Genomic DNA, 114,529 nt, shown 5'->3' on the forward strand with positions numbered 1-114,529 from the left:
GCCTTCACCACCCGTCCCGCACCCGCCGCATCCGTGCGCAACACCCGCTGCAACAACTCGTTCACCGTGCGGCACCCGTATCGCCCGCAGAACGCCGGCTCACCCGACCCCGCCGGACGCTCATCGACCGACGCGACCGTCTCCACGACCACCGCCTCCACCCGCCGCTGCACCTCACCCGCGACCCGCAAAACCTGCATCTTCTCGTCGACCGCGAGCCCCGCGATCACGTCGGAACGCAGCACCCCATCCAGGTCGGCGACGACCTGGACGAGCAGTTCCACGGGGTTGTTCATACCCCTAAGTCAACCCGGGGCCACCGACATTCGAACCGCGATAACCCCAGTTCAAAGCAATATTCCGAAACACGCGAGACGTCGACAATCCCTCCACAGAAACGACGTCAGGGCACTTCTCCACGCGCGCCGCGAAACCCCCGCGCCGCGAAACACCCGCGCCGCGAAACCTTACCGAGCACCCTCACTCCCGCGTGTAGTCCTCGAAGATCAGCGTGGTCCGGGTCGAGCGGATCGAGGGGATCGCCTGGATGTCCTCGAGCACGATTCGACGGAGGTCGCGGGCGTCGTTGGCGCGCACCAGCAGGATCACGTCGAAGTCACCGCCGACGAGCGCCATGTGCTCGATCTCGGGGATCGCGCGCAGCCGGTCGCTCACCGCCTGCCACGTCGCCTGCTCGATGGCAAGGGTCACGTAGGCGCTCGCATGGTGCCCGAGCAGGACGGGATCCGTGCGGACCGTGTATCCCGTGATGACACCGGCGTCCGTGAGGCGCTTGATCCTCGCGTGCGCACCGGCACGCGAGATGTGCACAGCATCCGCGATCGCCGTCATCGACGAGCGCGCGTCGCGACGCAGCTCCTCGAGGATCGCTCGGTCCGTGTCGTCCAGCGCGATCATGACACCCCTTCCTCGGGCCAGAAACTCTGACACTTCGATCAAGAATGCCGCATCTGTCGCTCTTCCATCCAGTATTTCGCGGATGATCTTGGATGACTGTCACCCACAGAGGCAAGCTGTCCCCACCGAGTTCGCCAAGGAGGACGAGCGCATGCTGCACACCGACATGCTTCCGCGAGACACCGCGGTGCAACTGATCGATGCGGGCGGACAGCCTGTCGCGGACGAGCACTACGCGCTCCCCGACGGCGACACCCTGCTGGCCGCCTATCGCGGCCTCGTCCAGGGCCGGCGCATCAACGACCAGGCCGGCGCGCTCGTGCGTCAGGGACGCCTCGCCGTCTACCCGTCCTCGCACGGGCAGGAAGCGTGCCAGATCGCCGCCGCGATGGTGCTCGGAGGCACGGACTGGCTGTTCCCCACCTATCGCGACTCGGTCGCGGTGATCGCCCGCGGAGTCGAACCGGCCGACGCGATGGTGCTCCTCAAGGGCGACTGGCACTCGGGCTACGACGTGCGCGCCCACCGGGTCGCGCCGCAGGCCACTCCCCTCGCCACCCAGCTGCTGCATGCGGTCGGCTTCGCGCAGGCGGCCAAGCATCGCGGCGAGGACACGGTCGTGCTCGCGCTGTGCGGCGACGGCGCCACCAGCGAGGGTGACTTCCACGAGGCGATGAACTTCGCCGCCGTCTTCCAGGTGCCGGTCGTCTTCTTCGTGCAGAACAACGGGTTCGCGATCTCCGTCCCGCTCTCGCGGCAGACCGCGGCTCCGTCCCTCGCCCACAAGGCGGTCGGCTACGGGATGCCGGGACAGCGTGTCGACGGGAACGACGTCGCCGCCGTGCTTGCCGTGCTCGGCGAGGCAGTGGATCGCGCGCGTACCGGCGGCGGCCCTTCGCTCATCGAGGCGCACACCTACCGGATGCAGGCGCACACCAACGCCGACGACGACACCCGCTACCGGGAACGCGATGAGGTGCAGGCCTGGATCGCCCGCGACCCGCTGCTCCGCCTGCGCACCCACCTGACGGACACCGGAGCCCTCGACGCCGACGCCGAGGAGCGGTTCGCCGCCGGAGCCGAGGAGATCGCCGCGGCCATGCGGACCGCGCTGAACACCGACGCGGACCTCGACCCCGAAGACCTGTTCCGCTTCGTCACTGCGACACGCTCGCCACAACTCGACGAGCAATGGCACCTGCTGCGGGACGAGATCGAACGCTCGCGCCTCGCCGATGCGGGCGCAGGTACGACCTCGGACGGAGGCCACCGATGACGATCACACACGACGACACCCGCGCCGAGGCGGAGGCGGGCACCGTGACCACCATGACCATGGCCGCCGCGCTGAACAGGGCTCTCGCCGACGCCATCGAGTCCGATCCGGACGTGGTCGTCTTCGGCGAGGACGTGGGCGCGCTGGGCGGCGTCTTCCGCATCACCGACGGCCTCACTGCGCGGTTCGGCGAGGAGCGCTGCTTCGACACCCCCCTGGCCGAGTCCGGCATCGTCGGCACCGCGGTCGGCATGGCCATGAACGGGATGCGCCCCGTGGTGGAGCTGCAGTTCGACGCATTCGCACTGCCCGCATTCGAGCAGGTCGTCAGCCATGTCGCCAAGCTCGGCAACCGCACACGCGGTGGGATGCGGATGCCGCTGGTGATCCGCATCCCGTTCGGTGGCGGCATCGGCGGCGTGGAGCACCACTGCGACTCGTCCGAGGCCTACTACGCGCACACCCCCGGCCTCACGGTCGTCAGTCCGTCGACGCCGCAGGATGCCTACTCGCTGCTGCGCGCGGCGATCGCCTCACCGGATCCGGTGATCTTCCTCGAACCGAAGAAGCTGTACTGGTCGAAGGGCGAAGTCGACACCTCGATCACCACGGAACTCGGCAGCGCCCGCATCGCCCGTGAGGGCACCGACGTCACGCTCCTGGCCTACGGCGCCTCCGTGCCGCTCGCCCTCGAGGTCGCCGACGTCGCCGCCGCGGAGGGGCGCAGCGTGCAGGTGGTGGACGTGCGCTCGCTCTCCCCATTCGACGATGCGACCGTGACCGCCGCGGTGAAGTCCACCGGCCGCGCCGTGGTCATCGCCGAGGCCCCCGGATATGTGAGCGTCGCCTCCGAGATCCAGGCCCGCGTGTTCGAGCGCTGCTTCGAATACCTCGCGGCCCCGGTGCGACGGGTCACGGGGTTCGACACCCCCTACGCACCCCCGAAGCTCGAACACTGGTACCTGCCCGACGTCGACCGCGTGCTCGACGCGATCGACACCCTGCACTGGGAGGACGACGTATGAGCGCCCCACTGAAGCCGGCCGCGCAGGTGTTCCGCCTGCCCGACCTCGGCGAGGGACTGACCGAGGCGGGCCTCGTGCAATGGCTCGTCGCGGTCGGCGACACCATCACGACCGACCAGCCGATCGCCGAGGTCGAGACGGCGAAGAGCGTGGTGGAGCTGCCGTCGCCGTTCGCCGGTGTCGTCACCGCCCTCCATGGCACCGCCGGCGACACGATCGACGTCGGCGCGCCGGTGCTCGAGGTCGCCGACGCCGGATCGGCTTCGGATATGGAGCCGGCGACTCCGGATGCTGCCGGGACCGCGGCATCGAGCTCCCCCGAGCACGAGGCGTACCGCGAGGAGGAACGCGCCGGATCCGGGAACGTGCTGATCGGCTACGGCACCACGGCGCACACGACGAAGGGGCGTCGCCGGCCACCCGTTGCGCCGGTTCGAACCGACCGCCCGACCTCGGCGACAGCGGTATCCGCACCCGCATCCGCACCCGTACCCGCCCCCGCACCCGCACCCGCATCGGCATCCGCACCGAAGGCAGCCGCCGTCACCGTCCCCGACGCGACCCTCGCCGCCGCGTCCGCCCGCCGCCCCGTGGCCGTGCGCTCCCCTCTCGTCCGTCGCCTCGCCCGCGACCTCGGTCTCGATGTGCACACGATCGCCGCGACCGGCCCGGACGGGGCGATCACCCGCGCCGACGTGCTGCAGGCCGCGGTCGAGAACGCCGTCGACGGCGCCGCCGCGCATCACCGCGCCGCGAACGGGTCCGGAGAGTCGGTCGACGGGCTCGACGTCGTCTCCCGAGAGCGGATGTCGCCGCTGCGGCGCGCGGTCAGTGCGAAGCTCACGCGCAGTCGAACCGAGATCCCCGAGGCCACCGTCTGGGTCGACGTCGATGCCACCGCGCTGTGGGACCTCCGCGCGCAGATGGCCCCGGAGGGCGGCAAGGCCCCCTCGGTCACGGCACTGCTCGCGCGCTTCGTCCTGCTCGCCCTCGAGGACTACCCGGTGCTGGCCTCGCGACTCGACGAGAGCGGCGAGGAGCTGATCTCGTTCGACGGTGTGAACCTCGGGATCGCCGCCGACACCGAACGCGGACTCCTGGTCCCCGTCGTCCCCCGTGCGCACGCGCTCACCGTGGAGCAGCTCGATGCGTCACTGCGCGAGCTCGCCGCCACGGCCAGGGCGGGCACGATGCCGCCGGAACGGCTGCGCGGCTCGACCTTCACCCTCAACAACTACGGCGGGTTGGGCGTCGACGGCTCGGCGGCGATCATCAACCACCCGGATGTCGCCATCCTCGGCATCGGACGGATCATCGAGCGACCGTGGGTCGTCGACGGGGCGATCGTCGCGCGTCGCATCGTGCAGCTGTCGCTCGCGTTCGACCATCGCGTCTGCGACGGCGGGTACGCGGCGGGATTCCTGCGGCGTGTCACCGACCTCATCGAGCATCCGCTGCGGGCGTTCGTGCGGGTCTGAGACCGCCGGCGCACCTCGGGCCGACGCGGCGCCTGTGCCATAATTACCATACGATCGGTCAGTAATTCCTGGCCATGCGAGAGGGCGACGAGCCCCCGCTGAGACGACGAAGTCAGGAGATCCGCATGACCGAGGCATTCCTCGTCGGAGGGGCGCGCACCCCGGTCGGGCGCTACGGCGGCGCGCTCGCCACCGTCCGCCCCGACGACCTGGCCTCGATCGTGGTGGCCGAGGCCGTGCGCCGGGCCGGGATCGATGCGACGCAGATCGACATCGACGAGGTGATCCTGGGCGCGGCGAACCAGGCCGGTGAAGACAACCGCAACGTCGCGAGGATGGCGGTGCTGCTCGCTGGACTCCCCGACAGCGTCCCGGCCATCACGGTGAACCGGCTGTGTGCTTCGGGCATGTCCGCCGTGACGATGGCCGCGCAGGCGATCCGCGCCGGAGATGCCGACCTCATCATCGCCGGCGGTGTCGAGTCGATGACCCGCGCGCCCTGGGTGCAGGCCAAGCCCGAGAAGGCCTGGTCCAAACCGGGCGCGGCCTTCGACACCTCGATCGGCTGGCGTTTCCCGAACCCCCGTCTCCTGGCCCGCGACAAGGCGACCTTCACGATGCCGGAGACCGCGGAGGAGGTCGCCCGTCTCGACGGGATCACCCGCGACGAGGCCGACGCCTTCGCCCTCCGATCGCAGCAGCGCGCCGCCGCCGCGATCGCAGCCGGACGCTTCGCCCCCGAGATCGTCGGCGTGCTGACGGCGACCGGAGAGGTGCGGGTCGACGAGGGTCCACGGCCCGAGACCACGCTCGAGGCACTCGCCCGACTGCGCCCCGTGGTCGCCGGCGGCCAGGTCGTGACGGCTGGGAACTCCAGCGCCCTCAACGACGGCGCCTCGGCGATCGTCGTGGCGAGCGCCGAGGCGGTCGAGCGCCATGGTCTCGTGCCCCGCGCCCGGATCGTCGTCGGCACCAGCGCCGGTCTCGCACCGGAGGTCATGGGCCTCGGCCCGGTGCCCGCGACGCAGAAAGCGCTCCGCCGCGCCGGACTCACCATCGACGACATCGGCTCCGTCGAGCTCAACGAGGCCTTCGCCACGCAGTCGATCGCCTGCATCCGGCGTCTCGGCCTCGACGACGAGCGCGTCAACGCCGACGGCGGTGCCATCGCCCTCGGCCATCCGCTCGGCTCGTCCGGTTCCCGCCTGCTGATCACACTGCTCGGGCGCATGGAGCGCGAGGACTCGCGATACGGACTCGCGACGATGTGCGTGGGCGTTGGCCAGGGGGCGGCCGTGATCCTGGAGAAGATGTGATGCCCACCTCGACGAATCCCGAAGAGCCGCTGCTCGTCGAGCGGCACCCCGACCGTGTGGTCGCGACCCTCAACCGTCCGCACAAGCGCAACGCGATCGACCAGGCCACGATCGATGCCCTGCACCTGCTCTGCGACGAGCTCGAGGAGGCGCCGCGGACCCTGATCCTCGTCGGCGCCGACGGCGTCTTCGCGGCGGGCGCCGACATCGCCGAGCTGCGCGAACGCCGGGCCTCCGACGCGCTGCGCGGCATCAACGCGCACGCCTTCGTCCGGGTCGCCGAGCTGCCGATGCCGGTCATCGCAGCGATCGACGGCTATGCCCTGGGAGGCGGCGCCGAACTCGCCTACGCCGCAGACATCCGCATCGCCACGCCCTCGCTCGCGATCGGCAACCCGGAGACGGGCCTCGGCATCCTCGCCGCGGCCGGCGCGAGCTGGCGGCTGAAGGAGATCGTCGGCGACGCCAGGGCGATCGAGCTGCTGCTCACCGGACGCACGGTGAAGGCCGAGGAGGCGCTGCGCATCGGCCTCGTCTCGGCGATCCACGACCCCGAGGAACTGCTGGCTGCGGCCGAGGCGATCGCCGACCGGATCGCCCGCAACGACCCGGCCGCCACCATCGCGACGAAACGGGTGTTCCGCGAGCCCCGCGACCGCCACCCCGCCGCCGATCTGGAAGCCCAGGCCGAGCTCTTCGAGAGCCCGGAGAAGTTCCGACGCATGACCGACTTCCTGGAACGGAGAGACCGATGACCGAGGCCACGCCCCACGCTCCCGCGCACGTCGGAGTGCTCGGCGGCGGGCGCATGGGCGCCGGCATCGCCCACGCGTTCCTTCTCGCGGGTTCGCGCGTGACGGTCGTCGAACGCGATGCGGATGCTGCCGCGGCAGCCGCCCACCGCGTGCTCGAATCCGTCGACACCTCGATCGCCCGCGGCACCGCGGCCGAACCGGGAGACGCCTACCGTTCACGCTTCGAGACGGGCACGGAGGTCGCGCTGTTCGCGCCGTGCGACCTCGTCGTGGAAGCCGTGCCCGAGGATCTGGCCCTCAAGGTCGACGCCCTCACCCGCGTCGAAGCCCAGCTCGGACCCGACGCCGTCCTCGCCTCGAACACGTCCTCGATCTCGATCGACGAGCTCGCCGCAGTGCTCGACCGGCCGGCGCGCTTCCTCGGCATGCACTTCTTCAACCCGGTGCCCGCGTCCACCCTGGTCGAGATCGTGCGGGGCGCGACCACCGCTCCCCCGCTCGTCGACGATGCGAGGGTCTGGGTACAAGCCCTCGGCAAGACGCCGATCGTCGTGGCCGATGCCCCCGGGTTCGCGTCGTCGAGACTCGGCGTCGCGATCGGCCTGGAGGCGATCCGCATGCTCGAAGAGGGCGTCGCCTCGGCCGCAGACATCGACGCCGCCATGACGTTGGGCTACAAGCATCCGGTCGGGCCGCTCCGCCTCACCGACATCGTCGGGCTCGACGTGCGGCTCGGCATCTCCGAATACCTCGCCGCGAACCTCGGCGAACGCTTCGAACCGCCGGCTCTGCTGCGCCGCCTCGTCGCCGAAGGACACCTCGGACGCAAGAGCGGACGCGGCTTCTACGAATGGGACGCCTCATGAAGGGAACTGACATGACCGAGATCCTCCCCAGCTATCTGCAGGGATCCTGGTGGTCGCCGGATGCCGACGCCGAGGCGATCGAGGTGCGCGACGCCTCGACGGGCGAGATCGTCGCCCGCGTCTCGACCGACGGCATCGACCTCGCGGCAGCTCTCGCCTACGCCCGCACCGCGGGGCAGGCGTCGCTCGGCGAACTCACGTTCCACCAGCGCGCGGTGCGCCTCAAGCAGCTGGCGCTCGCGCTCACGGAGCGCAAGGCCGAGCTGTATGAGATCTCGAGCCGCACGGGCGCGACCGCGCAGGACTCGTGGGTCGACATCGACGGCGGCATCGGGGTGCTGTTCGCGTACTCCAGCAAGGGCAGGCGAGAGCTGCCGAATGCGAAGGTCTACGTCGACGGCGCGGTGGAGAACCTGTCCAGGGACGGCTCCTTCCTCGGGCGCCACATCTACACCCGGCTCCCCGGCGTCGCGGTGCAGATCAACGCCTTCAACTTCCCGGTCTGGGGCTCGCTGGAGAAGTTCGCGCCCGCTTTCCTGGCGGGTGTGCCGACCGTCGTGAAGCCCGCGACCCCGACCGGGTACCTCGCCGAGGCGATGGTGCGGATCATGGTCGAGTCCGGCCTGCTGCCCGAGGGCTCGCTGCAGCTCGTCTCGGGCAGTGTTCCCGGTCTCTTCGACGAACTGCGGCTGGGCGATCTGGTGGCGTTCACCGGATCGGCGTCGACCGCCGAAGGGCTGCGCGCCCACGATGCGGTGCAGACCGGTGGTGTGCGCTTTACGAGCGAGACCGACTCCATCAATGCGTCGATCCTGGGGACGGACGCCGTCTCGGGCACGCCCGAGTTCGACGCGTACATCAAGCAGCTCGTCGCCGAGATGACCAGCAAGGCCGGACAGAAGTGCACGGCGATCCGACGCGCGATCGTGCCGGTCGGTGCCGTCGACGACGTGATCGGCGCGGTGCGGGCACGACTGTCCGAACGCATCGTGCTCGGCGACCCTCGGGCGGAGGGCGTCACGATGGGCCCGCTGGCCTCGACCGCCCAGCGCGACGAGGTGCTGCGCCAGGTGGCACGGCTGCAGGACGGCGGTGGCGAGCTGGTCATCGGCTCGGCCGATGCTCCAGACGTGCGGCACGGCGACGGAACGGAGGGGCCCGCTCCGGATGGCGCCTTCCTCGCGCCGATGCTGCTGCGTTTTTCCGACCCGCAGAGCGCGGCGGTCAACGAGATCGAGGCGTTCGGCCCGGTCTCGAGCATCGTCGGCTATCGCACCCTCGACGAAGCGAGCGCCCTGGTCGCCCGGGGCGGTGGCTCCCTGGTGACCAGCGTCGCCACGCACGACCCCGAAGTCGCCGTCGCGCTCGCCACGGACATGGCCGCCTACAACGGACGCGTGCTGTTCCTCGATCGCGACGACGCCCGCAGCTCCACGGGTCACGGCTCGCCGCTGCCGAACCTCGTGCACGGCGGCCCCGGCCGCGCCGGCGGTGGCGAGGAGCTCGGCGGCATCCGCGCGGTGCTGCACCACATGCAACGCACCGCGGTGCAGGGCTCCCCTGCGATGCTGACCGCCCTCACCGGGGTCTGGCATCAGGGCACGGTGGCGCGTCCGTACCAGGAGAGCGGGGGTGTGCATCCCTTCCGCAAGTCGCTGGCCGAGCTGCGCATCGGCGACCAGGTCGCCAGCGGCTCCCGCACGGTGACGCTCGACGACATCGAGACGTTCGCGGCCTTCACCGGCGACACCTTCTACGCGCACATGGACGAGGCGTCCGCCGCCGCGAACCCGTTCTTCCCCGGTCGCGTCGCCCACGGGTACCTGCTCGTGTCGTGGGCCGCCGGCCTCTTCGTCGACCCCGCGCCCGGCCCCGTCCTCGCCAACTCGGGCCTGGAGAACCTGCGGTTCCTGACCCCGGTCTCGCCCGGCGACGAGATCCGCGTCGAGCTCACCGCCAAGCAGATCACCCCGCGTGAGACGGACGAGTACGGCGAGGTGCGATGGGACTCGGTGCTGAAGAATCAGCGCGACGAGATCGTCGCCACGTACGACGTGCTCACCCTCGTCGCGAAGGAGCAGGACGCGGCGGCCTGAGTCGTCCCCGCTTGCGCGCCGGTCAGGAGACCGGGGCGCTCGCGGGATCGTCGACGCGCCGGCGCAGGCCGTCGAGGGCGATGGCGACGACGTCGTCGGCGAGACGGTCCGCGCCCTCGCGTCCGCCCGGTCGGTACCACTCCACGATCGAGTTGATCATGCCGAACGCCAGGCGGGCCACGACGCTGGCGTCCATATCGGCGCGCAGCGCGCCCTCGGACTGTGCTTCCGAGACGAGTGCGGTGATCCGGCGGTCGAATGCGCGACGGCGGGTGAGCGCTCGACGCTCGACATCGGTGTTCCCGCGCACCCGCAGCAGCAGCGTCACGGCGGGGAGCTGGTCGACGAGCACGTGCACGGCCCCGCGGAGGACGTGCTCGAGGCGGGTCACCGCATCGGTGTCCTCCCGGTCATCCGCAGCCGGCAGCGGGCTCTGCACCACGGCCTCGAGACCGCCGAGCGCGGCGTCGAGAGCGAGGTCGAGCATCTCGTCCTTCGATCCGAAGTGGTGGTAGATCGCCGACTTCGACAAGCCGAGCCGCTCGGCCAGCATGCCGATCGAAGTCGCGTCGTACCCGTACTCGTTGAACGCGGCGACGGCGACCGCGAGGATGCCCTGCTGGTCGTAACCGGGGCGGCCTCGTCGCGTGCTCTGCATCTCGGACATCCCCACAGTCTCGCATCGGATCACGCTGTCGGCCGGGAGCGGCAGCGCGAGATCAGAAGGTCTGGTCGGTGGTGCGCGAGCGCCCACGGAACTCCGCGACAGGATCGCCGAGTTCGTCGACGACGGTCACGTCGTAGATGCCGGAGCGGCCGGTGCGGGTGCGTCGCACGGCCGTCGCGGTCAGCGTCTGTCCGGAGACGGTCGACTTCAGGAACGAGATGTCGGCGCCGGCGGCCACCGTGACCCGGTCGTCCTCGTTGCAGGCGATCGCGAAGGCCGTGTCGGCCAGGGCGAAGACGAAGCCGCCGTGCGTGATGTGGAACCCGTTGGTCATGTCGTCGCGCACGCGCATCGAGACCACGGCGTGTCCGGGATCGTCGCGTTCCACGACGAGGCCCAGCGAGGCGGAGGCGCGGTCGCGCTCCATCATGGCGCGGTTGGGGCGCGCGGAGTCCGTGGCCTGCGGCGTCGCATCCGTCATCGTCGACCTCCTCGTCGCGCGGATGCCACCGCAGCAGCGCCCGACAGGCCCATACTAACTGACCGCTCGGTCGGTAAAGAAGGCCTGTACGGGGGCGGCGACCTGCGCGAAGCTCAGCCGAAGATCAGCGGCTTTGCGAGCGTGGCGTCGTCGACCGTGATGCCGGTGATCACCGCGGCGGGGTCTGCCGTCGAGTCGCGATCCAGGCGGAACCGCATGACGACCCCCTCGCGGCTGGACCACTCGTAGAAGTACTCGCCCGACGAGATGATGCGCAGTGCCGTCCCCTCGGGGAAGGCAGCTGCCGCGGCGCTGACCGGATCTCCGATTCGCACACCACCGGCGGACGGAAGCGACGCGCCCTCATGAGTCGGCTCGCCCGCGACGTTCCCGACGCCGACGGACACGGCGGAGACGACGCTCGTGCCCTCCTGCGTCCAGAGCAGCAGCGAGGCCGAGTCATCGGGCGAGGTCAGACGCGTCGTCCCACCCACCCACTCGGGCTTGTCGACCCGAGCTCCGGGGACCGCGGCGATCGCCTCATCGAGCTCGACGCCCAGGCGCACGGGGCCGACCCCCGCCGTCGTGATCTCCCACTCGCTCCAGGGCGCCGCAGGGTCAGCTGCGGGGACGTCCACCGGAACCGGCGGGTTCTCCGTCAGCTCGTCGATCAGCTTCGCCCTCGCCTCGCTCGCGCGATCGCGCAGCTGGTCTGCAGCGGCCTCGGTGTCGAACGCGGGTTCCCCCGTGAAGGGCTGCCACATCTCGACGACCACGTTTCCAACCGAGGAGTAGGTCTTGTAGAGGGAGTGACCGTCGCCGCCCGGGTAGGTGAGGATCAGGGATCCGGCGATGGCGCGGACGCCCCCGTCGCCCTCTGCCGTCGACGAGGCGAAGGAAGAAGGCGCCCCGCCGAAGGTGAACTCACCGCACTGCTCCGCGGCTTGGGCGTACTGGTCCATGCGCGCCGTGGCGGCCGCTTCATCGGCGAACTGCATCACGTGGAGCCAGCCGTCTCGCCCTGCGGAAACGGTCGTCGTCCACGTGACGGACCGTGCACCGATGGAGCCCAGCGAGGCTTCGGCGTAGACCGCGTTGCAGATGGTGGGATCCGGCTCGTAGCCGCCCCCGTCGGACACCTGGATCAAGGAGGGCACCGCCGGGCTGACATCACCCACATCGGGAAGCAGGCCGGAGATCTCCTCGGCGCTCAGCAGGAACCAGTCCAGCTCGTCGCCGACGAAGGCGATCGGTCCGGCGTACGGATCGGGAGCCGGGGATTCCGGCGCGGCCGTGGGCTGGGGGGTGGGCGTGGACTGCGGAGTCGGAGCGCACCCGGAAAGAGCCACCAACGCCCCGACCGCGACCACACCGATCAGGCCCCGCACGAACGTCCTCGCCTGCGACATGTCCCACTCCGATCCACACTCGGCGCCGACGTCGGCGCCCCCCGTACAGCCGAGCCTAGAGCTTCGGCCCGGAGACACGAGGCGCATGCTCCATGTCGAGATCAGAATGAAATTCTGAGCATGCCGAAGCACGCATATGCGACGCGATCAGCGGGCAGCGGCACGCTGCAGAGCGGCGGCTCCCACGACCCTGGCCTCCTCCGCGGTGGCCGCCTGCAGCACAGCCTCGGCAGCATGGCGGCACTCGTCCTCGGTCACATCGCGGAGCGCCTCCGCGACTCGTCCGAGCGACCGCGGGGTCATCGAGAGCGAGGTCGCTCCCAGTCCCACGAGCACCGGAGCGAGGGCCGGGTCCCCACCTGCCTCGCCGCAGACTCCGACCGGTTTCCCGGCCGCACGCCCCGCCGCTCCGACCATGCCGATCAGGCGCAGCACCGCGGGCTGCCACGGATCGTTCAGATCGCCCAGGTCGCTGAGCAGCCGATCGGCGGCGAGCGTGTACTGCGCGAGGTCGTTGGTTCCGAGGCTCACGAAGTCGACCACCTCGAACAGCTCGGCGGCGAGAAGTGCCGCCGACGGCGTCTCGATCATGATGCCGACGCTGCTGATCCCCGCCGCACGCGCGAGATCGGCGAACTCCCTGGCCTCGTCGACGGTGGCCACCATCGGGGCCATCACCTCGACCTCGGCCGACTCCGCGGTGGCGGCGAGCGCGAGTGCACGCAACTGGTCCGCGAGCAGCTCCGGCCGGCGGCGGGCGATCCGGAGCCCCCGCACGCCGAGCGCCGGATTGTCCTCGTCGTCGGAGTTCGCGAACGGGAGAGGCTTGTCGCTCCCCGCGTCCAGTGTGCGCACGACGACCTTGCGATCGGGGAATGCGGCCAGGACACCGCGGTAGGCGGTGGTCTGCTCCTCGACCGTCGGTGCTTCGGTCCGGTCGAGGAAGCAGAACTCGGTGCGGAACAGACCGATGCCCTCTGCTCGCGCTGCGGCAGCGTTCACCGCGTCCGGAGCACCGCCCACATTCGCCAGCAGCGCCACGCGGTGGCCGTCGGCGAGCCGCCCGGATCCGTCGAACTCGACGACGGTGGCGGCGGCCTGGGCGTCGGCGACGCGGGATGCCGGCGGATCGACCTCGACCGTGCCGCGCCCGCCGTCGACGAGGAGCGTCGAGCCGACCGGGATGCCGACCGCGCCGGTAACGCCGACGACCGCGGGAAGACCGAGCGATCGCGCGATGATCGCGGTGTGCGAAGTCGGCCCGCCCTGCTCGGTGACGAGGGCGACGCAGTGCCCTCCAGCGAGGGCTGCGGTGTCGGCGGGCGCGAGGTCCGTCGCGACGAGCACGAACGGCTCCTCACGCTCGGGCACCCCGGGCATGTCGACCTGGAGTATCTCGGCGATGATCCGGTCGCGCACGTCACGGATGTCGGCGACGCGCTCCGCCATCCGGCCACCCAGCGCGGCCACGGCTTTCTCGTGGGCGGCCGCGGTCTCCCAGATCGCGCGCGCCGCACTGCGGCCCTTCGACCGGACGAGTGCCGTCGCCTCCGACACCAGCTCGGGGTCGGAGGCCAGCAGGCGAGACGCATCGAGGATCGCCCTGGTCTCCCCCGTCGCCTGCGACGTCCGCGCACGCAGCTGATCGGCCACGGCGACGGCGGCCCACTCGATCGCTGAGACCTCGGCGTCGCGGTCGGCCGAAGCGACGACCGCGCCCGCTTCCGGCTCGCCGACCGCCGGTGCGAGATGCACAAGCGGTGCGGCCACCCGACCGGGACTGACGCCGCGGCCCTTCAGCACCGCGCCGGACGCGATGACGGTCGGCGGGACGTCCGGGCGCGGGCCCGTCGATTCCGAACCCGCCGCAGCCGCCGTCGGCGCCGCGTCATCCGTCCCCTCCCCGAATCCGTCGTCGAACAGGGCGGACAGCTTGTCCAGCACCGCATCGGCTTCCGGGCCGCGCGCGACCAATTCCAGTTCGTCGCCCTGCCGAGCGCCGAGGATCAGGAGTCGCGAGAGGCTCGCGGCCGGCGCGTCAGGTCCGTCCGGAAGACGCCGCAGTCGCACATCCGCCCCCGCCGAAGCCTCGGCGATCAGGGCGGCGGGGCGCGCATGGATGCCGAGCGGATTCCGCACCCGCACCCGCCGGACGATCTCCTCGCCGACCGACCCGCCACCCCCTGCGGCGCTGCCGTCGGTGGACTCGGCGTCGGACGACGGCGCAGCGTCGTCAGGAACACCGAGCTGCCCGGTCTTCGCGCCGAGCGCAGCGGTCGCCTCCGCAGCGACCGCATCCAGTCCGCCCCCGGCCGCCGCCGACACGACCGCGGCGAGCAATCCCTCCACGAACGGAGCAGGCACGAGGCGCACGGGCACGTCGCTCACACGCAGCTCGAGTGCGAGCTCGGCGCTCAGCACGGCCGATCCGAGATCCATGAGGACGAGGACGCCGTCGCAGTCCGCCGCGAGTTCATCGATCGCTGCGGCCACCGCCACCGCATCCGTCCCGAGGATCGGTCTGCCGTCGCCGTCCACGCCCGCACCCGCCGCGACCTGCACGCGCACCCCTGCACCCTGCACCATCTGCAGGGCAAGCTCCAGTGCCGCCTCCCCGAGCCGTGCGCTGTGGGAGACGGCGACGATGCCGATCATCCGGCGCCGCCCTCCACGGCCGCAGCGAGCGTGTCGAACAGGATCGCCGTCGATGCGGCCCCCGGATCGAGGTGCCCGGCGCTGCGTTCGCCGAGATAGCTGGCCCTGCCCTTTCGAGCGACGAGCGGGAGTGTCGCGTCACGGCCGGCCGCCGCCGCATCCGCTGCGGTCCGGGCGGCAACGGCGACGGACGCGCCACCGGCGAGCGCGGTGTCGAGCGCATCGACGGCCGGAGCCATCGCGTCGAACATCGTCTTGTCGCCCGACTCGGCCTTGCCTCGCGCCACGATGCCGTCGAGGCCCGCGCGCAGGGCGACCGCGAGCGCCGGCCCGTCGAGTTCGGGCACCGCACCGGCTGCCATCCCCATCCGCAGGAAGAACGTGCCGTAGAGCGGCCCGCTGGCTCCACCCACGGAACTCACCAGGGTCATCCCGACGGTCTTCAGCAGCTCATCGACCGTGGCCGGGGTTCCTGCCGCGAGCTTCTCGCTCACCGCACCCATCCCGCGGGCCATGTTCGCGCCGTGGTCGGCGTCGCCGATCGCCGAGTCGAGTTCGGTGAGCCAGTCGCGCTTCTCCGTGACAGCCGCGCCGAAACGGGAGACCCAGTCGGCGAGCACAGCGGTGTCGACAGCCGCCATCACGCACCCCACCGCAGGCCGGGGGTGTTCACCGGGGCATCCCATAGGCGCAGCAGCTCGTCGTCGGCCTTGAGCACCGTGACCGAGCAGCCCGCCATGTCGAGCGAGGTGATGTAGTTGCCGACCAGGTTCCGCGCGATCTGCACCCCGGACTTCTCGAGGATCGCCGCGACCTCGGCGTACATGAGGTACAGCTCGATCAGCGGTGTCGCCCCCATGCCGTTGAGCATCACGATCGCCGGACCTGCCGCATCGATGTCGGCGAGGATCGGCTCCACCAGCTGCCGGGCGATGTCGGATGCCGGAGCGAGCGGTTCGCGATGACGACCCGGCTCACCGTGAATGCCGATGCCGATCTCCATCTGGTCGTCGGGGAGGTCGAACGTGGGCTTGCCCGCGGCGGGAACCGTGCAGCTGGTGAGCGCCATGCCCATCGAGCGGCCCTGGCCGTTGACATTCTTTGCCAGCTCCACGACGGCGGCGAGGTCACGCCCCTCCTCGGCGGCGGCTCCGAGGATCTTCTCGAGCAACACCGTGAGTCCCACCCCTCGGCGACCGGCCGTGTACAGCGAATCCTGCACGGCGACGTCATCGTCCACGGTGATGCTGCCCACCTCGATCCCCTCCATGGAGGCGAGCTCGGCGGCCATCTCGAAGTTCAGCACGTCGCCGGTGTAGTTCTTCACGATGTGGAGCACACCGGCTCCACGGTCGACGGCCTTCGTGGCGACCTGGACGCGGTCGGGCGTCGGAGAGGTGAACACCTCGCCGGCGACGGCGGCATCCAACATCCCGGTGCCGACGAAGCCGCCGTGCAGGGGCTCGTGCCCCGAACCGCCGCCGGACACGATCGCGACCTTGCCCTGCGCCTTGGGCGTCGCCCGCGTGATGACGTGGTTCTCCAGGTCGACCGAAAGCTCCGGATGAGCGAGCGCGACCCCCTTCAGTGATTCGACGAGAACGTCCTCGGGGGCGTTGATGAGCTTCTTCATCGTTCGATCTCCTTTGATCCTCGGGACTTCTTTCGCGAAATCCGAAAGCAATTCGTTAATGTCGAATATGTTCGGACCCTGCCGGGTTGTCAAGATCATCCTTAAGACCGGCACGGCATACGCACCGGCTCGACGACGCACCGGAAGGAGGCTCCCCCGTGATCCAGGCGATCGACCGCGCGGCGAAGATCCTCGAACTGCTCCAGGGAGCACGCCACCTCGGCATCACCGACCTCGCCGCAGCACTCAGCCTGCCGCCGTCGACCGTGCACGGGATCGTGAAGTCGCTGCGCTCGCACGGCCTCGTCGCGAAAGAGCGCGGTGGACAGCGCTACATGCTCGGGCCGACGCTGCTGCGCCTGAGCAACGTGTACCTCGACACGCTCGACGTGCGTGCACGGGCCATGCGCTGGACGCAGGAGCTCGCTCGCCGCACCGACCTCTCGGTACGTCTCGGCGCCCCGCACTTCACCGACGTGCTCGTCATCCATCACAACCTGCGCCCCGACGACAGCCAGCAGATGCTGGAGACGGGCGTCGCCATCCCTGCGCACGCGTCCGCGATGGGCAAGGTGCTGCTCGCCTACGACCAGGGCTTCCAGCAGAGCGTCTTCGAGCAGCCGCTGCGCAGCCTCACGGGTGACACGATCACCGACGTCGCCCGCCTCACCCTGGAGCTCCCTGCGATCGCGGAGCGCGGCACCGCCGGCGAGTTCGACGAGGCCGTGCTGGGCGAGTCCTCGCTCGCCGCACCCGTCGCCGACGCCTCGAACGACATCGTCGCGGCAGTCGCGGTCGTGTTGCCGACCTCGCAGACGCCGGCCTCTGACGCCATCATGAACGCGTTGCGCGAGACCGCCAGGAACATCTCGCGGGAACTCGGAGCGACCTCGTGGCCGCCCCGCATCGCGCCCGCCGACGACTGAAGCCGCTCCGGCCCTGACTCAGCCGCGCAATGCCAGCGCGAACGGCAGCACCTGCGTCGCGCCGGACTGCCGCAGCACCCGGGCGGCGACCGTCATCGTCCATCGACTGTCGACCAGGTCGTCCACGAGAAGCACCGGTCCCGCCGGAACGTCGAGGTGCTCGGCACTGAACCGGTCCCAGAGGCCACCGAGCCGGAAGACGCTGTTGCCGCCCGGCTGCCCGGTAGGACCGCCGCCGACCGGTTCGAGCGCCCCGAGATAGGGCAGTCGTCCGACGTCGGCGAGGCCGCGCGCGAGCGAGTCGACGAGCAGCGGGTGCGACCGCGACGGCAGGGCGACCACGGCCACCGGCCGCTCGTCCCAGCCCCATCCGGCGAGCACACGGATGCAGGCCTGCAGCAGCTGCGGCGTCACCGGGGTATCCGTCGCCCCCGCGGCGAAGAGCTCGCGCAGCGCACCGCCCCACCCGAGGTCTGTGAGTCGAGCCAGCGCCCGTCCCTCTCCCGCCTGCTCGTCGACGGGGATGCGGCCCTTGACCGGCACCTCCAGGCGATCGGCACCGGTGGGCCAGGCACGACGGGGTTCAATCGGGACACCGACCCGGTCGAGCGACTCCGCGGCCTGCGTGGTCGCGGACTCCCCGATCTCGCGCGGGAACCATCCGCCCGCGCAGTTATCGCATCGCCCGCACGGCGCGGCCGTGTCGTCATCGAGCGCGCGCTGGAGGAACTCCATGCGGCATCCGTCGGTCTGCTCGTAGTCGATCATGTGCTGCTGCTCGGCGAGGCGCTCGGCGGCGATGCGCTCGTAGCGCTCGGCATCGTACGCCCAGGGCTCGCCCGTCGCGACCCAGCCGCCCTGCACGCGTCGCACCGCACCGTCGACGTCGAGCACCTTGAGCAGCAGCTCGAGCGGCGTCCGCCGGATGTCGACCATCGCCTCGAGTGCCGGCGTCGAGATCGGCGCGTCGCCGAGCGCGCCGATCACCCGCTCCGCGCGTTCGCGGTCGGGCATCGACGCGGTGGCGAAGTAGTGCCAGATGTCGCGGTCTTCGACGCCGGGGAGCAGCAGCACGTCGGCGCTCTCACTCGCGCGACCGGCACGGCCGACCTGCTGGTAGTAGGCCACGGGCGACGACGGTGCACCGAGGTGCAGGACGAAGCCCAGATCGGGCTTGTCGAACCCCATGCCCAGCGCACTGGTCGCGACGAGCGCCTTGACCTCGTTGCGCTTGAGCATCCCCTCGGACTCCGCGCGCTCGTCGGTGTCGGTCTGCCCGGTGTAGGCGCGGACGTCATGTCCGTGATCGCGCAGCAGCCGGGCCGTGTCGACCGCCGCGGCGACGGTCAGCGTGTAGATGATGCCCGACCCCGGCAGGTCGTCGAGGTGGCTCAGCAGCCACGCGAGCCGGCTCGCCGAGTCGCGCAGCCGCAGCACCCCCAACCGCAGCGACGTGCGGGCGAGCGGGCCGCGGATCGTGAGCACGGGTGCCGCGTCGCCCTCGGTCGTCTCTGCGGCCTGGAGGCTGCCGAGCTGCTCGGCGACATCGGCCACGACGCGGCTGTTCGCGGTCGCGGTGGTCGCCAGTACGGGCACATCCGCGGGCATCTGCGCGATCAGGTCACGCAGCCGCCGGTAGTCGGGGCGGAAGTCGTGCCCCCAGTCGCTGATGCAGTGCGCCTCATCGACCACGAGCATCCCGATGCGACGCACGAGTGCCGGCAGCTGCTGTTCGCGGAAGGCAGGATTGTTGAGCCGCTCGGGCGAGACCAGCAGCACGTCGACCTCGTCGCGATCGAGCTGAGCGAGCACGTCGGACCACTCGTGCGCGTTGGTGGAGTTGATCGCGACCGCGCGTACTCCCGCCCGCTCGGCGGCGGCGATCTGGTCGCGCATGAGCGCCAGCAGCGGCGAGACGAGCACGGTCGGTCCCGCGCCCTGACGTCGCAGCAGCAGCGTCGCCACGAAGTACACCGCGGACTTGCCCCATCCCGTGCGCTGCACCACGAGCGCACGCCGGCGCCCCTCGACCAGAGCCTCGATCGCCTCGTACTGGCCGTCGTGGAAGTCGGCATCCGGTCGGCCGACGAGCTCCCGAAGGGCTGACAGTGCGGCATCGCGGGTGTCGGCAGGAGCGAGGGAGGTCATGCCTCCACTCTGCCTCACCCCGCCGACACGGCCGGCCCCTCATCCCCAGCCCGCTCGCATCCCGGGCGCGCATCCGTCGTCTAGCGTGAAGGAATGATCACTCGCGAGCTCGCCGTCACCCTTCGAGAGGCCGGACTCGTCTGGCACCCGGCGGAGGGCGACCGCTTCCAGCTCGATCTGCCCGACGAGGTCGAACTCGAGGCGGAGGCCGAGATCTTCACGGTCAGCGAGATGACGATCGAGGCCAGGCAGACCCCGAGCGGAACCGACCTCGCCTTCAACGGCACGACCGAGTGGGCGCTCGACGCGGTGACGCTCGCCGACGCGGTGTGGCTACCGCGCGAAGACCAACTGCGCGAGCTCCTGCGCGGCACCTTCCGCTCACTGACGCGTGTCGAGGATGCCTTCCGCGTCGAGATCGAGATCGCGGACACCTCCGAGATCTTCGAGCATCCGGACCCGTCCGAAGCATATGGTCGCGCTCTGCTGGAGTTGATCTCCCGCTCGCACTGACCCGCGCTCGGGGGACGTGTTGAAACCGGCCATCCTCTGTGTCAGAATTACCTAACGATCGGTCAGTAAAGATGGCCTGATGCCGAGGAGTCGATGATGACCAGTCCCGCAGACCTGTCCCTCGTGGGCGAGATCTCCGATGAGGAGCGTCTCTTCGACGAACTCATCGCGAACGAGCAGCGCATCGAGCCGCGCGACTGGATGCCCGACGCCTACCGCAAGACCCTGGTGCGCCAGATCTCCCAGCACGCGCACTCCGAGATCATCGGCATGCAGCCCGAGGGCAACTGGATCACGCGCGCCCCGAGCCTCAAGCGCAAAGCAATCCTGATGGCCAAGGTGCAGGACGAAGCGGGCCATGGCCTCTACCTCTACTCCGCCGCGCAGACCCTGGGCACCACTCGCGACGAGATGATGGACCAGCTCATCAGCGGCAAGGCCAAGTACTCGTCGATCTTCAACTACCCGACCCCCACCTGGGCCGACATGGGCGCCATCGGCTGGCTCGTCGACGGGGCGGCGATCTGCAACCAGGTCCCGCTGTGCCGCGCGTCATACGGCCCCTACGGACGCGCGATGGTGCGGGTCTGCAAAGAGGAATCGTTCCACCAGCGCCAGGGCTTCGAGATCCTGCTCTCCCTCATGCGCGGTACCGACGAGCAGCGCGAGATGGCACAGGATGCCGTGAACCGCTGGTACTGGCCGAGCCTGGCGATGTTCGGGCCGCCCGACGACCAGTCCCCGAACTCGGCGCAGTCCATGAAATGGAAGATCAAGCGCTTCACGAACGACGAGCTGCGTCAGCGCTTCGTCGGGATGCTCGTGCCACAGGCCGAGATCCTCGGCGTGACCCTGCCCGATCCCGACCTGCGTTTCGACGAGGCGACAGGGCAGTACGTGATCGGCGAGATCGACTGGGACGAGTTCTTCGAAGTGCTGCGCGGCAACGGTCCGTGCAACGCCGAGAGGCTGGAGCGCCGTCGCACCGCGCATGAAGAGGGCGCCTGGGTGCGGGAGGCCGCGGCCGAGTATGCGCGCAAGCAGTCCCTGAAGACGAAGGCGGTGGCGTGATGGCGACTCCGGGAGCCGACGAACGCGAACCCTGGCCGCTGTGGGAGGTGTTCGTCCGCGCGAACCGCGGGCTGAGCCATGTGCACGTCGGTTCGCTGCACGCCCCGGATGCCGAGATGGCGATCCGCAACGCCCGCGACCTCTACACGCGTCGCGGCGAGGGCGTGTCTATCTGGGTCGCACCGGCTGAGGCGATCACGACGAGCGACCCCGACGCCAAGGGCGCCTACTTCGAGAGCCCCGTCGGCAAGAACTATCGTCACGCCGTGTACTACACGGCCTCCGAGGGGGTGCCGCACCTGTGAGCACCGCGCACCCGAACACCGCGCACGAGAACATCGACGTCCACGGCGACGTCCACGGTGATGTCTCGGTCGATGAGCTCCGCCTCTCGCAGGAGCTCTCCGGCACCGGCGCGGTCGCCGCATCGGCCGACATCGCGGAGTACGCGCTGCGCCTCGGTGACGACGCGCTCATCCTCTCCCAGCAATTGGGCGCCTGGATCTCCCGCGCCCCCGAACTCGAAGAAGACGTCGCCCTCGGGAACATCGCCCTCGACCTGCTCGGGCACGCGAGGTCCTTCCTGCACTACGCGGGGTCGTACGACGGGCGCAGCGAAGACGACCTGGCCTTCTTCCGCGACGAGCCCGAGTTCCGGTGCGCCTGGATCGTGCAGCAGCCCAACGGCGACTTCGCCCAGACGATCGCCCGGCAGTTCGTGGTGGCGACATACATGTTCGAGCTCTATTCGGCCCTCCGGGCGAGCAGCGACGAGACGTTCGGGGCGATCGCGGAGAAGTCCCTCAAAGAGGTCGACTACCACCGGGACCACGCGGTGCAGTGGATGCTGCGCCTCGCCGGGGGCACCGAGGAGTCCCGTACCCGGATCATCCGTGCGATCGGCGACGTCTGGCCGTATGTCGATGAGCTGTTCCGCGACGACGACCTGATCGAGCGTCTCGGTGATGCCGCGGTGCGCCCGTCGAGCCTCCGAGCCGGATTCGACGGCGTGGTCGACACGGTCTTCACCGAGGCGGAGTTGCCGGTCCCGGCGGTCGCGGCATCCTCCGCCGGCGGACGGCACGGTGCCCACGCGACGCCGCTCGGCCACGTCCTCGCCGAGATGCAGGTGCTCGCACGGCGGCATCCGGGGGCGTCATGGTGACCCTCACTCCGACCCAGGATGCCTGGCGCATCGCCGCTGCGGTCCCCGACCCCGAGGTGCCCGTCCTCACGATCGAGGACCTCGGTGTGCTCCGCGCTGTCGAGGCGGACGGCGATCGCGTGCGGGTCGACATCACCCCGACCTACAGCGGCTGCCCAGCGATGGACACGATCCGCGACGACGTCATCCTCGCGCTCACGGCGGCGGGATACGACCGGGTCGAGGTGCGCCTCGTCCTCTCCCCCGCCTGGACGACCGACTGGATGTCGGATGCCGGCAAGGCCAAGCTCGCCGCCTACGGCATCGCCCCGCCGTCCGGCCGCGCCGCGGTGTCGACCGGACCGATCCGGCTCTCGCTGAGCGTGCGCTGCCCGCGTTGCGGCTCCCTCGACACCCGTGAGGTGTCCCACTTCGGCTCCACCTCGTGCAAGGCGCTGTTCGAATGCCGGGCCTGCCTCGAGCCCTTCGACCACTTCAAGGTGCACTGACATGTCGCTCTTCACGTCCGCGCCGGCTTCCGTCCCCCGCGCGACGACCTCCCGCGAGACCGCTCCTCGAAAGCGCGCCCGCTTCCACACGCTCACGGTCGAGGACGTACGTCCGCTCACCGACGACGCGGTCGAGGTTTCGTTCACGGTGCCCGCCGCCCTGGCCGCCGAGTACGACCATCTGCCCGGCCAGTACGTCGCCCTGCGCACGACCCTCGACGGGGTCGAGGTGCGGCGTTCCTATTCGCTGTGCCGCGCGCCGGAGCACCGCTATGACGGGCACGACACGCGCCTCAGCGTCGCGGTGAAGCGCGACGAGGGCGGGCTGTTCTCGACGTGGGCGCAGACCGGACTCCAGCCCGGATTCGAGATCGACGTGATGAGCCCGCAGGGCACGTTCACCTCGGCGCTTCCCGACCTCGACGACCGGCACGTGGTCGGGATCGCCGCCGGCTCCGGCATCACGCCGCTGATGGCGCTCGCGCACACGGTGCTGACCCGGTCGGACACGTCGAGATTCACGCTGCTCTATACGAACCGGGCGACGCTGGACGTGATGTTCCTCGAGGACCTCGCCGACCTCAAGGATCGATACCCGACACGGCTCGTGCTGCACCATGTGCTCTCCCGAGAGCAGCGGGCGGCACCGGTGCTCTCGGGGCGGATCGACGACGAGAAGCTGCGCACGATCCTCGGCACGCTCATCCCTCCGGCCACCGTCGACGAATGGTTCCTCTGTGGACCGCTCGCCCTGGTCGACCTCTGTCGCGAGGTGCTGGCCGACGTCGGCGTCGACCGGTCGCACATCCGCTTCGAGCTCTTCACGACCGGAGACGAGCCGGCTCGCGCGGCCCGACCGGTGCAGGTGCGCGCCGGCGAGAAGACCGTGCGGATCGAGGTCACCCTCGACGGTGTCTCGTCGACGGTCGAGAGCCCGGTCGACGCGCACGAGTCGGTGCTGAACGCCGCCCTGCGCGTGCGCCCCGATGCGCCCTTCGCCTGTGCAGGCGGGGTCTGCGGCACCTGCCGAGCACGCGTGCTCGAGGGCAGCGTCACCATGACCGAGAACTACGCCCTGGAGCCGGACGAGCTCGAACGCGGGTTCGTCCTCACCTGCCAGTCCCACCCGACCAGCGACCGTGTGGTCGTCGACTACGACGTCTGACCAGGAGCCTTCATGATCGACCTCACCGTCGCCGACGACGTCGCGACGATCGTGTTGAATGCGCCGGCGAAACTCAATGCTCTCGACGAGCGGGCGCTGGCCGAGTTGGATGCCGCCTACGAGGCCGCGGAGGTCGCGGGCGTGCGTGCACTGGTGCTCCGCGGTGAGGGGCGTGCGTTCTGCGCCGGCCGGAACATCTCGGGCGTCGACCCGCGGAACGACGATGTACTCGGCTACCTCGGCGGGCTCGTCACCCCGCTGCTGCAGCGGATGGCGCGGTTCCCTGCGCCGACCTTCGCGGTGGCGCACGGCGCCTGTCTCGGCGTCGGCCTCGGCCTGTTGATCGCGACCGATGTCGTCTACGTCGCCGAGTCCGCGAAGATCGGCTCCCCGTTCGCCGCGCTCGGCGCGACCCTCGACTCCGGCGGCCATGCGCTCTTCCTCGACCGGCTCGGGGCGCACAAGACGCTCGACCTCATCTACACGGGACGCCTGATGAGCGGGGCGGAGGCCGTGGCATCGGGCCTGTTCTCGCGGGTCTTCCCCGACGATGAGGTCGTCCAGGCGACGACGGATGCCGCGGCCGCCGCCGCCCGCGGCGCCACAGCGGCGTTCCTGGCGAGCAAGGAACTGATCGCCCGCATCCGCGACGAGCGTCTCGCGCTGTGGGACGCGGTCGGCATCGAGAACGCGGCGCAGGCCGCCCTGTGCGACACCGATGACTACCGCGAAGGGTTCGCCGCCTTCCAGGAGAAGCGGAAGCCCGAGTTCCGCGGCCGCTGAGACGCGGCACCGACCCGATGTCGGAGGCCGGTGCGAGAATGCTCGGATGAAGCTCGCAGAGCTCGTCACCACGACCGACCGCGTCGGCGCCACATCGTCCCGGCTCGCCAAGATCGATGCCCTCGCCGAGCTCCTCGCGCGCGCCGATACCTCCGAGCTCCCGATCGTCGTGGGTCTCCTCCTCGCGGCACCGCGCCAGGGCAGGCTGGGCGTCGGATGGCGCGGGCTCTCGGCCATCGAGATCGCCCACTCCGACGAATCCACCCTGACGGTCGGCGATGTCGACGACTCGCTCGATGCCCTCGCCTCGACGTCCGGTTCGGGCTCGGCGGCGGGCCGCACCGGCATCCTCATCGATCTCGGCTCACGAGCGACCGCGGCTGAGTGGGACTTCCTCGTGCGTGCGATGCTCGGCGAGCTGCGCACCGGCGCACTGTCGGGCGTCCTCCTCGACGCGATCGCCCGGGCGGCCGACCGTCCTGCGGCTCTCGTCCGGCGGGCGGCGATGCTGTCGGGCGACCTCGGCGAGACCGCGCGCATCGCCCTCGCGGGGGCTGAAGGCGACCTCGAGGCGGTCGGGCTCCAGGTCGGGCGACCGGTGCTGCCGATGCTGGCGTCGACGGCGGCGACCGCGTCGGAGGCGCTGCAGGTCACCGGTGAAGCGTCCGTCGAGTACAAGCTCGACGGGGCCCGCATCCAGGTGCATCGTCATGGCGACGAGGTCGGCGTCTATACGCGGAGCCTCGCCGACATCACCCACCGCGTGCCCGAGATCGTCGAGATCGTGCGGTCGCTGCCGGTGCACGACATCATCCTCGACGGCGAGACGCTGTCGCTCGACGAAGACGGCGGGCCGCGACCGTTCCAGGAGACCATGTCGCGCTTCGGGGCCGAGGTCTCGCGGGAGCTCGTGCTGCGACCCTGGTTCTTCGACGTGCTGCACGTCGACGGACGCGACCTGCTCGACGAGCCGCTCTCGACGCGGCTGTCCGAGCTGGAACGCGTGGCCGGCGAATGGCGGATGCCCGGCATCGTCACGGCCGATGCCGACGCCGCCGAGCAGCTGTCGCGCGACGCCCTCGCCGCCGGACACGAGGGTGTCGTGGTCAAGGCGATCGACGCCCCCTACGCCGCCGGGCGCCGCGGCAAGTCGTGGGTCAAGGTCAAGCCGGTGCTGACCTTCGACCTGGTGGTCCTGGGCGCGGAGTGGGGCTCCGGGCGTCGTCGGGGCTGGCTCTCGAACCTGCACCTCGGCGCGCGCGACCCCGACGGCGAGTTCGGCGACCCCGGCGGATTCGTCATGGTGGGCAAGACCTTCAAGGGGCTCACCGACGAGCTGCTGCGGTGGCAGACCACCGAGTTTCCCGAGCACGAGTCGCACCGCACGGCATCCACCGTGTTCCTGCGCCCCGACATCGTCGTCGAGATCGCGATCGACGGTGTGCAGCGCTCCCCGCGATATCCGGGTGGCATCGCGCTGCGCTTCGCCCGGGTGAAGGGGTACCGACCCGACAAGACCGCGGCAGAGGCCGACACGATCCAGACGCTGCGGTCGCTGCTGCGGGGATGAACCGACGGGTGACCGTGGCTCAGGCCGAGGGTGCGAGACCCAGATCCTCTTCGCGCACCGTGCCCTGGAACGACCACGGGAAGTTGATCCACAGGTCGGTGTCCTTCCAGGCGAAGTCGGGCTGGATGATCGTCGAGGGCTTAGTGTAGATCGTGACCGACCGCACGTCGGCGCCCTTCTCCTGCAACAGCTGCACGGCCAGCGCGAGCGTGCGCCCCGAGTCGGCCACGTCGTCGACGAGCAGCACCCGGCGCCCGTCGAGGTATGCCATGTCGAGCTCGGGCGGAAGCACCTCGGGCGCATCGAGCACCGTGCCGATCCCGGTGTAGAACTCGACGTTGATCGCTCCGCAGTTCTTGGCACCGAGCCCGTATGCGATGGCTCCGGCCGGGAGCAGCCCGCCCCGAGCGATCGCCACGACCACCTCCGGCTCGAAGCCGGTGGCGAGGATGCTCCGCGCCAGCTCTCGTGTCGCCGCTCCGAAGCCGTCCCAGGTCAGTGTCTCGCGCTCGAGCGCCGCATCCGTCATCTCTGCATTCTCTCGCATCCTGGTATGCACTCTCGCCGCTAGACTGAGCGGGTCCGGCCCGGCCGGTGCCTGAAAAAGAGGCACGAAGCACTTCGCGAAGACGCGGAGGCGAGACACATACGGATCCGCATTTCCTCCGTCCCTGTCTCGAAAGGCTTTCGCATGCCCACCGTCTCCGCGCACGTCGCCCTCACTCTCGCTCAGCACATCGACTCCGTGTTCGGCGTGATGGGCAACGGCAACGCCTACTTCCTCGACGCCATCGAGACGCAGACGGATGCCTCCTTCACCGCCGTCCGCCATGAGCAGGGCGCCGTGGTCGCCGCCGACGCCCACTTCCGCGCGTCCGGGCGCATCGCCGCGGGCACCTCGACGTACGGCGCCGGGTTCACCAACACGCTGACTGCCCTGGCCGAGGCCGTGCAGGCGCATGTCCCCCTCGTGCTCGTGGTCGGCGACGAGCCCACCTCCGGCCCGCGCCCGTGGGACGTCGACCAGATCGCGCTCGCCTCCGCCGTCGGCGCCCGCACCTATACGGTCGGCCGAGCGGATGCCGCAGCCACCACGATCATCGCCATCGAGCACGCCCTGACCTACCGCGTCCCGGTCGTCCTCGCCATCCCCTACGACGTCGCGGCGCTCGAAGCCGGCGAGGTTCCGGCGGCCCCGTCGCCGCGGGTGCCCGCTCCGCTCGCGCCGCGTGGGGAGTTCGCCGAGGGGATGCTCGACGAGATCGCTGATGCTCTGCGCACCGCCCAGCGCCCGTTCCTCCTCGCCGGCCGCGGCGCATGGCTCTCCGACGCCAGCACGTCGCTGGGCGAGCTCGCCGCGGCGACCGGCGCGTTGACCGCGTCCTCGGCTCTCGGACGGGGTGTCTTCCCCGACACGCAGTACGACCTCGGCGTCACCGGCGGCTTCGGCGCGGACGGCGCGATGGAACTCGTGCGCACAGCCGATGTCGCCGTGGTGTTCGGCGCCTCCCTGAACCAGTTCACGATGCGGTTCGGCGAACTCTTCGCGCCGGGGACGCGGGTCTTCCAGGTCGACATCGCCCCCGCCGCCACCCATGCCCACGTCGGCGGATTCGTACGCGCCGACGCCCGCCTGGCCGCCGAGGCTCTCGTGTCACGGCTCGGTGGTTCCCTGTCGTCGAGCCCGTGGCGGGAGCGCGTCGACGTCGCGGCGGCCCGCATCTACGACGCCGGCGACGAACTCGCCACCGATGGACGCCTCGACCCGCGGTCGGCCGCGCGTCGCATCGCCGAGCTGCTTCCCGAGGACCGCATCGTGGTGTCCGACGGCGGCCACTTCATCGGCTGGGCGAACATGTACTGGCCGGTCGCCGCCCCCGACCGCATGATGATGATCGGCACGGCATTCCAGTCCATCGGGCAGGGCTGGCCGAGCGTCGTCGGGGCCGCTCTGGCCAGGCGCGAATCGACCGTCGTACTCACCTCCGGCGACGGCGGCGGGCTGATGGCGATCGCCGACCTCGAATCTGCGGTCCGCGCGGCCGGTGGCCGGGGCATGGCCGTCGTCTGGAACGACGCGGCGTACGGCGCCGAGGTGAACCTGTATGGCCTCAAGGGCCTGGCCGAGGGACCCATGCGCATCCCCGAGGTGGACTTCGCCGCGTTCGGCGCCGCCGTCGGTGCCGAGGGCGTGGTGGTGCGCACGCTCGCCGACCTCGACCGCCTCGAGAGCTGGGCCGCCGAGGATGCCTCCACCCGCCGCTTCCTGCTCCTCGACCTGCGTATCTCCGGGGATGTCATCGCTCCCTACCAGCAGGAGATCATCCGCGTGAACTCCTGACGCGACTGGCAGACTCGGATGATGCCGGGTCTCCATCACGTCGAACTGTGGGTCGCCGACCTCGATGCCGTGCGCACCGAATGGCGCTGGATCCTCGATCGTCTGGGCTTCACGCTCGACAGCGAATGGTCCGACGGGGAATCCTGGGCTGCGGGCGGGACCTACCTCACCTTCACGACCTCGCCGAACCTGTCGGATGCCGCGCACGACCGCCGCCGCGCCGGGCTCAACCATCTGGCGTTCCACGGTGGCGACCCCGCTGCTGTGGATGCGCTCATGGCCGAGGCCCCGACGCACGGTTGGCTCCCTCTCTACGCCGAGCGCTACCCGCACGCCGGCGGCGAACAGCACTACGCGGGTTGGCTCGAGAACGCCGCGGGCTTCAAGGTCGAGGTGGTCGCCGATGTCGCGTCGACACGGACGCAGACGCCGGCGACCACCGCCGTCTAGCCCTGAGCTCCGTAGTCGGGCAGTTCCTGCAGCGTCCAGGTATTGCCGTCGGGGTCGTCGAAGGACACGAACCGCCCCCAGTCCAGGTCTTCCACACCTTGCGCCTCTACGCCGAGACCTCGCAGGTGCGCCAGCGCCTCATCGGCATCGGGCACCACGACCTGGATCGAGTTCTGCTGCCCCGGCTCCAGATCGTTCCCGAGGCCCGTGCCGAAGGCGATCGAGCAGGCCGAACCCGGTGGAGTCATCTGCACGAACCGCAGCCCCTCGACGGGGGTCTGGTCGTGGTCGGCGTGGAAGCCGATCTTCTCGTAGAAGGCCTTCGACCGGTCGACATCCGAGACCGGGACGAAGATGAGTTCGATCTTCCAATCCATCACGCACTCCTCCTGTCGGGCGCCGTCGCCCATCGGCGTCCACGGTACGCGCGGCCACCGACATCGCACCAGAGCGGTCGGTGACCGATACTGGTCGGGTGACGCGACGTCGAGAGCATGACCGGATGCCCCTGATTCTCGACGCCCTCTGCCTGGCACGTGACGACGCCCCCGTGCGTCGCCTGATCGATGCATTCGGCGGCGACCCCGTGGCGACCACGGAGCGCAGCATCGGCGAACCCGCCGTGCTCTCGCAGCATCTGCTGTTCGAGTCGGGCGGAGAGATCGTGCTGCACGACGACGCGGTCGTCGCCGTGATCCTGCATCTCACGCCGACGCCGTTCACTCCGCGTGGCCTCGACGCCGCGGAGTGGCTCCCGGGGGTCGACAACGATGCGACCTTCGCCGACTTCAAGGCGACGTTCGACGTCCCCTGGAGGTTCGCCGACGGGGACCGCTACTTCGTCCTCGAGGCAGCGTATCTGCGCCCGGAGTTCGTGAAGCACGGGGGCCGTCGCGCCGGAGACCTGCAGCGCGTGGCCATCACCGTGGATGACCCGAAGGAGACGTGCCGTCCGGCCGACGAGGACTGCCCGGTGTGCCGCGAACTGATCGTGCGCACCGGCGACGGCTCCTTCGATGTGGACGGCACCGTCGACGCTCTCCTGGCGGGGGTCGAGGCGGGAGTACTCAGGGAGTCCAGCGGAGCCGTCAGCCTCGCCGATCTCCGGCTGCTCCACGCCTCCGCCCTGATGGAGCGGGTCGAGAGCCAGGTCACGTGCACCGCGTGCGGCCGGGTCGCCTGCCTCACCCTGTATCGCGATTCCTCCCCGACCTTCGGGTACCACCCGCTGGATGCCGCGATGCGACGGCCCCTCGAAGCCATCCCTCCCGTCGAGGAGTGGAGCGACGCCGCGCGCATCGCCGAGGCGCGCGATGCGATGCGCTACGTCGATCACGAGCCCGGCTCGTGGTTCCTGGTCGAACAGCAGGGCGACCTGTACCTCGACTCCCGGTACACGATCACCTCGATGGCCGAGGACTCGTGCCTGATCCGCCTGGATGAGGCCGAGCGTCAGGAGTATCACGAAGCCGGCCGCGACAGCCTCACCGGACTCGCCCAGCGCATCGACCGCAGCGGCCCGCACCGCGAGGAGTCTCCCTTCCACCGGAGGAACCTCCGGCATCACCCGGACGGCGGAAGGGACTACTCCGCCGAAGTCCGGGCCGCGATCGCCGGGCACAACTGGCTCGCCCGGCAGAAGCAGGCCGCGGCACAGCGAGCCCACACCGCATCCGCGTGACGGCTGAGCGTCAGATCCAGCCCTTGTCGAGGGCGATCCGCACGGCCTGCGCCCGGTTCGCCGCGCCCGTCTTCCCGATCGCCGCCGAGAGGTGGTTCCGCACGGTTCCGGCCGACAGGAACACCTCCGCCGCGATAGCCGCCGCCGACCGCCCGTCCGCGGCGAGGCGCAGCACCTGACGCTCCCGGTCGCTCAGCGGGTTGGCGCCGTCGAACAGGCTGTCGGCCGCGAGCGCCGGGTCCAGCACGCGCAATCCGGAGTGCACCCGGCGCACGGCTTCCGCCAGCTGCTCGGCGGGAGTGTCCTTCACGATGAACCCGCTGGCTCCGGCATCCAGCGCCGAGCGCAGGTAGCCGGGGCGCGCGAACGTGGTCACGACGAGGATGCGCGTGTCCGGACTCACCTCGCGGATGCGTCGCGTCGCCTCCACGCCGTCCATGTCGGGCATCTGGATGTCCATCAGACACACATCCGGCCGCAGCTCCTCAGTGAGCCGCAGCGCCTCCGCGCCGTCGGCTGCCATGCCGATCACGGTGAGGTCCGACTCCAGATCGAGCAGCGCACCCAGCGCCCCGCGCACCAGCGCCTGGTCATCCGCGATCAGCAGCCGGATGCCGCCGGCTTCCCCTGCTGTCGTCACCAGGTCACCTCCACCCGGGTCCCTGAGCCCTCGGCTTCACGCGCCGCGGTGATATGGAAACCCGCACCCGCCTCCGCCGCGCGTTCGCGCATGCCGCGGATCCCGTTGCCCGCGCCATCACCTGCGCCCTCCGCCAGGCCGATCCCGTCGTCTTCGACCACCAGCCGCCCCGGCGCCAACAGCACTCGCACGGTGCGCGCCTCGGAATGGCGCAGTACGTTGGTCGTCGCCTCGCGCAGGATCCAGCTCGCGGTGATCGCCTGCACCGGAGACAGAGCCGCCGGCTCCCCGTCGACGCGCAGGTCGATGTCCGCCGCACGGAGAGAGTCCCGCGACGAGGCGAGCTGCTCGACGAGCGTCGTCGCCCGTGCACCGGCCACCGACGACCGCACCCCCGCGATCGCCTCCGCGGTCAGTCGTTCGATATCGGCGAGCTCGGCCTTGGCCCGCTCCGGATCGGAGTCCATGAGCCGGCGCACGAGCTGCGCCTTGAGACCGACGACCGTCAGCGAGTGGCCGATCAGGTCGTGCACGTCGCGGGCGACGGCTTCGCGACCCTCACTCGTGGCCAGCTCGAGCCCGAGCTGTTCGGCCTCAGCGGAGCGGATGATGAGCCAGGTCGACACCGTGTTCACCACGCCGAGCAGCCCGATGATCGCCAGCACCGAGAGGTAGCTGAGGCCTCCGGGAAGGAGGAACACACACAGAGCCGCGACGATCACGGCTGCGGCTGTCGTGATCCAGTGCCACACGCGCGTCAGCCCGTACGAGGCGAACGACATGATGAACGGCAGGAAGCTGAGCGCCGATCCGCCCTCGGCCGGCACCGAGACCAGCACGCAGACGATGAGGACCACGAACGTGGCCCACTGTCGTGTCGACGGCGGCCTCCCCAGTCCTCCACCGCCTCGCATGCCGTGCATGAAACCGGTGACGTACAGCACGACGAAGACGACCAGTGCGATCCAGCCGACGACGATCCACGCGAGCGGCGCTTCGGAACGCAGCAGTGCGATCACCGGGTACACGAGGAAGACCAGCCAGATCACGGCCATCAGCCAGCCGAACCGCGCCCAGGGATCCTTTCCCACCGGCCCACGCGGGGCCCGCGCTCCCGGAGCCGACCACGCGGCCGGCGGTGCTCCCAGGGCGGCGAACCGCCGGGCCTCCTCGGATGCTTCCGAGGAGGCCCGCTTCGAGTGCTGCGTCATCCGTCCAACCTACTGTCGTCGCCCGATCTGGCCGGCGTCTTACTGCCGCGCCCGGGAGCGCTTCATGCCCAGGGTGACCAGCAGCACGAACAGTGCGAGCCACACGGCGACGTTGAGGAACAGCATCCACAGCTCATCCGTCTGCCCGGTGGTGAGGGTGCCGTCGGTCAACGGCCAGCGGCTCAGGGCGACGAAGCCGTAGAGAGGTGTGAACCGGGCGATGTCGAGCATCACCCCGTCGAGGGGCATGAAGACGTTGCCGAAGAACGCGAAGAACGTCATCGAGATCGAGGCGAGCGCCGCGGCCGAGTCGGAGCTGAAGAACAGGCCGACACCGAGCCCGAACAGTCCGTACATCAGGCCGATGCCGAGGATGATGCCCGCGGTCGCCACCCAGCGCCAGCCGTCCTCTACCTCCGCGCCGGTCATCATGCCTGCGGCGAAGACCGCCACCAGTGCCAGCGCCGCGAAGGCGACGGAGGTGAGCAGTTTCGTCAGCGCATAGCCCGCGGTCGTCAGCGGCGTCATGGCGAGTTGGCGCCCCCAGCCCTGCTTCGCCTCGGTCGCGGCGAGCGAGGTCAGAGAGCTCATCGCGACCGCCGTGCCGTACGCGGCCATCGAGGTCATCACGTAGAACGAGACGTTGCCGTGCCCGGCCGAGAGCGAACCGAAGCCCATCCCGGCTCCGAACAGCAGGTACATCGCTACCGGCATCGCCAGGGTGAACGCGAGCGTGTAAGGGTTGCGCAGCTGGCGGACGCCTTCGATGCGCAGCATGGTGGGTGAGACGAGCATGTCAGTTCTCCGTCAGAGCCGTGAAGGCGGTTTCGAGGGTGGGTGCGGCGATCTCCAGGTCGTGAGCGCCGTGTTCGAGCAGGATGCGGGCGGCGGCGTCGGAGTCCGCGGCCCGCAGGCTGAGACGATCTCCGTCGAGCCGCACGTCGACCACGCCTTCTGTCGCGCTCAGCGTCGCGACGAGCGCCGCTCCGTCCTCTCCGACCGTCGCGGATACGCTCCGCTCCCCGAGGCTCGCTCGCAGCAGCGCGGTGGGCGCATCCGCGACGACGGCGCCGCGGTGCATCACCACGGTCCGACGGGCGAACTGCTCCGCCTCCTCCAGGTAGTGCGTGGCGAAGATGATCGTGCGTCCGGCATCCGCATCGGCCCGCATCACGTCCCAGAAGTGCCGCCGGGCCGTGACGTCCATGCCGGCCGTGGGCTCGTCGAGCACGAGGATGTCGGGGTCGGACACCATCGCGAGCGCGAACTTCACCCGCTGCTGTTCTCCCCCCGAGCACTTGGCAACGCGGCGGCGGGCGAGGTGTTCGAGGTCGGCACGGGCCATGACCTCGGGCACCCGGGCGGCCGCTTCCGCTCCGTACAGCGAGGCGATGAGGCGCACGGTCTCGCCCACGGTCAGGTCGCCCAGCAGGCCGCCGGTCTGCAGCACCGCGCCGATCGCTCCGCTCGAGGTCGCCTGCTCGGGTGTGACGCCGAGCACCCGGACGCTGCCGCTGCTGGGCTGAGTGAGCCCGAGGAGCATGTCGAGAGTCGTCGTCTTGCCCGCACCGTTCGGGCCGAGCAGCGCGACGACCTCGCCGCGGCGGATCGACAGGTCGACCCCGCCGACGGCCTGCACACGGCGGTCGCCCGAGCCGAAGTGGCGCGTGACGCCCTTCAGTTCGAGGACGACCGGATCATGGTTCGGGGCTTCGGATGCCGGACGCGCGGTGACCCGCGTCGCCGACCCGTCCACGGAGGAGTTGTTCATGCCTCCAGCCTCGCGGGATGAGCATCACGACGCCGGAGGGAGGTGTCATCTCCTCGGCATGACACGTGTCATGCCGAGGAGATTCAGCGCGCCGGGAGCAGTGCCCCGTCGAGGAAGCCTGCGAGCTCGTCCACCGCATCCAGCGGCAGGACGGCGGCGACGTACTGGTCGGGTCGCACGACGACCACCACGCCGTCACGTGAGAGCTCACGTGCCGCGAAGATGTCGGTCTCGCACCACTTGCTGGGGCCCGCCGCATAGACCTTCTCCCAGTCGGTGAGGCCGAGCGGACCCGTCTTCGGCTGGAACAGGGCCGGCGCCGAGGTGACCTCCACCTCCTCGAAGGGCTGCTGGTACACGGCCTTCACATCGAACACGGCGTCGACGTCGGCATCCGCGGGAGTGAAGCGCGCGAACAACGGAGCGGCCTCCGCTGCCCAGGCGGCGAGCGCCTCGCCGGTGCGGTCGCCGAAGGCGTAGACGCGCCAGCGGCCGTCCGCCTTCGCGTGGTGTCCGAGGTGGGTGACGTTACCGTCGCCCACGCGCATGACCTCGGCCGACTTGAAGCGCTTGCCGAGGGGGTAGCCGACGGCGAGCGCCTGGTGGGCGTCGGCGCCGGTGATCATCGACGAGGTGTACTGCGTCATGAAGCCCGACGGGAACTCGGCCGTCGCGAGGTAGTAGGTCGCGAGGTCGCCGGGGTCGGAGATCTCCTCGGGCTTGCGCGCCATCAGGCTCGACCACTCGCGGTCGAAGTCGATGAGCTGCTGCGCCACCGGACGCCGCTCGGCGCCATACGTCGCCAGCAGCGCCTCCGGAGCGCGGCCGGTGAGCACCGAGCCGAGCTTCCAGCCGAGGTTGAAGCCGTCCTGCATCGAGACGTTCATGCCCTGACCGGCCTTGGCGCTGTGCGTGTGGCAGGCGTCGCCGGTGAGGAAGACGCGCGGCGTGCGTCCCGACTCGTCGATCACGTCGTCGAACCCGTCGGTGACGCGGTGGCCGACCTCGTAGACGCTGTGCCAGGCGACCTCACGCACATCGAGGGTGTAGGGGTGGAGGATCTCGTTGGCGCGGCGGATGATCTCCTCGATCGGCGTCTGCCGCACCCGGTGGTCGTCGTCCGCGGCGACCTCGCCCAGGTCGATGTACATGCGGGAGAGGTAGCCGCCCTCCCGCGGGATGTGCAGGATATTGCCCGCTTCGGAGTTGATGGCGCACTTGGTCCGCCAGTCCGGGAAGTCGGTGTTGACGAGCACGTCCATCACGCCCCACGCGTGCGCGGCGGAGGCGCCGACATGCGTGCGCCCGATCGCCTGTCGCACGCCGCTGCGAGCGCCGTCGCACCCGGCGACGAACTTGGCGCGGATCGTCCGCTCCTCCCCTGCGCGCTCGCCTGCGACGTAGCGGATGCGCACCTCGACCGGGTACTCACCCTCCTCGTGCACGGTGAGCCCCACGAACTCGACCCCGTAGTCGGGGGCGATGCGGCCGGGGCCGTTCGCGGCCGCCTCGGCGAAGTAGTCCAGCACGCGCGCCTGATTGACGATCAGGTGCGGGAACTCGCAGATGTCGTAGGCGTAGTCGGCGGTGCGCGAGGTGCGGACGATCTCGTCGCGCTTGTCGGGGTTCGGGCCCCAGAAGTTCATCCAGCCGATGTTGTAGGCCTCGGCGATGATCCGCTCGGCGAATCCGAAGGCCTGGAAGGTCTCGACGCTGCGCGGCTGGATCCCGTCGGCCTGTCCCAACGGGAGGCGGCCGTCGCGCTTCTCGATGATGCGGGTGGAGATGCCGGGGTACTGCGACATCTGGGCGGCGAGGAGCATCCCGGCCGGCCCGGAACCGACGATCAGCACGTCGAGCTCATCGGGGAGGTCGGTCGGCCGGTCGAGCCCGACGCCGGCGGCGTCCTGCACGCGGGGGTCTGCGGAGACGTAGCCGTGGTGGTGGAACTGCATCGTCGTCGATTCCTTCCGGACTTCTTCGTCGGTCCTGCGCTACGGGTCTTGCGCTCAGGGGTGATGTGTTCTATATTCGAACACACTGTTCTACTATTGAACACAGCCTAAACCGCTGTGCCGGTGATCGCAAGGGAGCGCACGCATGCCCGAGACCCCGAGCGCCTCCCCCGCCTCGCAGACGCTGAGTCGCGGCATCCGCATCCTCGAAGTCCTCGCCGACGCCCGTGGCCCCCTCACGATCGATGAGATCGCGACCCGTCTCGGCGTGCACCGCTCGATCGCGTATCGCCTGCTGCGCACTCTCGAGGATCACGGGCTCGTCACGCGGGATGCGGCAGGAGCGGTGAGCCTCGGCGCCCGCATGGCGGCACTCGCGGCCGGCGTCGCGCACGATCTGCAGGCCGAGGCGCTCCCCGAGCTCACCGCGATCGCCAACGAGCTCGGGATGACGTGCTTCCTCGCCGTGCTCGACGGAGCCGAGTGCATCACGCTGGCCAGCGTCGAACCGCGGCACGCCGTCGCGAGCGTCGCCCAGCGCCCCGGCGCCCGGCATCCGATCACCGTGGGCGCCCCGGGTAAAGCGATCCTCGCCCAGCTGCCGAGCGCCGAATGGCCCGCCGAAGCTCCCGCGTCACTGCCCGCCGACGTGGAGGCCACCAGAATCCGCGGCTATGCCACCAGTCACGACGAGGTCATCCCCACGGTGCAGTCCGTGGCCGTGCCGCTGGTCCTGCGGAGTCAGCGCCTGGCCGCGATCGCCGTGGTGCATGTGGCGACGGATCTCGACGACGCCCAGATCGCCGCGCGACTGCACCGCTCGGCCGCCGTCATCCGCGAGGCGCTCGACGGCTGATCGCCCGGTCGCGGCGGGGGCGGAACGACGAGAGCGTGCGCCTACTCGGGACGCACGCTCTCGATCGGATGCCGCGAGCAGCCGGCTCAGGCCTTCACGAGTCCGTAGATCGGGCTGACGGACTGCTCTTCCTCGTGATCCGGCCCGAGCGGGATGCCGGAGCGGTCGCGCAGCAGGAGCGTGGCGACCAGGCCGATCAGCGTCATCCCGGCGAGGTACCAGGTGACGGCGTCGGTCGAGCCCGTGGCGCTCACGATGGCCGTGGCGATGGTCGGCGCGAAGGCCCCACCCGCGATGGCACCGATCGCATACGAGATGGAGACACCCGAGAACCGGATGCTGGCGGGGAACAGCTCCGCGTAGAGCGCCGCCTGCGGACCGTAGGTGAAACCGAGGCCGATCGTCAGGATCGCGAGACCCGCGAACAGCAGGCCGATCTCACCGGTGTTCACGAGCGGGAACAGCGTGAACACGCCGACCAGCTGCAGCACCCAGCCGATGACGTACGTCGTGCGGCGCCCGATGCGGTCGGACAGCCAGCCGGCCAGGAGTGTCGTGAGCAGCCATGTCACCGCGGAGCCTGCGACAGCCCAGAGCACCGGACCGCGCTCGAGGCCGATCGACCCCTCCGGGTTCGTGGCGTAGCCCTGGATGTACCCGCCCGTGGTCATGTAGCCGACCGCGTTGTTGCCGGCGAACACGAGCGCGGCGATGATCACGAGCAGCAGGTGCTTGCGGAACAGCTGCGCGATCGGCATCCGCGCCTTCTCCTTGCGCGCGGCGAGCTCGGTGAAGACCGGGCTCTCCTCGACCTTGCGGCGTACGTAGTAGCCGACGAGGATCAGCACCACGCTGAGGAGGAACGGCACGCGCCACCCCCAGATCGCGAACTGGTCGCCGGGGGCGATCACGGTCATCAACGCCATCACACCGGAGGCGAGCAGCAGGCCGAGGGGAACGCCGATCTGCGGCGAAGCCCCGAAGATGCCACGCTTCTTGCGCGGTGCGTGCTCGACGGCCATCAGCACGGCGCCGCCCCACTCGCCACCGGCCGAGATGCCCTGGATGATGCGCAGGAGCACCAGCAGGATCGGCGCCATGATGCCGATCGTCTCGTATGTCGGGAGCAGGCCGATGAGGGCGGTCGCCGCACCCATCAGGATCAGCGTCCACATGAGCACGGTCTTGCGTCCGAGCTTGTCGCCGTAGTGTCCGGCGAGGAACGCGCCGAGCGGCCGGAAGAGGAAGCTCACGCCGACGGTGGCGAAGGCGATGAGCGCACTGTCCGCGCCGAGCGGCTCGAAGAACAGCTGGCCGAACACGAGTCCGACCGCCGTCGCGTAGATGAAGAAGTCGTACCACTCGACGGTGGTGCCGACGACCGTGGCGAAGACGACGCGGCGCCGATCGGCCGCTGTCGCGATGGTTCCGGTGGGTGTGAACCCATCCTGTGACTGCCCGCTCATGGGGTGTCTCCTTTGGTTGTGACCGCATTGTCACGGCGTGCAGCGGATGCGGATCCGGAGTGCTTGCCGAGGGGTGAACCGATGATATATGATTTCGAATACGACGCACAAGGCGTCCTGCACGACCACGCAGACGAGCGCGAGGAGGCGCCCCGTGACGGATACCATCGACCGCCCCGGCAAGATCATCGCGATTCATTTGAGCTATGCCTCCCGCGCCGATCAGCGCGGCCGGCGTCCCGCCGCCCCCTCCTATTTCTTCAAGCCGGCCAGTTCCGTCGGTGTCTCCGGCGGCTCGGTCGAGCGCCCGGCCGGCACCGAGTTGCTGGCCTTCGAGGGTGAGATCGCCCTCGTCATCGGCACCGCCGCCCGGCGCGTCTCCCTCGACGACGCCTGGTCCCACGTGGGGTGGGTCACCGCGTCGAACGATCTCGGACTGTACGACCTGCGCGCGAACGACAAGGGCTCGAACGTCCGGTCCAAGGGCGGCGACGGCTACACCCCTCTCGGCCCCGACCTGATCGATGCCCGCACCGTCGACCCCACCGCCCTTCGCGTGCGCTCCTGGGTCAACGGCGAACTCCGCCAGGACGACACCACTGCAGGGCTCATCTTCCCGCTCGCGCAACTCGTCGCCGACCTCTCCCAGCACTTCACGCTCGAGCCGGGCGACGTCATCCTCACGGGCACCCCCGCGGGATCCTCGGTCATCGTCCCCGGCGACGTCGTCGAGGTCGAGGTGGATGCTCCCGATGCTCCCGGCGCACCGACCTCCGGCCGCCTGGTCACCACCGTGACCCAGGGCGACGTCCCGTTCGACGGCGACCTCGGGTCGCTCCCCGCCGTCGACGATCTGCAGCGCGCCGAGGCGTGGGGCTCGGCCGAGGCCGCCGGGCTCGCGCCCCCCACCGGTGAGGGGTCGCAGGATGCCGAGCGCACCCCTGCCGACGCGGCGATTCCTGACCCCTCACGCCTCTCCCCCGAGCTGCGCGCCCAGCTGCTCGAGGCTCCGACAGCGGGGCTCTCGGCCCAGCTCCGCAAGCGCGGACACCACTCCTGCTTCATCGACGGGGTGTCGGTGAACATCCCCGGCAGCAAGATCGTCGGCACCGCGAAGACCCTGCGGTTCGTGCCGTTCCGCGAAGACCTGTTCAAGGCCCACGGCGGCGGGTACAACGCCCAGAAGCGGGCGTTCGACGCTGTGGATGACGGCGAGATCATCGTGATCGAGGCCCGCGGCGATGCCACCACCGGCACCCTGGGCGACATCCTCGCCCTGCGTGCGAAGACCCGCGGCGCTGCCGGCGTCGTTACCGATGGCGGGGTCCGCGACTTCGACGCGGTCGCTGAGATCGGACTCCCCGTGTTCTCGCAGGGCGCGCACCCGTCGGTCCTCGGCCGCAAGCACGTGCCGTGGGACGTGGATGTCACCATCTCCTGCGGGGGCGCGACCGTGCAGCCGGGCGACATCATCGTCGGCGACAGCGACGGCGTGATCGTCATCCCGCCGGCCCTGGCAGCCGAGGTCGCGGCGGACGCGGTCGCGCAGGAGGTCGAAGACGCGTGGATCGCCGAACAGGTCGCCGCCGGCCACCCGGTAGACGGCCTGTTCCCGCTCAACGCCGAGTGGCGCGCCCGCTACGAGGAGGCCACGGCCCACCGGAGCTCCCGATGACGATGACGACGGCCAGCAAGTCCGAGGTCGCGTACGAGTGGATCCGCTCGCGCATCACGGGACACATGTTCAGCCCCGGCTACCGGTTGGTGCTGGGCTCGATCGCCGAAGACCTCAAGATGAGCGTCGTCCCTGTGCGCGAGGCGATCCGCCGCCTCGAAGCCGAAGGTCTCGTCACCTTCGAGCGCAACGTGGGCGCGCGGGTGACACTCGTCGACGAGAGCGAATACGCCCACACGATGCAGACGCTCGGCCTGGTCGAGGGGTGCGCCACCGCGCTCTCCGCTCCCCTGCTCGACGAGGCCGCCCTCGACGAGGCCGCCCGCATCAACGAGCGCATGGCGCAGATGCTCGACCACCTCGACGCCCACGCCTTCACCGAACTCAACCGCCAGTTCCACTCGGTGCTGTTCGAGCCGTGCCCCAACCCCCATCTGCTCGACCTCGTGCACCGCGGCTGGTCGCGGCTCTCCGGCATCCGCGACACGACCTTCGCGTCGGTCCCCGGGCGCGCCAGGCACTCGGTCGAGGAGCACACCCAGATCCTCGAACTCATCCGCGCGGGCGCCGACCCGCTCGAAATCGAACTCGCCGCCCGCAACCACCGCTGGCGCACGATGGACGCGTTCCTCGACGCCCTGCACACCCGTTCCGCCCCGACGACCGGAGAAGACTCATGACCGATTCGCGCATCCCCGCAGACCTCCCCGACCACATCCAGCACTACATCGACGGCGCATTCGTCGATTCCGTCGACGGCGACACCTTCGACGTGCTCGACCCGGTCACCAACCAGACCTACACGACGGCCGCCGCTGGCAAGAAGGCCGATATCGAGCTCGCCGTCGCCGCCGCCAAGCGTGCGTTCGACGAGGGCCCCTGGCCGCGGATGCTGCCGCGCGAGCGCTCGCGCGTGCTGCACAAGATCGCCGACCTCGTCGAGTCCCGCGACGCGCGCCTCGCCGAGCTCGAGTCATACGACTCCGGTCTTCCGATCACGCAGGCGCTGGGCCAGGCCCGCCGCGCCGCCGAGAACTTCCGCTTCTTCGCCGATCTGATCGTCGCGCAGTCCGACGACGCCTTCAAAGTGCCCGGGCGCCAGATGAACTACGTCAACCGCAAGCCGATCGGCGTCGCCGGCCTCATCACCCCGTGGAACACCCCCTTCATGCTCGAGTCGTGGAAGCTCGGCCCCGCGCTGGCGACCGGCAACACGGTCGTGCTCAAGCCCGCCGAGTTCACTCCGCTGTCGGCCTCCCTCTGGGCCGGCATCTTCGAGGAGGCAGGCCTCCCCCAGGGTGTCTTCAACCTCGTGAACGGCCTCGGCGAAGACGCGGGCGACGCGCTCGTGAAGCACCCCGAGGTGCCGCTCATCTCGTTCACGGGCGAGAGCTCGACCGGTCAGCTGATCTTCGGCAACGCCGCGCCCTTCCTCAAGGGCCTGTCGATGGAGCTCGGCGGTAAGTCCCCCGCCGTCGTCTTCGCCGATGCCGACCTCGAGGCCGCGGTCGACGCCACGATCTTCGGCGTCTTCTCCCTCAACGGCGAGCGCTGCACGGCCGGATCCCGCATCCTCGTCGAGCGTTCCATCTACGAGGAGTTCGTCGAGCGCTACGCCGCACAGGCGAAGCGCGTCAAGGTCGGCTACCCGCACGACCCGGCCACCGAGGTCGGCGCGCTCGTGCACCCCGAGCACTACGAGAAGGTGATGAGCTACGTCGAGATCGGCAAGACCGAGGGGCGTCTGGTCGCCGGCGGTGGTCGCCCCGAGGGCTTCGACGAGGGCAACTTCGTCGCGCCGACCGTGTTCGCCGACGTCTCCCCCGACGCCCGGATCTTCCAGGAGGAGATCTTCGGCCCGGTCGTCGCGATCACGCCGTTCGACTCCGACGAGGAGGCGCTGTCCCTCGCGAACAACACCAAGTACGGGCTCGCGGCCTACATCTGGACCAACGACCTGAAGCGCGCACACAACTTCGCGCAGTCGGTCGAGGCGGGCATGGTGTGGCTGAACAGCAACAACGTGCGCGACCTCCGCACCCCGTTCGGCGGCGTGAAGGCCTCGGGCCTCGGTCACGAGGGCGGCTACCGCTCGATCGACTTCTACACCGACCAGCAGAGCGTGCACATCACGCTCGGCGGTGCCCACAACCCGACCTTCGGCAAGAACTGAAACCCGTCTGCCCGATCACGCAAGGACGCTGACATGACACACCGCGAAGACATGACCCTGACCTCCTCCGGTTTCTACGTCTCCCAGGAGGCGCCGATCCACCCGGAGAACCCCGTGGCGACGCCGAAGAGCACGCCGCCGGACATCCTCCGCTGCGCGTACATGGAGCTCGTGGTCACCGACCTCGCGGCCTCCCGTCAGTTCTACGTCGACGTCCTGGGTCTCTACGTGACCGCAGAGGACGACGAGGCGATCTACCTGCGCTCGACCGAGGAGTTCATCCACCACAACCTGGTGCTGCGCAAGGGACCGATCGCCGCCGTCGCCGCCTTCTCGTACCGGGTCCGCACGCCGGAAGAACTCGACCGCGCGGTCGAGTTCTACACCGAGCTCGGCTGCGACGTGCGTCGGAACGAGAACGGCTTCGTCAAGGGCATCGGCGACTCCGTGCGCGTGGTCGATCCGCTCGGCTTCCCGTACGAGTTCTTCTACGCCACCGAGCACGTCGAGCGGATGTCGTGGCGCTATGACCTCCACATTCCCGGCGAGCTGGTGCGCCTCGACCACTTCAACCAGGTCACCCCCGACGTGCCGCGGGCCGTCGGCTTCATGCAGGACCTCGGTTTCCGCGTCACGGAAGACATCCAGGACGAGGAGGGCACGGTCTACGCCGCGTGGATGCGACGCAAGCCCACGGTGCACGACACCGCCATGACCGGCGGCGACGGGCCCCGCATGCACCACGTGTGCTTCGCGACGCACGAGAAGCACAACATCCTCGCGATCTGCGACAAGCTCGGCGCGCTCCGCCGCTCCGATGCGATCGAGCGCGGCCCCGGCCGCCACGGCGTCTCGAACGCGTTCTACCTGTACCTGCGCGACCCCGACGGACACCGCGTCGAGGTGTACACGCAGGACTACTACACGGGCGACCCCGACAACCCGGTCGTCACGTGGGACGTGCACGACAACCAGCGCCGCGACTGGTGGGGCAACCCCGTCGTCCCCTCCTGGTACACGGATGCCTCGCTCGTGCTCGACCTCGACGGCAACCCGCAGCCCGTCGTCGCCCGCACCGACTCGAGCGAGATGGCGGTGACCATCGGCGCCGACGGCTTCTCGTACACCCGCGCCGAAGACGACAAGACCATGCCCGAGTACAAGCAGGGCGAGTACAAGCTCGGCCACCAGCTCTAGGAGGCACGGATGCTGTCAGACGAGACCATCTCGGCGATCGCGGCAGAGCTCGCCGAGGCCGACCGCACGCACAGCGTGATCCCGCGCATCACCGCACGGTACCCGGAGGCGACGGTCGAGGATTCGTACGCGATCCAGGGGGTCTGGCGCGACCAGAACCTCGCAGCGGGCCGTCGGCTCGTCGGACGCAAGATCGGGCTGACGTCCAAGGCGATGCAGCAGGCGACGGGCATCACCGAGCCGGACTACGGCGTGATGTTCGACGACACGGTCTACGAGTCCGGCGCCGAGATCCCGGTGGACCACTTCTCGAACGTGCGCATCGAGGTCGAGCTGGCCTTCGTGTTGAAGACGCCGCTGGAAGGCCCCGACTGCACCCTCGAGGATGCTCTCGCGGCGATCGATTACGCCGTCCCGGCGCTCGAGGTGCTCAACTCCCACATCGAGCTCGAGGGTCGCACGATCGTCGACACCATCAGCGACAACGCCGCCTACGGTGCGATGGTGCTCGGCACGGAGCGTCGACGTCCGGACGAGATCGACCTGCGCTGGGTACCGGGCGTCCTCTCCCGCAACGGCGAGATCGAGGAGACCGGCGTGGCCGCCGGAGTCCTCGGCCACCCGGCGACCGGTGTCGCCTGGCTCGCGAACAAGTTCCATCAGCACGGCGCGCGTCTCGAAGCAGGCGAGATCATCCTGGCAGGATCGTTCACGCGCCCGATGTGGGTGTCGCGTGGCGATGAAGTGCTGTGCGATTACGGACCGATGGGAACAATCGCATGCCGCTTCGTCTAGACCCCTCCTTCCGCGAACAGCTCGCGGACTCCGATCGCCCGTTCGTGGGCATGTGGGTCTGCTCCGGCAGCCCGCTTCTCGCGGAGGTCGCCGCAGGGTCTGGGCTCGACTGGCTGCTGATCGACATGGAGCACTCGACGAACACGCTCGAGTCCGTGCTGCAGCAGCTGCAGGCCGTCGCCGCCTATCCGATCGCCCCGCTCGTGCGGGTGCCGTCGAACGACACGGTCGCGATCAAGCAGATCCTCGATCTCGGGGCACAGAACCTGATCGTCCCGATGGTGTCTTCCGCAGATGAGGCCCGCGCCGCCGTGGCTGCCACCCGCTACCCGCCGGAGGGTGTGCGCGGAGTGGGAAGCGCCCTGGCCCGCAGCGCCCGATGGAACCGCGTCGACCGGTATCTGCAGGAGTCCGCGCAGCATGTCTCGCTGACCGTGCAGATCGAGACGTCCGCAGGGGTCGAGGCCGCGGCCGACATCGCCGCGGTCGACGGCGTGGATGCCGTCTTCGTCGGACCGTCCGACCTGTCAGCATCGATGGGACTCCTCGGTCAGCAGACGCATCCTGATGTCACCGCTGCGGTCGAAAAGGTCTTCGCTGCGGTGAAGGCCGCGGGCAAGGCCGTGGGTGTGAACGCGTTCGATCCCGCCGCCGCCGACGCGTACGTCTCAGCAGGCGCCGACTTCGTGGCCGTGGGCGCCGACGTCGCCTTGCTGGCCAGAGCATCCGAGGCCCTGGCCGCCCGCTTCATCGCCGCGGATGGAACGGCGCGCGCCAGCTACTGAACTGCTCACACGAACAGTGTGCGAGCTAGCGGATTCATAGCATTTGCCGCGAGACTGTCGGCATGACCTTCGCCGCGCTCCAGCCCCTCGCCGACCGTGCCGCCATCTTCGTGGCACTCCGACAGGACGCCCTCTCCGCCGCCGCCGATGCCCTCGGTGAGCACCGCTGGGACGCGGACATGGCCGCCGGCACGCTCACCTTCACGGCGAACGACGACCCCTCGAGGCAGCTCGTCGCCCGCGCGCACCTGATCGCGACGATCGCGCCGGGCCCCCGTTCGCTGCTGTGGGCCTGGGCGCACCCCAACGGCGACCCCCAGGGTGTCGCCGCACAGCTGCACGCATACGGCACCGAGCACGGCATCGCGGCGTTGACGACCTCGGAGGTGCCGTTCCCCGAGGGCGCCGGCGACGACGACTGGATCGCACAGGCGGCGCACACCATCGGCGGGGTCGCCGTCGAACTGACCGGACGCTCTCCGTACTACTCCGCCCCCGTCGGCAACGGCACGCGCGCGGTGTTCCTGCTCGACGCCCCGCTCGCGCCGCTCACCGTCGCCGACGCGGTCGTCGCCCTCCCCCGTGTGCTCGCCGGAGCAGACCTGCCCGACGCCCGCACCGCGGTGTGGGACCTCGCACGGCTCGCCGGCTGGGCCCTGACCTGGACCGACGAGGCCTTCTCGGGCGCGTCCGTGTCGGACACCACCGGCACGGCGACGTTCCGGTTCGACGAGCAGGCCCGCATCAGCGGCATCGAGAGCACGCTGCACCCACAAGGCTGACCGCACGGGGCGCCCGCTCCGCATCCGCGTCACCGCGATCTGTGGGATTCTGGTCGCATGAAGAACGGAATCGTCCGGTTCGCGGCGCTCTACGTGTTCAATGTCGCGGTGCTGCTGCTGATCGGTCTGCTGCTGCCCGGCGTCTCCGTCGGGTTCAACGCCCTGTGGGCATCGGTCATCCTGACCCTTGCCGCACTCTTCGTGAAGCCGCTGATCGCCGGCGCCTTCCGCAAGTCCGCCGCGAAGTCGGCCGCCGAACGCACGAAGACCGGCGAGAAGATCGTGCAGTACGTGCTCGTCTACCTCGTCGAGCTCATCGTCTGGGTGCTCACCGTGTGGCTCAGCGGCGTGCGCGCCTCCGGCTTCTGGGCGTTCGTGCTGCCGCCGCTCGCCCTGCTGTTCGGTTGGATGATCTACGACCAGATCGACGACAGGATGCGGGCCAAAGCCGGGGAGATCTACGACTCCGTGCAGGCGCGGGTGAAGGGCGGACGCTCGAAGCCCGCACCTGCGACGACCACCGCCACACGCGCCGCACCGGAGTCCCCTGAGACGAGCGCGGCTCGCGACGAGCTCAAGGACGGACTCACGCCCGAGCAGCGCCGGATGCTCGACGAACTCGGCTGACCGGCCCTACGTCGCGGGTATACGACGATGTCGCAGGAATCTCACGGATTCCTGCGACATCGTGCGTATCTGCGACGACCCGGGGGGGGGCTACACGACCCGCTCGGCTGCCTCCACGACATTCGTCATGAGCAGGGCGACCGTCATCGGCCCGACACCGCCGGGGTTCGGCGAGATGTAGCCCGCGACATCCGCGACCTCGGGGGCCACGTCACCGAAGACCAGGCTCTTGCCGGTCTCCGGGTGCGTCTCGCGCGTCACGCCGACGTCGAGCACGGCGGCACCGGGCTTGACGTCCTCGGCACGGATCAGGTGCTTGACACCGGCCGCGGCCACGATCACGTCGGCCTCGCGCAGGTACCGCGGCATGTCGACGGTGCCGGTGTGCGTCAGCGTGACCGTCGCGTTGAGGTCGCGGCGGGTGAGCAGCAGCCCGATGGAGCGGCCGATGGTGACGCCGCGCCCGACCACGACCACGTGCTTGCCCTTGAGGTCGTAATCGTTGCGCAGCAGCAGCTCGATCACGCCGCGCGGCGTGCAGGGCAGCGGCGTGTGGATCGGACCGTTGACGTTCAGCACCAGTCGGCCGAGGTTGGTCGGGTGCAGTCCGTCGGCATCCTTCGCCGGATCGATCCGCTCGAGGATGGCGTCGGTGTCGAGGTGCTTCGGCAGCGGCAGCTGCACGATGTAGCCGTGGCACGCGGGGTCGGCGTTGAGCTCGTCGATCAGTGCCTCGACCTCGGCCTGCGTCGCATCCGCCGGCAGCTCACGCTGGATCGAGTTCATCCCGATCGCCTCGGACTGCCGATGCTTCATGCCCACGTACAGCTGCGATGCCGGGTCTGCACCCACGAGCACCGTCGCGATGCCCGGGGTGACGCCCCGCTCCTTCAGCGCCGCGACGCGTTCCGTGAGTTCGGCACGGATCGCTGCCGACGCTGCCTTCCCGTCGAGGATCTTCGCGGTCACTGCTGGAGGTCCGGGTAGAGCGGGAACGCGGCGGCCAGCGCGTCGACGCGGGCGCGCAGCGACTCGACATCGGCACCGGGGAGCAGCGCGAGGGCGATGATGTCGGCGACCTCGGTGAACTCGGCATCGCCGAAACCGCGGGTCGCGAGCGCCGGCGTACCGATGCGCAGACCCGAGGTGACCATCGGCGGACGCGGGTCGTTCGGAACGGCGTTGCGGTTCACCGTGATGTGGATGTCGTGCAGCAGATCTTCCGCCTGCTTGCCGTCGATCTGGGCGTCGCGCAGGTCGACCAGCACCAGGTGCACGTCGGTGCCGCCCGAGCGCACCGCGATGCCGGCATCCTTCACATCCTGCTGCGACAGGCGCTCGGCGATGAGCTTCGCACCGCGCAGCACGCGCTCCTGGCGCTCCTTGAACTCCGGAGTGCCGGCGAGCTTGAACGCGGTCGCCTTGGCGGCGATCACGTGCATGAGCGGTCCACCCTGCTGGCCCGGGAAGACCGCGGTGTTGATCTTCTTGGCGAGCTCGGCGTCGTTCGTGAGGATGAAGCCCGAGCGGGGGCCGCCGATCGTCTTGTGCACGGTCGACGAGACGACGTGGGCGTGAGGAACCGGGTTCGGGTGCAGACCCGCGGCGACCAGACCGGCGAAGTGCGCCATGTCGACCCAGAGCAGCGCGCCGACCTCATCGGCGATCTCGCGGAAGGCCGCGAAGTCCATGGTGCGCGGGTAGGCCGACCAGCCGGCGATGATGACCTTGGGCTTGTGCTCGATCGCGAGGCGACGGACCTCCGCCATGTCGATGGTCGAGGTCTCGGGGTCGACGCCGTACGCGACGATGTCGTAGAGCCGGCCGGAGAAGTTGATCTTCATGCCGTGCGTGAGGTGGCCGCCCTGGTCGAGGGAGAGGCCGAGCAGCGTGTCGCCGGGGCGGGCGATCGCGTGCAGGACAGCAGCGTTCGCCGAGGCGCCCGAGTGCGGCTGCACGTTCGCGAACTCGGCGCCGAACAGGCTCTTCGCCCGCTCGATCGCGAGGGACTCCGCGACGTCGACCTCTTCGCAGCCACCGTAGTAGCGGCGGCCGGGGTAGCCCTCGGCGTACTTGTTCGTGAGCACGGAACCCTGCGACTGCAGGATCGAGACGGGAACGAAGTTCTCCGAGGCGATCATCTCGAGGAAGGTCTGCTGACGCTTCAGCTCACGGTCGAGGACCTGCGCGATCTCGGGATCGACCTCGGAGAGCGGGGCGTTGAAGTAACGGTCGGTCATGGTGACATGCTCCTCTGACTACGGATTCGAAAGGGGTGTTCCTATCGGCCCAGGCGCGCGGTCGAATTCCGTGGTCAGTCGCTCCCCGGTGGTAGTCCACCCAGACGCCAGTCGCGACGGTTACGAGCATAGCGGATGCCCGAGGCGGCGAGCGCGGTCGTTTCGACGACCGCCGCAGAATCGATTCGATTCCCCGTTCCGCTGAGAGGCCACGGCAGGTAGGTTTTGTTCATGGTCCTTCCTCATCCTCTTCCTCTCGTGCCCGTGCCCGTGTCCGCCGCCGCACGAGACGGGCGGATGCCGGTCACCGCGACGACGCGCGTGCTCGGCTCCTCCCCCGCCGCCGCCCAGCTGATCGACGCGGTCGAGCGCCGCACCGGCATCCGCCTCGCCGTCGCCGACGAGCCCTCCGCCGAGATCGAGCTGTTCGTCGACCCGAACTCGTCGGCACCGGAGGGCTACACGCTCGAGATCGGCGAGCGCGCCGTCGTCATCGGCGCCGACGAGGCAGGGCTCTTCTACGGCGTGCAGACACTGCTGCAGCTGCTCCGGCAGGACGACACCGGCTGGGCGCTGCTCGGCGCCGACATCGCCGACTCTCCCCGCTTCGCCCGACGGGGCGTGATGCTCGATGTGGCCCGGCACTTCTTCGGCGTCGACGACGTGAAGAAGTTCATCGACAGCACGAGCGCCCTCAAGCTCAACCACCTCCACCTCCACCTCAGCGACGACCAGGGGTGGCGTGTGCACATCGACTCCTGGCCGCGGCTCACCGAGCTGTCGGCCGCCACGTCGGCGAACGGCGACCCTGGCGGCTTCTACACGAAGGACGACTACCGCGAGATCGTCGAATACGCCGCCTCACGCCACATGATCGTGATTCCCGAGATCGACCTCCCCGGCCACACGCACGCGATCGGCGTCGCCTACCCGGAACTCGTCGAGGAGCCGGTCATGAACGACAACCTGATCGCGGATTCGGTACGCCTCGGGCAGGCGCTGCCGGTCGCCGGCGAGAACTACCTGGGCTGGGGGGTCGGGCACTCCAGCGTGCGCATCCACGAGGAGCGCACGTACGACTTCGTGCGCGATGTCGTCCGCGAACTGGCCGAGATGACCCCCGGTCCGTATATCCACATCGGCGGCGACGAGTCGCTCGGCACCCCCCAGGCCGACTTCGACCTGTTCGCCGAACGCGCTACCGCGATCGTGGTCGAAGCCGGCAAGACCCCCGTCGCCTGGCACGAGATGGGGTCGGCGGCGAACATCGCCGAGGGCACGATCGGGCAGTACTGGGGCAAGACGACCCCCGAGGGCACCCACGCCGAAGAGGCCGCGCACTTCGTCGAGCGCGGCGGCGCACTGATCATGTCCGCGGCCGATGTCACCTACCTCGACATGAAGTACACCGAGGACTTCCCGCTCGGACTCACCTGGGCCGCGATCATCGACGTCCGCTCCGCCTACGAGTGGGAGCCGACCGCGGTCCTCGACGTGCCGGATGCCGCGATCCTCGGCGTCGAAGCGCCGCTGTGGTCCGAGACCACGCGCACTCTCGGCGATGTCGAGCAGCTGGTCTTCCCCCGCGTGGCCGCCCAGGCCGAGGTCGCCTGGTCGCCGCGACGGGCACCCGAGCGCGTCTGGGAGTCGTTCCGCGTGCGGGTCGGGGCGCTCTCACCGCTGTGGAAGGCTGAGGGGATCGATTTCCACCCCGCAGACGAGATCCCCTGGAGCGAACGTTGAGCACCCACTCCTCCGCGACCGGTTCGCTGGTCGTCCATTCGGCCAGGATCGTCGATCGCGGCGAGATCACCGAAGACGGCTGGCTCCGCATCGAGAACGGCACGGTCACCGCTCGTGGCACCGGCGCCGACTGGTCGCCCGCCGATGAGGTCATCGACGCCGCGGCGGTTGCCGGTCCCGGCGCCCTGCTCACCCCGGGGTTCGTCGACATCCACGGACACGGCGGTGCCGGTGCATCGTTCGACGACGGGGTGGAGGCGATCCGCACCGGGCGCGATCTGCATCGCGCGCACGGCACCACCCGGGCAGTTGTGTCGCTGGTGACGGCGTCGATCGACGATCTCGCCCGCAACGTCGCCACGATCGCCGACCTGACCGAGACCGACGCGGACATCCTCGGTTCGCACCTCGAAGGACCCTTCCTCGACCCGGGCCACCACGGCGCGCACGAGCCCACGCTTCTGCGCCACCCCGTCGCGGCCGACGTCGCGCGCCTGCTCGATGCCGGGCGCGGCACTGTGCGCCAGGTGACGATCGCCCCCGAGCTGCCCGGCGGACTCGATGCGATCCGGCAGATCGTGGCCGGCGGATCCGCGGCAGCCGTGGGACACACCGATGCCGATGCGGCGATGGCGGTCGCCGCGTTCGAGGCCGGCGCGTCGATCCTCACCCATGCGTTCAATGCCATGCCCGGCATCCACCATCGTGCTCCCGGGCCGGTGCTGGCCGCCGCGGCAGATCATCGCGTGGTGCTGGAGGCGATCGCCGACAACGTGCACCTCGACCCGCACGTCATCAAGCTCGTGTTCGACTCCGCGCCCGGTCGCGTGGCCCTCATCACCGACGCCATGGCCGCGGCCGGAAGCGCGGACGGCCACTACGACCTCGGAGCGGTGAGCGTCACGGTCGAGAACGGCGTGGCGCGGGCCGATGACACCGGGTCGATCGCCGGTTCGACCCTCACCCAGGATGTGGCATTGCGTCGGGCGGTGGCCGCGGGCGTGGAGCTCGCTGAGGCCGTACGCGCCCTCACCGAGACCCCGGCACGGGCGATCGGCTGCTCCGCCGCACTCGGCGGACTCCGCATCGGCATGCTCGGCGATGCCGTGCTGCTGGATGCCGAGCTGCACGTCGCACGAGTGTGGTCAGGACCACGGCTGCTCGCCTAGAGGCAGCAGCGCATCGCGCGACGCGCAACCCTGCGCTCTCCGGTCATTCGGGTTCGGGTGGGGGGCCGCCGGTCCCCAGATCGACGGCCCCGTTCCCCTCTCAGAGCCGGTGGCCGGGGTCTCCTCCCCCGAGGATCCCGACCGACCGCTGCCTGAATCCCGCCCCCCGGAGGAATTCGTACGGCTGTCTCTATGGGATGAGACGGCATCCCCACCGATTCATTACGCGACTTCTCGAAAATCTTCGGAAAGCCACCTCGGTCCGAGGACCGATCCACGCGGGAGGCCGCCGGTCCCCAGATCGGCGGTCTCTTCCTCGTGTGCAGAGATGGGGGGCCGGGCTCTCCTCCCCCGAGGATCCCGACCCGCCCGACCGGTGCATGTCCTTCACACCAGCACCTGAACTCCGCCCCCCGGTGGAGTTCGTACGGCTGTCTCTATGGGATGAGACGGCGACCCCACGAGTTCATTACGCGACTTCCGAAAAAAATTCGTGCCGCCGTGCTCCCGCGGGCCGTGGGCTCCCGGTCGGCCTGGCGGGATCCCGTATATCTGTTCAGAATCCGCAGGGAAGGGTGGCTTAGCTGGGAGATTCGCGAGAGAATGATGAAGTCGCGTGATGAGCGGCGCCCTCACGCATCTCACCCTGTAGAGACGTACCTGCGCCCGCGACAGATGGATGATTGTGCACGAAGAGAACACGACTCACGACGAACCGATCGGCGACGCCGACCTGATCCTGCGAGCCCGCTCGGGCGACACAGGCGCGTTCGGCGAACTCTGGCGTCGCCACTACCCGTCCGGCCTCGCGGTCGCCCGCTCGGTGACCTCCTCGATCGACCCGGACGACCTGGTCCAAGAGGCGTACACCCGCATCTACCAGGCGATCCTCAAGGGCGGCGGCCCCAACGGCTCCTTCCGCGCCTACCTCTTCACGAGCATCCGCAACACGGCCGCAGGATGGGGTCGTGCCCGCCGGGAGACCGCGATCGATGAGCTCGATACCGTCGCCGACCCCGACACCACCGACCAGGCCGCGAACGAAGCGCTCGATCGGAGCCTCACCGCGCAGGCATTCCGCAGCCTTCCCTCCCGTTGGCAGGAGGTGCTCTGGTACACCGAGATCGAGCAGATGAAGCCGCAGGAAGTCGGACACCTGCTGGGCATGAAGTCCGGCGCGGTGTCGCAGCTGGCCTTCCGCGCCCGCGAAGGTCTCCGCGAAGCCTGGATCCAGGCGCATCTGCGCAGCGCCGACGAAGGCTCCGAATGCCAGTGGACGATCGAACATCTCGGCGCGTACTCGCGCGGCAACCTCAGCACCCGTGACCACAAGCGCCTCGAGCTGCACCTCGACGAATGCGCCCGATGCATGATCGTCGCGGCCGAGGCCAAGGACGTCTCGAAGCGCCTCGCCCTCGTCCTGCTCCCCCTCGTGCTGGGTGTCACCGGCGCGGCGGGATACCTTGCGACGCTGCAGGGCGCCGGCACGCCCATCGTCGCGCTGGCTGCCATGCCGTCCGGCATCCCGGGAGCCGTGTTCGCCGGAGACCCGACGGGTCAGGCGGCGACGGGCATCGCCTCCTCGAGCGGCGGGACGACCGGGTCGGGCGGAGCAGCCGGCGGAGGCGGTGCGACCGCAGGAGCGGGCGCGACCGGCGGTGTCTTCACGGGAATCGGTGCGCTCGTCGGTGCCGGCTCCGCAGCTTTGGTCGTCGCGGGCGTCGTCGCCGCGGCCACCATCATTCCCGGACTCGCCGGGGCGGACCCGGCCACATCGCAGCCCAGCGCCGGAGACTCCGACCCGTCGTCGATCACTTCGCAGGTCGGGCCGGACGCCTCATTGAATCTCGACGAGCCGATCGTCATCGATGAGCCGGAGACCGTGCCGGATGAGACGCCCGTCGTCCCCCCGGTGGAAGACTCCTCGCGGGAGCAGCCTCTGGAAGACGCCGGTCCAGTCGTCGCTCCGCCCGTTCCTCCCGCGAATTCCGTCGACCCCGTGGACCCTGTCGACCCCGTAGATCCGGTGGACCCCGTGGACCCGGTCGATCCCGTGGACCCGGTCGATCCTGTCGATCCCGTGGACCCGGTCGACCCCGTCGATCCCGTGGACCCGGTCGACCCCGTGGACCCCGTCGACCCGGCTATCCCGACGGAAGCACCCACCTGGTCCGGTGCGAGCATCTGGTTCAGCGGTTTCACCATCCACTACAGCGTGCCGATCACCGGCGCACCGGGAACCACCGTCGAAGCGCTCCTCGATGGCAGCGGCGGCGGTGGCGACAGCATCGTCCTCGACGACGCAGGCACCGGGACGATCGATCTTCGCCCGAGCTTCCGGCAGGTCTGGAATGCCGACACGACTGTCATCACGTTCCGATACGTCCTGGCCGACAAGGTCGGTCCGTCCGCCGACACGACTCTGCTGGCACTCGAATCCGGTGCCGCCGTCGAAGCCGTCCTGCAGGAGGCGGAGCAGGCCCTGGAGGGCGACGAGACCACGACTGCTGTCATCGCCGCGGAGGCAGAGCCGGCTCCTGCCGAGCCCGCACCCGCTGCACCGGCACCCGTCGAGCCCTCCCCAGCACCCGCACCCGTCGAGCCCGCCCCGGCACCCTCACCCGTCGAGCCGGCACCGGCGCCCGTGGCACCCGCACCGGCTGCACCGGCGCCTGTCGCACCTGCTCCCGAGGAGCCGGTCGATTCCGCCCCCGCCGCCGAGGCTCCCGCCGCCGACACCGTCGCCGTCGCACCGGCCGAGGACGCTCCGGCCGCCGAATAGACTGGATGCATGTCCTCGGATCCCGCACCCGTTCCCGGCGTCGAGCGCCCGACCATCTCCGCCCTCGACGTCGTCCGCACCGTCGTCCTGGTCGCTGCCGTCGCCTCTCTCGCCCTGTGGGGTTTCGCCAGCTGGGACCTGCCGTGGAACATCATCCTCGGCATCGGCGCACCGGTGATCGTGATCCTCATCTGGGCGCTGTTCCTGTCGCCGCGCCCGGTACTGCGCGTGCACCCGTTCCTCCGCGCCGCCGTCGAGCTGCTGATCTACGTCGGCGTCACGATCGCCTGGTGGTCGATGGGTCAGGCGCTGATCGGCACCGCGTTCGCCCTGGTGGCCGTCGTCGCGGGCGTCCTCAGCGGTCGGCGCGCCCTGTCGTGACCCTGCCGTCGAGCGCGCGGCCATGAGTGTCCTGACACTCCTGAAGGAGTCGCTGGGCGCGCTCGTCGACACCGACGAGGCGGTTCTCGAGCAGGCCAGAGCGGATCGCTCCGGCCATGCCGCCGCCGGACGCCCGATCGCCGTCGTCCACGCGGAACGGGTCGAGCACGTCCAGCAGACCATGCGCATCGCGTCGCACACGCGCACCCCTGTCGTCATCCGCGGCGCCGGCACCGGACTCGCCGGTGCGGCCAACGCCGGCAGTGGCGAGATCGTGTTGTCGCTCCGCCGGATGACCGCGATCCGCGAGGTGCGACCGGACGATCTGCTCGCGGTCGTCGAACCCGGCATCCTGAACGCCGACCTCAACACCGAGCTCGCGCGACAGGGGCTGTGGTGGGCGCCCGACCCGGCCAGTCGTGACATCTCCACGGTGGGCGGCAACATCGCCACCGGTGCCGGCGGACTGCTCTGCGCCAAATACGGTGTCGTCCGCGATGCCGTGCTCGGCATCGACCTGGTGCTCGCCGACGGACGGCTGCTGCACCTCGGACACCGCAGCGTCAAGGGCGTCACCGGCCTCGACCTCACCGCGCTGGTCATCGGCTCCGAAGGAACGCTCGGCGTGGTGGTGGGAGCGACCCTCAAGCTGCGCAGGCTCGTGCCGGGTGAGACCTGCACGGTGGTCGCCACCTTCCCCGACGTGCGTGCTGCTGCTGCCGCGTCCGCCGCCGTCACCGCCGCAGGGGTGCAACCGGCGATCATGGAGCTGATGGATGCCGCGAGCCTCACGGCCGTGCACGCGCTCCTCGGGCTCCCCGCCCCGACGCCGGGAGCGGCCCAGCTCACCATCCAGACCGACGGACCCGCCGCCCGTGCCGAGGCCGACGCCATCGCGGAGATCCTCCGTTCCCACGGCGGGGTCACTGTGGTCTCGCACGATCGCGCGGAGGGCGAACGGCTGCTCGCGATCCGCCGATCGATGCACGCGGCGATGGCGTCGCTGGGCACAACGCTCATCGAGGACGTCTCCGTGCCGCGCAGCGCGATGCCCGCCATGTTCGACGAGATCGCGCGCATCGAACGAGAGCACGGACTCACCATCCCGACGGTGGCGCACGCCGGCGACGGCAATCTGCACCCCAACTTCCTCTTCGAAGGTCCGGACGTGCCGCCCGAGGTGTGGGTCGCGGCGGACGAGCTGTTCCGCGCGGCGATCCGCCTCGGCGGGACCCTGACCGGAGAGCACGGCATCGGCGTGCTGAAGCGCCGCTGGCTCGCCGAAGAGCTCGGTGACGACCAGTGGCAGCTGCAACGGCAGATCGCCGCGGTGTTCGATCCCCTCGGCATCCTCAACCCGGGAAAGGTGTTCAGCCCCGATGCCTGACATCCATGTGAGCGCGGCCGTGATCGTCGATGCCGAAGGCCGGGTGCTGGTCGTCCGCAAGCAGGGCACCACGCGGTTCATGCAGCCGGGAGGAAAGCCCGAGCCGGGCGAATCCGCGGCGCAGACTCTGATCCGCGAACTCCAGGAGGAGCTGGGGCTCACGCTCGACGAGAGTGAGCTTCACCCGCTCGGGACCTTCATCTCCGAGGCCGCGAACGAGCCGGGGCACCGTGTCGTCGCTGCGGCCTTCTCGACATCCGTCGACCCCGGAGCCGTCACGGTCCAGGCGGAGCTCGCCGAACTGCGATGGATCACGCCGGCAGACGTCGCGACGCTCCCCCTGGCGCCCCTGAGCGTCGAGCACCTGCTGCCGATCGCCTGGCCCACGCCAGCGGGATGAGCGCGCCGAGCAGGCGTCAGATGCCCTGCCAGGCCGGCTTGTTCGCGAACGTGTAGCGATAGTAGTCGGCGAGTTCGAGTCTCGAAGCCGCAGCCTCGTCGACGACGATCGTCGCGTGCGGGTGCAGCTGGATGGCGGAACCCGGGAGGAGCGCGGTGAGCGGCCCCTCGACGGCACCGGCGACCGCCTGGGCCTTGCCTTCGCCGAACGCGAGCAGCACCAGGTGTCGCGCCTTCAGGATGGTGCCGAGGCCCTGCGTGATGCAGTGCATCGGCACGTCGTCGATCGAGTCGAAGAAGCGCGCGTTGTCCTCGCGGGTCTGCTCCGTGAGCGTCTTCACACGGGTGCGCGAGGCGAAGGACGACCCCGGCTCGTTAAAGCCGATGTGTCCGTCGGTGCCGATCCCGAGGATCTGCAGGTCGACCCCACCGGCCGCATCGATGGCGGCCTCGTAGTCGTCGCCGGCGTGCTGGATCGTCGCGAGTGCGCCGTTGGGAACGTGGATGCGCTGCGGGTCGAGTCCGAGCGGTTCCACAACCTCGCGCGTGATCACGGAGCGGTAGCTCTCCGGGTGCGCCGGGTCGATGCCGACGTACTCGTCGAGGGCGAAGCCGCGCACCTGCGAGACGTCGCGACCCGCGAGCTGCGTGCGCAGCGCCTGGTAGACGGGGAGCGGAGTGGATCCGGTCGCCAGCCCCAGCACCGCATCCGCCCGGCGTTCGATCAGCTCGACGATCTCGGTGGCGACCAGGGCCCCAGCGGCCTCGGCATTCTCGACGATGACGACCTCAGCCATGCGGGACGATCTCCTTCTCGGTGATGGATGCGCCGACCAGTGCGGCGCCGAAAGCGGCAGCGGGAGACCCGGCCGGAAGCAGTTCGATTCTCTCATCCAGGCGGAGGGACCGCATGAACGGCGACGCGTCGGCGCCGGCATGCAGCGCCGCACGGATGCCGGCCTCCAGGCGGTCGCCGAGAGCCGTGAGCCCTCCTCCGATGACGACGGTCTCGACGTCGGCCGAGAGCACGAGCACCCGAACCGCGGCAGCGGCGCCGTGGAAGAGGTCTGCGCGGAGTGCGAGAGCGAGCGGATCGCCGGCGTCCGCGGCGTCGAAGATGTCTCTGATCGGCAGCGCGCCCGGGCGGCCCCACGCCTTGGCGAGCGCGCCGCCACCGCAGAACGTCTCGACGCAGCCATGCTGACCGCACCCGCACAGGCGTCCCTTCGGGTCGACTGAGAGGTGTCCCACCTCCCCGGCCGTGCCACGGGCCCCGCGCCAGATGTGGCCGTCGATCACGATGCCCGCGGCGACGCCGGTGCCGAGGTTGAGATACGCCATCGACCCGGTGACGCCGCTCAGGGCCGCCGCTCCGAGTGCCGCGGCCTTCACGTCGTTCTCCACCCGGAACGGCATACCGAGCGCCTGTTCGGCCCGATCGGCGAGTTCCAGGGATTCCACGCCGAGGTTGACCGCATGATCGACGCGCCCGGCGTCGGCATCGACCAGCCCGGGGATGCCGATTCCGACGGAGCCGATGTCCGACAGCGACAGGCCGACTTCATCGGCGAGCGCGCTGACGGCCGTCACGATGCTCTCGACGACGGCATCGTCGCCCCAGCCGGTGACCCGGCGGAGTCGCCCGATGATCTCCCCGGAGGGATCGACGGCCACGGCGTCGATCTTGGTTCCGCCGACGTCCAGGCCCACTCGAATCTGCCGACCGGTGGGGTCGGCAGCACTCGCACCGCTCATCGGATGCTGCTCCCCGCGGTCTTGGCGGTGGCGGTGAGGATCGTCACGACACGCCCAGCTGGCCGGAGAGCACCATCACGGCGGCACCGCGCAGGACGATGTCCTCCTGATGGGTCCGGCGCACGACCACGTCCTCGAACACGCCCTCGAGCGTGCGGGCATGCAGGGTCTCGATCGCGGCGTCGATCAGGATGCCGTCGAGCAGATCTGCGGGACCGGAGAGCACGACCTCGGAGAGGTCGAGAGCAGCGACGATCGGAGCGACAGCGATCGCCATCCGCGTTCCGGCATCGCGCAGGATCTCGTCGCGGGCGTCGGGTTCGGACTCCAGCGCCGCACGCAGGCGGCTGACGCTCAGCCAGGCTTCGAGACAGCCGTCCTTGCCACAGGCGCATCGGGGACCGCCGTCGGTGCCGACGACGACGTGCCCGATCTCCCCCGCCGCGAAGCGGCTGCCCAGCAGCGGCTGGCTGCCGGTGATGAGACCGGCACCGACGCCCTTGCCGATCTTGATCAGCATGAAGTCGGCCTTCGCGTCCCCGAACGTGTATTCAGCCAGCACCGCGGCATTGGCATCGTTCCTGGCGAGGACGGGCAGGTCGAGGTCGATGCCGAGCTTCGCCTCGAGGGGGAAGTTCGTCCAGCCGAGGTTCGGCGAGCTCAGGACGAGCCCGTCGGGGCGCACGACACCCGGCGTGCCGATGCCGACTCCCAGCAGCGGCTGCGTCGAGGCGGCGACCAGGGTCTTGGCGAGTTCGTGCAGGGCCGCATACGCCGCTTCGCCGTCGGGCGAGTCCGGGCGCGGCACCTCGCGCCGTTCGAGCACGTCGCCGTCCAGGCTCAGCACAGCGCCGGTGAAAGCACTCGGACCCGACAGATCGAGGCCGAGGATCTGGTGGCCGACGCGGTCGATGTCGATCAGGATCGGCGGCTTGCCCGGACCGACCGCCTCGCGGACGCCCATCTCGACGACGATGCCGTCGGCGATGAACTCGGCGACCAGGTCGGAGATCGTGACCCGGGTCAGCCCGGTCTCGCGCGAGAGATCCGCACGGCTCATCGCACCGGCGTGATACAGCGTCTGCAGGACCAGTGCGCGGTTGTGCCCGCGCGCGTGCTCGGGGAGCACTTTCGCTCGCGAGCGCAGGTGGCGCCCCGGGCCGAAGGCATGCGTGTTCGCGCCGAGGTACTCTACCGGCGGCGCGGGACGCTGTTCATCCGAAACGGACATGTTTGTTAGTAGACCTTACGAACAAAATTTGTGCAACCTCTCCCCGCAGTGGGGCGACGAGGGTTACCGAAACGTTACATTACTTTCGAAGCTCTGCGGAGGCGTCCTCCGAACGCTCGAGAAGTCGCGTCACCAGGCCGGCGACGATGAGCTCGCGCGCCTCCACCGTGAGAGGTTTGCCGGGCACCCCGGGACGACGCTGATCGGGTGCAGGTCCGTCCAGTGGACGATACCGCACCCCCGCCGCGCGGAGGCGGCGCAGCTGCGTCGGCAGACGTCGCCTGAAGTCCGCATACAGTGCCGGGTCGCCGCCCTCCCAGAGCCGCTCGGCGATCGCCGACAGGCGGGGGAACATCGCGAAGTCGACCCGATCACGGGTGGGCAGATGCTCGCTCCAGACGTTGGCCTGCCCACCGACGGCACCGTCCTCGACGCGCAGCGTGTAGGCACGCTCGATCGTCAGCGGCGGCCCGACCCGGATGGGCTCCTCCGCGGACTCGGACTGCGGGTAGTCGAGGTACACCTCGAGGTCGGGGCAGGCGACGACCTCGATGCCCCGCGAGAGAGCCGCGCGCATCGCGACCGGGCCCCGCCAGGCGAGGATCCGGACCCCCTCGGGCACATCGCCCTCGAGCACCTCGTCCCACGCGAGCGCCGTGCGACCTCGGGCGCGCACGTGGGCGACGAAGTGGGCCGTGAACCACGGCTGCACGTCGTGCGCGGTGGCGAGCCCGAGCTCCTGCATCCGCGTGGCGGCTGCGGCGCTCTGCGCCCATTCGGTCACCGGAACCTCGTCTCCGCCGATGCCGATCCACTCCGAATCGAACACGTCGCACAGCGCGTCGATGGCCGCACGGCCGAATGCCAGCGAGGCCTCGGTCGGCGCGAGCGTGCGCGGGTTCACACCGAACCGCTCCCACGCAGACGCGACCGGGTCTCCGACATCGATGTTCCCGAGTTCGGGATAGGCGGCGAGCGCGGCCTGCACGTGACCGGGGAGTTCGACCTCCGGGACAAGTGTCACGAAGCGTTCGGCGGCATAGCTGACGAGATCACGCAACTCGGCCGTCGTGTAGAAGCCCTCATGGACGCCGGGCTCGACGGTCGCGAGCGGACCGTGGCCGCGCTGCGTCGCCGCTCGACGAGCACCGACCTCGGTGAGCCGCGGGAAGCCCGGCACCTCGAACCGCCAGCCCTGGTCGTCGGTGAGGTGCAGGTGCAGGACGTTGAGGTGGTGGTCGGCCAGGAGGTCGATGAGGCGACGAACCTCGTCGGCGGTGCGGAAGTGACGTGCCACGTCGAGCATCGCGCCGCGCCACGCATAGGCGGGCGCTCCCTCCCACACCCCGGCAGGAATCGGCGTCGCCGCTCCGTCGGGGTCGCGGAGCTGCCGCAGCACGGTGGTGCCCCGGTACACGCCGGCGGGACTCGCACCCCGGACCTCGATGCCCGATGCCCTCACCGTCACGCGGAACGCCTCGGTGGCGATGCGCCCCGCCGCTGCAGCATCGGCGCCGAGCATCTCGTCGACCACGAGGCGGATGCACGGCTGTCCGTCGTCGCGACCGACTCCACCCAGCCGGCCCGCGACGGTGGCGAGCTCCGCGGGGGCGAGCACGGGTGTCTTCTCCGACCAGGCGAACCCGGGTGCCATCGGGTCGATGCGTGCGTCGATGCGCGGCACCGTGGCCCGATGGGGCGCCGGCGGCATCCGCAGCGCCCGCCCCGGAGTGGCACCGGTGGGCTCGCCGTCGGAGACCACGGGCACTCCGCCGACCAGCACCTCGACGATGCCGAGCGGTGCGGTGAACGGCGCGTCGAAGGTCGCGCCCGCGGCGATGGTCTCCGGATCGAACAGCACCAGGTCGGCGGTCGCGCCGGAGCGGATGACACCGCGCGGAGCATCGTCGCGGTCGAGACCCAGCCGTCTGGCCGGCGTGCCCGCCAGGTGCTGCACGGCCTCCTCCAGCGTGAGGATGCCGAGCTCGCGCACATAGTGCCCGAGATAGCGCGGGAACGTGCCCCGGCCACGGGGGTGCGGCCGCGCGCCGATCAGTATCCCGTCGCTGCCGGCCGCATGCTGCGGATGGCGCATGATCGCGCGGACGTTCTCCTCGTCACCGATGTGCATCAGGATCCCGGTGGCACCGGCATCGGCGACGATCGTGTCGAGCACCACGTCGACGGCTCGGCGCCCCGTGGTCTCGGCGATCTCGGCGACCGTCCGACCGACCAGGTCGGCGAGGGCAGGATGGGCCGTGCCCGAGATCTGGATCTGCGTCCAGTCGGCTCTCTCGCCGTGGAAGCCGTCACAGCCGACCTCCTCGAGCTCCACGCGGACCGCCTCCCGACCGGCCGCGTCGAGCTCGGCGACGGCACGCAACAGGTCGCCCGTCGCGGCGAGCCTGCTCGGCAGCAGTGCGGCGAGCGTGGTGGCCCCCGGCAGGTAGGGATAGGTGTCCAGGGTCACGTCGACGCCATCCGCGATGGCCTCATCGATGAGGGCGAGGAGTTCCGCTGCTCGCCCCCGGTTCGGGGTGAAGTTCATCGTGGCGTGGGTGAGGTGGATGGGGCACCCGGTGCGGCGGCCGATGTCGAGCGCCTCCCGATAGGCGTCGAGCGCTCCCCCGCCGTAGCTGCGCGTGTGCGGCGCCCAGTAACCACCCCGTTCCGCGACCACGCGGCACAGCGCCTCGAGCTCCGCCGTGTCGGCGTACATCCCGGGCGTATAGGTGAGGCCGCTCGACATCCCGAACGCACCGGCATCCAGCGCCGCGCCGAGCAGGTCCGCCATGGCGGAGATCTCGGCCGACGTCGCCGGACGGTTCTCATGCCCGACGACCATCATCCTGAGGTTCCCCTGCGGCACGAGCACGGCGGCGTTGGCCATGGCTGCGGCATCGATCGCGGCGAGCAGGTCGTCCATGGTCCGCCAGGGCACCTCGGCCGGCATGCCATTCCATCCGGCGATCTGGCCGGGGATCACGGCGGCCGCGTGGTCGTCGAGCGGGGCGTAGCCGAGGCCGTCCTGACCGAGCACTTCGGTGGTGACACCCTGCCGGATCTTCGCCTCGTGGGCAGCACCGCTCAGCACGGCGAGTTCGCTGTGCGCGTGCATGTCGATGAATCCGGGCGCCAGCACCAGTCCGGCCGCGTCGACCTCGACCGCACCCTCCGGAAGCTCGAGGCCCTCGGTGGCTTCCTTCGGCAGGACCGCGGCCACCCGCGCGCCCTCGACCGCGACATCGGCGACGTAGCGGGCCGCCCCGGTCCCGTCGACGACGGTCGCTCCGCGGTAGACCCGCACCAGGCCCGCTGCGGCCTTCTCCGCGCTCAGAAGCATGTCGCGACCGCCCCGATCACGCGCGGGTCTTCCGCGTCGGGATCGTCGATCACGACGACCACCCGCCACTTGTCGAATGCCGTGCACGGGTGCGAGAGCCCCAGACGCACCACGTCGCCGACCGCCACCGAAGCGCCGCCCGCCAACCGCAGGAACGCGTGCTGATCGTTGAGCGCCGTGATCTCGCCGTCGACCGACTGCGGGACCGGCAGATCGAGATCGAAGGGCACGTCCCGACGGCCCGCATCCAACAGGGCGAGGCCCTCTTCCGGCTGCGAGACGACACGCGACCAGGCATGCATCGCGGAACGGAGCGACGCGGTCCCGGTCAACGGGCCGAACGGCGACATGCGGGCGTAGAACCCGTCGTCGTGGATCTGGAAGGCACCCGAACGCAGCACGACGTCGGCATCGGCGCCCTCGGGCGCGAGCACCGCTGCCGCTCGATCGGGGAACGAGCTGCCGCCGGCGCTGAGCACGGGACGGATGCCTTCGGGGTACACCAGGCGCGTGTGCAGCTCGACGATGGTCCGGAGATAGGCGTCGACGGCCGCGACGGAAGCGTCGCTGCGATCCGGCCCGAACGGACCCTCGTACCCGGCGACACCGGCGAGTCGCAGCCCGGGAGCCTCCGAGATCGCCCGCGCGATCCGCTCGCCCTCCTCCACGCTGCGGGCGCCGGTGCGGCCCTGCGCGCCGCCGAGTTCCACCAGCACGTCGAGCGGCCGCACGGCACCGCGCATCCCGTCCGCCAGGATCGAGACGCCGGCGAGAGAGTCCGCCCAGCACAGCACCCGCAGCCCGTCATCGGCGGCGAGCAGTGCGCTCAGGCGGCGCACCGCCGCTGCATCCGTGACGCCATTGGCGATCAGCACCGTCGGGACACCGGCGTCGACGGCGACCTCGGCCTGCCACGGTGTCGCGACCGAGATGCCCCACGCGCCCGCATCGAGGAGCCGCTGCCAGAGCGCCGGCGCCATCGTGGTCTTGCCGTGGGGCGCGAGCAGCACCCCCTGCTCCCGCGCCCATGCGAAGACGGTCCCCTCGTTGTGCGCGAGTGCGCCCTCCTGCACCGTGAGCACCGGAGTGACCAGGTCGGAGAGGTGCAGACCGGCGCCGGCGACCTCCGAAAGAGGGAGTCCCGCAGCATGCGCCGGGAAGCCCTTCGTCCAGGCGCCGAGAACGGGATCCGGAATTTGTAGAGGCATCTAACAAGGCTACTAGGCTGGATGGCATGACCGCGAAGACCCGAGTTTCCACCGATGCCGCCCCCGCTCCCGCACACACCTTCTCGCAGGGTATCCGCAAGGGCCCGTTCGTCCAGGTGTCCGGCCAGGGACCGGTCGACCCGCAGACGAACGAGTACCTCTTCCCCGGTGACGTCGCCGCGCAGACCACCCGCACGCTCGAGAACGTCAAGGCCATCGTCGAAGCATCCGGCGCGACGTTCGACGACGTCGTGATGCTGCGCGTGTATCTCACCAAGCGCGAGGACTTCACGATCATGAACGATGCGTACGGCGCCTTCGTGACCGCGAACACCCCCAGCGGAGTGCTCCCCTCCCGCACCACCGTCTTCACCGGTCTCCCCCGCGAGGAGATGCTCGTCGAGATCGACGGCATCGCCATCGTCGACTGACCGGACGCGGGGAGGGACGATATCACGGACCGTTGCCTCCCCGTTACCTCCCATCCCGTACCATTGGACGTCAGGACACGTTTGAGATCCGGGGGGTGAAGTTCGTGACCGATCTGATTTCTGCGCCGGGCGCAGCAGCCGAGGCGCACGGCGACGACGCCACGCCCACCTCCGTACTCACGCCGCAGGAGTCGGCCACCGACGCCGTCCCACCCACCACGGGCGAGCAGCCGTTGGCTTGGGCCCCCGTCGAGCCGACCCCCAAGAAGCGTCGCCTCGGCCTCTGGATCGGGCTCGGACTCGGCGTCGTCGCCCTCGGCGCCGGAGCAGCCTCGCTGGTGCTCATCGCCCCGGGAACCACCGTCGCCGGAATCCCGGTCGGCTGGATGACGCCCGGTGCCGCAGCCGAAGCGATCAGCACGCATCTCGCCGAGACCGAGGTCACACTCACCGGCGACGGAGACGACGCGGTACTGACCGGGGCCGACCTGGGCGCGTCCCTCGATGCGACCGCTCTCGCCGATGCCGCCTTCGCCGCCCGCCCGCTGTGGAACCTCGGCATGTGGATGGGCGACCCGGTTCCCGCCGACATCGCCCTCGACGCCGAGAAAGCCTCCGCGGCGTTGCGCAGCGCCGTGCCGACGAGCTTCCAAGACCCGGTGGACGCCGGTGTCGCGTTCGACCCCGCTAGCGGGAAGTACATCGTCACGGCCTCGGAGCCCGGCACCGGAATCGACGTCGACGATCTCACCGTCGCCTTCACCGATGCGGTCGCCGAGGGGAAGACGTCTCTCGAATACCCCGGCGGTCCTGCCGAGGCCCTACCCGCCGTCTCCGACGACGATGCCACCGCCACCGCCACCGAGTTGAACACGATCCTCGGGACGATCGGCTTCTACGTCGGTGACGAGCGCACCGTCCCGGTCAAGCCCGCGGTCGCCGCCACCTGGCTGACGGTGGTCGACGAAGACGGACAGCTGCGCATCGAAGCCGACCCCCAGGCCATCCAGGCCACCGTCGACACGCTTCCGGGTCTCGTCGACCGGGCACCGGTGAACGCCACGAACATCGTCGACTCCGCCGGCACCGTGCTGCGCGCCGAGCAGGAGGGCGTCGTCGGTCGTGCCGTCGGCGACACCTCGGGCATCGCCGATCAGTTCGCACAGCAGCTCGCCGCCGGCGACGGGGTATACAAGCTCACCGTGGGCGAGACCGCTTTCGAGACGGTGAACCTGTTCCGCCGCATCGAGATCAACCTGAGCTCGCAGCGCGCCTACCTGTTCCAGAACAACGAGGTCGTCCAGTCCTGGGCGGTGTCGACCGGCTTGCCCGGCACGCTGACCCCAGCCGGCAACTTCAAGGTGTTCGCGCACACGGCCATTCAGGACATGGGCTGCTACGAGGGCGCGCCGTACTGCACCGAAGACGTCCCGTGGATCACCTGGTTCGCACCGAACATCGGTTTCCACGGCACCTACTGGCACAACAACTTCGGCCAGCGGATGAGTCACGGCTGCGTGAACCTCCCGATCGATCTCGCCAAGTACGTCTACGACTGGTCGCCGGTCGGCCTCGAGGTCTCGGTCTACTACTGAACCGCTCTCCTGCGGACATGAAGAAGGGGGTGGATGCCGAAGCATCCACCCCCTTCTCGTGTGTCAGCGCAGTGCGTCGACGATGCCGTTCAGCGTCTCGGACGGACGCATGACCGCGGCGACGAGATCCTCGTCGGGACGGTAGTAGCCGCCGATCTCCACCGGCTTGCCCTGCACCGCGTTGAGCTCGGAGACGATCTTCTCCTCGTTCTCGGCGAGCGTGGCGGCGATCGGCGCGAACGCCGCTGCGAGCTCGGCGTCCTTCGTCTGCTTCGCCAGCTCCTGCGCCCAGTACAGGCCCAGGTAGAAGTGGCTGCCGCGGTTGTCGATCGTGCCCAGCGCGCGGCCCGGGGAGCGGTCCTCCTCGAGGAACGTGCCGGTCGCGGCGTCCAGCGTCTCCGCCAGCACGCGAGCCTTCTCGTTGCCCTTGCGGTCGGCGAAGTGCTCGAGCGAAGCCGCCAGCGCGAAGAACTCGCCGAGCGAATCCCAGCGCAGGTAGTTCTGCTCGACCAACTGCTGCACGTGCTTCGGTGCGGAGCCGCCCGCACCGGTCTCGAAGAGACCGCCGCCCGCGAGCAGCGGCACGATCGAGAGCATCTTGGCGCTCGTGCCGACCTCGAGGATCGGGAACAGGTCGGTCAGGTAGTCGCGCAGCACGTTGCCGGTGACCGAGATCGTGTCGAGCCCGTGGCGCAGGCGCGCGAGCGTGTAGCGCGTGGCCTCCTCGGGCGCGAGGATCGTGATCGTGAGGCCCTTGATATCGAGCGTGGCCAGCCCCTGGTGCACCTTCGCGATGATCTGCGCGTCGTGCGCCCGGTTGGCGTCGAGCCAGAACACGGCCGGCACACCGGACGCCCGTGCGCGGGTGACGGCGAGCTTCACCCAGTCCATGACCGGGATGTGCTTGGTCTGCGTCGCGCGCCAGATGTCGCCCTTGCCGACCGTGTGCTCGATGAGCACCGTGCCTTCACTGTCGAGCACCTGGACGATGCCGTCTGCCGCGATCTCGAACGTCTTGTCGTGGCTGCCGTACTCCTCGGCGGCCTGCGCCATGAGCCCCACATTGGGGACCGTGCCGATCGTCGCCGGGTCGAGCGGACCGTTCGCGATCACGTCGTCGATCACGGCCTGGTAGACGCTCGCGTAGGAGGAGTCGGGGATCACCGCGAGGGTGTCCGCCTCTTCCCCGTCCTTGCCCCAGAGCTTTCCGCCGTTGCGGACGAGCGCGGGCATCGATGCGTCGACGATCACGTCGCTCGGCACGTGCAGGTTGGTCGTGCCCTTGTCGGAGTTCACGTACGACAGGCGCGGGCCCTCGGCGATGGCCTTGTCGAAGGCCGCGGCGATCTCCTCGCCACCTGCGACGTTCGCGAGGCCTGCGAGGATCGAGCCGAGGCCGTCGTTCGCGCTGAGCCCGGCTGCGGCGAGCTTGTCTCCGTACTGCGCGAACACGTCGGCGAAGAACGCCTTCACGACGTGACCGAAGATGATCGGGTCGCTGACCTTCATCATGGTCGCCTTGAGGTGCACCGAGTACAGCACGTCTTCGGCCTCGGCCGTCTTCAGCGTCTCGGCGAGGAAGGCATCCAGCTCCTTGGCGGAGAGGAAGGTCGCATCGATGATCTCCCGCGGCAGGACCTTGAGGCCCTCCTTCAGCACGGTGACCGTTCCGTCTTCGGCCGTGTGCCGGAAGCTCAGCACGTCGTCGTGGGCGGCGACCCAGGAGCGCTCGTTGTGCTTGAAGTCGTCGTGCCCCAGAGTGGCGACACGCGTCTTCGATCCCTCGGCGAACGGCTTGTTGCGGTGCGGGTGCTTCTTCGCGTAGTTCTTCACGGCGAGCGGCGCACGGCGGTCGCTGTTGCCCTCGCGCAGCACCGGGTTCACGGCGGAGCCCTTGATGCGGTCGTAACGCGCGCGCACGTCCTTCTCTTCAAGCGACGACGGCTCGTCCGGGAAGTCGGGGATGTCGTAGCCCTGCGTCTGCAGTTCCGCGATGGCGCCCTTGAGCTGCGGGATCGATGCCGAGATGTTCGGCAGCTTGATGATGTTCGCCTCGGGGAGCGTGGCCAGGCCGCCCAGCTCGGCGAGCGCGTCGCCCACCTGCTGCTCCGGCGTGAGCTTCTGCGGGAAGGCGGCCAGGATGCGGCCGGCCAGCGAGATGTCACGGGTCTCGAAGTCGATGCCCGCCTGACCCGCGTAGGCCTGGATGATCGGCAGGAACGAGGCGGTGGCCAGTGCCGGCGCCTCGTCTGTGTGGGTGTAGATGATGGCTTCGTCGGTCACCGGGAGGTTCTCCGCTCTTGTGGTCTATTTGTCTCGATACCAAGATACCTGAGTGGCTTCGAGGCCGTTGCCCCGGCCTCTGCCCGGCGTCCGGTGAGTGGTGACGATCGGCCAGTTCTGGACGAAAAGTTCGACCGAGACGTGTCGGTTCCGGCCCGAGGGGTTAGCCTGGGTCCATGTCCGAACTGCGCATGGTCGAACTCTCCGCTGCGACGATCGTCGCCGTGAACAACCTGTCGCTCAAGCCCGGGCAGGAGCAGTTCCTCGCTCCCGTCTCGTACGGGATCGCAGCCACAGTCATCAACCCGCAGACGTCCTGGCAGCGGGTGATCCTCGATCGCAACGAGGTCGTCGGCTTCGTCAGCGCGAACTTCGATCCCGAAGCGCCGGAGGAGCACTTCCGCTCCGTGCTGTGGCGCATCAACGTCGACGCCGACGATCAGGGTCGCGGCGTCGGTCGCTTCGCCGTCGAGGCGCTGGTCGAAGAGGCCAAGGCGCGCGACGTCGACCACGTCAACGTCATCTACGAGGCCGGCGAGGGCGGGCCCGAGAATTTCTTCCACCGCGTCGGCTTCACGCCTGTCGGCGAGACCGCATACGGCGAGGTCATCGCCGAGATCCGCGTCACGTCCTAGGCCGGCGGCGGGGTCTCGAATCCCCTCCCCCATCGAGACCTCGTCGCCCCTGATCGCGGGATCGCTCCCACGGTCAGGGAAGTGGATTTGTTGCGCGTGACCACAAAAGGCTTGCGTCGACCCCCGGGTCGTGCCTATCATCGCTGGAGAAGCGTGAGCGAAGCGCTTCGACGATTGCTTTCCGCACGATGACGATGGAGTCCCGATGACGACGATCCATGAGGTGGCACGCGCCGCCGGTGTGTCGATCAGCACGGTCTCCTACGCACTCAGCGGCAAACGCCCGGTGTCGGAGAAGACCCGGATGCGCATCGAGGATGCCGTGCAGGCGCTCGGCTACGAGCCCGATGCCGGTGCACGCATGCTGGCCGGCCGCCGTACGCACATCTTCGCCCTGACCGAGCCGCTGCGCGCCGACACGCATGCCCCCACCCACATGGCCTTCGTGCTCGCGACCGCGGTCGCCGCACGGCGGCAGGGCTTCGACATCCTCCTCCTCACCGACGAACAGGCGTCCGAGGGGATGAACCGCGTGGCGGCGAGCAACCTCGTCGACGCGATCCTCGTGCTCGACGTCGCTCCCGACGACGAGCGCGTCCCCATCGCCCGCTCGGTCGGCACGCCCACCATCTTCATCGGCCTGCCCGACGACCGCGAGGGTCTGACCTGCGTCGACCTCGACTTCGAAGCGGCCGGTCGGCTGGCGGTCGACCGTCTCGCCGACGTGGGTCACCGACGCATCGCCCTGCTCGGTCAGACCGAGGTCTCGTACCGCAAATCGAACTTCCCCCGCCGTCTGCTCCGGGGCGCGCAGGAACAGGCAGCCGCCCGCGACGTCACTCTCGACTGGTCAGCCTCCGGTTCGGCGGTGACGGATGCGTCCGCCGTGCGTGCGTGCACGGAGACCGCGCTCGCCCGCGGAGACCGCGCGTTCATCGTGCACGCCGTCGACGACGTGCACCAGGTGCTGCTGTCCGTGCTCGCCGAACACGGACTGCGGGTCGGCGACGACGTCTCGGTGATCTCCGCCGCCGCGTCCTTCGACACCTCGGCGCTGCCGGTGCCCGTCGACACGATCCCTCTCGTGCCGCAGCGATCGTGCGAACTCGCGGTCGACCTGGCGGTTCGCCGCCTGGACGACCCTCTCGCCCCCGCCGAGATCCACCTCATCCCGCCCGAGTACCGCTCGGTCGGCTCCGTCTCCCCCGCCCAGGACTGATCGTCCCCCTCACCCCTGCACAGGCATGTTCGCGGTCGAAACGCTTCGACGATGCCTCGCTCACAACTGAACAATCCGACCCAGTGAAGTGTCCGGCCCATGGGGCCATTGAGAAAGGAGTGCCGACGATGGCACGCAGCACCCGCAGGACGAAGGCGCTGGCCCTGGTGGCCGCGCTCACGACGACCGGCATCGCGCTGAGCGGCTGTACAGCCGGTTCGGGCGAAGAGGGCGGCGACGGTCAGACCCTCAAGCTCTGGCACTACGAGGGCGCCGACAGCGCGATGGGCAAGGCCTGGGCCGAGTCCATCAAGATCTTCGAGAAGGAGACCGGAGCGAAGGTCGAGTTCGAGGAGAAGTCCTTCGAGCAGATCCAGAAGACGGCGAGCCAGGTGCTCGACACCGACGCCGCGCCCGACCTCATGGAGTTCAACAAGGGCAACGCGACGGCAGGCTTCCTCGCCTCCACCGGCCTGATCGCCGACATCTCCGACGCGGTCGAGGAGTACGGATGGGACGAGAAGCTGGCGCCGTCGCTGCAGACCACCGCCAAGTACTCGGAAGACGGCGTGATGGGCGGTGACACCTGGTTCGGCGTTCCGAACTACGGCGAGTTCGTCGGCGTCTACTACAACGAGGATGCCTTCGCCGCAGCAGGGCTGGAGATTCCTACCACGTACGAGGAGTTCGTCGACGTGCTCGACGCCTTCGTCGCCCAGGACGTCACGCCGCTCGCGGAAGCCGGCGCCGAGTACCCGCTGGGACAGCTCTGGTATCAGCTCGCGCTGCTCGAGGCCGACCGCGGCTTCGTCGATGACTACCAGCTCTACAAGGAGCCCGTCGACTGGCAGGGTCCCGAGGTCACGTCGGCGACCGAGACCCTGAAGGAGTACGTCGACAAGGGCTACATCGCCTCCGATGTCTCGTCGGTCAAGGCCGAAGACGCCGGCGTCTCGTTCATCAACGGCTCGTCGCCGATCTTCGTCTCGGGCTCGTGGTGGTTCGGCCGCTTCGTCGCCGAGGCCACCGGCTTCGACTGGTCGATGGCCGCGTTCCCCGGAGCAGACCTCTCGCTCGGCTCGTCGGGCAACCTCTGGGTCGTTCCCGAGAACGCGTCCAACAAGGACCTCGCCTACGAGTTCATCGACATCACGATGCGCCCTGAGATCCAGGCGATCATCGGCAACAACGGCGGACTGCCCGTCGCGGCCGACACCGCCGACATCACCGACGAGAAGAGCGCGGCCCTCATCGAGACCTTCAACGGGGTCCTCGACGCCGACGGCCTCTCGTTCTACCCGGACTGGCCCGCGCCCGGTTTCTACGACGTGATCGTGCAGGAGCTGCAGGGCCTCGTCACCGGCGTGCAGGACGTCGAGACCACGAACAAGAACCTCGGCGAGCAGTACGACGAAGGAACCGCCGACTTCCGTTGATCGACCCGCGGGGGCGGCATCCGCACGGACGCCGCCCCCGCACCCCCTGGAGATGAACATGTCACTCGCCACCCGCCGCGAGGGCCGCACGAAGCTGCCGCCCGAACAGCCGTCGATCCCGCAGCGCCGCGGTGGGACCGGGGCCTACTGGATCTACCTGCTCCCCGGCTTCGTGCTCCTGCTCGTCGTCGTGATCGTCCCGCTCATCTGGAACGTGTACCTGACCTTCACCAAGTGGAAGGGGGTGCGCACACCGGAGTTCATCGGCCTCGAGAACTGGCAGAAGATCCTCACCGACGACGACTTCTGGACGTCGTTCACGAACTCGGTGTGGATGATCATCGCGATGGTCGTGGTGCCCACGATCGTCGGCCTCATCGTCGCAGCCCTCCTGTTCGACGTCGTCGGACGCAAGTTCGGCGGCAAGGTCGGCAGCTTCCTCCGTGCCACCTACTACCTGCCGCAGATCCTCCCGATCGCCGTCGCCGGCATCGTGATCGGCTGGATCGTGCGCCCGGGCGGCGACGGCGCCCTCAACCAGATGCTCGGATGGTTCGGGCTGCCCGCCTACGACTGGCTCGGCCAGATGCCCTCGGCGCTCATCGTGCTGATGGTCGTCATGGTGTGGGTGCAGCTCGGCTACCCCGTCGTGGTCTTCATGGCGGCGCTCCAGCGGGTGGACCCCGAGCTGTACGAGGCCGCGGAGCTCGACGGCGCGAACTGGTTCCAGCGGTTCTCGGCGATCACGATGAGCATCATCCGCCCCGAGATCTTCGTCGTCACCCTGACCTGCACGATCGCGGCGCTCAAGGTCTTCGGACCGGTCTACATCATCACCCGCGGCGGCCCTGCCGGTGCCACCCTGGTGCCCGCCTACTACGCCTACCAGGAGTTCTTCACGAAACGGAACGTCGGCTACGGCGCCACGATCGCGACGGTGCTCACCATCGTGGTCGTGATCGTGTCGATCATCTTCATCCGCGTCCAGAACTCCCTCGAGCGCAAGGAAAGGGCGGGTCTGTGATGCACGCCACCACCGCCATCGTCACCGGAAAGCCCGTCAAGACGCGCCCGCGCGGCGGCATGACCAAGAAGCGCCCGATCGACTGGCTGCTGCTCGCGCTCGTCATCGTCGGCGCACTGCTCGTCATCGCGCCCTTCTACCTGGTGCTCGTGAACTCGTTCAAGTCGCCCGTCGACTACGCCACCTCCGGCCCCCTCGCCCTCCCCGAGACCCTCGACTTCGGCGGCATCGTCAAATTCTGGGAGCGGGTGAACTTCCCGGAAAAGGTGTGGAACTCGATCTTCATCGCCGGGATCGTGTCGGTGCTCGCGGTCGTCATCTCGATGCTCAACGCCTTCGCGATCGGCATCGGCCGCGTGCGCGGTCGCAGCTGGATCGTGCTGCTCTTCCTGATGGCGAACCTCCTGCCGCAGGAGGCCCTGCTCTACCCGCTGTACTACATGTTCAAATCGGTCGGCCTGTATGACAACGTGTGGTCGGTCATCATCGTGTTCACCGTCATCCAGGCGGCGTTCGGCACCTACCTGCTCTCGTCCGTATACGGCACGTTCCCCAAGGAGATCCTCGAGGCCGCATCGCTCGACGGTGCGAGCCGCTGGCAGATCCTGTGGCGAGTGATCTTCCCGATCAGCCGTCCCACGCTCTCGGTCCTGCTGATCTTCTTCTTCATCTGGACGTGGAACGAGTTCCTGATCCCGCTGACGTTCCTCGCGTCGAACGCGAATCAGACCGTCCCGGTGGCCATCAGCGTGCTCCAGGGCGACCGCCTGATGGACGTCACCACGACGAGCGCCTCGGCCCTGCTCGGCATCATCCCGACGCTCATCTTCTTCCTCATCTTCCAACGCACCCTCACCAGGGGCATCACCGCAGGAGCAGTCAAGTAATGAAGTTCACCGACGGGTTCTGGCAGCTGCGTCCCGGAGTCACGGCGCTCTACGCCCAGGAGGCGTATGACATCGCCGAGACCGACGAGACCCCCGACGGAACCGGCATCGTCATCACCGCACCCACGATGGTCATCGCGAAGCGCGGCGACACCCTCAACCGGCCCGTACTCACCACCACCCTCTCCTCCCCCGCGGAGGGCGTCATCCGCGTGCGGATCGCGCACCATGCCGGTGGACGCTGGCACGGCGGCTTCTCGCTGCCGGGCGCGGGAACAGGAACGGCCTCGATCTCCATCGGCGACGAGGGCGGCGTGCTGGACACCGGGTCCCTGGTCGCCCGCATCGCCCCCGGCGATCCGTGGGATCTCTCCTTCGAGGTCGACGGACGCCGGGTGACCGGCAGCGGCCACAAGGCACAGGGGTACGTGCGGCTGGCCGACGACGCGCAGGTCGATCGCGGGATCGTCGGCAACGGACGGCAGGGTGGCGCTGCCCCCCGCGCATCCGCCTACGTCCACGAGCAGCTCGACCTGGGCGTCGGCGAACACGTCTACGGACTCGGCGAGCGCTTCGGACCGCTGGTCAAGAACGGGCAGACCGTGGAGATCTGGAACGCCGACGGCGGCACCTCCAGCGAGCAGGCCTACAAGAACGTCCCGTTCCACCTTTCGGACCGCGGCTACGGCGTGCTCGTGAACGACCCGGGCCACGTGTCGTACGAGATCGGCTCGGAATCCGTCGAGCGGGTGCAGTTCTCGGTGTCGGGCGAGGTGCTCGAGTACTTCGTGATCGCCGGCCCGACGCCGAAGGACGTGCTCGGTCGCTACACGGCCCTCACCGGTCGCCCGCCCGTCGTCCCCGCCTGGTCGTACGGGCTGTGGCTCTCGACCAGCTTCACGACCGACTACGACGAGCAGACCGTGAATTCCTTCATCGACGAGATGTCGGCGCGGGAGCTGCCGGTCTCGGTCTTCCACTTCGACTGCTTCTGGATGCGCGAGTTCCAGTGGTGCGACTTCGAGTGGGACCCGCGCGTCTTCCCCGACCCCGAGGGAATGCTCGGACGCCTGCACGACAAGGATCTGCGGGTCTGCGTGTGGATCAACCCCTACATCGCGCAGCGCTCCCCACTGTTCCGGGAAGCCGCCGATCAGGGATTCCTGGTGAAGCGCGCCGACGGCTCGGTGTGGCAGTGGGACCTCTGGCAGGCCGGTATGGGGCTCGTCGATTTCACGAACCCCGACGCCACCGCCTGGTACCAGTCGAAGCTGCGTGGCCTCATCGCGCAGGGCGTCGACTGCTTCAAGACCGACTTCGGCGAGCGCATCCCCACGGATGTGGTGTGGGCCGACGGCGCAGACCCCGAGCGCATGCATAACCTCTACACCGACCTGTACAACCGCGCGGTGTTCGACGTGCTCACCGAGACACGCGGCGAGGGCGACGCGGTACTGTTCGCCCGGTCCGCGACCGCCGGCGGCCAGACCATGCCCGTGCACTGGGGCGGCGACTCCACCTCGACCTACACGTCGATGGCCGAGACGCTGCGCGGAGGCCTGTCGCTCGCCCTCTCGGGCTTCGCCTTCTGGAGCCACGACATCGGCGGGTTCGAGGGCATGCCGGATGCCGGTGTCTTCAAGCGCTGGACGGCCTTCGGGCTGCTGGGGTCGCACTCGCGCTTCCACGGCTCGAGCTCGTACCGGGTGCCGTGGGCGTTCGACGAGGAGGCCGTCGACGTGACGCGACAGTTCACGCACCTCAAGATGCGCCTCATGCCGTACCTGTACCAGCAGGGGCTGGATGCCGCGGCGACGGGGGTGCCGCTGATGCGTCCGATGATGCTGGAGTTCCCCGAGGATCCGGCCACCGCCTACCTCGACCGGCAGTACATGCTGGGCTCCGACCTGCTCGTCGCCCCGGTGTTCACCGAAGACGGAGAGGTCGACTTCTACCTCCCCGCCGGCGAGTGGACCTCGCTGCTGACGGGCGAGACCGTCGCGGGCGGCGGCTGGCGGCGAGAGAAGCACGGATTCGACTCGCTGCCGCTGTACGTGCGGCCGGGCACGGCGCTCCCCTGGGGTGCTCGGGTCGATCGCCCCGACTACGACTACCATGACGGACTGCGGCTCCGGGTCTTCCCCGGCGGCGCCGGCAGCACCACGGTCACCGTGACGGACCCCGATGGCCGCGCCGAGGACTACACCGTCGACCTCGAGGAGATCACCGTATGACCAGCCTGCTCCCGCCCCGCGACGACTACCGCGGCTCCGGCCTGGTGTTCCCCGAGGACTTCACGTTCGGGTCGGCCACCGCCTCCTACCAGATCGAGGGAGCCGCCGCCGAGGACGGGCGCACCCCGTCGATCTGGGACACCTTCAGCAAGACGCCGGGTCGGGTCTGGAACGGAGACACCGGCGACGTCGCGTGCGATCACTACCATCGCGTGGACGAGGACCTCGATCTGATGTCCGACCTGGGGCTCGAGGCCTACCGGTTCTCGATCGCCTGGCCGCGCATCGTCCCCACCGCGTCGGGCGCGGTGAACCAGGCCGGGATCGACTTCTACTCGCGCCTGGTCGACGGGCTGCTCGAGCGCGGGATCCGTCCGGTGGCGACGCTCTACCACTGGGATCTGCCGCAGTACCTCGAGGACGCCGGCGGCTGGACATCGCGGGCGACCACCGATGCGTTCGAGCGCTACGCCGAGGTCATGGGCGCGGCCCTGGGCGACCGCGTGCACACTTGGACGACGCTGAACGAGCCGTGGTGCTCGGCCTACCTCGGCTACGGCCAGGGCGGCCACGCACCGGGCCGCCACGAACCGGCATCGGCGCTGTCGGCCGTGCACCACCTCAACCTCGCCCACGGGCGCGCGGTGCAGGCGCTTCGAGCGACCTCCACCGGCGACCCGGACTACTCGGTCACCCTGAACTTCCACGTGCTGCGCGGACAGGGAGACGGCGCCGCGGAGGCGATGCGCAGGATCGACGCACTCGCCAACCGCGCGTTCACCGGACCGATGCTGCGCGGTGAATACCCGGCCGATCTACTCGAGGACACCGCGTCGGTCACCGACTGGAGCTTCGTGCAGGACGGCGACCTCGCCACGATCGCCCAGCCGATCGATGTGCTCGGTGTGAACTACTACTCGACCGCGACCGTGCGCCTCTGGGACGGCGTCTCGCCGAAGCAGCAGAACGACGGCCACAAGGGTGCCGCGGGCGGAACGGCCTGGCCCGGCAGCGACCAGCTGGTCGAGTTCGTCGAGCAGCCCGGCCCCTACACCGCCATGGGCTGGAACATCGCTCCGGAGGGGCTGGAGGAGCTGCTGGTGTCACTCTCCGAGCAGTTCCCCGAGCAGGCGCTCATGGTCACCGAGAACGGCGCCGCGTTCGACGACGAGGTCACCGGCGACGGTGCCGTGCACGACGTCGAGCGCACCGACTACCTGCGCCGACACTTCACCGCGGCGCACCGGGCGCTCGAGCGCGGCGTCGACCTGCGTGGGTACTTCGTGTGGTCGCTGCTCGACAACTTCGAGTGGGGCTACGGCTACGCCAAGCGCTTCGGCATCGTCCGGGTCGACTTCGACGACCTCGCACGCACCGTGAAGGACTCCGGCCTCTGGTACCGGGAACTCATCCGCACCCGCACCGTGGAGGCCTGACCGCGCACCCGGGCTTCGCCGGGCGACCGTCAGGGGCGGTCATCCGGCTTGCCGGGCTTCTTCCGGTTGGTCCAGGCGGCGATGGCTGATGCCGCCGCACCGGCAGCACGGTCGATCGCCTCAGCCGAGCGGCTGAGCATGTCCTGCGCCGCATCCTGCCAGGCCGCATTAGGCGGGGCCTCGCCGGCCTGGACTCGCGCGGCGTGCTCCGCCGCCTCGAAGGCGCGCTCGAGCTCGGCGACGGCGTCGCGGTAGGCCGCGAAGTCGCCCGGGGTGGTCTTGCCGGAGACCGCGCGCCGCATCTCGGCCGCGTGCCCGGCTGCCCGCAGGTACGCCGCCGTGGCGGGGAGCTTGACGTCGGTCATCGCGGGATAGGCGATCTGGAGCGCGGGGTCGGTCTCGTACCGCATCCACCGGACCGTCACGGCATCGTGCGCGGCATGCAGCCGTTCCACGGGGCCGGGCTCCGAGGCTGTCGGCACCGCCGCACGCGCGGCGTTCAGCCGGACCTGCCGGGCGCGCACATCGGCCGAGGCCGCCTTGGCGTCGCGTTCCCGTTCCTTGAGCATCCGTCGCGCTCCGGCCACCTGCTCGGCCGTCGCGCGCTGCGCCGCACGTTCCGCGGTGACGCGGGCCAGATCGGCGCGAGCGATCTTCAGGGCGATGCGTCGCTCGGACGCGATGCGCTGAGCCGTCCTGAGGTCATGGCGCGCCGCGTCGACCTCGAGCCGGCGCCCGCTCATCGTGCTGCTCCGGCGACGCAGACCCATCGCACCGGCCGTTCCCGCGGCGACGGCGGTCGGCGCGATCCACCACCACTCGGCGGCGAGCAGCAAGGGGTCCATGCTTCGATGCTACCCAGGCCCGGCGACGGACCGATCCCCCGACCTGTGCTGCCCGAGCCGATCCTCACCTCTGCGAGCACGGGGAGGTCCCGCGCCCGCAGAGGTGAGGTGATCGGCATCATCAGACCAGTGTCTCCTGCCAAGCCGCATGCAGCTGAGCGAACTTGCCCGTGCCGCCGATGAGCGCGGCCGGGGTGTCGTCCTCGATGATCTGTCCGTGCTCCATCACCAGCACCCGGTCGGCGATCGCGACCGTCGACAGGCGGTGGGCGATGATGATCGCGGTGCGGTCCTTGAGCAGGGTCTGCAGCGCATCCTGGATCAACCGCTCCGACGGGATGTCCAGAGATGCGGTGGCCTCGTCGAGGATCAGCACCGCCGGGTCGGCGAGGAACGCCCTGGCGAACGAGATGAGCTGACGCTGACCGGCCGAGACCCGTCCACCGCGCTTGTTCACATCGGTGCCGTAGCCGTCGGGCAGGGACGAGATGAACTCGTCCGCTCCCACCGCACGCGCGGCCGCCCTGATCTCGTCGAGCGACGCATCCGGCTTGCCGAGCGCGATGTTGTCGGCGACGGTTCCGCTGAACAGGTAGGCCTCCTGCGTGACCATGACGATCGCGCGGCGGAGGTCCTTCGGGTGCAGCGAGCGCAGATCGATGTCGTCGAGCGTGACGCGCCCCTCGGAGGGGTCGTAGAACCGTGAGATGAGCTTGGCCAGCGTGGACTTGCCCGCGCCGGTCGTGCCCACCAGGGCGATCGTCTCGCCGGCGGGGATGTCGAGCGAGAAGTTCGGGAGGATCGTCTTCTCGCCGTTGTAGCCGAAGGTCACTTCGTCGAACCGGATGTGACCGCGGGACTCCCACAGGTCGACCGGCTTCTCGGGATCCGGAACCGTGGGCACCTCTTCGAGCACGCCCGACACCTTCTCCAGTGCGGCCGTGGCCGACTGGTAGGAGTTCAGGAACATCGCGATCTCCTGCATCGGAGCGAAGAAGTTGCGCACGTACAGGACCGCCGACAGCAGCACACCCACGGTGAGCGCGCCCTCGGACACGCGGATGCCACCCCACAGCACGACGATGCCGAGCACCAGCGCGGCGACGCCCATGAGCCCGGGCTCGAACGTGCCGAACAGCAGCATCGAGCGGCGGTTGACATCGCGGTACTCTCCCGCGATCTCCTGGAACGCCTTGTCGTTGCGCGGCTCCTTGCGGAACGCCTTCACGGCGCGGATACCCGTCATCGTCTCGACGAACTGCACGATCACCTTCGCGCTGATCACGCGCGACTCGCGGTAGACCAGCTGCGACCGCGAGTAGAACCACTTCATCAGGAAGAACAGCGGCACGCCGCCGATCGCGAGGATCAGGCCGGACTGCCAGTCCCAGAAGCACAGGGCGATGAAGGTGAAGAGTCCGAAGAGCACGCCGGAGACGAGCTCGTTCAAGCCCCCGTCGAGGAGCTCCTTGATGGAATCGAGGTCACTCGTCTGGCGCGAGATGATGCGACCCGACGTGTACGACTCGTGGAACTCCAGGCTCAGACGCTGGGTGTGCAGGAAGATCCGCTTGCGCAGATCGAGCAGCACGGCCTGCGTGAGCTTGGCGGCGATGATGACGTACCAGGCGATCAGCACGGCGGCCAGGATGCCGGCGGCCAGATAGATGCCGCCGATCATGAAGGTCGGCATCCAATCGGCGTTCTTCAGCACCGCCGGCAGTGCACGGTCGAGACCGATGCTGATCAGAATGGGGCCGGCGACCTGCAGCGCGGTCGAGACGACCAGCACGGCGGCGGCCAGCACGATCTGCGGCTTCAGCGGGCGCACCAGCGAGCCGAGCAGTCGGAGGGACCGACGACGGATCTCCCTGCTCTCCTCGCGGGTGTATTCGGAACGATCCTCGTCCTGGGTTCCGGTGATGGCGGAGCTCATCGCTGCACCTCCTTCTCGGTGATCGGGTCTTCGTCGGCGGACTCGGCTCTGCGGCCCTCACGGACCTCGTCTTCGACCTCGAGCTGTTCGTCGCGGATGATCGGGATCGCCCCGGTCCGCGCCGCTTCCTCGGCCTCGAGGCTGGAGATCACGTGGCGGTAGTGCCGGCTGGTCTTCAACAGCTCGGAGTGGGTGCCCACCGCAGTCACACGACCGGCCTCGAGCAGCGCGACGCGGTCGGCGAGCGCGACGGTCGAGGGACGGTGCGCGACGATCAGAGCGGTCGTCTCGGCGAGGACGTGTCGCAGTGCCTCTTCCACGAGCGCCTCGGTGTCGACGTCGAGCGCCGACAGCGGGTCGTCGAGCACGAGCACCTTCGGCGCCGCCGCCACCGCGCGGGCGAGGGCGAGACGCTGACGCTGCCCACCGGAGAGACTGAGCCCCTCCTCGCCGATCACGGTCTCGACGCCGTCGGGCAGCGAGTCCACGAAGGATGCCTGCGCCACGTCGAGTGCTTCGCGCAGCACGCGCTCCCCCTCTTCGCTGTGCACGTCGAGGTCGGCGCGGCCGAGCAGCACGTTCTCGCGCACGGTCGCCGAGAACAGCGTCGCGTCTTCGAACGCCATCGCGATGTGCTGGCGCAGCTCGGACAGCGTCAGATCGCGCACATCGACACCGTCGAGCGTGACCTTGCCACCCGTCACGTCGTACAGGCGCGTGGGCAGCGTCGTGAGCGTGGTCTTGCCGCTGCCGGTGAGACCCACGAGCGCCATGGTCTCGCCGGGGCGGAGGACCAGGTCGATGCCGTCGAGCAGGTCGCGCTCGTGCGCACCCGCGTCCTGGTAACGGAAGTGCGCGTTCACGAACGCCAGCTCTCCGCGCGGGCTCTCGATGTGCACGGGGTTCTCCGGGTCCGTGATGCTGTTGGTCTCGGAGAAGATGTCGAACACGCGGTCGGTCGCCGTGCGGGCGTCGAGCATGAACGAGAACAGGAAGCCGATCGACTCGATCGGCCAGCGGAGCACAACGGCCATCGCGAAGAACGCGAACAGCTGCGCTTCGTCGATCTGCCCCTGCGAGATCAGCCAGATGCCGGAGATCAGGCTGAGGCCGAACGCGATCTGCGGCATCATGTCGAGCCAGAACCAGATCGACGCGATCGCGCCGGCCTTGCTCATCTCGGTCTCGCGCAGCGTCTCGGCCTGACGGCTGAACCGGCTGAGCGCGTGCTTGCCGCGGCCGAACGCCTTCAGGACGCGGATACCGTGCACGCTCTCCTCGACGCTGGTCGCGAGGTCGCCGGCCTGGTCCTGACTGCGGCGGGTGAGCGCGCCGTAGCGCTTCTCGAACAGGTAGCCGCGGATCCACAGCGGGATCGCCGTGACCAGGAAGATCGTGCCGAGCAGCCAGTGCCAGCGGAACAGCAGCACCGATCCGATGATGATGGTGAGGACGTTGACGACGAGCAGCACAAGCCCGAATGCCAGCCAGCGGCGGATGAGGCCGATGTCCTGCATCATGCGGCTGAGCAGCTGACCGGAGCCCCACCTGTCGTGGAAGGACACCGGCAGCGTCTGCAGGCGTGAATACAGCTCGGTGCGCATCTTGTACTCGACCTCGGTCGAGGGGTTGAGCACGAACTGGCGACGCAGCCAGACCATGAGCGCCTCGCCCAGGCCGAGCGCGAAGACGGCGAGCGCGCCCCAGACGATCGCATTGAAGTCACCGGAGCGGACCGGTCCGCTGATGATCTGCTCGAGGACGATCGGGATCATCAGCGCGATGATCGCGGCGATGAGCGCGCTGGCAGCACCGCCGGCGAGCCGCCAGATGACCGGCTTGACGAAGGGCTTCAGCCGCCACAGTGCGGCCGGAGTGGACAGGGTGGACGAGGGATTCTGCGCGGAAGGCGAGGAAGACATGTCTCTCAGACGAGTTTCGTATGGAATGCGGTTGCGGAAGGGGACGGATGCGAGAGCGGACTCACAGAGTCCGGCATCCGGTGCAGAAAGGGCGGGGTGGCTCTAAATGAGCGGACGCGCCGGGGTCGAGCCGAGAGCTGCGATCCGCGCGGTGGCGATCGTGGTCATGGTGTCCTCCTCAGGGGCTCGGCTGTGTCGTCCGGTTGGCGCGACAGCCCACCAGCCTATTGCTGTGAACCAGCTGAAAGCAAGAGACATTCCCGATTTGTTCGGCGTCTTTCGCGGCGATCCCCTCTCCCCCTGCCCGCGCACGCATCCGCCGCGCCGCCGGGGATCGGTGACGCGGCGAAGTGCAGTCGGTCAGGCGGCGATGCTCTCGCGCGCGAGCAGGCTCTCCTTCACGTCGAGCCCCCAGGCGAAGCCGCCGAGGCTGCCGTCGGTGCGCAGCACGCGGTGGCACGGCACGAACAGCGCCGGAGCGTTCCGCGCGCAGATCGAGGCGGCCGCGCGCACGGCGTTCGGGTTGCCGAGCCGCGCCGCGAATCCGGTGTAGGTGAGCGGTGCGCCGGGTTCGATCGCCCGCAGCGCCGACCATCCGGCGAGCTGCAGCACGGTGCCCGACTGCTTCACCGTGACCGCGTCGATCGCGGACAGATCGCCCGCGTAGAAGGCCAGTGCGGCGTCCGCAGCGTCTGTCTCCGCCTCGCGGAGCTCCGCGGGGCGGTTCGCCGGAGACAGTCGCGTGAGGATCGCCTCGACGTCGGAGGTCCACCCCGACGACAGCACGCGCTGGCGCTCATCGGCGAGGATTGTGAAGGCCCCGTCCGGGGTCTCGATGGTCTGGATGAGCGCGGTCATGAGGTCTCCTTCGATGTCGTGTCAGCTGTGGTGGCAGCGCGGGCGGCGGATGCCGCGCGCCGGGGCCCTGCCGGTCGCACCGGGGCGGCGCGCCAGAGATGCGCGCTCAGGTAGCTGCGCCAGGGGGCGGTGCGTTCCGCCCAGGCTGTGAGCGGTCGCGCCTCTCCCGGCAGCCCGGAAGCCGCGGCTCCCGCACGCAGCGCGACGTCGCCGGGGAGCAGGATGTCGGGGTCGCCGAGCACACGCATGCGCACGTAGTCGGCCGTCCACGGGCCGATCCCCGGCATCGCGAGGAGAGCTTCGCGCTGCTCGATACCGTCGTCACCGACCGTGAGCGTCAAGGAGCCGTCGGCGAGGGCCGCGGCGGCACCCGTGATCGCGCGGATGCGGGCGGCGGGTCCGCGCAGCACCTCGGCGCCGCGCTCGGCGATCGCGGTCATCGTGGGGAAGAGCAGCCCCTGCGCGGTGCGCTCCCCCAGTGCCTCGGTAAGCGCGATGAGGGCCGTGCGGGCGGCGACCACGGTGATCTGCTGCCCGACCATGGCGCGGATGAGCATCTCGTGCGGGTCGGCGGACCCCGGAACCCGGATGCCGGGTGTGCGGGCGACGAGCGGCGCGAGCTCGGGGTGTGCGGAGAGCGCCTCGTCGATCGCCAGCGGATCGGCGTCGAGGTCGAAGACGCGTCGTACGGTCGATACCAGCGGGGCCAGGTCGCCCAGGCGCGCGACTCGAGCGCGCAGGTGCAGACGCTCCGTCGCATCTTGACTCACCTCGAACCAGGCGGGGCCGCCCGCCATCCGCAGGTGCCGGGAGAACGACGTGGCCGTGGTCTTTTCGACGCCCGGCAGGGCGCGTGCCGCCATCCAGGTGAAGATGCCGCTCGCGTCGAGCGGACCCCGGTACGGCAGGACCAGGTCGATGGCCCCGGGAACCGCGGAGGCCGGCAGCCGTCGACGCGCCCGGAGCTCGCCGGGGGTGAGGCCGAAGACCTCGCGGATCGTGTCGTTGCACTGGCGGATGCTGGCGAAGCCGGCCGAGAAGGCGACGTCGGAGATAGGCATGTCCGTGCCGACGAGCAGCATCCGCGCCGTGTGCGCGCGATGCGCCCTGGCGAGGGCGAGCGGCCCGGCGCCGAGCTCTGTGGCCAGCAGACGGGTGAGGTGCCTGCTCGAATAACCGAGGCGTGCGGCGAGCCCCGGCACGCCCTCGCGCTCGACGACGCCGTCGGAGATGAGGCGCATGGCCCTGGCCGCGACGTCGCCGCGGATGTCCCATGCCGGAGACCCGGGGGCGGCTTCGGGGAGGCAGCGCTTGCACGCGCGGTACCCGGCCTCGTGTGCGGCGGCGCTCGTCGGATAGAACGTCACGTTCTGCGGCTTGGGCGTGCGGGCAGGACAGCTCGGACGACAGTAGATCCCCGTCGAGCGGACGGCCGTCACGAACTGCCCGTCGAAGCGGGTGTCGCGCGCGCTGATCGCACGGTAGCGCTCGTCGAAGTCGATCACGGGGAAGCTCATGCCTCCACCCTGCCACGCACCACCGACCTCGACTGGCGGAAATCGGACATCGCTGTGACGGCAGTTCGACCCCGTTTCCCTGACCCCACCTCAACCGCGAGACCCCGACACAACCACGAGACCCCGGCCTGCACACGTCGGCAGGCCGGGGTCTCGGCGAGAAGCGGGGGTGTCGGCGCGGACGCCGGCCGCTCAGTGGAAGAAGTGACGCTCCCCGGTGAAGAACATCGTGACGCCGGCCTTGCGAGCAGCATCCACGACCTCGCCGTCGCGCACCGAGCCGCCGGGCTGCACGATGGCCGTGACGCCGGCGTCGATCAGCACCTGGGCGCCGTCGGCGAACGGGAAGAACGCATCCGACGAGGCGACCGAACCGGCAGCACGGTCGCCGGCGCGCTCGACCGCGAGGCGGCACGAGTCGACGCGGTTGACCTGGCCCATGCCGACGCCGACCGTGGCGTTGTCCTTCGCGAGCACGATGGCGTTCGACTTGACGGCACGGCAGGCCTTCCACGCGAAGATGAGATTCTCCATCTCCTCGTCGCTCGGACGCTCACCCGACACGAGCTCCCAGTTCTTCGCGACGGAACCGATGTCGTCCGGGAAGCGGTCGGCGTCCTGCAGCAGCAGTCCACCCGAGACCAGGCGCACGTCCATGCGCTCCTGCTGCCAGTCCTGCGGCAGCTGCAGCAGGCGAAGGTTCTTCTTCGCCTTGAACACCTCGAGGGCGGCGGGCTCGAACGACGGCGCGACGATGACCTCGGTGAAGATGTCCTTGAGGTTCTCGGCCATCTTCAGGGTGACCGTGCCGTTCGCGGCGATCACTCCCCCGTAGGCGGAGACCGGGTCGCACTCGTGCGCGCGCAGGTGGGCGCTGGCGATCGGGTCGAGGGCGTTCGGGGCGGTCGTGGCGATGCCGCACGGGTTGGCGTGCTTGATGATCGCGACGGCTGGCTTGACCATGTCGTACGCGGCCCGCAGCGCGGCATCCGCGTCGACGTAGTTGTTGTACGACATCTCCTTGCCCTGCAGCTGCGTGGCCTGGGCGATGCCGTGGCCGCCGGCGCGCGTGTAGATCGCACCGCGCTGGTGCGAGTTCTCGCCGTAGCGGAGGGTCGCGAGGCGCTCGGCCTGGATCGTCAGGTGTGCGGGCAGGTCGCCGGGCTCGGTGAGCGTGCCCTCGGCGAACCACTGCGCCACCGCGGTGTCGTACGCGGCGGTGTGCGCGAACGCGCGGGCGGCGAGCTCGCGGCGCTGCGCGACCGAGGTGCCGCCTGCGGCGACCGCCTCGACGATCGCCGGGTAGGACTGCGGCGACACGACGATCGCGACGTTGGCGTGGTTCTTCGCCGCGGCGCGCACCATGGCGGGTCCGCCGATGTCGATCTGCTCGACCACGTCGTCGCCGACCGCGCCCGAGGCGACGGTCTCGACGAACGGGTACAGGTTCACCACGACGAGCTCGAACGGCGCGATGTCGAGCTCCTCGAGCTGACGCTCGTGCTCCTCGAGGCGCAGGTCGGCCAGCAGGCCGCCGTGGACCTTCGGGTGCAGCGTCTTGACGCGACCGTCGAGCATCTCGGCGACGCCTGTGACGGCCGCGACGTCGGTCACGGTGAAGCCGGCATCGCGGATGGTCGCGGCGGTCGACCCGGTCGAGACGATCTCCACCCCGGCCTCGGCGAGAGCCGCGGCGAGGACGAGCAGGTCGGTCTTGTCGCTCACCGAGACGAGCGCGCGCCGGATCGGCACGGTGTCGCGATCGCGGTAGAGCGTGGGGTCGTGGCGGGGGCCGGCCATGATGGGCTCCTTCGTGCGGGGGCGTCGGGTGGGGGTCAGGAAGCAGGCGTGAGGGTGAGCTCGCCGGTGGCGATCCCGCGGACGACATCGATGAGCAGTCGACGTTCGACGGGCTTGATGCGCTCGTGCAGGCTGTGCTCGGTGTCGCCGTCGAGCACCGGGATGCGCTCCTGGGCGAGGATCGGCCCGGTATCGACGCCGTCGTCGACGACGATCACGCTGGCACCGGTCTCGGAGACGCCGGCGGCGAGCGCATCGCGGACGCCGTGCGCTCCGGGGAACTCCGGCAGGAACGCGGGGTGGGTGTTGATGAGGCGCGGTGTGTACCGCGCGACGAGCGACGCGGGCAGCAGACGCATGAGTCCGGAGAGCACGACGAGGTCGGGATTCCAGACCGCGAGCTGGCGTCCGAGCTCGTCACCCCAGGCCTCGCGGCTCTCGTGCTCGTGCCACGGCACGGTGAAGCTGGGGATGCCGAACTCCTCGGCGTGGGCCAGCCCGTCGGCTTCGCGGTCAGCACCCACGACGATCACCCTGGCGGGGAAATCGGGATGACGAGCGGCCTCGAGGAGGGCGCGAAGGTTCGAGCCGGTGCCCGAGATGAGAACGGCGACCGTGAGCACGCGCCCAGTCTACCGGGGTGTGCATACTGCTCCCGCCCGGTGTCCGGGGCCGACCGGACCCCGCCGTCAGTCGCGCGGTTTCGCCGGATCGCGCGGCGGTGCGAGGAACCCGCGCACGTCATCGAGCGGCGCCGTGTCGTCGGCGGCTGACACGTCCGTGAAGGGCACAGCGGATGCCGCTCCCGCGCCGGCGACGACGACAGCATTCGGGTCGAGCTCCGTCATCTCGGCGATCCACCGGTCGGTGCGCTCCTCGGCGAGCTCATCGCGGTTCCGCGGAGACAGCAGCAGGATGGCCGCGCCCACGAGCACCTCTGCGCCGAGCGCGAGGGCGAACGGATAGACGGCCGGTCCGACGACGGCCAGCCGCCCCGGACCCATCGAGCCGTTCGCGAGAGCGGCCGCGAGCCCGCCGACCCCGGCGCTCAGGCCCGCGATCCCGACGGCGATCACCGCGCGCTGCAGCATCCCGAGGGGCGTGCCCTCCCACACGAGGCGCGAGCGGACCGCCCAGCCCGCGAACGCACCGGCGGCGATGGGGATGAGCACGACGATCAGCATCCAGATCGAGCTGTTCTCCGGCAGCAGCCCGAACACGGGGATGCCGGGGACGACGCCGAGCTGTGTGCCCGCGGGCGACACCGCTGTGCCGGCACCGACCGCGAATCCGGGACCGGCGAGCCAGGCCGCCGTCCACACGAGCATGGTCGGCAGGTAGGCGAGCTGACCGAGGGTCATCACCGTCGCACCGAGCGCGTCGACCCTGGCGGCCTGGAACAGCGCCACGACCTCTCCCCCGCGGAGCAGCGTGGTGACGGCCAGCGCGAGGGCGGACGCGCCGGCCACCCCGACGAGCGCGAAGGCCGCGCCGCGCACGATCGCCGCGGGAACGGGCGCCCAGTCCTCTCGGGCGTCGAACCAGTCGTGCAGTCGGTCGAGGATGCCGCCGTCGCCGTCTTCCCACGCGATGCGCACCGAACCGCAGAGCACACCGACGAGGTAGACCGCGGCGGGGAGGATGATCGCCGGCGCGAACGGCGTCTGCGCCGCGTCGAGTCGTGCCGTCAACGCGACGCCGACGGAGATCAGGGTGAACACGGCGGCTCCGGTGAGCGATCCGAGCAGCCACGCGCCGGCCTTCGCCGCTCGGCTGCCCGAACGCGCTGCGAAGAGCAGCGTGAACACCAGGAAGGCGAGCGGTGTGATCGACACGACGAAGTTCGCTGCCGCCGGTGGGATCGCGAGCGCCACGAGGAGCGCATCCGGGATCGTGATCGTCAACGGAACTCCGTGACCGAACTCCCAGAGCGTGCCGGTGAGGGGCCAGAGCGCGCCCCAGTCGGCTGTGATCCCGAAGGCGACGGTCCACAGCAGGGTCAACGGCGCGAGCAGCACGACGAGGCCGACCGCCGCGGCGATGGCGGCGTCGAAGGCGGCGAGGAGCGCGACGAGGAGGCGTTGCATAGCGTTTCGAGACTACGACGAGTTGCCGACGAAGCCCTGGGGGCGCGCGTGGGGTCGGCGACACGATAGCGTTTCTCCGGAGGTTTCCCGATGACAACTGCCCCGCCCGCCCCGGCACCCACCGAGCCCAAGAACTCCCTGGACCGCTTCTTCGAGATCAGCAAGCGCGGATCCACGATCGGCACCGAGATCCGAGGGGGTCTGGTGACGTTCGTCACGATGGCCTACATCGTGATCCTGAACCCGATCATCCTGTCCGGCAAGCCCGACGTCGCCGGGAACATGCTCGAGTTCAATGCCGTGGGAGCGGCCACCGCGCTGACCGCCGGTGTGATGACGATCCTGTTCGGACTCGTCACGCGTCTCCCCTTCGGCTTCGCCGCCGGCCTCGGCATCAACGCCTTCGTCGCGTTCTCGGTCGTCGGCCAGGTGACCTGGCCCGAGGCCATGGCGCTCGTGATGATCAACGGTGTCGTCATCGTGCTGCTCGCCGCCACCGGGCTGCGGAAGGCGATCTTCGACGCCGTGCCGTTCCAGCTGAAGATCGCGATCACGGTCGGCATCGGCCTGTTCATCGCCTTCATCGGCTTCGTCAACTCGGGCTTCGTGACCGCGACCGGCTCCTCGTCGCCGCCCGTGGGTCTCGGTGTCAACGGCTCGGTCGCGACCGTGCCGACGCTGCTCTTCGTGATCACGCTCCTGCTCACCGGCATCCTCGTCGCCCTCAAGATCAAGGGCGGCATGCTGATCGGCCTCATCGGCGGCACCGTGCTCGCCGTGATCGTCGAGGCCATCTGGCACATCGGAGCCCGCGGCTTCGACGACGAGGGCAACGTGGTCAACCCCGGCGGATGGGGACTCACCGTCCCGGCGCTGAACGGCTCCCCCGTGGGCATCCCCGACCTCAGCCTGATCGGCGCGGTCGACTTCAGCTTCGACCTGAGCAAGGTCAGCCTCGTGGCGATCGTGATGATCGTCTTCACCCTGCTGTTCACCAACTTCTTCGACGCCATGGGCACCATGACCGGCCTCGCGAAAGAGGCGAACCTCGCCGACGACAACGGCGACTTCCCGCGCATCAAGTCCGCGCTGGTCGTCGAGGGTGTCGGTGCGATCGCCGGTGGCGCGACCTCGTCGTCGTCGAGCACGGTCTTCATCGAGTCGGGTGCCGGCATCGGCGAGGGCGCGCGCACGGGTCTCGCGAACGTCGTGACCGGCATCGTGTTCCTCATCGCGATGTTCCTGACCCCGCTCACCTCGATCGTCCCGACCGAGATCGCCGCCGCCGCGCTGATCATCGTCGGAGCCATGATGATGGCGCAGATCCGCTTCATCGACTTCAGCGACTTCCGCGTGCTGCTGCCGGTGTTCCTCACCGTCTCAGTCATGCCGCTGACCTACTCGATCGCGAACGGCATCGGCGCGGGCTTCGTGAGCTGGGTGCTCATCCACGCCTTCTCCGGTAAGGCCAAGACCATCAGCCCGCTGTTGTGGGTCGTCGGCGCCGGCTTCCTCATCTTCTTCGCCCGGGGGCCCATCGAGGCGCTCTTCGGCGTCGGGATCTGACCCGAGGCTGCACGAGAGGGGCGGATGCTGCGGCATCCGCCCCTCTTTCGTGTCGATGCGACCTTTCGTGTCGATGCGACGCGGACGATGAGCCTCAGATGCAGGCGAGCGACTGAGGAGCCTGGACCATCATGTCGGCGTTCTGTCGCTGTCCGCCGCTGACGTAGGCGAGCGTGAAGGTGTACGTGAACAGCACGACTCCCGAGGCAGACGGCGTGAACGACACGACCGGCGACTGCGATGCCGCCAACGGCGCATATCCGCTGACTCCGGCGGGCTCGATGGAGATCGACTTCGTCCCGGCGAAGCCCTGCACAACACCGTCGAGCGCCACTCCTGCACCTGAGATCGACACGTCGAGGTATTGGGTGCCGAGGTAGCTCGCCGCCGTGTAGATCGGCAACGCGAACTGGTACCCCGTCCCCGAGGTCACCTGGACGGCGAACTGCAGGGTCACGGTCGTGGCGATCTCGGGAGCGGCGTCGGTGTTGTTGTTGTCGTCGAGCGACAGGAAGCCCGCACCGCTGACATCGCCGCCGCCCTGCCACCAGCTGGCGGGCGCAGGTGCGACCGCGTGATCGGTCTGCACGAATCCCTCGGACCAGTTGCCACTCGGCGCCTTCGCCGGGGTCCACCCCGTGCCGAAGTTGCCGTCGGCAGTCGGCGAAGTTCCCAGGGCGCCGTTGCTGCTCAAGGTGTTGCCGGCGATCTGGAACGCACCGACCGGCACGACGACGCACTCGTCGGCCCGCCCGACCGACGCCGCGGCCAACGGTGTAGCGACGGCGACAGCGACGACAGGCAGCGACCATGCGGCCGCCTTGAGCGCCGTGCGTCGGCCGATCCCCCGATCAGATCCGCTGTGCGCGGGCGCGTCGAAATAACCCATTTTGTCCTCCCCAGACATGGAAATGCGGTCCCCGGGACGCGAAGATGGCGCCGCTCGACAGGACCGCCCAACCAGCCTACCGGTGTCACGCGCAGGGTGAGGCGCGCGGGTCGGCCGTCGGGGCGGCTGTGCTCTCACTCCCGGAACCGCGCATGACCGGGGACCCGGGCATGAAAGAAGGCCCCGGAGTGGAGTCCAGGGCCTTCAGATCAAGCGTAACTCAGATCAGAGCGACTCGATGATCGCGCGCATCAGGTCTGCCGTCTCGGACGGCGTCTTGCCGACCTTGACCCCGGCGGCCTCGAGGGCCTCCTTCTTGGCCTGAGCGGTTCCGGCCGAGCCGGAGACGATCGCACCGGCGTGGCCCATGGTCTTGCCCTCGGGAGCCGTGAAGCCCGCGACGTAGCCGACGACCGGCTTGGTGACGTTCGCCTTGATGTAATCGGCCGCACGCTCCTCGGCGTCGCCGCCGATCTCGCCGATCATGACGATGGCCTTGGTCTCGGGGTCGGCCTCGAACGCGGCGAGCGCGTCGATGTGCGTGGTGCCGATGACCGGGTCGCCGCCGATGCCGATGGCGGTCGAGAAGCCCAGGTCGCGCAGCTCGAACATCATCTGGTAGGTGAGGGTGCCCGACTTCGACACGAGGCCGATCGGTCCCTTGCCCGTGATGTTCGCGGGCGTGATGCCGACGAGCGCCTCGCCCGGCGTGATGATGCCGGGGCAGTTCGGGCCGATGATGCGGGTCTTGTTGCCCTTGCTCTGCGCGTAAGCCCAGGCCTCGGCCGAGTCGCCGACGGGCACGCCCTCGGTGATGACGACGAGCAGCGGGATCTCGGCGTCGATGGCCTCGATCATCGCGTCCTTCGTGAACGCACCCGGCACGAAGGCGATCGACACGTCGGCGCCGGTCTCCTTCATGGCCTCGGCGACCGAGGCGAAGACGGGCAGCTCGACGGCGGTGCCGTCCTTGTCGGTGTGGGCGACCGTGGTGCCGGCCTTGCGGGCGTTCACGCCGCCGACGACCTGGGTGCCGGCCTTGAGCATCAGCGCGGTGTGCTTGGTGCCCTCGCCGCCGGTGATGCCCTGGACGATGACCTTGGAGTCCTTGTTGAGGTAGATCGACATTCTTCTAGTCCTTCAGTCTCAGGCGTTGGCGAGCTCGGCGGCCTTGTCGGCGCCCTCGTCCATCGTGGCGGCCAGGGTCACGAGCGGGTGCGCGTACTCGGCGAGGATCGCGCGACCCTCGTCGACGCGGTTGCCGTCGAGGCGCACGACGAGCGGCTTGGAGGCCGTGGCGCCCAGCGTCTCGAGGGCACCCTTGATGCCGTTGGCGACGGCGTCGCACGCCGTGATGCCACCGAACACGTTGACGAACACACTCTTGACCTGCGGGTCGCCGAGGATGACGTCGAGGCCTGCGGCCATGACCTCGGCCGATGCGCCGCCGCCGATGTCGAGGAAGTTGGCCGGCTTCACGCCGTTGTGGTTCTCGCCCGCGTAGGCGACCACGTCGAGCGTGGACATGACGAGCCCTGCGCCGTTGCCGATGATGCCGACCTCGCCGTCGAGCTTCACGTAGTTGAGGCCCGACTGCTTGGCCTTGGCCTCGAGCGGGTCTGCGGCGTCCTTGTCCTCGAGCGCCTCGTGCTCGGGGTGACGGATCTCGGAGGCGTTGTCGTCGAGCGTGACCTTGCCGTCGAGCGCGATGATGTCGCCCTCTTCGGTGCGGACCAGCGGGTTGACCTCGACGAGCGTCGCGTCCTCGCCCTTGTAGACGTCGAAGAGCTTGACGAATACGTCGGAGACCTTCTCGACGAGGTCTTCGGGGAAGTTCGCCGCGCGAGCGATCTCGACGGCCTTCTCCTTGTCGATGCCCGTGAGCGGGTTGACCTCGACGCGCGCGAGCGCCTCGGGACGCTCCACCGCGAGCTCTTCGATCTCCATGCCACCCTCGACCGAGCAGAGGCTCAGGTAGGAGCGGTTGGCGCGGTCGAGCAGCACGGAGAAGTAGAACTCCTCGGCGATGCGCGCACCCTGCGCGACCATGACGCGCTTGACGACGTGGCCCTTGATGTCGAGGCCGAGAATGGCCTTCGCTGCTTCGTACGCCTCGTCGGGGGTCTTGGCGACCTTGACGCCGCCCGCCTTGCCACGGCCGCCGGTCTTGACCTGAGCCTTGACGACGACCACTCCGCCGATCTTCTCGGCGGCCGCCCTCACCTCTTCAGGGGTGTCCGCGACGATGCCGGCGAGGACCGGCACTCCGTACTTTTCGAAAACGTCTCGTGCCTGGTACTCGTACAGATCCACTGTGGTTCCTTCACTGGGCTGCTGTCTGGTAATTCTCTCGATGTCGAGACATCGACCAGTCCCACAGCCTACTACCTCGGCCTGGACGCTCCTGCGGCAGCGGCAACGCCGGGTCAGCGGAGCGTCGGCACACCCCAGCGCCTCGCCGGCAGCGCGGCAAGACGGAGCTGTCGCGAGATCACGAGCGGGACGACGACGAGGGCCGCACCGACGGCGACGACCACGGGTCTCACCACGAGCACCGGCAGCGAGCCCCACAGGGCGATCAGGATCGAGCCGACGAGGACAGCCACGAGCACGAGTTCGGTGACGAGGAGCTGTCTGCGCACGGTCGCGCTCTCCACCGCCAGCGTGGTCGTCCGCCCTCGCACCGCGATGTGCTCGGTCCAGCGCGAGCCGTCCCACCACCGCAGAGTGCCGCGACGGCGCGTCTCGAACCATCCGGCCGCAATCCCGCGCTCACTCACGCTCCCAGTATGACGGCCTCACCTCGGCGTCTCCGCCCGCCGAGGTCTAGGCTTTCGCCATGCACGAATCCGCAGAACTGCGCACCGGCGTCGTGGCCGCAGCGCTCGAACTCTTCAGCGCCCAGGGGTTCGACCAGACCTCGGTGGAACAGATCGCCAAGGCCGCCGGCGTCTCGCGCTCGACCTTCTTCCGCCAGTTCGGCGGAAAGGAAGACGTGGTGTTCGCCGACCACGAGGTGCTCCTCGAGCAGCTCAGGGAGTTCCTCGACGAGGGGCACGACGACCCGTGGGGCGCGGTGTGCGCGGCATCCGAGTCGGTCTTCGCGCATTTCGCGCACGACCCCGAGCTCGCCCGCCGTCGCTACCAGATCGTGCGTGAGGTGCCCGTGCTGCGCGAACGCGAGATCATCACGGTCTTCCGCTATGAGCGCCTGTTCGACGAGTACCTGCGCGGCGCACTTCCCGGCGTCGACCCGCTGGATGCCGTGGGCTTCGCCGCCCTCGTGACCGCCGTGCACAACCACGTGCTGCGCCAGCTGCTGCGCGGGCGCAAGAAGGTGCCGCTGTCGACTCTGCAGACGGCACTGGCCGACGTACGCCGCCGCTACGGTGTGGCCGGCGAAGCCGCCACCGCCCCGGACGACATGGTCGTCGCGGTGTTCCCGCGCTCGATGCCGATCGCCGAGGTCAGCCGCCGCCTGCAGTCGGAGCTCGACTAGCCGCTCGAGGGTCGTGGAACCGAGTATCGAGGAGTACGATACTCAGGTCCACGAAGGAGCCCCATGAGCGATGCAGCCACCCCGTTCCCCGGCGAGCGCGTCTCGTCGTACGACATCACCGCACGTCAGGACAGCGACTACTACGCCGTCTTCACCGACGTCTCCGCCGCCGACCGCGAGGCGTGGGACCGGGCGAAGTCGTACGTCGACGAGGTCGCCCCGCAGATGGCGGATGCCTGGGACCGCGCGGAGTACCCGCTGGAGGCGGCCCGTCGGATGGGCGAGATGGACCTCGTCGTCGACGGCGTCCAGCACCCTTCACTCACGAGCCTGTCGCCACTGGCCGCCGGGCTCGTCAACATGGAGATCTCCCGCGGCGACGGCTCACTGGGCACGATCCTCGCCGTGCAGGGCGGGCTCGCCCTCCGCACCCTCGCCCTGTTTGGCTCCCCGGATCAGCAGGAGAGGTGGCTGACCGCTCTCGCCGACGGCTCGGTCCTCGGATCCTTCGCGCTGACCGAGCCCGACCACGGCTCGGACTCCGTCTCCCTCGAGACCGTCGCCCGCCGCGACGGCGACTCGTGGGTCATCCGCGGCGCGAAGAAGTGGATCGGCAACGGCGCGTCCGGCGGCATCACGTTCGTGTGGGCGCGGATCGACGACGAGGGCGCCGACGAGCACGGCGCGGTTCGCTGCTTCCTCGTCGAGCAGGACACCCCGGGTTATACGGGCAGCGTGATCCGCGGTAAAGCCTCGCTGCGGGCGATCCACCAGGCCCACATCGTCCTGGATGACGTGCGCGTGCCGCTCGACGCCGTGCTGCCCGGGACGAAGAGCTTCAAGGACGCCTCGACGGTGCTGTACGCGACCCGCTCCGGCGTCGCCTGGTCGGCGCTCGGACACGCGACCGCCTGCTACGAGGCCTCACTCGCCTACGCGACCCAGCGCGTGCAGTTCGGCAAGCCGCTCGCGAAGTTCCAGATGGTGCAGGAGCGCCTCACCCACATGCTCGAAGACCTCACCGCCATGCAGCTGTACTGCCGGCGGATGGCCGACCTCGAGAACGCGGGCGAGCTGCGCCCGACCCAGGCGTCGCTCGCGAAGTTCCACAACACGCGCGCCGCGCGACGCATCGCCTCGACCGCCCGCGACCTGCTCGGCGGCAACGGCATCCTGCTCGAGAACGGCGTCATCCAGCACATGGCCGATATCGAGGCCATTCACACCTACGAGGGCACGGAGAGCGTGCAGGCGCTGCTGCTCGGGCGTGACATCACCGGGATGAGCGCGTTCGCCTGAGACGCGACCCTGCGGGCCGGATCACCGACGGCCAGCGCGCACGTGGCGCTCCCGGCTCGCCGCTGCCCCGGCCACGGCCTGCACGCCGAGAAGCAGGACCAGCGCCGCGACAGGAATGGCCCATCCCCCGACAGCGGCGTGCAGGGTGCCGAGGCCGATCGGACCGAGACCCGCCAGCAGATAGCCGATCCCCTGCGCCATGGTCGACAGATGCGCCGTGTGCCTTGCATCGGCCGCGCGGAGCACGATGTACGTCAGCGAGAGGGCGATGGCCGCTCCCTGTCCGAGCCCGAGCAGCGTCATCCATACCCAGGGCGCAGCTCCTCCCGGCGCGACGAGAAGACCGATCAGCCCGGCTGCGCACAGGAGTGCGGAGAGCACGACGGGAAGCCACGTCGGTCGGATGCGGCGCAACATCGTCGGCACGAGCAGCGCCGCCGCGATACCGGGAAGGCTCGAGTACGACAGCAGCAGGCCGGCATCGGACACCGGCACGCCAGCGTCCTGCAGGATCGTCGGGATCCAGGTCAGGGCCGCGTAGTAGCTCAGGCTCTGCAAGCCCATGAATCCCGTCACCGCCCACGCGACGGGGTCGCGCAGCAGCGCAGACATCCGCGGCTCGTCCCGTGGTTCCACGATCGCGTCGACGGGGGCACCGGGCGCGGTCGCTGAACCGGTGATCGCGCGCATCGCCCGGGGCAGCCAGATGAGCAGAGCCAGCACGGCGGGAATCGCCCAGATCGCCAGAGCACCCCGCCACGATCCGTCGAGCGCGGTCATGAACGGCACGGTCAGGGCGGCGGCCGCCGCGGCACCGAGGAACAGCGCCGTCGAGTACAGCCCCATCATCAGGCCGAGACGGTGCGCGAAGTCCTGCTTGATCACGGCGGGCATGCAGACGTTGGCGACCGCGATGCCCGCCCCGACCAGCACCGTGCCGCCGAAGAGCGCCAGCGGAGAGGGAAGGAGGCGAATGCCGATGCCGAGTGCCACGACCACCATCGTCAGCGCGAGCAGCCGATGCAGTCCGATCCAGCGCGTCAGCGTCGGGGTGAGGAACGCGAACGCACCGAACGCGAACACGGGGATCGTGGTCAGGAGTCCGGCCGCCGCCGCGGGGATGCCGAGGTCGTGCTCGATCGCGGGGAGCACCGGTCCGACCGACGCGACGCCCATGCGCAGGTTCAGCGCGATCATCAGCAGACCGATGCCCACATAGATCCCGGTGAGGACGCCACCGCGGCGAACGGACGGCGTGGTCAGCGGGGTCGGGGCGGTATCGAACGGCTCCTGCATCGTGGTCATGCCTCGAGTCCAGCATCCGGCCCACCCATCAGGAAACACGTAAACTACATCTCGATGTCGAATACTCGCCAATCCTCTCGACTGGTCGATCTGAAGCTCGTCGACTTCGATTCCCTCGAAACCCTTCCGATGGAGGGTGCCTACCGCTTCGCGCACGCGGAGACGTCGCCGCGCCACGCGCACCCGCTCGGGCACCTGGTGCACGCGGCCTCAGGAGTGTTGTCGCTGCTCACCGACGAAGGCGCCTGGATCGCGCCGTCGACGCGCATGGCATGGGTGCCCGCCGGCGCCGAGCATCGTCATCGGGCGCACGGACGCACGGACATGCGCATCGTCCACCTGACCGATGAGCTGGCCTCCCTGTTGCCCACCTCCCCCGCCGTGCTCGTCGCGACGCCGCTCGCCCGCGAGGCCGTGCTGGCGATGACGTCCGACCGCTCACGCGCCGCGAGCGCGCTGGACCACCTGCGCCGTGTGATCGTCGATGAGGCGATCACCGCGCCGGAACAGCCGCTGCACCTGCCCGAACCCCAGGATCCGCGTCTGCGTCGCGCGGCCCGCATCGTCGAAGACGACCTCGCCCTGCCGGTGAGTCTCGGCGAGCTCAGCGCGCGCACCGGCACGACCGAGCGGACGCTGAGCCGGCTGTTCCCACAGGAGACCGGCATGGGATATCGGCAGTGGCGTCTCCAGCTGCGCGTGCACCGGGCGCTCGTCCTGCTCGCCGACGGCACCTCGGTGACCGACACGGCTGCCGCGTGCGGGTGGGCGACGACCAGCCAGTTCATCGAGCAGTTCACCCCGCTCGTGGGGATGACCCCCGGCCGCTATCGCCTGTCGCAACTCCTGCCGTGAGCCGGCGCTCGCGTCGGTGGCGGGCGCGGGGCTCGCAGCCGAATCAGACCGGGCGCACCATGCACACGAGCCGCTCCCGGTCGTCCCAGGACGGCACGCGCTCGAAGCCGCGCGATTCGTAGAGGCGCAGAGCACCCTGTCGCCAGTCCCAGACGGACAGCCGAACTTCGGTCGCGCCTGATTCGGCCGCCGCGTGCACGGCACTGTCGAGCAACGCCGAACCCACACCGCGGCCGCGGGCTGCAGGAACCGCCCAGAGACGTTTGATCTCCGCGATCCCGTCCCGCGAGGTGAGCACGACCACACCGACGACGCGTTCCGCGAGCTGCGCGATCAGCACCCGATATCCGGCGTAGGCGGCGGAGGGGTCCTCGACCTCACGGCGATAGCGTTCCGGGAGAGGGGCAGCAGGGTCCGGAACGGCCCCTTCCTGCTGGTGCTTCTCGAGCTCGGTCTGCAGCAGATACGCCCGCACCGCGGAACCGACCTCGATCGCATCCGGACCGGTGAGATCGGCTACGCGGACCACCGGTCGCTCGAGCGGACCCTGCGTGCCGGCGCTCACCGTCAGTCGCAGCCGCAGCCGCCGGCGGGGGTCTTCACCATGAAGCACACGTCGCACACGCCGTACTCGCGCTCCTCGACCGGCTTCGGCGCCTTCCCGGCGCGGGGCGCGGAAACGCGAGGAGTCGTCGTGCGCTTGGCCGCGCGCGGCGGGGTCAGCGGGATGAACTCGCTCGGGTGGCTGACGTAGAAGTAGGGCGCGCGACCCTCGCTCGGCTGCAGACGAAGCGGAGCGGAACCGACGACGAGTCGTTCGTCCTCGGTGAAGCCGTTCGTGTAGGTGCGTCCGATGTGCAGCGCGGCGCCCTCCCCACGACGGATGGCCTCGATGTAGCGACCACGGTCGATGAACGAGCTGATTCCGATCGTCTGGGTGATCTCCGCGATGAACGCGTGGTTCGACGGGTCGATGCGGTGCGCGCGCAGCGCTTCCTGGAGCGAACGGTATGGACGGGAGGTGCCTGCGGGGGTCGGCCCTTGTACTTCTTTCATTTGTTCCAGGATCGCACGCCGCAACCCCCTCTTTCGACCACTCTGCCCGTGCGAGACTGGCCGCATGGCACGCGCGACGATCATCGGATCCGGACCCAACGGCCTCGCCGCCGGGGTGGCACTCGCCCGCACCGGCTATGAGGTCCGCGTTCTCGAGGCCGCCGACACGATCGGCGGTGGACTGCGCACCCAGACAGGGACGCTTCCGGGCTTCCGCCACGACGTGTGCTCCGCCGTGCATCCGGCGGCGGTCTCCTCGCCGTTCTTCCGCGCCTTCCGGCTCGACGAGCGCATCGAGTGGATCCGCCCCGACATCTCGTTCGCCCACCCCCTCGACGGCGGCCGCGCGGCCGTCGCCTGGCGGGACATCGAGCGCACCGCCGCGACCCTGGGAGTCGACCGCGACGCCTGGCTGGCCCGCCTGCGCCCGCTCAGCACCCACATCGAAGGGGTGACGGATTTCACCGGCAATCAGCTCCTCCGGATACCCGCGGACCCCGTCACCGCGGCGCGCTACGCGATCCGGATGCTCGACCAGGGCACCCCTCTCGCCCGCACGGCGTTCCGGACCGAGGAGGCCGCCGCGCTGATGTCAGGCGTGGTCGCTCACGCGAACTCCCCGCAGCCGACCCTTGCCGGGGCAGCGGCAGGGCTGCTCCTCGCCGCTCTCGCGCACGCAGGAGGCTGGCCCTACCCCCGCGGCGGTTCGCAGACCATCGCCGATGCCCTGGTGGCCGACCTCGAGGCGCACGGCGGAACGGTCGAGACCGGCGCGCGTGTGAACGACCTGCGCACCCTCGACGCCGGCGACCCTTCCCGCGGGGATGTTCTCCTCTTGAACACCTCGCCCCGGCTCGCGCTCACCCACCCCGACGTGCCGACCGGATATGCCAGAGCGCTCCGCGGGTACCGCTACGGCGCCGCCGCGGCCAAGGTGGACTTCGCGCTCGACGGCCCCATCCCCTGGTCGAACCCGGAGGTGCGGAACGCCGTGACCGTGCACCTCGGCGGCACCCGCGACGAAGTGTGGGCGAGCGAGAACGCCGTGGCCGCCGGGCGTGTGAGCGAACGCCCCTATGTGCTCGCCGTGCAGCCCTCCGTCTTCGACCCGACGCGCGCGCCCGAGGGCAAAGCCGTCCTGTGGGCATACATCCATGTGCCGAAAGGCTCCGACCTCGACCCCACCGAGCTCATCACGGCGCAGGTGGAGCGCTACGCGCCCGGCTTCCGGGACTTGATCCTCGCTCATCACGCGGTTCCTGCGTCGTCTCGGGAGGCCATCAACCCCGGGGAGATCGGCGGAGACATCTCCGGCGGCGCGTTCGACATCCGGCAGGCGGTGCGGCGCCCCGTGCTGTCTCCGGCGCCCTGGCGCACCCCGATGCGCGGGGTGTACCTGGCGTCGGCATCGACTCCGCCCGGCCCCGCGGTGAACGGCATGGCAGGCTGGCACGCGGCCCGCACCGTGCTGCACGACGCCGGGATGCCGGCCGGGCTCGACGACGTGTTCGGCTGACGCTCGATCGGCGGCGACGCCGGGGTACCGGAATCGATGACCCGCGGCCAGGATGGGACCATGCGCTACGAGATCCCCGCGCCGATGCTCGCCAAAGCGGTGCCGGCGGTTCCGGACCCGGCGAAAACCTCCGGTGGGCTCCTGTTCGAACCCAAGTGGGACGGCTTCCGCGGCCTCATCGCCTGGGACGGCGAGACCGTGGAGATCGGGTCCCGGGGCGCGAAGCCGCTGACACGGTACTTCCCCGAGCTGGTCGAGGCGATCCCCGAGCTGCTGCCCGGACCGTGCCTGCTCGACGGGGAGATCGTCGTCGCCACCGGACCACTCGGCTCGCAGCGCCTCGACTGGGAGGCGCTGAGCCAGCGCATCCACCCGGCGGCCTCCCGCGTCGCGAAGCTTGCGGCGGAGACGCCGGCGATGTTCATCGCCTTCGATCTGCTCGCCCTCGGCGACGACGATCTGCTGACGCAGCCCTTCGAGACCCGACGAGCCCGCCTCGAGACGCTCATGGATGGTGTCGACCATCCGCTGCACATCACCCGCACGACCCGAGACCGCGACGCGGCCGTCCGCTGGCTCGCCGAGTTCGAAGGCGCAGGACTCGACGGGGTCGTCGCCAAGCCCCTCGACCAGCCGTATGCGCCGGGGAAGCGGACGCTGTTCAAGATCAAGCACGCCCGGACGGCCGATGTGGTGGCGCTCGGCTACCGCATCCACAAGTCCGGATCCGGCGTCGGTTCGCTCCTGGTCGGTCTGTACGGCGACGACGGGGTGCTGCGGCAGGTCGGCGGCGTGGCCGCCTGGAGCGACGCGCGGCGGCAGGAACTCGTCGAGGAGCTCGCTCCCCTGGTCGAGCGCGACGACAGCGGTGAAGCGGTGACCGCAGAAGGCGAGCGGTCGAGGTTCAGCGGCGGCAAGGACGTCTCGTTCGTGCGGCTGCGTCCCGAGCGGGTGCTCGAGGTGCGCTACGACCAGCTCGAAGGCGCCCGTTTCCGCCACACGGTGCAGTTCGAGCGGTGGCGGCCCGATCGCGACGCCCGCTCCTGCACCTACGACCAGCTCGACACGGTCGCCGGCTACGACCTCGCCGACGTCCTCCGCTGACGGGTTCGCGCCGACTCAGTCCTTCTCGGCAGGAGCACCGTCTTCGTCCCAGTTGGCGGCGACCTTCTTGCTCGGCTGCACGCGGGGCGGCTCCCCCGGCATCTTCGGGAACTCGGGCGGGAACGGCATCTCTCCCAGTCCGTTCTCCCTGTCGCGCTCCCACCACTCCAGCAGGGTGTCGATGCGGCCGGGCGAATCCTGCATCGTCGCCCAAGGGTCACCGACCTCCTCGAGGCGCTTCGGGATGCTGCGCACCGTGAACGTGCGCGGATCCAAGCCGTCGAGCTCGTCCCACTGCACCGGCGTCGAGACCGTCGCCCCCGGCAGCGCGCGCGGGCTGTAGGCGCCGGCCATCGTCCGGTCGCGGTTGGCCTGGTTGAAGTCGACGAAGATCCTCTCCCCGCGCTCCTCCTTCCACCAGTTCGTCGTGACCTGCTCCGGCATCCGTCGCTCCAGTTCGCGCCCGGCCGCGATCACGCCGTGCCGCACGTCCAGGAACTCGTGGGTCGGCTCGATGGGCGCGAACACATGCAGTCCCCGGTTGCCGCTGGTCTTGGCGAACGCCTCGAGCCCCGCCTCGCGCAGCACCTCCCGCAGCGTGTGCGCGGCGGTCACGGCATCCGCGAAGTCCGTACCCGGCTGCGGGTCGAGGTCGATGCGCAGTTCGACGGGGTTGTCGGCGTCGGTGGCCAGCGACGCCCAGGGGTGGAACACGATCGTGTTCATCTGCACGGCCCAGACGATCGCGCTCGCCCGGTTGAGCACGATCTGCGGATGCTGACGTCCGCTGTTGTACGTGACGGTGACGGCGTCGACGAAGTCGGGCGTCCCCTTGGGCGGGTTCTTCGAGAAGAAGCCCTCGGCGCGCGGTCCGTCGGACGCGCCGACGCCGTCGCGGAAGCGCTCGAGCGACACCGGACGGTTGCCGTTGGCCGCGAGGAAGGGAACCGCGACGAGCTGGGCGTACTCGGCCAGCTCCGCTTTCGTGATGCCGAGGTCGGGCCACACCACCCGGTTCGGGCTCGAGAGGGCCACATCGCGCTCTCCGTCGGAGTCGGCGATGGTCAGGGTCACACGTTCTGAGGCCATGCTCCGACCCTAGAGCGATGCCCCGACCGACGGAACCCCGCGCCGGTAGGGGCAACGGGCTCCGGTACCGCTCAGTCGCCGAGGGCGACAGCCAGCGCGAGAACCGGGGTGAGCGCATCCCGCTCGACGACGATCGACGGACCCGCGGAGTCCACGATCACGCCCGCCATGTCGGAATGGCTCGACAGGACCTTCGCCAGCTGCTCCGGCTCGAACGGGAGCGGACGGTCGCCGCGGCCCAGGGCGATCACCTCGAGGGGGTGGGAGAACAGCTGCAGGAAGCGGCGCCCGTCGGTGGTCTGCGCCTCGGCGATACCGGCCTGGCCGCTGCCGTCACCCTCGTTCACGGCGACCCACATGCGCTTCACCGCGAGCGCTTCGCCGACCTTGAGCGTCGAGTCCTGCTCGCGCGGAGCGGCGAGGATGCTCTTGACCGTCATGTCGACGTCAGCCTGCTCGAGCGTCTTCTGCAGCAGATCGGTGGGGAACACCACGCGATGCGGGGCGGAGGCGTTGTCGACGATGAGGCCGGCGAAGTCACCGGACACGACCTGCTGGAGCACCGAGGTCACCGGCTGCGCGACGGCAGAGGTCGCGGCGGGGTCGGCCTCGAGCTGTACCGAATCGCGCACGGCACGGGCCGAGCTGAAGGCCAGCATGAACTGCCGGTCGTCGTTGTCGCGCACGACAGCGACCGACAGCGGCTTTCCTTCGCTGATCTGCGCACGCGCGTCGCCGTTCACGCGGATGTAGAGGTGGCCCTGGAGCGCCTGACGCATCACACCGAGGAGCTGGTCATTGCTCGCGCCCGCCTCGATCTCGGTGAGGGCTTCGCGGAGCAGGACGTTGTCCTTCATCCCGGCGACGGTCTCGGTCTGCTCGGGCGGCAGGGGCGAGGCGAGCGGAAGACGCCTTTCCTCGGGCGCTGCGGGCTGCGCGGGAGCAGCGGGCTGCGCCGGACGCGGGTCCGCGGCTGCCGCCTCGGGCTGCGCATCGGAGGTCGGCAGCGCGACCTCGGGCCCGGCCTGGGCACCGACGCCACGGAACGCCTGCACCGAGATGCCGATCGACGGCGCCTCGACGGGCTGCTCGGCCTCGGTCGTGGCCTGATCGGCGTTCACGGCATCCGACCCGGTCGCGGTCTCCTCCACGTCGGGGGCGGGAGTGACAGCATCGTCTGCGGACTTCTTGCGGCGGGAGAAGAGGGCCATAATCAGCCAGCCTAACCGGCATTCCCCTGCGTGCTCCGCCGTTGCCGGGCGCGGGGCGCGGGCTAGATCTTCTCGATCGGCGCGACCTTGATGAGCAGCTTCTTCTGCCCTGCCGAGTCGAACCGCACGTGGGCGATGCGCTTCGCGCCCTCGCCGGTCACGGCATCCACCCGCCCTTCGCCGAAGTCGACGTGACGGATGCGGTCGCCCGCGGTGAGCTCGAGGTCGCCGTTGTCGCGCATCTTGGCCGTGACCCGGTTGGGGAACTTGTCCATCGCGGTCGAGAGCGGCTTGAGGGAGTCGCGACCGGGCAGCGCCTTGACGGCGAACCGGTCGCCCGAGCCGGAGCCGCCGAAACCGCCCTGGCGACGGGCGTTCAGCGCCCGCGACTGCATGCCGCCGCGGGAGTTCACGTCACCGGGCGACTGCCGCCAGTCGATGAGGTTCGCCGGGATCTCCTGCAGGAAGCGACTGGGCATCGCCACGGTGACCTCGCCGAACTGCGCTCTCGTCATGGCGAGCGACAGGTGCAGCCGCTTGCGGGCGCGAGTGATGCCGACGTAGAAGAGTCGTCGCTCCTCCTGCGGCCCACCGGGCTCTCCCGCCGAGATGCGGTGCGGGATCAAGTCTTCCTCGACACCCGTGACGAACACGGCGTCGTACTCCAGGCCCTTCGCCGTGTGCATGGTCATCAGAGAGACCGAACCGGACTCGTCGTCGAGGTCGTCGGCGTCGGACACCAGCGCGACCTCGGTGAGGAAGTCGACGATCGTGCCCTCGGGGTTGTTGCGGGCGAAGTCGCGGGCGACGGCCACGAACTCGTCGAGGTTCTCGACACGAGCCTCGTCCTGCGGGTCGCGGCTGGCGCGCAGCGCGTCGAGGTAGCCGCTCTTGCCGAGCAGCACGCCCAGACCGTCGGCCACGCTCGTGGGAGGCGGCACCTCGCCGGTGGCGGGAGTCAGGATCGCGGCAGCCTCGGCGAGCACGGCGTCGAGCTGTCCGATCGCGGCCTGGATCTTCGGGCCGACGCCGAGCTGCCCCGGCATCGACAGCGCGTCGCGGAAGCTGATGCCATGCTCTTCGGCGAAACGGGCGATGGCCGTCTCGGTCACATCTCCGATGCCGCGCCGCGGCTTGTTCAGGATGCGTCGTACCGACATCTCGTCGGCCGGGTTCGCGACCGCCACCAGGTAGGCCAGCGCGTCCTTGATCTCGGCGCGGTCGTAGAACTTGGTGCCGCCCATGATCTTGTAGGGCACGGCCGAGCGGATGAAGATCTCTTCCAGCGCACGCGACTGCGAGTTCGTGCGGTAGAAGACGGCCATCTCGGAGTACGGCATGCCCGCACGGTGCAGCGCCTCGACCTCGTCGGCGACGAACTGCGCCTCGTCGTGCTGCGAGTAGCCGGTGAAGCCGATGATGGCGTCGCCGTCGCCCTTGTCGCTCCAGAGCTTCTTGTCCTTGCGGTCGAAGTTGTTGCCGATCACCGCATTCGCGGCGGAGAGGATGTTCTGCGTCGAGCGGTAGTTCTGCTCGAGCAGCACCACACGGGCGCCTGGGAAGTCGCGTTCGAACTCGCTGATGTTGCGGATGTCGGCACCGCGGAAGGCGTAGATCGACTGGTCGGAGTCGCCGACCACGGTGAGCGAGGCGCCCGGTCCACCGGCGTCTGCCGTGGGCGCGGGATCAGGCTCGAAGATCATCATGCCGTTGGACGCATACGGGTCGGGGGCAGAGCCCGCAGCACCGGAGACGGGGCGCGTGAGCTCGTGGATGAGCGAGTACTGCGCGTGGTTCGTGTCCTGGTACTCGTCGACGAGGATGTGCCGGAACCGTCGACGGTACGTGTCGGCGACCTGCGGGAACGCCCGGAACAGGTAGACGGTCTGACCGATGAGGTCGTCGAAGTCGAAGGCGTTGGCCTTCTGCAGCTGCCGCTGATAGTCGGCGAAGACCTCGACGAAGACCCGCTCGGCCGGGTCGCTCATGTTGGCCTGCCGGGCGTAGGACTCGGCGTCGGACAGCTCGTTCTTCAGCTTGGAGATTCGCGACTGCACGGATGCCGGGGTGAGCCCGTAGGCGTCGGCCTCGTGCTCCTTGACCAGGCGCTTCAGCAGCGCGCGCGAGTCGCCGGAATCGTAGATCGTGAACGACTTCGTGTAGCCGAACTGCTGGGCCTCGCGGCGCAGGATGCGGACGCAGGCCGAGTGGAACGTCGAGATCCACATGCCGCGCGCGGCGTCGCCGATGAGTCCTTCGACGCGCTCCCGCATCTCGCCGGCGGCCTTGTTGGTGAAGGTGATCGCGAGGATCTGACTCGGCCAGGCTTCACGCGCGCGGAGCAGCGAGGCGATGCGACGGGTGAGGACGCTCGTCTTACCCGATCCGGCACCCGCGACGATGAGGAGCGCGGGGCCGCGATAGGTGACGGCCTCGAGCTGTTGCGGGTTCAGGCCGGCGAGGAGATCGTCCTGTCCCGGGGCCCCGGAGGAGCGGGGGCCGACGGATCCGGGGACGATGAGAGGAGCTTCGGTCATGGCCTTATGAGTCTAGGCGTCGGCACCGACATTGCGGCACGAGGAGGCCGCGCCCACGACTGCTGCGGAGGGATGCGCGGACGAACCCGCGCACCCCACCGATCTCAGACGGTGCGCGTGCGGCGGCGGACCGCCGCCCCTCCCGCGACCAGGAGCATCAGCGCCAGCGCGATCGCGGCGACGGGGAACTCGGCACCGGTCGCGGCGAGCCCGCCCGCGCCCTCCGAGATGCGGATGTCGGCCCAGCCGAGCAATGCTCCATCGGCGTCGTACACCGCGATCCGATGCGCACCCAGCGCGGCATCGGTCGGGACCGTCACGGTGATCGACCCTGCCGCGGACAGCGTGCCTGTCGCGAGCTGCACCGGGTCTGAGTACATCCACACCGCGATGTCCTCCCCCGCCGCGTCCGCGCCGACGGTGACCGTGACCTTCTGACCGCGGGTGGCGACCGCGGGATCGACCGTCACGCCGTTGCGGTTGCCGTCGACCAGGTCCGTGCCGGGCAGCGGCGGGTTCTCGCCACCGGGGTTCTCCCCGCCGGGGTTCTCGCCACCGGGATTCTCACCGTCGACGCCCGGAAGCGTTCCGGTGCGCAGCGACTCGGAGGCGAAGCCGTCGGCGAACCACCACACCGGACGCTGACCGTCGACCGAGAGCGAGGCCGGCGCGGTCGCGAAGCCCTCGTTGTTGATGTCGGGCATGCCGGCAGGACGCGCGTACTGGACGATGCCCGGCTGGGCGGTGCCGTTGAGGGTGATCTCGGCCGAACGGCCCTGGCAGCCGTCGTCGCAGACGGCCCAGAGCGTGCCGCGCACACTGTCGTAGTCGAGAGCCATCACGCCGGCGAGCCCGGGAGCGACCTCCGAGACCAGCGTCGCGGTCCCGTCACCGCGGAGCGCGAACGCGTACACGTGACCGTTGTCCTCGACCGCCACCAGGAACAGCCCGCCACCGTGGCCGGCATAGTCCGTGGGCTTGTACGCCGCACCGGTGTTGCCGTCGAAGAGCTTTCCGGCGAGCGCGGCATCCGGCACCCACTGCACGGCCTCCATACCGAGGTTCGCACCGACGGAGGGCAGCAGCGCGGTGAGGTCCCACTCCTGCTGTGCGACGAGGTCGCCGTTCGCCGCCTCGGGGTCGACCTTCAGGACCTTGTTCTGGTTCACGCCCTTGGCGCTGTTGTCACGTTCGGAGGCCACGTACACGAAGCCCTCTCCGTCGACCGTGATGCCCTCGGTGTCCGGGCCTGCGGCACCCGCGTCTGCGGCGTCCTTCTGGAACCGGACCCGCTTGCCCGCATCCCAGCCGTCGACCTTCTCGACCGAGCCGTCGGCGTGCGCCTCGAGCTTCCAGATGCGGCCCTCGCCGTTGTCGACCGCCCAGAGGAACGCGCCGTCGGCGGTCTCCTGCACGTCGAGCCCCGAGCTGTCCTCGAGGAACGTCGGGATGCTGTCGAGCACGCGGACCTCGGCGGATCCGGGCCACGGCGAGACGGTGACCTCGCCGGCGCAGACGTTCGCGGCACCCTTCGTGGACTCTGTCGTCGCGGCGAACGCACCCGTCGTGTCGGGGCAGCGCCCCCAGGTGACGGCAGCGTGGCCCTCGCCCCAGCTGGTCTCCTCGACGAGCAGCTCGCCGTCGAACAGCCGCACCGCGTCGCCACCGCCCAGGCCGAAGCCGAGCTGCTCGCGCTCGATGACGAGGTACTCCCCCGCGCCGATGCGGGTTCCGGCCGGGATCGAATACGCGTGGGCGTCGTCGTCGTCCTTCACCACGATGCCCGAGACGTCGAGGGCCGCGTCGGTCGGGTTCACGAGCTCCACCCAGTCGTCGGGCGAGCCGCCGTCGGACTCGACCTCGTTGATGCGCACCGGCTTGCCGCACGCGTTGCGCAGTCCCTTGGTCGAGACCGCGACATCGACGAAGTCGCCGGAGCCGTCGGCGCAGCGCGCCAGCACACCCGCGGCGTGAGCGGTGTACACGTGCTCGTCGACGGTGTTGCCGTTCGCATCGCGAACCGTCACGGTGTCGCCGTTGCCCAGACCGAAGACGAAGTTCGCGGGCTGGTCGAACACGAAGTACGCGCCCGGCTGCAGCGTCGTGCCGGCCGGCAGCGGGGTGGTCTCACCCGCGTGACCGGTCGGGTCGTTGTCCATGACGGTCCAGCCGGACAGGTCGACGGCCGTGCTGCCGGTGTTCGTGACCTCGACCCAGTCGGTGGTGTCGCCGTTGGACTCGATCTCGTTGATCACGACGTCGGGCATGACGCACGAGTTGGCGGCTGCGGGGGTCGAGTGCGCGAGAACGAACGCGCCGACGCCGTCCGGGCAGCGTGCGAGCGTGGCGGCGGAGAAGTCTCCGTCGATCGCCGCGTGCCCCTCCCATGGGAGGGTGTCGTCGATCTGCGTTCCCGCCGCGTCGAACAGGCGGATGCGGTCGGCGCTGCCGATGCCGATCGGGTCGCGGAAGGCCGCCTCGGCCCCTCCGACGAGACCGATCGTGCCCTCGTCGACCACGAGGAACTCGCCTGCGCCGATCTGCGTGCCGGCCAGGAACCGCCAGCGGTGATCGTCGGAGTTGTCACGGATCTCGTAGCCCGAGATGTCGAGCGCCTCGGTTCCGGGGTTGTAGAACTCGACCCAGTCGGCGGGCTGCGAGTCGACCTCGTTGATCACGATGGATCCCGACACGGGTGCGACCGTGCAGTCGTTCGCCACGCCAGGGGTCGCTGCCGTGGCATGCGCCCACTCGCCCGTGCCGTCGGCGCAGCGCGCCCACACCGACAGCGGCGCGGTGTTCTCGTAGGCGTAGGAGTCGGCCTCGGCGCCGCTCGGATCGAAGAGCACGACCTCGTCGCCCTTGCCGAGACCGAACGGGAAGTCGACGTCCTTCACGAGCACGAGGAACTCACCGGGGGCGAGGGACGTGCCCTCGGGCGCCGCGCCGAAGCTGTCGCGCTTCTCGTCGGCGACCTTCCAACCGGCGAGGTCGACCGTCTCGGTGCCCGCGTTGTATATCTCGATCTGGTCGGCGAGACCGGTCGCCGCGTCGTCGTAGACGATCTCGTTGAGCACGAGACTCGGCGCGGCCGAGACCGTCTCTGCAGGGCGGATGCCGGGAGAGGCGCCGATGGCGGCGGCGGGAGTGGCGAGCAGGGCGGCGGCGCTCAGTGCGCACACCGCCGCGACCGCGGCTGCGGATTGCAGGCGGGGCATGGAGGACTCCTGGTGGGCTCGGCCGGCGGGCCCCCAGGCGGGGCCCGACCGGACTCAGTCGGGTACCAGCCCAGACCACCGATCCCGCGTGGACGCGAAGAATCTCTCCGGTGCACGGAAGGTGAACGGGAGGTGGCGATTTCCCGTTCCCCTTCCGTTCTCACGTCCTCAGGCGATGCGGGTGCCCGGCGGCAGACGCTTCGCGGGCGTCCGCGTGCGCGCCCAGGCTCCGGCGAACAGCGAGCCGGCGATGACGATCTGCACGCCGAGTCCCACGAACCAGCTGGGCACAGACGAGTCCATGATCTCCTCCGGCGTGCGGTAGCCGCCGTTCGGGTCGCACTCGTCCCAGCGCTGTTCGAGCGGCGACTGCTGCGCGCTGCGCACGCCGAGCTTGATCTGGCCGAACAGGTCGACCGGGTAGCCCTCGGGCGAGAACTCCGTGGGCGTCGCATCGGCGAGCACGACGAACGGGTTGGCCGACAGCGCCCACCAGACGTAGTCGAACCGCGGCACCTCGTAGGTGGTGCCGACCTCCCAGTCGTCGCAGATGGGCGCGCCGTTCGCGTCGTACGGGCGCGAGTACGTCGTCGCCTCGCTGCGCACGGCCATGCCGCCCAACCCGAAGGCGATGAGCGTGCCGAACACGAGGCCGGCGACCACGAGATACGTCGCCGCGACCGAGAACAGCGGGCGGGCGATGAGTCCGCTCAGGCCGACGCCGATGGCCGCGACCACGATGATCTCGACCGCGAGCACGAGCAGCGAGACCAGCAGCACGAGCGCATCCGCTCCCCCGCCCAGGAGCGACAGGGCGAGGAACGGCACGGCGACGAGCAGGAAGGCCCCGCCGGTCGCGATGGCGGCGAGGAGCTTGCCGAGCATGATGTCGCCGGTCGACGCCGCGGTCACCTGGACCGCGGCGAGGGTCGCGGCATCACGGTCGCCGTTGATCGCGTTGCCGCTGAGTGTCGGCGACACCAGCACGACCAGAAGCAGCACGATGTTCACGACGATCGAGTAGACGCCCGCGCCGACGAAGTCACCCCACGAGTACACGGCGAACGCGAGTCCGGTGACCCCGAGCAGGATGAGCGCGAAGACACCCAGGAGGACGTACCAGCCGACGCTCCGCAGCCGCTGGGTCAGTTCGAGTCGGGCGATGATCCCGATGTTCGCGAGGCTCATGCTCCCGCCTCCGTTCCGGTCGGTGCCGCGGGGGCGGGTGGTGCTGGTGGTGCGGCAGGCGGCGCAGGATGCGGCGGGGCGGAAGCGGCGGCCTGCGGCAGCGGCGCATGCGGCAGGTTGAGGAACGTGTGCTCCAGGTCGCTCTGCGCGGGGGCGAACTCCGCGACCGGCAGGCCCGCCTCGACGAGCCGGCGCAGCGACTGCGCCGCAGCGTCTTCACCGGCGAATCCGACCAGCACCGCACCGCGATCGGTGGCGAGGGAATCCGGGGAGAGACCGAGGTTCGACGCCACCTGCCAGGTGTCGGCGTTCAGACGCTCGGGAGTCGCGCCCGCCAGCCGCACGCGCCACGCGCGTACAGAGGTCTGCAGGGGACCGGCGTCGACCACCGCTCCGGCCACGAGGAAGACGGAGTCATCGACGACCTCTTCCAGCTCCGAGAGGATGTGGCTCGAGATCAGCACCGTGCGCCCCTCGGCGGCCAGACGACGCAGCAGCTCGCGGAGTTGGACCCGCGCCTCGGGGTCGAGTCCGGATGCCGGCTCGTCGAGGAGCAGCACCTGCGGATCGTGCACGAGCGCGCGCGCAAGGCCGAGCTTCTGCTTCTGCCCTCGCGACAGCACCTTCGCGGGCGAGTCCGCCAATTCCCCGAGCCCGACGAGCGTGAGCAGCTGCTGCGCCCGCGCGGCGGCATCCGGCTTCTCGATGCCGTACAGGCGGGCGGTCGTGACGATGGTCTCCCGCGCGGTGAGCGAAGGCCAGGCGCCGAGTGCGTCGGGCATCCAGCCGAGCAGACGCCGTGCAGCGAGCGGATCGACCGACGGATCGACGCCGCCGATGCTGATCGTCCCGCTGTCCGGGGCGAGAAGTGAGGCGAGCATGAGGAGCAGCGTCGTCTTGCCCGCTCCGTTCGGCCCGACCAGTCCGGTCACGCGGCCCGGCTCGGCTCGCAGGGTGGCCCCTCGCACCGCCTGCACCGTCCCGAACGCTCTACTGACGTCTTGCACCACGATTCCGGTCATGCGGTCAGTCTGGCATCCGGACCGCCGCGCGCCCGGGACCTCGGGGCGGATGCTCAGACACCGAGCCGCACGGGTGACACAATCTCCCCATGCGCACGATCCTCAACATCATCTGGGTCATCCTGGCCGGATGGGCCCTCTTCCTCGGGTACGTCCTGGCCGGCATCCTGCTGTGCATCCCGATCATCACGATCCCGTGGGCGATCGCCTCGTTCCGCATCGCCGCCTACGCGATCTGGCCGTTCGGCCGCGAGGTCATCAGCAAGCCGACGGCCGGCGTCGGCTCTTTCCTCGGCAACGTCCTATGGGTGATCCTCGCCGGCTGGTGGCTCGCGATCGGCCACATCGTCTCCGGCATCCTGCTGTGCATCACGATCATCGGCATCCCGATGGGCATCGCCGACTTCAAGATGGTCCCGGTCTCGCTCATGCCGCTCGGCAAGGAGATCGTCTCCACCCGTCGCGGCGCCTTCGACCGCACCCTCTGACGCGGCCCCTGCCTACACTGGGGCGATGGATGCCGCCCGCCTGATCGCCTGGGATCACGAGCTCCGCTCGGCACACTCCCGTCTGCGCGCGGCACTCGCCGCCACCCGCGAGGCCCTCGAGCAGGGCGAAGCGGCACCGGACCCCACCTCCGAGCTCGTGCTCTACTGCATCGGCTTCTGCACGGCGCTCGATGGCCACCACGGCGCCGAGGATCGCGCGCTCTTCCCCGCGCTGCGCGCGGAGCATCCCGAACTCGGCGGTGTGATCGACAAGCTCATGCAGGACCACTCGATGCTCGCCCACCTCCTCGGCTCGCTGCGCACCGCAGCCGAGCGCGGAGACGATGCGCGCGCGATCGCCGGACACCTCGACGGCATCGCCGCGATCATGGAGTCGCACTTCCGGTTCGAGGAGCGCGAGATCCTCGAACCGCTGCGCGCACTCGCGCTCGACGGCGACGTGAAGACCGTCCTCGGTCCGCTCTGACCCGCGGCGGCCGGAAGGCACCTCCGCTCAGCTGCGGAAGAACGCGACGCCCAGATCGGGGTGGTCCACGAACACGCCGTCGATACCCTGGCGCGCGATGACGCCCCACTCCGACTCGTAGTCCCCGAACGCCGAGCGTCCACCCGAGCCGCGGAACTCCGGCGACAGGAACGCGTTCTCCGGCCGGCACGTCCAGGTGAAGACCTGCAGGCCGCGCGCATGCGCATCGGCGACGATCGTGTTGCCGCGGTCGAGCAGCATCTTCTTGCTGACGCTGATGCCGTCGACACGGCCCACCAGACCGTCGAGCCCCTGCGGAGTGACGGTCGCCTTGTACGTGAGCGCCTGCTTGCCCTCGGCCACCAGCCGGTCGTACGGGCGGCCGGTCGCCTCGATGAGGTAGATGTACGACGCCGCGACGCCGCGCTCGCGCAACTGTCCGAGCACCGTCGACTCGAAGCACTCGATCACCAGAGGCAGCTCTCCGTCGGCCCAGCCCGCGTCCCGCAGCTCGCGCTCGATCAACGGAGCCAGATCGAGGCCGATGCTCGCGAAGTACGTGGCGTGCTTGACCTCGAGCACCACACCGATCTCTCGGCCGTGCTCGACCGAGCCGTCGCGCACGATGTCGAGCACGTCCCGCAGGCGGAGGATGGCCTGCGAGTCGTCGAAGCTCGCGCTCGACACCCGCACCTCGGGCAGGCGCTCGCGTCCGCGCAGAGTCGACAGCTCCCCCCAGGTGAAGTCCTCGGTGAACCAGCCGGTCAGCGCCTGTCCGTCGACGCGCTTGGTCGTCTTGCGGTCGGCGAACTCCGGATGCAGGGCGACGTCGGTCGTGCCCGAGATCTCGTTCTCATGCCGCACGACGAGGACGCCGTCCTTCGTAGCCACGACGTCGGGTTCCACGGCATCCACGCCCATGGCGAGCGCGAGCTCGTAGGAGGAGCGGCTGTGCTCCGGTCGATAGCCGGGCGCACCGCGGTGCCCGATGACGAGGGGTGATTTCCTGGGCACGCTCTCAGCGTAGAACACGCCCGGAGCGCCATCGCCCGAGTATCGTGGAGGAAAGAGACCTACTACCCCCCTTTGGAGTGAGGCCCACCAATGAGCAACTTCGCTTTCAACAACCCTGCTTTCCAGCAGCAGGACCCGCGCAATGTCGCGACCTACCCGGGCGGACCTCAGGCTGCTCAGGGCGCGCAGAACGCCTCGCTCCAGCACGGGGCGATGGATGTCGCGGCCAACGCGCAGCTCGAGGGCATGTACGCCGCGCCGCCTGCCGGTGCGATCGAGACCGACCGGATGTCCGTCGAGGACACCGTCTGGAAGACCGCCGGCCTGTTCGCCATCCTGCTCGTCACCGCCGCCATCGGCTGGGTGTGGACGCTCGGTGGGATCGACGCTCCGCCGTACAACCCCCAGAACCCGGCGCCCGTCAACATGATGCCGTGGATCATCGGCGCGCTCGGCGGCTTCGTGCTCGCGATGGTCATCACCTTCACGTCGCGCAAGAAGGTGCGCCCCGCGCTCATCTTCGGCTACGCCGCGCTCGAGGGCCTCTTCATCGGTGGCATCTCGGCGTTCTTCGAGGTCATCTACCCGGGCATC

Annotated in this window: 99 protein-coding genes and 1 riboswitch (1 of these 100 cut by a window edge); of the genes, 52 read left to right on the forward strand and 47 right to left on the reverse strand. The window is 69.8% G+C overall.

Features of this window, described 5'->3' with window-relative positions:
• Positions 1-296, reverse strand: a 296-nt coding sequence (locus BQ2383_RS12755) for a hypothetical protein (protein WP_140403356.1), incomplete at its 3' end; no start/stop codon positions are given.
• Positions 297-480: 184 nt separating this feature from the next.
• A complete protein-coding gene (locus BQ2383_RS12760) occupies positions 481-918 on the reverse strand; it encodes an Lrp/AsnC family transcriptional regulator (RefSeq protein ID WP_029262374.1) in 438 nt (145 codons plus the stop codon).
• A 151-nt stretch (positions 919-1,069) separates the two neighbouring features.
• Here BQ2383_RS12760 and BQ2383_RS12765 point away from each other — a divergent pair, with 151 nt between their 5' ends.
• The 7 genes from BQ2383_RS12765 to paaZ all read left to right on the forward strand — a co-directional run bounded on the left by BQ2383_RS12765 (position 1,070) and on the right by paaZ (position 9,730).
• Positions 1,070-2,194 carry a thiamine pyrophosphate-dependent enzyme gene (locus BQ2383_RS12765; RefSeq protein WP_091034585.1) on the forward strand — a complete coding sequence of 375 codons (1,125 nt, stop codon included), beginning with the start codon at positions 1,070-1,072 and terminating at the stop codon, positions 2,192-2,194.
• On the forward strand, positions 2,191-3,219 hold the full coding sequence (locus BQ2383_RS12770) for an alpha-ketoacid dehydrogenase subunit beta (RefSeq protein WP_091034588.1): 1,029 nt from the start codon (positions 2,191-2,193) through the stop codon (positions 3,217-3,219). The genes BQ2383_RS12765 and BQ2383_RS12770 overlap by 4 nt, the downstream gene beginning before the upstream one ends.
• Positions 3,216-4,697, forward strand: coding sequence for a dihydrolipoamide acetyltransferase family protein (locus tag BQ2383_RS12775; RefSeq protein WP_091034591.1), 1,482 nt, complete (start codon positions 3,216-3,218; stop codon positions 4,695-4,697). Before BQ2383_RS12770 ends, BQ2383_RS12775 begins: the two co-directional genes overlap by 4 nt.
• Positions 4,698-4,822: 125 nt before the next feature.
• Positions 4,823-6,013 (forward strand): thiolase family protein, encoded by a 1,191-nt coding sequence (locus BQ2383_RS12780; RefSeq protein ID WP_091034593.1) that lies wholly within the window; start codon positions 4,823-4,825, stop codon positions 6,011-6,013.
• A complete protein-coding gene (locus BQ2383_RS12785) occupies positions 6,013-6,768 on the forward strand; it encodes an enoyl-CoA hydratase/isomerase family protein (protein ID WP_091034596.1) in 756 nt (251 codons plus the stop codon). The genes BQ2383_RS12780 and BQ2383_RS12785 overlap by 1 nt, the downstream gene beginning before the upstream one ends.
• Complete coding sequence (locus BQ2383_RS12790; protein ID WP_091034598.1) at positions 6,765-7,634, forward strand: 3-hydroxyacyl-CoA dehydrogenase family protein; 870 nt, start codon at positions 6,765-6,767, stop codon at positions 7,632-7,634. The genes BQ2383_RS12785 and BQ2383_RS12790 overlap by 4 nt, the downstream gene beginning before the upstream one ends.
• 11 nt (positions 7,635-7,645) lie before the next feature.
• Positions 7,646-9,730, forward strand: a complete 2,085-nt coding sequence (gene paaZ, locus BQ2383_RS12795) for a phenylacetic acid degradation bifunctional protein PaaZ (RefSeq protein ID WP_091035848.1) — start codon at positions 7,646-7,648, stop codon at positions 9,728-9,730.
• Between the two features lie 22 nt (positions 9,731-9,752).
• Here the strand turns inward: paaZ and BQ2383_RS12800 are convergent, their stop codons facing one another.
• The 6 genes from BQ2383_RS12800 to dhaK form a co-directional block, all read right to left on the reverse strand.
• A complete protein-coding gene (locus BQ2383_RS12800) occupies positions 9,753-10,397 on the reverse strand; it encodes a TetR/AcrR family transcriptional regulator (RefSeq protein ID WP_091034601.1) in 645 nt (214 codons plus the stop codon).
• Between the two features lie 52 nt (positions 10,398-10,449).
• Positions 10,450-10,878, reverse strand: a complete 429-nt coding sequence (gene paaI, locus BQ2383_RS12805; RefSeq protein WP_091034604.1) for a hydroxyphenylacetyl-CoA thioesterase PaaI — start codon at positions 10,876-10,878, stop codon at positions 10,450-10,452.
• A 113-nt stretch (positions 10,879-10,991) separates the two neighbouring features.
• Positions 10,992-12,287 (reverse strand): sensor domain-containing protein, encoded by a 1,296-nt coding sequence (locus tag BQ2383_RS12810; RefSeq protein ID WP_091034607.1) that lies wholly within the window; start codon positions 12,285-12,287, stop codon positions 10,992-10,994.
• Between the two features lie 147 nt (positions 12,288-12,434).
• Entirely contained in the window at positions 12,435-14,942 is a 2,508-nt protein-coding gene (ptsP, locus tag BQ2383_RS12815; protein WP_091034609.1) for a phosphoenolpyruvate--protein phosphotransferase, read from the reverse strand.
• On the reverse strand, positions 14,939-15,583 hold the full coding sequence (gene dhaL / locus BQ2383_RS12820; RefSeq protein WP_091034612.1) for a dihydroxyacetone kinase subunit DhaL: 645 nt from the start codon (positions 15,581-15,583) through the stop codon (positions 14,939-14,941). The genes ptsP and dhaL overlap by 4 nt, the downstream gene beginning before the upstream one ends.
• Positions 15,583-16,575 carry a dihydroxyacetone kinase subunit DhaK gene (dhaK, locus tag BQ2383_RS12825; protein WP_091034615.1) on the reverse strand — a complete coding sequence of 331 codons (993 nt, stop codon included), beginning with the start codon at positions 16,573-16,575 and terminating at the stop codon, positions 15,583-15,585. Before dhaK ends, dhaL begins: the two co-directional genes overlap by 1 nt.
• 158 nt (positions 16,576-16,733) lie before the next feature.
• On the opposite strand from dhaK, the gene BQ2383_RS12830 reads away from it, so the two are divergent.
• The gene (locus BQ2383_RS12830) at positions 16,734-17,501 is read left to right on the forward strand and encodes an IclR family transcriptional regulator (protein ID WP_091034617.1); all 768 of its coding nucleotides are present in this window, start codon (positions 16,734-16,736) and stop codon (positions 17,499-17,501) included.
• A gap of 18 nt (positions 17,502-17,519) precedes the next feature.
• Here the strand turns inward: BQ2383_RS12830 and BQ2383_RS12835 are convergent, their stop codons facing one another.
• Positions 17,520-19,649, reverse strand: a complete 2,130-nt coding sequence (locus BQ2383_RS12835; RefSeq protein WP_091034620.1) for a RecQ family ATP-dependent DNA helicase — start codon at positions 19,647-19,649, stop codon at positions 17,520-17,522.
• Between the two features lie 93 nt (positions 19,650-19,742).
• Between BQ2383_RS12835 and BQ2383_RS12840 the strand changes: the two genes are divergently transcribed.
• The 8 genes from BQ2383_RS12840 to BQ2383_RS12875 all read left to right on the forward strand — a co-directional run bounded on the left by BQ2383_RS12840 (position 19,743) and on the right by BQ2383_RS12875 (position 26,404).
• Positions 19,743-20,162, forward strand: coding sequence for a pilus assembly protein CpaE (locus BQ2383_RS12840; RefSeq protein ID WP_091034623.1), 420 nt, complete (start codon positions 19,743-19,745; stop codon positions 20,160-20,162).
• 96 nt (positions 20,163-20,258) lie between these two features.
• Complete coding sequence (gene paaA / locus BQ2383_RS12845) at positions 20,259-21,233, forward strand: 1,2-phenylacetyl-CoA epoxidase subunit PaaA (RefSeq protein ID WP_091035850.1); 975 nt, start codon at positions 20,259-20,261, stop codon at positions 21,231-21,233.
• Positions 21,233-21,538: a 1,2-phenylacetyl-CoA epoxidase subunit PaaB gene (gene paaB, locus BQ2383_RS12850; protein ID WP_091034626.1), complete on the forward strand. Its 306-nt coding sequence runs from the start codon at positions 21,233-21,235 to the stop codon at positions 21,536-21,538. The genes paaA and paaB overlap by 1 nt, the downstream gene beginning before the upstream one ends.
• On the forward strand, positions 21,535-22,398 hold the full coding sequence (paaC, locus tag BQ2383_RS12855) for a 1,2-phenylacetyl-CoA epoxidase subunit PaaC (RefSeq protein WP_091034628.1): 864 nt from the start codon (positions 21,535-21,537) through the stop codon (positions 22,396-22,398). Before paaB ends, paaC begins: the two co-directional genes overlap by 4 nt.
• A complete protein-coding gene (paaD, locus tag BQ2383_RS12860) occupies positions 22,392-22,886 on the forward strand; it encodes a 1,2-phenylacetyl-CoA epoxidase subunit PaaD (protein ID WP_091034631.1) in 495 nt (164 codons plus the stop codon). Before paaC ends, paaD begins: the two co-directional genes overlap by 7 nt.
• A 1-nt stretch (position 22,887) precedes the next feature.
• Complete coding sequence (gene paaE / locus BQ2383_RS12865) at positions 22,888-24,051, forward strand: 1,2-phenylacetyl-CoA epoxidase subunit PaaE (protein ID WP_091034633.1); 1,164 nt, start codon at positions 22,888-22,890, stop codon at positions 24,049-24,051.
• Positions 24,052-24,063: 12 nt separating this feature from the next.
• Positions 24,064-24,834 (forward strand): enoyl-CoA hydratase/isomerase family protein, encoded by a 771-nt coding sequence (locus BQ2383_RS12870; RefSeq protein ID WP_091034636.1) that lies wholly within the window; start codon positions 24,064-24,066, stop codon positions 24,832-24,834.
• Positions 24,835-24,880: 46 nt separating this feature from the next.
• Positions 24,881-26,404, forward strand: a complete 1,524-nt coding sequence (locus BQ2383_RS12875; protein ID WP_091034639.1) for an ATP-dependent DNA ligase — start codon at positions 24,881-24,883, stop codon at positions 26,402-26,404.
• Positions 26,405-26,423: 19 nt separating this feature from the next.
• On the opposite strand, the gene BQ2383_RS12880 is transcribed toward BQ2383_RS12875, so the two are convergent.
• On the reverse strand, positions 26,424-26,933 hold the full coding sequence (locus tag BQ2383_RS12880; protein WP_091034642.1) for a phosphoribosyltransferase: 510 nt from the start codon (positions 26,931-26,933) through the stop codon (positions 26,424-26,426).
• 162 nt (positions 26,934-27,095) lie between these two features.
• On the opposite strand from BQ2383_RS12880, the gene BQ2383_RS12885 reads away from it, so the two are divergent.
• Together BQ2383_RS12885 and BQ2383_RS12890 are read left to right on the forward strand one after the other, a co-directional pair.
• Positions 27,096-28,745, forward strand: coding sequence for a thiamine pyrophosphate-binding protein (locus BQ2383_RS12885; RefSeq protein ID WP_091034645.1), 1,650 nt, complete (start codon positions 27,096-27,098; stop codon positions 28,743-28,745).
• A 21-nt stretch (positions 28,746-28,766) separates the two neighbouring features.
• Positions 28,767-29,195 (forward strand): VOC family protein, encoded by a 429-nt coding sequence (locus BQ2383_RS12890; protein ID WP_091034648.1) that lies wholly within the window; start codon positions 28,767-28,769, stop codon positions 29,193-29,195.
• Here the strand turns inward: BQ2383_RS12890 and BQ2383_RS12895 are convergent.
• Positions 29,192-29,572 carry a VOC family protein gene (locus tag BQ2383_RS12895; protein WP_091034652.1) on the reverse strand — a complete coding sequence of 127 codons (381 nt, stop codon included), beginning with the start codon at positions 29,570-29,572 and terminating at the stop codon, positions 29,192-29,194. The two genes, BQ2383_RS12890 and BQ2383_RS12895, sit on opposite strands and share 4 nt — an antisense overlap.
• A 125-nt stretch (positions 29,573-29,697) precedes the next feature.
• Here BQ2383_RS12895 and BQ2383_RS12900 point away from each other — a divergent pair, with 125 nt between their 5' ends.
• Positions 29,698-30,876, forward strand: a complete 1,179-nt coding sequence (locus tag BQ2383_RS12900) for a hypothetical protein (protein WP_091034654.1) — start codon at positions 29,698-29,700, stop codon at positions 30,874-30,876.
• Positions 30,877-30,886: 10 nt separating this feature from the next.
• On the opposite strand, the gene BQ2383_RS12905 is transcribed toward BQ2383_RS12900, so the two are convergent.
• From BQ2383_RS12905 to BQ2383_RS12925, 5 genes are all read right to left on the reverse strand, one after another.
• Entirely contained in the window at positions 30,887-31,516 is a 630-nt protein-coding gene (locus BQ2383_RS12905; protein ID WP_091034657.1) for a response regulator transcription factor, read from the reverse strand.
• On the reverse strand, positions 31,513-32,727 hold the full coding sequence (locus BQ2383_RS12910) for a sensor histidine kinase (RefSeq protein WP_091034659.1): 1,215 nt from the start codon (positions 32,725-32,727) through the stop codon (positions 31,513-31,515). The genes BQ2383_RS12905 and BQ2383_RS12910 overlap by 4 nt, the downstream gene beginning before the upstream one ends.
• Before the next feature lie 39 nt (positions 32,728-32,766).
• Positions 32,767-33,522 carry an ABC transporter permease gene (locus tag BQ2383_RS12915; RefSeq protein ID WP_091034661.1) on the reverse strand — a complete coding sequence of 252 codons (756 nt, stop codon included), beginning with the start codon at positions 33,520-33,522 and terminating at the stop codon, positions 32,767-32,769.
• Position 33,523: 1 nt separating this feature from the next.
• Positions 33,524-34,498, reverse strand: a complete 975-nt coding sequence (locus BQ2383_RS12920) for an ABC transporter ATP-binding protein (protein WP_091034664.1) — start codon at positions 34,496-34,498, stop codon at positions 33,524-33,526.
• A gap of 83 nt (positions 34,499-34,581) precedes the next feature.
• Entirely contained in the window at positions 34,582-36,453 is a 1,872-nt protein-coding gene (locus BQ2383_RS12925) for an FAD-dependent monooxygenase (RefSeq protein WP_091034666.1), read from the reverse strand.
• A gap of 145 nt (positions 36,454-36,598) precedes the next feature.
• On the opposite strand from BQ2383_RS12925, the gene BQ2383_RS12930 reads away from it, so the two are divergent.
• Positions 36,599-37,309: an IclR family transcriptional regulator gene (locus BQ2383_RS12930; RefSeq protein ID WP_091034669.1), complete on the forward strand. Its 711-nt coding sequence runs from the start codon at positions 36,599-36,601 to the stop codon at positions 37,307-37,309.
• A gap of 86 nt (positions 37,310-37,395) precedes the next feature.
• On the opposite strand, the gene BQ2383_RS12935 is transcribed toward BQ2383_RS12930, so the two are convergent.
• Positions 37,396-38,775 (reverse strand): MFS transporter, encoded by a 1,380-nt coding sequence (locus BQ2383_RS12935; protein ID WP_091034670.1) that lies wholly within the window; start codon positions 38,773-38,775, stop codon positions 37,396-37,398.
• Between the two features lie 154 nt (positions 38,776-38,929).
• Here BQ2383_RS12935 and BQ2383_RS12940 point away from each other — a divergent pair, with 154 nt between their 5' ends.
• The 8 genes from BQ2383_RS12940 to BQ2383_RS12975 all read left to right on the forward strand — a co-directional run bounded on the left by BQ2383_RS12940 (position 38,930) and on the right by BQ2383_RS12975 (position 46,809).
• Complete coding sequence (locus BQ2383_RS12940; RefSeq protein WP_091034672.1) at positions 38,930-40,450, forward strand: fumarylacetoacetate hydrolase family protein; 1,521 nt, start codon at positions 38,930-38,932, stop codon at positions 40,448-40,450.
• Positions 40,447-41,130 carry a GntR family transcriptional regulator gene (locus BQ2383_RS12945; RefSeq protein ID WP_205829273.1) on the forward strand — a complete coding sequence of 228 codons (684 nt, stop codon included), beginning with the start codon at positions 40,447-40,449 and terminating at the stop codon, positions 41,128-41,130. Before BQ2383_RS12940 ends, BQ2383_RS12945 begins: the two co-directional genes overlap by 4 nt.
• Positions 41,127-42,623, forward strand: coding sequence for a 5-carboxymethyl-2-hydroxymuconate semialdehyde dehydrogenase (gene hpaE / locus BQ2383_RS12950; protein ID WP_091034674.1), 1,497 nt, complete (start codon positions 41,127-41,129; stop codon positions 42,621-42,623). Before BQ2383_RS12945 ends, hpaE begins: the two co-directional genes overlap by 4 nt.
• Before the next feature lie 33 nt (positions 42,624-42,656).
• The gene (gene hpaD, locus BQ2383_RS12955) at positions 42,657-43,820 is read left to right on the forward strand and encodes a 3,4-dihydroxyphenylacetate 2,3-dioxygenase (protein WP_091034676.1); all 1,164 of its coding nucleotides are present in this window, start codon (positions 42,657-42,659) and stop codon (positions 43,818-43,820) included.
• Positions 43,821-43,829: 9 nt separating this feature from the next.
• Positions 43,830-44,615 (forward strand): fumarylacetoacetate hydrolase family protein, encoded by a 786-nt coding sequence (locus BQ2383_RS12960; RefSeq protein WP_091034677.1) that lies wholly within the window; start codon positions 43,830-43,832, stop codon positions 44,613-44,615.
• Positions 44,600-45,400, forward strand: a complete 801-nt coding sequence (locus tag BQ2383_RS12965) for an HpcH/HpaI aldolase family protein (RefSeq protein ID WP_091034679.1) — start codon at positions 44,600-44,602, stop codon at positions 45,398-45,400. The genes BQ2383_RS12960 and BQ2383_RS12965 overlap by 16 nt, the downstream gene beginning before the upstream one ends.
• 62 nt (positions 45,401-45,462) lie before the next feature.
• On the forward strand, positions 45,463-46,182 hold the full coding sequence (locus BQ2383_RS12970; protein ID WP_091034680.1) for a DUF6882 domain-containing protein: 720 nt from the start codon (positions 45,463-45,465) through the stop codon (positions 46,180-46,182).
• 57 nt (positions 46,183-46,239) lie between these two features.
• A complete protein-coding gene (locus BQ2383_RS12975; RefSeq protein ID WP_091034684.1) occupies positions 46,240-46,809 on the forward strand; it encodes a hypothetical protein in 570 nt (189 codons plus the stop codon).
• A 90-nt stretch (positions 46,810-46,899) separates the two neighbouring features.
• Here BQ2383_RS12975 and BQ2383_RS12980 read toward each other — a convergent pair whose 3' ends face one another.
• Positions 46,900-47,778 (reverse strand): bifunctional methylenetetrahydrofolate dehydrogenase/methenyltetrahydrofolate cyclohydrolase, encoded by an 879-nt coding sequence (locus BQ2383_RS12980; RefSeq protein WP_091034687.1) that lies wholly within the window; start codon positions 47,776-47,778, stop codon positions 46,900-46,902.
• A complete protein-coding gene (gene glyA / locus BQ2383_RS12985; RefSeq protein ID WP_091034689.1) occupies positions 47,775-49,049 on the reverse strand; it encodes a serine hydroxymethyltransferase in 1,275 nt (424 codons plus the stop codon). The genes BQ2383_RS12980 and glyA overlap by 4 nt, the downstream gene beginning before the upstream one ends.
• 40 nt (positions 49,050-49,089) lie before the next feature.
• Positions 49,090-49,174, reverse strand: a riboswitch (ZMP/ZTP riboswitch).
• A gap of 106 nt (positions 49,175-49,280) precedes the next feature.
• Between glyA and BQ2383_RS12990 the strand changes: the two genes are divergently transcribed.
• The 6 genes from BQ2383_RS12990 to BQ2383_RS13015 all read left to right on the forward strand — a co-directional run bounded on the left by BQ2383_RS12990 (position 49,281) and on the right by BQ2383_RS13015 (position 56,911).
• Complete coding sequence (locus BQ2383_RS12990; protein WP_091034690.1) at positions 49,281-50,792, forward strand: family 20 glycosylhydrolase; 1,512 nt, start codon at positions 49,281-49,283, stop codon at positions 50,790-50,792.
• Positions 50,789-51,961, forward strand: a complete 1,173-nt coding sequence (locus BQ2383_RS12995; RefSeq protein WP_091034692.1) for an N-acetylglucosamine-6-phosphate deacetylase — start codon at positions 50,789-50,791, stop codon at positions 51,959-51,961. Before BQ2383_RS12990 ends, BQ2383_RS12995 begins: the two co-directional genes overlap by 4 nt.
• Positions 51,962-52,646: 685 nt before the next feature.
• Positions 52,647-54,743, forward strand: a complete 2,097-nt coding sequence (locus BQ2383_RS19605) for a sigma-70 family RNA polymerase sigma factor (RefSeq protein WP_167381623.1) — start codon at positions 52,647-52,649, stop codon at positions 54,741-54,743.
• Positions 54,744-54,752: 9 nt separating this feature from the next.
• Positions 54,753-55,124 (forward strand): YrdB family protein, encoded by a 372-nt coding sequence (locus tag BQ2383_RS13005; protein WP_091034699.1) that lies wholly within the window; start codon positions 54,753-54,755, stop codon positions 55,122-55,124.
• Between the two features lie 22 nt (positions 55,125-55,146).
• Complete coding sequence (locus tag BQ2383_RS13010; RefSeq protein ID WP_091034702.1) at positions 55,147-56,511, forward strand: FAD-binding oxidoreductase; 1,365 nt, start codon at positions 55,147-55,149, stop codon at positions 56,509-56,511.
• A complete protein-coding gene (locus BQ2383_RS13015; protein WP_091034704.1) occupies positions 56,504-56,911 on the forward strand; it encodes an NUDIX hydrolase in 408 nt (135 codons plus the stop codon). The genes BQ2383_RS13010 and BQ2383_RS13015 overlap by 8 nt, the downstream gene beginning before the upstream one ends.
• A gap of 16 nt (positions 56,912-56,927) precedes the next feature.
• Here the strand turns inward: BQ2383_RS13015 and nagB are convergent, their stop codons facing one another.
• The 5 genes from nagB to BQ2383_RS13040 all read right to left on the reverse strand — a co-directional run bounded on the left by nagB (position 56,928) and on the right by BQ2383_RS13040 (position 64,447).
• Entirely contained in the window at positions 56,928-57,707 is a 780-nt protein-coding gene (gene nagB, locus BQ2383_RS13020; RefSeq protein ID WP_091034706.1) for a glucosamine-6-phosphate deaminase, read from the reverse strand.
• Entirely contained in the window at positions 57,700-58,665 is a 966-nt protein-coding gene (locus BQ2383_RS13025) for an ROK family protein (protein ID WP_208617671.1), read from the reverse strand. Before BQ2383_RS13025 ends, nagB begins: the two co-directional genes overlap by 8 nt.
• A 43-nt stretch (positions 58,666-58,708) precedes the next feature.
• Entirely contained in the window at positions 58,709-59,896 is a 1,188-nt protein-coding gene (locus BQ2383_RS13030) for an ROK family transcriptional regulator (RefSeq protein WP_091034708.1), read from the reverse strand.
• A gap of 79 nt (positions 59,897-59,975) precedes the next feature.
• Complete coding sequence (locus tag BQ2383_RS13035) at positions 59,976-63,239, reverse strand: family 20 glycosylhydrolase (RefSeq protein ID WP_091034711.1); 3,264 nt, start codon at positions 63,237-63,239, stop codon at positions 59,976-59,978.
• Complete coding sequence (locus tag BQ2383_RS13040) at positions 63,230-64,447, reverse strand: alanine racemase (RefSeq protein WP_091034712.1); 1,218 nt, start codon at positions 64,445-64,447, stop codon at positions 63,230-63,232. The genes BQ2383_RS13035 and BQ2383_RS13040 overlap by 10 nt, the downstream gene beginning before the upstream one ends.
• Positions 64,448-64,473: 26 nt before the next feature.
• On the opposite strand from BQ2383_RS13040, the gene BQ2383_RS13045 reads away from it, so the two are divergent.
• Positions 64,474-64,878, forward strand: coding sequence for a RidA family protein (locus tag BQ2383_RS13045; protein ID WP_091034715.1), 405 nt, complete (start codon positions 64,474-64,476; stop codon positions 64,876-64,878).
• A 104-nt stretch (positions 64,879-64,982) separates the two neighbouring features.
• The gene (locus BQ2383_RS13050; RefSeq protein WP_244176011.1) at positions 64,983-66,473 is read left to right on the forward strand and encodes a L,D-transpeptidase; all 1,491 of its coding nucleotides are present in this window, start codon (positions 64,983-64,985) and stop codon (positions 66,471-66,473) included.
• A gap of 63 nt (positions 66,474-66,536) precedes the next feature.
• Here BQ2383_RS13050 and BQ2383_RS13055 read toward each other — a convergent pair whose 3' ends face one another.
• A complete protein-coding gene (locus BQ2383_RS13055) occupies positions 66,537-68,756 on the reverse strand; it encodes an NADP-dependent isocitrate dehydrogenase (protein ID WP_091034720.1) in 2,220 nt (739 codons plus the stop codon).
• 176 nt (positions 68,757-68,932) lie between these two features.
• On the opposite strand from BQ2383_RS13055, the gene BQ2383_RS13060 reads away from it, so the two are divergent.
• From BQ2383_RS13060 to BQ2383_RS13090, 7 genes are all read left to right on the forward strand, one after another.
• Complete coding sequence (locus BQ2383_RS13060) at positions 68,933-69,391, forward strand: GNAT family N-acetyltransferase (protein ID WP_091034723.1); 459 nt, start codon at positions 68,933-68,935, stop codon at positions 69,389-69,391.
• Between the two features lie 205 nt (positions 69,392-69,596).
• Complete coding sequence (locus BQ2383_RS13065) at positions 69,597-70,610, forward strand: LacI family DNA-binding transcriptional regulator (RefSeq protein ID WP_091034725.1); 1,014 nt, start codon at positions 69,597-69,599, stop codon at positions 70,608-70,610.
• A gap of 128 nt (positions 70,611-70,738) precedes the next feature.
• Positions 70,739-72,046: an ABC transporter substrate-binding protein gene (locus tag BQ2383_RS13070; RefSeq protein ID WP_091034728.1), complete on the forward strand. Its 1,308-nt coding sequence runs from the start codon at positions 70,739-70,741 to the stop codon at positions 72,044-72,046.
• 58 nt (positions 72,047-72,104) lie between these two features.
• Entirely contained in the window at positions 72,105-73,070 is a 966-nt protein-coding gene (locus BQ2383_RS13075; protein ID WP_091034730.1) for a carbohydrate ABC transporter permease, read from the forward strand.
• Entirely contained in the window at positions 73,070-73,957 is an 888-nt protein-coding gene (locus BQ2383_RS13080) for a carbohydrate ABC transporter permease (protein WP_091035857.1), read from the forward strand. The genes BQ2383_RS13075 and BQ2383_RS13080 overlap by 1 nt, the downstream gene beginning before the upstream one ends.
• On the forward strand, positions 73,957-76,191 hold the full coding sequence (gene yicI / locus BQ2383_RS13085; RefSeq protein WP_091034733.1) for an alpha-xylosidase: 2,235 nt from the start codon (positions 73,957-73,959) through the stop codon (positions 76,189-76,191). The genes BQ2383_RS13080 and yicI overlap by 1 nt, the downstream gene beginning before the upstream one ends.
• Complete coding sequence (locus tag BQ2383_RS13090; protein ID WP_091034735.1) at positions 76,188-77,627, forward strand: GH1 family beta-glucosidase; 1,440 nt, start codon at positions 76,188-76,190, stop codon at positions 77,625-77,627. The genes yicI and BQ2383_RS13090 overlap by 4 nt, the downstream gene beginning before the upstream one ends.
• Positions 77,628-77,656: 29 nt before the next feature.
• Here BQ2383_RS13090 and BQ2383_RS13095 read toward each other — a convergent pair whose 3' ends face one another.
• From BQ2383_RS13095 to BQ2383_RS13130, 8 genes are all read right to left on the reverse strand, one after another.
• Positions 77,657-78,472 carry a hypothetical protein gene (locus BQ2383_RS13095; RefSeq protein WP_091034738.1) on the reverse strand — a complete coding sequence of 272 codons (816 nt, stop codon included), beginning with the start codon at positions 78,470-78,472 and terminating at the stop codon, positions 77,657-77,659.
• Between the two features lie 121 nt (positions 78,473-78,593).
• Positions 78,594-80,408: an ABC transporter ATP-binding protein gene (locus BQ2383_RS13100; RefSeq protein ID WP_091034741.1), complete on the reverse strand. Its 1,815-nt coding sequence runs from the start codon at positions 80,406-80,408 to the stop codon at positions 78,594-78,596.
• On the reverse strand, positions 80,405-82,330 hold the full coding sequence (locus BQ2383_RS13105) for an ABC transporter ATP-binding protein (RefSeq protein WP_091034743.1): 1,926 nt from the start codon (positions 82,328-82,330) through the stop codon (positions 80,405-80,407). The genes BQ2383_RS13100 and BQ2383_RS13105 overlap by 4 nt, the downstream gene beginning before the upstream one ends.
• Before the next feature lie 360 nt (positions 82,331-82,690).
• Entirely contained in the window at positions 82,691-83,188 is a 498-nt protein-coding gene (locus tag BQ2383_RS13110; protein WP_091034746.1) for a methylated-DNA--[protein]-cysteine S-methyltransferase, read from the reverse strand.
• Positions 83,185-84,705, reverse strand: coding sequence for an AlkA N-terminal domain-containing protein (locus BQ2383_RS13115; RefSeq protein WP_091034748.1), 1,521 nt, complete (start codon positions 84,703-84,705; stop codon positions 83,185-83,187). Before BQ2383_RS13115 ends, BQ2383_RS13110 begins: the two co-directional genes overlap by 4 nt.
• Before the next feature lie 192 nt (positions 84,706-84,897).
• Positions 84,898-86,505, reverse strand: coding sequence for a bifunctional phosphoribosylaminoimidazolecarboxamide formyltransferase/IMP cyclohydrolase (purH, locus tag BQ2383_RS13120; RefSeq protein ID WP_091034751.1), 1,608 nt, complete (start codon positions 86,503-86,505; stop codon positions 84,898-84,900).
• 35 nt (positions 86,506-86,540) lie between these two features.
• On the reverse strand, positions 86,541-87,128 hold the full coding sequence (gene purN, locus BQ2383_RS13125) for a phosphoribosylglycinamide formyltransferase (RefSeq protein ID WP_091034753.1): 588 nt from the start codon (positions 87,126-87,128) through the stop codon (positions 86,541-86,543).
• Between the two features lie 66 nt (positions 87,129-87,194).
• The gene (locus tag BQ2383_RS13130) at positions 87,195-88,592 is read right to left on the reverse strand and encodes a cell division protein PerM (protein WP_091034756.1); all 1,398 of its coding nucleotides are present in this window, start codon (positions 88,590-88,592) and stop codon (positions 87,195-87,197) included.
• Positions 88,593-88,682: 90 nt separating this feature from the next.
• Here BQ2383_RS13130 and BQ2383_RS13135 point away from each other — a divergent pair, with 90 nt between their 5' ends.
• The gene (locus tag BQ2383_RS13135) at positions 88,683-90,158 is read left to right on the forward strand and encodes an NCS2 family permease (protein ID WP_091034759.1); all 1,476 of its coding nucleotides are present in this window, start codon (positions 88,683-88,685) and stop codon (positions 90,156-90,158) included.
• A 94-nt stretch (positions 90,159-90,252) separates the two neighbouring features.
• Here the strand turns inward: BQ2383_RS13135 and BQ2383_RS13140 are convergent, their stop codons facing one another.
• The 4 genes from BQ2383_RS13140 to BQ2383_RS13155 all read right to left on the reverse strand — a co-directional run bounded on the left by BQ2383_RS13140 (position 90,253) and on the right by BQ2383_RS13155 (position 93,827).
• Positions 90,253-91,047, reverse strand: coding sequence for a hypothetical protein (locus BQ2383_RS13140; protein ID WP_091034762.1), 795 nt, complete (start codon positions 91,045-91,047; stop codon positions 90,253-90,255).
• Between the two features lie 225 nt (positions 91,048-91,272).
• Positions 91,273-92,175 carry a succinate--CoA ligase subunit alpha gene (gene sucD / locus BQ2383_RS13145; protein ID WP_091034872.1) on the reverse strand — a complete coding sequence of 301 codons (903 nt, stop codon included), beginning with the start codon at positions 92,173-92,175 and terminating at the stop codon, positions 91,273-91,275.
• 18 nt (positions 92,176-92,193) lie between these two features.
• The gene (gene sucC / locus BQ2383_RS13150) at positions 92,194-93,360 is read right to left on the reverse strand and encodes an ADP-forming succinate--CoA ligase subunit beta (RefSeq protein ID WP_029262293.1); all 1,167 of its coding nucleotides are present in this window, start codon (positions 93,358-93,360) and stop codon (positions 92,194-92,196) included.
• A 113-nt stretch (positions 93,361-93,473) separates the two neighbouring features.
• Positions 93,474-93,827: a DUF2510 domain-containing protein gene (locus BQ2383_RS13155; RefSeq protein ID WP_244176012.1), complete on the reverse strand. Its 354-nt coding sequence runs from the start codon at positions 93,825-93,827 to the stop codon at positions 93,474-93,476.
• Positions 93,828-93,886: 59 nt separating this feature from the next.
• Between BQ2383_RS13155 and BQ2383_RS13160 the strand changes: the two genes are divergently transcribed.
• Both BQ2383_RS13160 and BQ2383_RS13165 read left to right on the forward strand, forming a co-directional pair.
• On the forward strand, positions 93,887-94,546 hold the full coding sequence (locus BQ2383_RS13160) for a TetR/AcrR family transcriptional regulator (protein ID WP_091034875.1): 660 nt from the start codon (positions 93,887-93,889) through the stop codon (positions 94,544-94,546).
• A 63-nt stretch (positions 94,547-94,609) separates the two neighbouring features.
• The gene (locus BQ2383_RS13165) at positions 94,610-95,845 is read left to right on the forward strand and encodes an acyl-CoA dehydrogenase family protein (RefSeq protein ID WP_091034877.1); all 1,236 of its coding nucleotides are present in this window, start codon (positions 94,610-94,612) and stop codon (positions 95,843-95,845) included.
• Between the two features lie 21 nt (positions 95,846-95,866).
• Here BQ2383_RS13165 and BQ2383_RS13170 read toward each other — a convergent pair whose 3' ends face one another.
• Positions 95,867-97,150 carry a CynX/NimT family MFS transporter gene (locus BQ2383_RS13170; protein ID WP_091034880.1) on the reverse strand — a complete coding sequence of 428 codons (1,284 nt, stop codon included), beginning with the start codon at positions 97,148-97,150 and terminating at the stop codon, positions 95,867-95,869.
• 54 nt (positions 97,151-97,204) lie between these two features.
• Here BQ2383_RS13170 and BQ2383_RS13175 point away from each other — a divergent pair, with 54 nt between their 5' ends.
• A complete protein-coding gene (locus tag BQ2383_RS13175) occupies positions 97,205-98,005 on the forward strand; it encodes an AraC family transcriptional regulator (protein ID WP_091034881.1) in 801 nt (266 codons plus the stop codon).
• A gap of 43 nt (positions 98,006-98,048) precedes the next feature.
• On the opposite strand, the gene BQ2383_RS13180 is transcribed toward BQ2383_RS13175, so the two are convergent.
• A complete protein-coding gene (locus BQ2383_RS13180) occupies positions 98,049-98,570 on the reverse strand; it encodes a GNAT family N-acetyltransferase (RefSeq protein ID WP_208617672.1) in 522 nt (173 codons plus the stop codon).
• 2 nt (positions 98,571-98,572) lie between these two features.
• Positions 98,573-99,061, reverse strand: coding sequence for a hypothetical protein (locus tag BQ2383_RS13185; protein WP_091034884.1), 489 nt, complete (start codon positions 99,059-99,061; stop codon positions 98,573-98,575).
• A gap of 64 nt (positions 99,062-99,125) precedes the next feature.
• Between BQ2383_RS13185 and BQ2383_RS13190 the strand changes: the two genes are divergently transcribed.
• Positions 99,126-100,577: a phytoene desaturase family protein gene (locus BQ2383_RS13190; protein ID WP_091034886.1), complete on the forward strand. Its 1,452-nt coding sequence runs from the start codon at positions 99,126-99,128 to the stop codon at positions 100,575-100,577.
• 60 nt (positions 100,578-100,637) lie between these two features.
• The gene (locus tag BQ2383_RS13195) at positions 100,638-101,681 is read left to right on the forward strand and encodes an ATP-dependent DNA ligase (RefSeq protein ID WP_091034889.1); all 1,044 of its coding nucleotides are present in this window, start codon (positions 100,638-100,640) and stop codon (positions 101,679-101,681) included.
• 15 nt (positions 101,682-101,696) lie between these two features.
• Here BQ2383_RS13195 and ligD read toward each other — a convergent pair whose 3' ends face one another.
• The 6 genes from ligD to BQ2383_RS13225 form a co-directional block, all read right to left on the reverse strand.
• Entirely contained in the window at positions 101,697-102,770 is a 1,074-nt protein-coding gene (gene ligD / locus BQ2383_RS13200; protein ID WP_091034891.1) for a non-homologous end-joining DNA ligase, read from the reverse strand.
• Positions 102,771-102,841: 71 nt separating this feature from the next.
• Positions 102,842-103,981, reverse strand: a complete 1,140-nt coding sequence (locus tag BQ2383_RS13205) for an SseB family protein (RefSeq protein ID WP_091034894.1) — start codon at positions 103,979-103,981, stop codon at positions 102,842-102,844.
• Between the two features lie 62 nt (positions 103,982-104,043).
• Positions 104,044-106,518: an ATP-dependent helicase gene (locus tag BQ2383_RS13210; protein WP_091034897.1), complete on the reverse strand. Its 2,475-nt coding sequence runs from the start codon at positions 106,516-106,518 to the stop codon at positions 104,044-104,046.
• 104 nt (positions 106,519-106,622) lie between these two features.
• On the reverse strand, positions 106,623-109,736 hold the full coding sequence (locus BQ2383_RS13215) for a lamin tail domain-containing protein (protein WP_091034899.1): 3,114 nt from the start codon (positions 109,734-109,736) through the stop codon (positions 106,623-106,625).
• Positions 109,737-109,904: 168 nt separating this feature from the next.
• Positions 109,905-110,924 (reverse strand): ABC transporter permease, encoded by a 1,020-nt coding sequence (locus BQ2383_RS13220; RefSeq protein WP_091034902.1) that lies wholly within the window; start codon positions 110,922-110,924, stop codon positions 109,905-109,907.
• Entirely contained in the window at positions 110,921-111,946 is a 1,026-nt protein-coding gene (locus BQ2383_RS13225) for an ABC transporter ATP-binding protein (RefSeq protein ID WP_091034904.1), read from the reverse strand. The genes BQ2383_RS13220 and BQ2383_RS13225 overlap by 4 nt, the downstream gene beginning before the upstream one ends.
• A gap of 89 nt (positions 111,947-112,035) precedes the next feature.
• On the opposite strand from BQ2383_RS13225, the gene BQ2383_RS13230 reads away from it, so the two are divergent.
• Both BQ2383_RS13230 and BQ2383_RS13235 read left to right on the forward strand, forming a co-directional pair.
• Positions 112,036-112,434, forward strand: coding sequence for a YccF domain-containing protein (locus BQ2383_RS13230; protein ID WP_046748802.1), 399 nt, complete (start codon positions 112,036-112,038; stop codon positions 112,432-112,434).
• Positions 112,435-112,459: 25 nt separating this feature from the next.
• Positions 112,460-112,921, forward strand: a complete 462-nt coding sequence (locus BQ2383_RS13235) for a hemerythrin domain-containing protein (RefSeq protein WP_091034907.1) — start codon at positions 112,460-112,462, stop codon at positions 112,919-112,921.
• A gap of 27 nt (positions 112,922-112,948) precedes the next feature.
• On the opposite strand, the gene BQ2383_RS13240 is transcribed toward BQ2383_RS13235, so the two are convergent.
• Positions 112,949-113,935, reverse strand: coding sequence for a glycerophosphodiester phosphodiesterase family protein (locus tag BQ2383_RS13240; protein WP_091035863.1), 987 nt, complete (start codon positions 113,933-113,935; stop codon positions 112,949-112,951).
• 90 nt (positions 113,936-114,025) lie between these two features.
• On the opposite strand from BQ2383_RS13240, the gene BQ2383_RS13245 reads away from it, so the two are divergent.
• On the forward strand, positions 114,026-114,529 hold the 5' portion of the coding sequence (locus BQ2383_RS13245; RefSeq protein WP_091034910.1) for a Bax inhibitor-1/YccA family protein. It continues 423 nt past the right edge of the window; the window shows 504 of its 927 coding nt (coding positions 1-504); it begins with the start codon at positions 114,026-114,028; the stop codon falls past the right edge of the window.

Source organism: Microbacterium oxydans, assembly GCF_900095745.1.
In the GTDB taxonomy this organism is placed as follows: Bacteria; Actinomycetota; Actinomycetes; order Actinomycetales; family Microbacteriaceae; genus Microbacterium; species Microbacterium oxydans_B.

What these genes read in the sequence shown, in the direction of transcription:
- BQ2383_RS12870 (WP_091034636.1), top strand. Translation starts at nt 24,064, where the DNA reads ATGATCGACCTCACCGTCGCCGACGACGTCGCGACGATCGTGTTGAAT.
- BQ2383_RS13170 (WP_091034880.1), bottom strand. Translation starts at nt 97,150, where the DNA reads ATGACCACGATGCAGGAGCCGTTCGATACCGCCCCGACCCCGCTGACC.
- sucD (WP_091034872.1), bottom strand. Translation starts at nt 92,175, where the DNA reads ATGTCGATCTACCTCAACAAGGACTCCAAGGTCATCGTCCAGGGCATC.
- BQ2383_RS12800 (WP_091034601.1), bottom strand. Translation starts at nt 10,397, where the DNA reads ATGTCCGAGATGCAGAGCACGCGACGAGGCCGCCCCGGTTACGACCAG.
- BQ2383_RS12780 (WP_091034593.1), top strand. Translation starts at nt 4,823, where the DNA reads ATGACCGAGGCATTCCTCGTCGGAGGGGCGCGCACCCCGGTCGGGCGC.
- BQ2383_RS13065 (WP_091034725.1), top strand. Translation starts at nt 69,597, where the DNA reads ATGACGACGATCCATGAGGTGGCACGCGCCGCCGGTGTGTCGATCAGC.
- BQ2383_RS13230 (WP_046748802.1), top strand. Translation starts at nt 112,036, where the DNA reads ATGCGCACGATCCTCAACATCATCTGGGTCATCCTGGCCGGATGGGCC.
- dhaK (WP_091034615.1), bottom strand. Translation starts at nt 16,575, where the DNA reads ATGAAGAAGCTCATCAACGCCCCCGAGGACGTTCTCGTCGAATCACTG.
- BQ2383_RS13135 (WP_091034759.1), top strand. Translation starts at nt 88,683, where the DNA reads ATGACAACTGCCCCGCCCGCCCCGGCACCCACCGAGCCCAAGAACTCC.
- BQ2383_RS13165 (WP_091034877.1), top strand. Translation starts at nt 94,610, where the DNA reads ATGAGCGATGCAGCCACCCCGTTCCCCGGCGAGCGCGTCTCGTCGTAC.
- BQ2383_RS12840 (WP_091034623.1), top strand. Translation starts at nt 19,743, where the DNA reads ATGATCACTCGCGAGCTCGCCGTCACCCTTCGAGAGGCCGGACTCGTC.
- BQ2383_RS13080 (WP_091035857.1), top strand. Translation starts at nt 73,070, where the DNA reads ATGCACGCCACCACCGCCATCGTCACCGGAAAGCCCGTCAAGACGCGC.
- BQ2383_RS13045 (WP_091034715.1), top strand. Translation starts at nt 64,474, where the DNA reads ATGACCGCGAAGACCCGAGTTTCCACCGATGCCGCCCCCGCTCCCGCA.
- BQ2383_RS13160 (WP_091034875.1), top strand. Translation starts at nt 93,887, where the DNA reads ATGCACGAATCCGCAGAACTGCGCACCGGCGTCGTGGCCGCAGCGCTC.
- BQ2383_RS12915 (WP_091034661.1), bottom strand. Translation starts at nt 33,522, where the DNA reads ATGCTCGTCTCACCCACCATGCTGCGCATCGAAGGCGTCCGCCAGCTG.
- BQ2383_RS12990 (WP_091034690.1), top strand. Translation starts at nt 49,281, where the DNA reads ATGGTCCTTCCTCATCCTCTTCCTCTCGTGCCCGTGCCCGTGTCCGCC.
- dhaL (WP_091034612.1), bottom strand. Translation starts at nt 15,583, where the DNA reads ATGGCGGCTGTCGACACCGCTGTGCTCGCCGACTGGGTCTCCCGTTTC.
- BQ2383_RS13025 (WP_208617671.1), bottom strand. Translation starts at nt 58,665, where the DNA reads ATGAGCGGTGCGAGTGCTGCCGACCCCACCGGTCGGCAGATTCGAGTG.
- paaE (WP_091034633.1), top strand. Translation starts at nt 22,888, where the DNA reads ATGTCGCTCTTCACGTCCGCGCCGGCTTCCGTCCCCCGCGCGACGACC.
- BQ2383_RS13075 (WP_091034730.1), top strand. Translation starts at nt 72,105, where the DNA reads ATGTCACTCGCCACCCGCCGCGAGGGCCGCACGAAGCTGCCGCCCGAA.
- BQ2383_RS12910 (WP_091034659.1), bottom strand. Translation starts at nt 32,727, where the DNA reads ATGACGCAGCACTCGAAGCGGGCCTCCTCGGAAGCATCCGAGGAGGCC.
- BQ2383_RS13070 (WP_091034728.1), top strand. Translation starts at nt 70,739, where the DNA reads ATGGCACGCAGCACCCGCAGGACGAAGGCGCTGGCCCTGGTGGCCGCG.
- BQ2383_RS12765 (WP_091034585.1), top strand. Translation starts at nt 1,070, where the DNA reads ATGCTGCACACCGACATGCTTCCGCGAGACACCGCGGTGCAACTGATC.
- BQ2383_RS12935 (WP_091034670.1), bottom strand. Translation starts at nt 38,775, where the DNA reads ATGAGCGGGCAGTCACAGGATGGGTTCACACCCACCGGAACCATCGCG.
- BQ2383_RS12920 (WP_091034664.1), bottom strand. Translation starts at nt 34,498, where the DNA reads ATGAACAACTCCTCCGTGGACGGGTCGGCGACGCGGGTCACCGCGCGT.
- BQ2383_RS13220 (WP_091034902.1), bottom strand. Translation starts at nt 110,924, where the DNA reads ATGAGCCTCGCGAACATCGGGATCATCGCCCGACTCGAACTGACCCAG.
- BQ2383_RS13190 (WP_091034886.1), top strand. Translation starts at nt 99,126, where the DNA reads ATGGCACGCGCGACGATCATCGGATCCGGACCCAACGGCCTCGCCGCC.
- ptsP (WP_091034609.1), bottom strand. Translation starts at nt 14,942, where the DNA reads ATGATCGGCATCGTCGCCGTCTCCCACAGCGCACGGCTCGGGGAGGCG.
- glyA (WP_091034689.1), bottom strand. Translation starts at nt 49,049, where the DNA reads ATGACCGACCGTTACTTCAACGCCCCGCTCTCCGAGGTCGATCCCGAG.
- BQ2383_RS12760 (WP_029262374.1), bottom strand. Translation starts at nt 918, where the DNA reads ATGATCGCGCTGGACGACACGGACCGAGCGATCCTCGAGGAGCTGCGT.
- BQ2383_RS13040 (WP_091034712.1), bottom strand. Translation starts at nt 64,447, where the DNA reads ATGCCTCTACAAATTCCGGATCCCGTTCTCGGCGCCTGGACGAAGGGC.
- BQ2383_RS13185 (WP_091034884.1), bottom strand. Translation starts at nt 99,061, where the DNA reads ATGAAAGAAGTACAAGGGCCGACCCCCGCAGGCACCTCCCGTCCATAC.
- BQ2383_RS12975 (WP_091034684.1), top strand. Translation starts at nt 46,240, where the DNA reads ATGAAGAACGGAATCGTCCGGTTCGCGGCGCTCTACGTGTTCAATGTC.
- BQ2383_RS13015 (WP_091034704.1), top strand. Translation starts at nt 56,504, where the DNA reads ATGCCTGACATCCATGTGAGCGCGGCCGTGATCGTCGATGCCGAAGGC.
- BQ2383_RS12835 (WP_091034620.1), bottom strand. Translation starts at nt 19,649, where the DNA reads ATGACCTCCCTCGCTCCTGCCGACACCCGCGATGCCGCACTGTCAGCC.
- BQ2383_RS13110 (WP_091034746.1), bottom strand. Translation starts at nt 83,188, where the DNA reads ATGACCGCGCTCATCCAGACCATCGAGACCCCGGACGGGGCCTTCACA.
- BQ2383_RS13205 (WP_091034894.1), bottom strand. Translation starts at nt 103,981, where the DNA reads ATGGCCCTCTTCTCCCGCCGCAAGAAGTCCGCAGACGATGCTGTCACT.
- BQ2383_RS13115 (WP_091034748.1), bottom strand. Translation starts at nt 84,705, where the DNA reads ATGAGCTTCCCCGTGATCGACTTCGACGAGCGCTACCGTGCGATCAGC.
- yicI (WP_091034733.1), top strand. Translation starts at nt 73,957, where the DNA reads ATGAAGTTCACCGACGGGTTCTGGCAGCTGCGTCCCGGAGTCACGGCG.
- BQ2383_RS13175 (WP_091034881.1), top strand. Translation starts at nt 97,205, where the DNA reads ATGTCGAATACTCGCCAATCCTCTCGACTGGTCGATCTGAAGCTCGTC.
- BQ2383_RS13225 (WP_091034904.1), bottom strand. Translation starts at nt 111,946, where the DNA reads ATGACCGGAATCGTGGTGCAAGACGTCAGTAGAGCGTTCGGGACGGTG.
- paaI (WP_091034604.1), bottom strand. Translation starts at nt 10,878, where the DNA reads ATGACGGATGCGACGCCGCAGGCCACGGACTCCGCGCGCCCCAACCGC.
- purH (WP_091034751.1), bottom strand. Translation starts at nt 86,505, where the DNA reads ATGGCCGGCCCCCGCCACGACCCCACGCTCTACCGCGATCGCGACACC.
- nagB (WP_091034706.1), bottom strand. Translation starts at nt 57,707, where the DNA reads ATGGCTGAGGTCGTCATCGTCGAGAATGCCGAGGCCGCTGGGGCCCTG.
- BQ2383_RS12960 (WP_091034677.1), top strand. Translation starts at nt 43,830, where the DNA reads ATGCTGTCAGACGAGACCATCTCGGCGATCGCGGCAGAGCTCGCCGAG.
- ligD (WP_091034891.1), bottom strand. Translation starts at nt 102,770, where the DNA reads ATGGCCTCAGAACGTGTGACCCTGACCATCGCCGACTCCGACGGAGAG.
- BQ2383_RS12965 (WP_091034679.1), top strand. Translation starts at nt 44,600, where the DNA reads ATGCCGCTTCGTCTAGACCCCTCCTTCCGCGAACAGCTCGCGGACTCC.
- hpaE (WP_091034674.1), top strand. Translation starts at nt 41,127, where the DNA reads ATGACCGATTCGCGCATCCCCGCAGACCTCCCCGACCACATCCAGCAC.
- BQ2383_RS13130 (WP_091034756.1), bottom strand. Translation starts at nt 88,592, where the DNA reads ATGCAACGCCTCCTCGTCGCGCTCCTCGCCGCCTTCGACGCCGCCATC.
- BQ2383_RS13215 (WP_091034899.1), bottom strand. Translation starts at nt 109,736, where the DNA reads ATGCCCCGCCTGCAATCCGCAGCCGCGGTCGCGGCGGTGTGCGCACTG.
- paaA (WP_091035850.1), top strand. Translation starts at nt 20,259, where the DNA reads ATGACCAGTCCCGCAGACCTGTCCCTCGTGGGCGAGATCTCCGATGAG.
- BQ2383_RS12925 (WP_091034666.1), bottom strand. Translation starts at nt 36,453, where the DNA reads ATGCAGTTCCACCACCACGGCTACGTCTCCGCAGACCCCCGCGTGCAG.
- BQ2383_RS13100 (WP_091034741.1), bottom strand. Translation starts at nt 80,408, where the DNA reads ATGAGCTCCGCCATCACCGGAACCCAGGACGAGGATCGTTCCGAATAC.
- hpaD (WP_091034676.1), top strand. Translation starts at nt 42,657, where the DNA reads ATGACACACCGCGAAGACATGACCCTGACCTCCTCCGGTTTCTACGTC.
- BQ2383_RS12930 (WP_091034669.1), top strand. Translation starts at nt 36,599, where the DNA reads ATGCCCGAGACCCCGAGCGCCTCCCCCGCCTCGCAGACGCTGAGTCGC.
- BQ2383_RS13030 (WP_091034708.1), bottom strand. Translation starts at nt 59,896, where the DNA reads ATGTCCGTTTCGGATGAACAGCGTCCCGCGCCGCCGGTAGAGTACCTC.
- BQ2383_RS12970 (WP_091034680.1), top strand. Translation starts at nt 45,463, where the DNA reads ATGACCTTCGCCGCGCTCCAGCCCCTCGCCGACCGTGCCGCCATCTTC.
- BQ2383_RS13005 (WP_091034699.1), top strand. Translation starts at nt 54,753, where the DNA reads ATGTCCTCGGATCCCGCACCCGTTCCCGGCGTCGAGCGCCCGACCATC.
- BQ2383_RS12895 (WP_091034652.1), bottom strand. Translation starts at nt 29,572, where the DNA reads ATGGATTGGAAGATCGAACTCATCTTCGTCCCGGTCTCGGATGTCGAC.
- BQ2383_RS13210 (WP_091034897.1), bottom strand. Translation starts at nt 106,518, where the DNA reads ATGACCGAAGCTCCTCTCATCGTCCCCGGATCCGTCGGCCCCCGCTCC.
- BQ2383_RS12775 (WP_091034591.1), top strand. Translation starts at nt 3,216, where the DNA reads ATGAGCGCCCCACTGAAGCCGGCCGCGCAGGTGTTCCGCCTGCCCGAC.
- paaB (WP_091034626.1), top strand. Translation starts at nt 21,233, where the DNA reads ATGGCGACTCCGGGAGCCGACGAACGCGAACCCTGGCCGCTGTGGGAG.
- BQ2383_RS12790 (WP_091034598.1), top strand. Translation starts at nt 6,765, where the DNA reads ATGACCGAGGCCACGCCCCACGCTCCCGCGCACGTCGGAGTGCTCGGC.
- BQ2383_RS12890 (WP_091034648.1), top strand. Translation starts at nt 28,767, where the DNA reads ATGCCGGGTCTCCATCACGTCGAACTGTGGGTCGCCGACCTCGATGCC.
- BQ2383_RS13195 (WP_091034889.1), top strand. Translation starts at nt 100,638, where the DNA reads ATGCGCTACGAGATCCCCGCGCCGATGCTCGCCAAAGCGGTGCCGGCG.
- BQ2383_RS12885 (WP_091034645.1), top strand. Translation starts at nt 27,096, where the DNA reads ATGCCCACCGTCTCCGCGCACGTCGCCCTCACTCTCGCTCAGCACATC.
- BQ2383_RS12900 (WP_091034654.1), top strand. Translation starts at nt 29,698, where the DNA reads ATGCCCCTGATTCTCGACGCCCTCTGCCTGGCACGTGACGACGCCCCC.
- BQ2383_RS12770 (WP_091034588.1), top strand. Translation starts at nt 2,191, where the DNA reads ATGACGATCACACACGACGACACCCGCGCCGAGGCGGAGGCGGGCACC.
- BQ2383_RS13060 (WP_091034723.1), top strand. Translation starts at nt 68,933, where the DNA reads ATGTCCGAACTGCGCATGGTCGAACTCTCCGCTGCGACGATCGTCGCC.
- BQ2383_RS13235 (WP_091034907.1), top strand. Translation starts at nt 112,460, where the DNA reads ATGGATGCCGCCCGCCTGATCGCCTGGGATCACGAGCTCCGCTCGGCA.
- BQ2383_RS13035 (WP_091034711.1), bottom strand. Translation starts at nt 63,239, where the DNA reads ATGCTTCTGAGCGCGGAGAAGGCCGCAGCGGGCCTGGTGCGGGTCTAC.
- BQ2383_RS13105 (WP_091034743.1), bottom strand. Translation starts at nt 82,330, where the DNA reads ATGTCTTCCTCGCCTTCCGCGCAGAATCCCTCGTCCACCCTGTCCACT.
- BQ2383_RS12945 (WP_205829273.1), top strand. Translation starts at nt 40,447, where the DNA reads ATGACGATGACGACGGCCAGCAAGTCCGAGGTCGCGTACGAGTGGATC.
- BQ2383_RS13095 (WP_091034738.1), bottom strand. Translation starts at nt 78,472, where the DNA reads ATGGACCCCTTGCTGCTCGCCGCCGAGTGGTGGTGGATCGCGCCGACC.
- BQ2383_RS12880 (WP_091034642.1), bottom strand. Translation starts at nt 26,933, where the DNA reads ATGACGGATGCGGCGCTCGAGCGCGAGACACTGACCTGGGACGGCTTC.
- BQ2383_RS13140 (WP_091034762.1), bottom strand. Translation starts at nt 91,047, where the DNA reads ATGGGTTATTTCGACGCGCCCGCGCACAGCGGATCTGATCGGGGGATC.
- BQ2383_RS12810 (WP_091034607.1), bottom strand. Translation starts at nt 12,287, where the DNA reads ATGTCGCAGGCGAGGACGTTCGTGCGGGGCCTGATCGGTGTGGTCGCG.
- BQ2383_RS13090 (WP_091034735.1), top strand. Translation starts at nt 76,188, where the DNA reads ATGACCAGCCTGCTCCCGCCCCGCGACGACTACCGCGGCTCCGGCCTG.
- paaZ (WP_091035848.1), top strand. Translation starts at nt 7,646, where the DNA reads ATGACCGAGATCCTCCCCAGCTATCTGCAGGGATCCTGGTGGTCGCCG.
- BQ2383_RS13010 (WP_091034702.1), top strand. Translation starts at nt 55,147, where the DNA reads ATGAGTGTCCTGACACTCCTGAAGGAGTCGCTGGGCGCGCTCGTCGAC.
- BQ2383_RS12875 (WP_091034639.1), top strand. Translation starts at nt 24,881, where the DNA reads ATGAAGCTCGCAGAGCTCGTCACCACGACCGACCGCGTCGGCGCCACA.
- paaD (WP_091034631.1), top strand. Translation starts at nt 22,392, where the DNA reads ATGGTGACCCTCACTCCGACCCAGGATGCCTGGCGCATCGCCGCTGCG.
- BQ2383_RS12785 (WP_091034596.1), top strand. Translation starts at nt 6,013, where the DNA reads ATGCCCACCTCGACGAATCCCGAAGAGCCGCTGCTCGTCGAGCGGCAC.